An 83008-nucleotide genomic window follows, 5' to 3' on the forward strand; every position below is an offset into this window, starting at 1 on the left:
ATAAGAGACAGTATCTATACTGTATGTCAACTTCTGGTACAACACTCGATATAACTATACTCGATATGTCGGTTTTATCAACCTCAAAGTAGTTAAGCACTGTATGTAAACTTAAAGATACCTCATCTATAGTAGTGAAATGATTTGTAGTTATTCTAAAGTGTTTGAAATTGAAGTCTTCTTTATTACAAGAAGATATACCTAAGACTACATTTGTATTTCCAATGTCTATACATAGAATCTTTTTCATAGTACATCGATAGCAAATCCCATAGCTGTTTGATTGTATCCAAATTTTTCTGTTAGTTTATCGTATCTACCACCTGTTGCTACACTGTCAGGAAGATTTAAAGAATAAACCTTGAAAAAAATCCCACTATAATAATTCATGTCCGGTACTAGTGTTGGATCAAAAATCACATTTTCGTTTCCAAACACATCGTATAGATCGTTTGTCTCCTCAATTAGTTTTTCATCAATTTCTACAAGATGGGTAATATTGCGGATGTTATCACTACTGCCCTCGAGTGTCATAAAGACTAGCCCTTGTATAATATCATAAGTTTTGTTATCAACGATGTGTCTTACAGATGGCAAATCCTTGTTTGAGAGTAAGTACTTTAATATCTCTTTATCATCTTCGTCAACCTTAGCTAGAAGTTTTTCTAGAATTGTTGATAAGTTAAAAACTACTTTGTAATTTCCAATTCCTAATCTGAAATTTATTTTATCTAGGATATCTTTGAGTACTATAAGTATCTCTTTAAAATCTTTTTGATTACCACCTATCACTTCAACACCAAATTGCTTAACCTGCCTTGGATACCATTCAAAAACTGGTTCTCTGAATACATCAGAATAGTAGAAAAGCTTAACAGGTAACTCAAGTTTCTTTATCCTTGGAGCCAAAAATCTTACAATCTGTATAGTAGTATCATATCTAGGCACAATAAAGTCTCCATTGTCTTTGAAAACAAACAGTTCACGAGTATCACTTCCTAAAACTTTCTCATATACTTCAAAGAAGTCAAATGTTGGTGTACTAACCTCTTTGAAACCTTTCTTTATAACAACTCGATATATTTCATCTAGCAACTCTTTCCTATTTTCGTATTCAAAAGCAAATCCTCTTGGGGCACCTACTAGGTCTTTCTTAGATAAAAAAACATTCTTTAGGAATTGTTTCATTAAACACCCCTTACCACAAAACCTAATTTCTCTTGAATATCTCTAATTATTGACATAAAAACACTTTTTATTTCCGCTTCACTTCCGACTTTATTTATCCATTGCAGTTTTATTAGTATATTAACACTCTTCATACCTTCAGGTATATTTCCACCTTCGTATACATCAACTATTCTAACATCAACAACACCTAAATTTTTGTCATTAGTATCATAATTTCTTACAAACTCAACTAAGTCTCTGGTATAGTAGTTTTTGGGAACAATAACAGATATATTTTTTGTTGAGAATGGTAATCTGTTTATCTCAGAGTAATTAATATTCTTTCCTAAGTATTTTTCAACCCTAGTGAGAGAAAACTCACATACAAAAGCATCATCGACTTCTAGTTTTTGTGTTATCTCTGGGTGAACTTTGCCTATGTATCCAATTTCTTCTCCTTCAACAACTAATTTACCTGAAACATAATTATGTAAAAACGTATAACTACTATTTACTATATCAAACCTAACTCCAAGAAAAGCGAAAAGTCTATCTACAATATCCTTGAGATCGTAGTATGAGAATTTAACATTTCCAGCCCAATTGTCGTACTTATTTCCATGTAGAGCGATACATATATTTTTTTCTTCTACAAACTTGTCACTTTCACTTTTGAAAACTTTACCTATTTCAAACAATGATAGATTCTTGTAACCATTGTTTATATTTCTTTTAATTGTCTTTAATAAGTTAATAAGTAGAAATGGCTTAATTATATTATCTTCTTCAATCATAGGATTTGAGATAGTTATAACATTACTGAAAGGTATTTTATAAGTTGCAAGATCTTTCTCGGAAATGAAAGAGAAGTTCATAACTTCAGTCAAACCTTGTGATACAAGATTATTTCTAATGATTTCTTCGTATTTTAGTTCATTGCTAGGTAACCCAGGGTTTTTTTCAATCCTAGGAAGAGTTGAAGGTATGTTATCATATCCATATATTCTTGCTACTTCTTCAATTATGTCCTCTTCTATCGATATGTCTTTTCTAAAAGCCGGTATTCTAATGGTTAATTCATCACCTTTTGACTGAACTTCAAATCCTAAAAATGATAGAATAGTTTTTATTCTATCTTCTGGTATGTTGTAACCTATCCTTGAGTTGATCGTTGAGAATGTCGTTCTTATAACAGTCTCTTTTAATGAGTTCGATTTTGATAACTTTACATCTGTGAGTTGAGAAACTTTATTCGCATTTATTATATGCGTAGCCATATTTATTGCTAGTTCTGTTGTGTAGAAACCTATATCTCTTGAAAACCTATTTGACGATTCTGTTGATATTTTGACTTCTCTAACTGTTTTCCTTATTGTATTATAATCGAAATATGCACTTTCTAAGAGTACATTTGTAGTTGTATCACTCACAGCAGTTTCTTCACCACCTATGACCCCTGCTATTGCTACAGGATTCTCCTCGTCAGCTATTATAAGGGTATTCCTAGGCAACGAAACTTCGGCACCATTCAAAGTTAATATTTTTTCTCCTTCTTTTGAACCTCTTACCACTATTTTGCCACCTTTAAGTTTATCGTAGTCAAAAGCATGCATAGGTTGTCCTATTGCTATCATTATGTAATTAGTTGCATCAACAACATTGTTTATTGACCTTTGTCCGCTTAGTAGAAGTCTAACTTTAATCAGATCATCGCTTGGTTTTATTTTAACATCTCTTAGTATTCTAGAAACATACCTAAAGCATCTATCGTCCCCTATCTGTATATCAGGTTTGAATTGATCTTCATTAAATCTGAATGTTGGCAATGGACGTAAAGGAATTTCATATATCGCAGAAAGCTCTCTTGCTATACCTAGTACTGATAGAACATCAGCTCTGTTTGAAGGAACTTTAATTGAAAGAACATATTCCTCTTTCATAAACGGTGGTAAGATATTTGAAATTAAATCAGATCCTACTTGCCAATTACTTTCTATTTTCCATACGGTATCACTTTTATCTTCTAGCCCCAATTCTTCGAGCGATAAAAGCATCCCATACGAGTTTATACCTTCAAATTCAACAACATCTACCAGTTGTTTATCTCTTTCCAGAATAGTACCAGGATAACAATAAACAATTTTATCACCCTTTTTGACTGATGTATCAGAAGTTACAACAATTTTGTTATCATTATTTGATATATTTATATTGCAGACTATTATATTGGGTTTAGTAGGGTGCGGAGATATCTCTTCTATCAAGCCTATAACAACATTCCCATCATATAATTTCTTGGTATCGATGTTTTCAACTTCTATTCCTATTTTAGTTAGTTTTTCTGATACTACTTCTACACTATCTTCCTGAAGTATTCTTTCAATATCAATAAAATCGTTAAGCCAGCTGAAGGGGAATTTCATACATCCTCCTCAATTTACATTTCTACTCCTTATAAACCAGACTAATATTCCTGGAACAACAACAAGGAGAGGTACAACTATAAGACTCAAAACTAATACCAAATTAGCATCAGCTGATGAAGGTATAACAACAGGTTCTTGTTTAATAGATTTGGGTTTAATACCAAGCATCCCACCTTCTCTAGAGGACCATTCGATAATATTTAGAGCAAGTTCTAGGTTTCCTGACATACTTTCTATGAAATAGTCTGATAGAAAATCAATGTCACCTATTATAACCATTTTAGAAGTTTTTGATTTATCGTTTTCAACAACCTTCTCGATAGCATAACCTAGTATAATAGGAGGCTTTATGTCTTTCTCATCAGAAGAAGCAGTAAAGTTTTTACCACTTTCAGGTATAGATACCTCACCCCAACTATCCTCAGAAGAAGACATGATATCGTAATACCTATATCCTAGTTGACCTTCTATATTTTCTAATCTTCCTATTGCCATAGCTGTAACTAGCTGAATTGGTAATCCCTTGCGCCTTATATCTGATGTTATTGGGCTATAGTGTATGTAAGGAATTATGTAAAATAATCTTCCAACGTAGGGATTAAATCTTTCTTGATCGAAGACTACATTGTTTTTCACATAAAAACCTAATTTTGTTAGTAAGTAGTTTATTGAAAAAGTTTTATCGTACACCTCGCTACCTATAATTGGTTCAAGTAGTATAACAATACTACCTCCATTAGTGAAGTATGCATACAATTTATCTTGTACCTCGATAGGTATTATTCTTCTTGGACCTAGTATAACGATACTACCTGCATCACTTGGAATATCTTTGGTTGTAGAAAGATTTAGTTCCTTTAATGTAAAGTTTGCTTTTTCTAAGTATGAACGCCACGTCTTGAAGGTATATTCAGAATCTCCACCAGGTGCATCATTCAAGATTCTATGTTCTCCATTACCAACCAAAAAGTATATTGTTCTCGAGGATCCAATTACATCAAGTATTGCTGAAGTAACTTCTTCTTCAACTTTTATACCTACTGCCCTGGGACCATAACTAGTTTGTTGGTATTCAATTAGAGACGTTCCCCTTATATACTTTTTGTTAGCACCAGACTCAACCACTATTATTATACTCTCACCTTGAGGTAATTCATATCTTTTCGCAGTTATTGGATCTTTGATAGGATCAACCGAAATGAAACTTATCTTTTCAGAGTTTTTAGAATATTCTTCCAGAATTTTCTCAAGTTCCGTTGCTTCTCCTCGTCTCGCGAAAAGCGTTATCTTGACATTGGAATTGAGAGATTTTATAACTTCCATCGAATATGGTGATAATGAATACAACTGCTCAGAAGTAAGATCAAATTTCAAAGACCTGTTAGACGATATGATATACAAAACAATGAGTATACCTAACACCAACCCAATGATTGCTATATCTTCAATACCTCTAAATATCTTGCCACTTTTGATATCTTCAAATATCCTAGTACCAGCCCAAACTATCCAAACCAGATTGATCAAAAGTATGACCAGAAGTAGTATAACTCCCAAAGAGAAACCAAAAAAACTTAAAAGGCTAATGAAAACTATAAAAAGCACCAAGAAAACTACAACACCTAATCTGTAGTTTTCTCTAAGAAAATCAATAATTCTCTTAATCATAATACTCATCTAAAATTATAACATAATCATTACATCTATTCCAAACTAAGACAAATGATATAAATATAAAATATCAAATAAAGATAAAACCAAAAGTGATAATGTTCAAGCTTACCTAGCAATATTAAAATTAAGTCCTTTTTTTATCTTATCTTTACTCACATACTCTCCCAAATAAAATATCTCGTCTTTTTCATGGTTTAAGATATTTTCACCCTTGGATCTAATTCTAGCTCTTATTCCAGATAAGTGTATTGTTGTTAAAGAAATATCAATCTGAGACATAGGAGTCAGAATTGCTAGTTTTTTATCACCTATTATAAACAAAGGTACAATTTCTATAACTTTACCATTAACATAGGAAACTGATCTCTTGTAGTACTGACTATCTCGAACTGAAGAATGGTGATCTCCAAATATTACAATAAGAGTATTAGGAATAGTTTTTATAACAAAAGTTACGAAGTTAGATAAAACTTTATCAACGTAGTTAATAGAATTAAAGTATGCTCTTGTTATCGATTCGTTAATGTCGTTGAATATCTGATTTGTATAGTATTTGTCAACTAAGTTAAAAGGCCCATGACTTGACATCGTAATAACATAAACAAAGAAGTTAGTGTTTTTTAGTTTTAGCAGAGTATTTTTTAAGTACTCAAAAACATCTTCATCACTAGCACCCCATCCTTTTTCTAAGAGTTTCATCTCACTAATATCAAAAAATTTGTCGAAACCCATCATTTTATAAGCATCTTCTCTGCCGAAAAACGTACTTCTGTTATTGTGAAAAGCATAAGTTATATACCCATTTGCCTTGAATGCTTTCGCTATTGAATTATCGAATATTTTCCAATATCTCATTGATGGAATGTCTTTAAGAGGATGTAATGAATTTATGACTGCAAACTCAGCGTCTGAGGTATATCCAGCAAAGTGATAGGACACTACGATTGGAGCAAAAATTGAGTTTGTACTCAGCCATCTTAAATATGGAGTAACTGGTTTTCCCTTGTAATTTGTGAATATAACGGAGCTATCTAAACTCTCAATCTGAATGATTATTACATTCTTTTTAGTCCTATCCCCAGCAAATTCAAAAATCTTTCCATACTTAATTGTTTTATTCGCTATTCCTGGATTTACAATGTAAAAAACGTCTAGAAAATTTACAAAAATTGTACCGTATCTGGATATCAACTTTTGTTCTTCTCTCAAGGAAAGGCCTTCAGATACAAGCTTCGAGATTATGTTGATAATACCTTCTTTTCTTATTACAAATATCACCTCCGAAATAAAGAGTAACAATATAAGACTTATGAAAACTTTTTTCATAAAAGGTTTGAGCAAAAGTTCTCTAATTGATGGATAGTTTAACAATAACAGTAAAAAAAACGGTAAATCTATTAAAACAATAAGAATTCTTGAAATCCAACCAACAGAGTTAAGCGCAGATAAGAATGATATACCTTCATTAACGTTTGTAAAATTAGTATCGAGATGAAATAGAAAGTTTAGTATGTGAAAATAATTGTCAAAATATAAAAAGTATATTACATTGAGAAGAAGCCAAAAGTTCTCTATCAAGAAAACCAAAATGAATATAATCCTTCTCCTTAGAAAAAGAAAATAAAGGACATAACCTGTGATAATCAAAGATATAGGTTTCAAGAAGTGTATAGAAATAGAAATATTTGATAGAAAAACTACAAATTTTACACTTCTTGCTATCAAGAAAGCCAAAAGCAAGAATATTGGTATAAATTTCTTGTTAGGCTTTAAGTCTAATTTCATTCAGAGTTTGATTATGAAGGTTTTTTTATTCAGTTTCTAGAATAAAACTTCTGAGATTTTTTCAAGAGTTTAGTATTTTTTGTAGAAGATCATTCTGAACACCTCATTTCCATAACTCATCCAAGCAATCTTCAAATCTTCATCTCCGAGTATACCTAACCTATCTAGAAGGTAGAAGAACATAAAAGATCCCGAACATTTCACACTTCAACTGTTCTCTCAAACTACCTCCTACTATCAGCCCCATATTCAATTCTACAACCAAAAATAAAATTAACTTCACTACATTCCCAAAAATCTCTGACCATCACACTTTTTATCACCAAACCTTTCTTCATACTCCTGGAACTCTGCTCTACCTTCATCTACCCTTGTAAATCTCAACCATACTTTTACAAGGCTATAAATTAGTAACCAGAACTATTAGTTGTAGACGAGCTTTATCACTAGACTAACCCTATAAATACCTTTCCATATCCTCACTCCTCTATACTCAAAATCTAATATCTCCTTGTGTAAATCTCCCCCTGTCTCATCTTCTACACTAACATTCCCCACCTTAACCCTCATCAGGCACCTTATCCAATTCACAGAATATCTCAACAAAACTTAATTCTCTCTCATCAACAGAAAGTTTGTCCCCTATAACTTCTCTCACCTTACCAAAAATCTCAGAATACCATGCTCACATATTCTCATAACTTCGCAAGAGTACCTTCGCCAATGTAAAAAATTCGATATACAAGTATACTCATACTACTCTCTAACAATCTTCATATCAATTTCGGCTAAATCCCCCATCACATACCCATTATCACTATCAAAACACCTCACCATAACCTTCTCTACAATCTCAACATCCAACTCTTCTAACACTCTCTTTACAAACTCATCTTCTCTTCCTTCATGCTGCTGAAAAGATTTTCTAGATATCCCAAACTACCAAAAAATGATTAGAAAAGTATCTATTCTTAGCAAACTCTACCAAAGACTTCCGTAAACTGAAGTTTGTTATCGATATTACTATATGTTTAGAATTTTACTGTATGCTAGAAAAAATAAAAATAGTATCTCTAACAGTTTTTGTATTGATTTGCGTTAGTATAACAAACTCAAATGCAGAAATTATTTTTAACTTCACAAATGGCATAATAGACATATTTTCTTTCACTGAAACCTTAAACGGTAAACTTAAGTATGATCCATACAAAGCAAAGATAACGATATCTTTCAGTACAAATACTCTTGAGTTCTTTGAAGACAGAGAGTTTTATATACTAAATTCAAACACAATCCTACCAATCATAGGAGGACTTGTAAGGACTAATTTTAACTACTATTTACCAATAGGTGTAGTTGATAGCATAATATCTCTACTTAAGATAGAATGTAAATTCGTTAACATTGATATTTCACTAAAAAACCCAAACAACTCAAATAATTTTGGCTCATCTGAAGAAAAACCAAAAGATGCTGAAACTCAACTTAAACTAAATCCGAAAGTAACCTATGAAAATGCACAATCAGACTTTACACCTATAAGATTTGTAGTCATAGACGCAGGACATGGCGGAAAAGATCCAGGAGCAGTACACAATGGATTTAGAGAAAAAGATATCAACCTAATATATGCAAGAGAAATAGCATCAAAACTCGCTAGAATATTATCATCTAAAGGAATTAACGTTGTACTAACAAGAAATGAAGACGCATATTTAACACTAGAACAAAGAGCAAAAATTACAAGTGACCTTATGAAACAAACTCAAGGCTATGGAATATTTATAAGCATACACCAAAATGCTTCACCTATAAAGACAAAAAAGGGGCCTGAAATATATTATGTAAGCGATAAGGCAGTTGATGATGATACTAGAGCAGTATTGGCCTTCGAGAACTCTTTCATACCAAAAGATGAAATCAAAAAAGTAGGAGAACTTGAAAAGATAATAAGCAAAATAAGAAGTGTAGCTCTCATGGAAGAAAGCAGAATATTGAGTGAAACTATCTCATCATCAATGATAAATCTCAAACCTATCGTAAAAGGTGCACCATTTTATGTAATAAAATATATACCAGTGCCATCGATATTAGTTGAAGTAGGCTATATATCTAATCCTGAAGAAGTAAAAACTATAACTTCAAAAGATTATATATCTTCATTTACTGATATGATTTCAAACGGTATTAATAAATTTATACAAGAATATAATTCCACAAAGGGCTTTACAACACCAAGATAATATTAAAATTACTGAAAACAAAATTAATTAAAACTTACAAACTCAGACCATAATTCTCTATTCACAAGCTTACATTATCAAAGCTTGATTTATAACTCTTCTAAAATTCAGTATAAAATTGAAATAATAAAGCAATACAATACATAGAAATATAGATTGAAGATGGAGAACATGATTGATAAAAGACTCAAAAAACTAAACAGCTACCCTATATCTCCTGAAGGGAAATATGTATTATATTGCATGGAAGCAAGTCAAAGGATAAGTTATAACTACGCATTACTTTTTACAATAGAAAAGTCAAATGAGCTTAGAAAACCACTCGTTGTTATTTTCAACATAACAGACCAATATAAGCACTCTAACGCAAGATACTACAAGTTTATGTTAGAAGGCATAATAGAACTAAAAAGGGACTTTGAAACACTTGGTATTAAGTTTCAAGTAAGGAAAGGCGATTATGTATCAGGTTGTATTGAATTTGGCAAAGATTCATGCCTAGTAGTACTTGACAGAAACTACCTAGCAACACAGAGAAAATGGAGATACGAAGTAGCAAATAAGTTAGATACACTAGTTGTCGAAGTTGACAACGATGTAGTAGTCCCTGTCGAATTAGTTTCTAACAAAGAGGAACCTTACGCTTACCTAATAAGAAACAAGATCTACCCTATCATGGAAAACTTTATACACGAATTCAAATTACCAGATCAAAAAGTAAAATCAAGTCAATTTGACTTAGGAGAAGAATTTTTCTTTAGTGATGTTAATATCTTTTTGAACAATCTAAATATTGATAAAACAGTTAGTACAGTTAACACATTCAGAGGTGGATACAACGAAGCAGTCAAATTGTTGGATGAATTTATATTTAATAAACTATCAATGTACAAAGAATATAGAAGTGATCCTACAAAGAACTATCAATCTAACTTAAGTCCTTACCTTCACTTTGGTAACATATCGCCAGTAGAGATAATACATAAAATTCTCAAAAACTACCCCTTCGAGGACGAAAACGTACAATCATTCATCAATGAACTTGTGGTATGGAGAGAACTTGCCAGAAATTTTGTTTACTACAATATTAATTACAACAAATACGAAGGTATACCTGAATGGGCTAAGAAAACTCTAGAAGAACACAAAGGAGACAAAAGAGAATTTCTATATACACTACAGGACTTTGAAAACGCAAAAACACACGACATATATTGGAATTCCGCTCAAAAAGAACTCCTAAAAACAGGTAAAATGCACAACTATATGAGAATGTACTGGGCTAAAAAGATCTTGGAATGGACAAAAGATCCAAAAGAAGCATTCGATATATCATGCTACCTAAACGATAAATATGAACTGGATGGTAGAGATCCAAATGGATATACTGGTATATCATGGTGTTTTGGTAGTTTTGATAGACCCTTTGGAGAAAGAAAGGTAATAGGTAAAATAAGGTATATGAGCACAAAAGGATTAGAAAATAAGTTTGACATAAAAAAGTATGTAGAAAAATATAAAAATCTATGATATACCAACATCAATCATAACGTACTTTATTTTTGAGAAAATTTCTTTTTTAACATTAATACCTTGTTCATTTTCAGTCCACCTTCTACCTGCAACAAACAAATACTTTATATCACCAAAACTATCAATAACAGGAAATACAATTATCTCAAAAAGTTCATCTTTTAGCCTACTACCAAGTTCATACAACTCTTTTATATCTCCTTTTATCGAAACAGCTTTACCCTTAGACAAAAATTTTTCCCATATTTTGTCTGAAAAGTATATAACAAAATCTTCTGTTTCAAACCCTTCCGAAGCAACCTGAACAAAACCATCTTCAGTTTTACGCATAAACATAACCTTGGTTATTTTCAAACTATCCTTTATGTATGTAAATATTTCACTTACAGTAGCAATTGCTTTTTCCGTTATATAGCCATGAAAAGGAACTATGTCAGATTCTATAGGCTCATACTTATATCTACTATCCTCAAGTGCAAAATCCTGTTTATCACTAATAGCATACTCACTACTCGAATAATTACTTAAATTACTCATGCTTTCAAAACTTTTATCTACCTCAGACAAAACAGATTCTCTAACATCTTCATATATTTTTATGTTTCTATCACTAACTAAACTAATCAAAACCCAAACCGTTACAAATAAAGCAAATATTATTGATAAGACTATAATTGCAACGTTAAGTATGTCAAATCCCATGCTGTATCTGAAAAAGAGTAACTTGAGATTATAATTCTTTAAATTTTCAGATATTATGGAATTCTTGACAAGTAAGGATGAATTTTCTTTTACTGACTCCTCTGAGAGTTTTTCAGGAGCATTAACAACAATAAGATCCTGAATAAACTTGAGATTTTTGATTTCAAAATAAGGTTGCTCAAAAAAATCCTTATACCAACCTATTGCCAAATATCCTATCGATACCCCTCTTTGATCATAGATCTTAGTTATTGAATATACTACATCAAAACTCCCAAAAAATACAAAATCATTCTTCAAAAGGTACTTCTGCGCAAGTCTAAATTCATTAAAGTCTTTATCAAAATAGTCAGAAGAAACTAAAAAATTCCCATTGTTATCAATTAGAACTACTTTGTAGGCATTTTTTATACTGCTTCTCAACCTTGAAAGATAATTAATAAAATCTCTTCTATTTCCTTCTATCTGCATCTGGAAGAATATAAGTCTTACACTAGGATCTCTTGCTACTGACTCAGTTATTGATTTACAACTTGAGAGCCTATTACTAAAATTTCTAACTATATCTGAAGAAACAGACTTCAACTTTGATTCAACCCTATACTTAAATATACCTGTATTTGTCAGAGCCATATAAACAATAATCCCAACTATAATATATGAAACAATAAGAAAAACTATCTTGTATGCATTTTCTTTTACCATGATTCTTCAAACTAATTATACAATTCCGCAAGATAGTCTTTCTACAATCAAAAGCATATTCAATACAACTAAACAACAAAAATTTAATATTTAACTTACTCAAACCTACTAAAAATAAAACATAATTAGTAGAAAAATTTTGAATTTATTTACCTAACAAAAACCTCTATTCGTAGAGAGTTAGGATAACTCTTATCAACCTTCCTTAAGTACTCAAGGAAGGAATTTACTATAACTTCATCTCCTTTTTTGGAATCAAACTCAATCCTACCCCTTCCCGAAGAAAGAGAAAAAGTACCTTCCCTCTTCAGGTTATTAAACAAGTGAACTATCAAAAATTGAAAAACTCCTGATATACCAGCACAAACAATATCTTCTCCTTTTTTACCATACCCTGAATGACCTTCCATTTCTATCAAAATTCTACTATCAGATATAACTACTACCACATTTATCATAAAAACTATTATAAATCAGGAACAAAATCTCTTAAAAAATCTAAAAACCCTTCCCTCAAAACTAAAGTACTTATAAAAATCAACCTTGAAACTTCCTATCAAAACAACATAGGTTTAAGATCCTACTCCTCATTTAAATCTTTCATATATTTTCAATATTAAATTAGTAATTCTCAAAGATGGACTTAAATCCATAGGATCAAGAGTTATTATCTTAGATTTTAATCCCAAACTAACAATTTCATTGCTAATTGACTCATTATTCTCACCAACAGCAATCAAAATCACATCCGGAGATAACTTAAGCACAGTTTCAACATTTATTGTTAACGTCTGATATTGATAAGAAAACTTATCTGTCAAGTTTATACCACCAATCTTCCTTATAACATCAGCAACTAAACTATTCGAACTAGCAGTATATATAAGAGGATAAGAATACAAAACCAAAAAACTCTTTCCCTTGACAACATTACTAACCTTAAACATAAGATTAGTAACATAATTTCTAACCTCATATATACTTCTCACCTTTCTACTTCCAACTAAATTAGCAAGCTTATCCATATTCTCAAGCAAACTATCAAACCTAGGGTAATCCATAACAAATACTCTAATCCCTCTTTTCAGCAAATTTTGATAATTTTCAATAGTTCCCATTTTAAGCATAAAAACTATATCAGGCTTAAGCTTTATTATACCTTCAAAATCAGGATCATATATCCCACCAACCTTCATCCTATTTAAATTACAATACCTTGTTACACCCACTATCTTATCTTCAACTCCTAAAAACACTAAAGTTTCAGTAATACTAGGAGCAAGAGAAATTATCCTAGCGTAATTCCTCCTCTCAAAAACATTCCCCATATCATCCACTACGTTACCATAACAAACTAAGTTAAAAAAAACCAAAACCACTACAAACACAAACATAACCACAATTATAAATAATTAAACCAAACTAATTGAACTAAAAAACTAACCTATCTGAAATGACAACTTGACTTTGATGAATAATTTTATTATACTATATACGAGTATAAGGTATATTAGATGGAGGGTAACTATGTATGTAAAAGTATATTCCACACCAAGTTGTCCATATTGTAATATGCTCAAAAATTACCTAAGGTCTAAAGGTATAAGTTTTACAGATTACGATGTATCTAGAGATGAAAACAAGGCTATGGAGATGGTTAGAATATCTGGGCAAATGGGAGTACCCGTAGTAGTTATAAATGGTAAAGTAATAGTAGGTTTTAACAAACCTCTGATTGATAAATTGCTAAATTTATCATAAAAACTTGGGGGTAGAAAATATTCTACCCTCTTATAAACCTATTCCAATTCTCTAAAATTACTGTCTGGAGTTTATCAATAGGTATTCCTAACAAATTTGATGCAAATTCATAAGTGTATTTTATTAGATAGGGATAATTTTTTTGCCCTCTGAATGGTGTTGGTGCCAGAAATGGAGAATCCGTCTCGAAAAACACCATATCAAGTGGAACATACTTGGCCGAAGACTGTATATCAAGTGCATTTTTGAAAGTCAAGTTACCGGCAAATGATATGTAATATCCTATATCTAGAAACTTCTTTGCTATCTCTGGTGTTCCAGTAAAACAGTGTATTATACCCCTAACAGAAGGAAACTTCTTGAGTACACTGTATGTATCGTTGTAGGCATCTCTGGAATGTATTATAACAGGTTTTTTGTATTTCTCAGCTAAAATCATCTGAAGTTCAAAAAGCTTCAATTGATCATCTTTTGGTTTATACATTCTATAATATTCTAGACCAATCTCGCCTATAGCAAATATATTGCGAGACTTCAAGACGTTCTCCAAATCCTCTATCATTTTGTCCGTAGGCGTATACTCAGGATACCACCCGCAGGCAACTTTTAAATTTTTTCTCGACAAGTACTCAAAAATCTCCAAATTTTCCAAAAACTCATCTACAGATGTATAAATGTTTATACCACCAATTACTCCCTTTGATATAGATTCATCTATTGCATCTCTTTGCTTCTGTAATGTATTTTCTAGCATATTTAGATGAAAGTGGGTATCTACATACATTACGCCCTCCTTATAACAGTTTTACAAGTTATTCCAAATTGAATGGTACTTTAGCTTGTTTAACCATACTTATCAATATTTTTTTCCAATCTTTTTCTTCTCCACTTTCTATTTTATCAAGAAGTGATTCCATATATGCCGTAAGTTTTAGATCAACAACTGTTGGAAAGTTTGATTTTAGAAATTCAAAAACAGCAAACCCTAATTCTGTAGGTACTAAAGACTTATTCTGTTTTATAACGTACTTTCTCTGTAGTAGAGTGGATACAATCATAGCATAAGTTGAGGGTCTTCCTATACCTTCCTCTTCTAGTTTTTTTATTAAAGTTGCTTCAGTATATCTAGGTGGAGGTTGTGTTTTTTTTCTCAAACCTTTTAACTGAATAACATTTAATACCTCCCCTTCCTCAAGTTGCGGAAAAAAAACATCTTCTGGTACACTGTGCGGATAGAAGTTCATAAAATTCTTTTTAACAATACTTTTTGAAACACCAAAGAAGTTGTATCTACCTTCACTCGATAATATCTCAAAAACAGAAACAACAGCATCCATAAGTTGACTTGCTAAAAATCTTCTCCAGATAAGATCATAGAGTTTATAATGGTCCTCTGGTATCTTACCCTTTACTGATGCAGGAACCCTATAAACATCTGTTGGTCTTATACACTCATGAGCTGATTGCCAATTTACAGACTCATAAATTCTTGGTCTAGGCGGTAAATATTCTTCACCTATTCTTTCTCTTACAAATTTTCTAGTTTGTTCTAAAGCATATTCAGATATTTTAACTGAATCAGTTCTCATATATGTTATAAGTCCTACATATTCTCCATCTACATTCATTCCTTCATACAAATCCTGTGCTATCTTCATCGTTTTAGAAGGTGTAAAACCTAATTTTGCTGAAGCATCCTGTTGTAGAGTACTAGTCTTAAAAGGCGGTAAAGGTTTTATAATGTCATTGTATCTCTTCATTGACATAATCACAAGTCTATCTTTCTTAAAACTACTTTTTATCTCTTCAAACTTTTCATCATCTATTCGATTTGACGTCGAAAATCTTATTTCTTTACCATCATTTAATTCACTGATGAGCTTAAGTTGGAATATTTTGTTTTCTTTTTGGCACTCAACAATTACTTCATAGTAATTGATAGGCACGAAATTTCTTATTTCAATTTCCCTTTCACAAACAATTCTAAGAGCAGGTGATTGAACCCTACCTGCAGAAAAGGATGAACCGCTGAAATTCTTCCTAAGATGCTTATAAAGTATAGGAGATATAACGTAACCAACTATTCTATCTAGCAATCTTCTTGCTTTTTGAGCATTTACTAGGTTCATATCGATATCTCTAGGCATCTTGATTGAATTAAGTATTGAATCTTTCGTAACTTCCGTAAACTCTACTCTCTTTATGTTTCCATTATATTTAGATAGTACTTCTTTCATATGAAATGATATCATCTCTCCTTCTCTGTCTTTATCAGACGCCAATAAAACCAAATCACAGTTTCTTGCAATTTTTATTATGTTACCTACTATCTTTTTCTTACCTGGTAGGAAAACATATTTTGGCTCCAGCTTTGCAGGATCAATTCCCATTTCTTCTTTAGGAAGGTCCTTTATATGTCCCATCGTTGCAACTACTGTATAATCCCTACCAAGGTATGACTTTATAGTCTTTGCTTTTGAAGGAGATTCAACTATGAAAAGTCTCATCAAAAACTATTTTAAAGAGTTATTCTCTTAACTTCAATTATATCAGGATGCGATGATATTTTTTCAATTACTTCTTTCGGTGGATCAGAATCGAGAGTTATTATAGTAAGAGCCTTATCACCTCGCTTTGCTCTAGTAACTTTCATTTCACCTATATTAACTCCCGCATCCCCAAGTACCATTCCAAGGAAACCTATAACACCGGGTTTGTCATAGTTTTTGAGTATAATCATATTTTCAGTGGGGTTCAACTCTAGATAGTAGTTGTCAATTCTAACAATTTTAGCATCATTATTTGGATAGACAGTATACCATATCTCTATTTTTTTGGTCTTACCTACAAGATTAACTTTTATAAGGTTAGAAAAAACTGAAAATGACTCATCTTCTTTTGTTTCAAGTAATTTTATACCATTCGATTCGAGATACAGTAAAGAATTTACAAAATTAACAGTATCATCACCTACAATTTTCTCCATAAATCCTTTTGCAACAGCTCTAGTTACTATCTGAACAGGATCTTCAACAATATGCCCTGAATAAGAAACTACTAATTGTAGTACTCCACCATCAGATAACTGAGATATTATTTTACCTACAGTTTCACCCATATCAATGAATGCTTTAAGTTCCTTGTACTTCTGTAGACTTATAGATGGCATATTAACAGCATTTATTATAACTTCATCTTTGAAAAACTTAACAATAGATTCTGCTATTTCGATGGATACATTTTCTTGAGCTTCCTCAGTTGAAGCACCTAAATGTGGAACAACTATACAATTCTTTGCCCCGATTAAAGGATTGTTTACTGGCGGCTCAACGGAATAAACATCAATTGCAGCACCGGCAATTCTACCAGAATTTAAAGCATCTGCTAAATCTTGTTCATTTATTATACCACCTCTAGCACAGTTTATTATTCTAACTGATGGTTTCATCATCTCTATCTCTTTCTTAGTAACCATATTTCTAGTTTGGTCTGATAAAGGCACATGGAATGTTATAAAATCTGACTCCCTATATATCTCTTCAAGGGAAGTAAGTTTAATACCAAGTTGTAAAGCTCTTTCCTCAGTCACAAAAGGATCATAAGCCAAAACCTCCATCCCTAAAGCTAAACATCGTTTAGCAACTTCTGTTCCAATTTTACCCAATCCTATTATACCTATTTTTTTTCTATAAAGTTCAACTCCCCTAAAAGACTTCCTATCCCAACCACCGTTAACTGTCGATATATGAGCAAAGGGTATTTTTCTAGCAATTGAAAACAGCATAGCAATAGTATGTTCTGCAGTTGATATAACATTACCAGTAGGAGAATTCATAACTATGATACCCTTTTGAGTAGCATAGTTAACATCAATAGTATCGAGACCAACACCTGCCCTAGCAATTATTTTTAATTTCTTACCAGCATCTATAACTTCTCTATCAACTTTAGTAGAACTCCTCACTATAAGGACATCATATTCAGGTATTTTAGAAATCAGCTCTTCTTTTGAAGTTTTTTCGTTTACTGTAACTACTATATTTTCATAGTATGACAAAATGTCAAGCCCTGCCTTTGAAAAACCATCTGCACACAAAACCTTTACTTTACCTGCCATAACCTCTCTCCTACAATTTTCATTGTTTAGGTTAAATGTAAAATGAAGTTTTTTTCAACTAACCTAACTTCACAAAATAAAACTTGCCTACCAAAATAGAAACATAATTACCAAAACAACCAAAAAACAATAAACTATCTGAAAAAAGCCAAGTCTTTAGGATTAACTAACATTTTAAAGCATCAAGATCATTACGGAAACATAGAGACTACCATTCAAAAAATTATCAGAAAATAACATAAAATAAAAGTTACCATAAAAAGCCCCAGCAACTGTTAATGCTGGGGTAGAAATCAATGCAAAAATTAATTCAAGACATATTCTGTTTCAGAATCAAAGAGTATAAGTTTCTCAAGATCAACTACAACTTCTCTTCTTTCTCCTAACTTTACATGTATAAATGGATCAAATCTTGCTATGAATGGATGTTTCTCAGTAGCAAAATACACGTATTGTTCAGCTCCAAGTATTTCAGTTATTTCAACATTTGCTGATATAACATTTTCGTTAACACTTCCTGTATAACTACCTCTGTCGTAAATAAACTCAGGCCTTATACCCATAATTACCTTTCTACCAACATAATCTCCTATACTCTTATACTTACCTTTTGGTAGCAATATTCTAAACGATCCTTCATCTATATAGTAATTATCACCTGACTGCTCAACTGTAACCTCCATAAAGTTCATTGGAGGACTACCTATGAAACCCGCAACAAACTTGTTGTTTGGTGAGGAATAAACTTCTAGAGGAGTACCTACTTGCTGTATTTTACCGTCCTTCATAACCACTATTCTAGTACCCAAAGTCATTGCTTCAACTTGATCGTGAGTAACATAAACTGTTGTTACTCCAAGCCTTGCGTGAAGTTTACTTATCTCAGCCCTCATCTGAACCCTAAGTTTAGCATCAAGGTTCGAAAGAGGTTCATCAAATAAGAACACCTTAGGTTTTCTAACTATAGCTCTACCCAATGCTACTCTTTGTCTTTGTCCACCAGAAAGTTGTTTTGGTTTTCTGTCAAGTAATGCTTGAAGTCCTAGTATCTCTGCTGCTTCTTTAACTCTTTTGTCAATTTCTTCCTGAGGGACCTTTCTTAACTTAAGACCAAATGCCATGTTTTTGTAAACTGTCATGTGTGGATACAAAGCATAATTTTGAAACACCATAGCAATATCTCTATCTTTAGGTGGAATATTATTCACAAGGACATTATCAATCCACAACTCTCCTTCTGATATATCTTCAAGACCTGCTATCATTCTCAGGGTAGTAGTTTTACCGCAACCGGAAGGTCCTACAATTACTACAAATTCTCCATCCCCTATTTCAAGATTAAAATCATCAACTGCTCTATAGCCATTATCATATACTTTTGAAACATGCTTAAGGATAACCTTAGCCATACTATACCCTCCTATTATTTATCCTCTATTGTAAAAGATAGAAATCAATTTGTAAAGAATATTTTTAAGATCTCTTCTATGAGACACTATATCAACAAATCCATGCTCTTTCACGAATTCTGCTCTTTGAAACCCTTCAGGCAGTTTTTCCTTTATGGTTTGTTCTATAACTCTAGGCCCAGCAAATCCAATAAGTGCTTTAGGTTCAGAAATTATAATATCCCCTAACATAGCAAAACTTGCTGTTACTCCACCTGTTGTAGGATCTGTAAGAACAGAAATATAAAAACCTCCTTTTTCTTTATACTCCCTAATCGCTGATGATGTTTTGGCCATCTGCATAAGAGAAAGTATTCCTTCATGCATCCTAGCACCACCGGATGCAGATACTATTACCAAGGGTAATTTTTGCTTCGTAGCATACTCTACAGCCCTAGTTATTTTTTCACCTACTACACTACCCATACTACCACCTAAAAATTCAAAATCCATCACAGCAATTTCAGTTTTGATACCATATATCTCGCAGTAACCTGTTATAACTGCTTCATTCAAATTCTTTTCTTCCATAGTCTTCCTTAACTTATCTCTATACTTTTCCTTACCATCAAAGAAATCAAGAGGATCAGAAGAAATAATATCCTCAAACTGTTCCTTAAAACTATCCTTATCACACAGTATTTCTATTCTCCTTCTAGCACCTATTCTAAAATGATAATCACAGCTTATACAAACATTCAGATTTTCCTCAAAATCCGATTTATACATCATTGCCCCACACTCGGGACACTTTATCCACAAATTCTTCTCTTCCATACGTTATGATTATCAATTACCAAAAAACTTATTTTCAAATACTAATCCCCAAAATTCTAATTCTCATTGTGTTTCATCAATACTAACTAACCCACTAAAATCATATAATCCCTCGTAAAAATTATCAACTCATTTAGTCTTTTAATTTGAAAAACAAAGTACCAATACAAATAAAATTTGATACAACTAGAAAGTTAAACAACTCAGAGAGGAAAGGAAAATGAAAATATCAATAATAGAAGGTAAAATATCGGTACCAGATGATGTTGATATACCTTATATAGAAGGAGATGGCGTTGGATCTGATATATTTAGAGCATCAATACCTGTATGGAATGAAGCAGTAAAAAAAGTATATAATGGTAAAAGAAAGGTAAACTGGATAGAAGTAGTAGCTGGTGAAAAAGCATACCAAAAGTATGGTGAATATCTACCAAAAGAGACTCTCAATACTCTTAAAGAATACGTAATTTCAATAAAAGGACCTTTAACAACACCTATAGGTGGTGGACATAGATCACTAAACGTAACAATCAGACAAGAGTTAGATCTATTCGCAGTAGTTAGACCCATTAGATATTTTGAAGGGCTCGAAACACCTGTTAAACATCCAGAAAGAGTTAATATGGTAATATTTAGAGAAGCAACAGAAGATCTCTATGCAGGAATAGAGTGGAACAAAGATTCAGAAGAAGCCAAAAAGATTAAAGAGTTTCTCAAGAAGGAGTTCGGAATTACAATCAGAGATGATGCTGGAATAGGAATAAAACCCATATCTGAATTCGGAACCAAAAGACTTATGAGATCCGCAATCGAATACGCTCTAAAGAATAAAATGGACAAAATAACAATAATGCACAAGGGAAATATAATGAAATATACAGAAGGCGCTTTTAGAGAATGGTGTTATGAAGTAGCCAAAAATGAATATAGCAACTATACTATAACTGAAGATGATATAATAAAGGGAGTAGAAAAAGAAAACAAAATAGTCATAAACGACATAATTGCTGACAATATGTTCCAACAGGTTTTAACAAAACCTGAACACTACAAGTTAATTGTAGCACCTAATATAAATGGAGATTATATTTCAGATGCACTCGCAGCACAAGTAGGTGGACTAGGTATGGCACCTGGCGGCAATATCGGAAACCCTTATGCTGTTTTTGAACCAACACATGGATCTGCTCCCAAATACGCAGGACAAGATAAAGTTAACCCTTCATCACTAATACTCTCTGGATGTCTTATGTTTGAATACATGGGATGGAAAGAAGTATCAGATACCATAATAAACGCCATAAAAAAGGTCATACAAAATAAAACGGTTACCTATGACTTAGCCAGAGAAATAAAAGATGCTAAAGAAGTCAAATGCTCAGAGTTTGGGGAACTAATAATAAAAAATCTCTAATCCTTTAAGCTAAAAATTGCCTAATCTCTCTCAAAATAAATCCATCTTAAACTCTTAAGTTCTGCACTATAGCAATATAAAAAGCAAATCAATCTATAACTTTTCTATCACGACAACAAAGTACAAGACAAAATTATATACCTAAGAAAAACTTCAAAAATAAGACATTGAAAAACTAGTCTTGCATAAAACATAATAGAGACATACAGAAGGAGGTATATATGGATGCACTAACACTATCAAGATGGCAATTCGCAGTAACAGGTTCTATGCACTTCATATTTCCATCATTTACTATAGGATTATCTCTACTGATATTCATATTCTTTTTGATTTACATGATAAAAAAAGATGATCTTTACAGAAGAATTGGGAATTTTCTTGTAAAAATATTTGCTGTAGGTTTTGCTGTCGGAGTTGCTACTGGAATTGTAATGGAATTACAGTTTGGTGCTAATTGGTCTGTATTTGCAGAAAAATCAGGTAGTATATTTGGAGGACCATTAGCTATGGAAGCAATATTTGCTTTTTTCTTAGAATCTACATTTCTCTCCATATTAGTATTCGGCGAGAAGAAAATATCACCTTCTGTTAGGACATTATCATCATTTCTAGTATTTATAGGTACCCTAATATCAGCTTTCTGGATAATGACAGCAAACAACTGGATGCAGATTCCTACAGGCTATAAAATAGAAAATGGTAAAATAATACTAACGGATTTCTGGGCTATATCATTCAACACTCCAAACTTCATAAGATTCGCACATACAGTATTGTCAACATTTATAACAGGTTCACTTCTAGTTATGGCAATTAGTGCTTACAAGATTCTTAAAGGTATTCAAAAGGAAGCTTTCTCAAAATCATTTAAAGTCTCGATGATTGTATTCACAATTTCAGCTATTACACAAATATTATTTGGCACCTTAAGTGGAGAATACGTTGCAAAACACCAACCTCTTAAACTAGCAATTATGGAAGCACAATGGGAAACACAAAGATTTGCCACTGAACCTATCATTGCTGCAATCGATCAAGAAAACATGACAAATGTGTTTGTTTTAGGAATACCGGGGCTACTATCATTTTTAGCATATAGAGACGTAAACGCAGAGGTAAAAGGAATAAAAGACTTAATAGTTGAATATAAACTACACAAATCAGAACTACCTAACATACCTTTAGTGTTTTGGAGTTTTAGAATAATGGTTGGATTAGGATTCTTATTTGCTATTGTAGGAATATTATCAGTACTACTATATTACTCAAATAGACTAGAAAACGTTAGATGGTTTTTAAGACTTCTACCGTTTATGATACCTTTACCAATAATCTCAAGTTGGACTGGATGGATAGTAGCAGAAGTTGGTAGACAACCTTGGACAATATACGGAATACTTAAAACTAGAGAAGCAGTTTCACCAATAACAACTCCAGAAGTAGCTTTTACACTATTCACATTTGTTGGTATTTACCTAGTTTTACTAGCGTTGTGGATATTTATTACAGTAAAAATAGTAAAGAAAGGTATAGAGGAGGTACACTATGGGGCTCATTGAGATTTGGTTTTTTGTCCTTGGTATATTTTTAATAGTATATGTAATACTTGATGGATTTGATCTAGGTGGAGCAATAGCTTCTTTATTTTTGTCAAAAAATGATAATGAAAGAAGAATAATACTTAATGCAATAGGTAGAGTATGGGATGGAAATGAAGTGTGGCTATTATCATTCGGTGTATTTCTATTTGGCATGTTTCCTATGGCTTACGCAAGATTTTTTAGTGCCGCATACATACCTGTCATGTTACTAGCTTTTTCCCTCATACTTAGAGCAGTTGCATTCGAGTTCAGAAGTCAAGTTGAATCGAATATATGGAGAAAAACTTGGGATTGGATACTAGGCATATCCAGCACCCTAATAGCAGTAATATTATCAGTAGCAGGAGCAAACATACTAAAGGGTGTTAGTATGACAGAGGAGCCATTCAGACTACATTTATTCGACGCACTAAATCCATTTGCTTTGCTAAGTGCCATAACAACACTATCTTTTCTAATACTTCATTCTCTAGCATATCTATCAAATAAAACAGAAGGAGAACTATACAATAAGGTTATAAAACTATCCAAAGTATTCTGGATTTCCTCTTTAGTACTACTACTGGTATGGATAGTGTTTAGCTCAATTTTTGAAAAACAAGTTTTTTACAACTTTATTAAATATCCTCTATTCACAATAGCACCAATTATAGTAGTACTAAGCTTCTTACTAGTAATGTTTTTCATAAACAAAGGGAGTACAAAGAAAATATTCATATTCTCATCCGCCACACTAGCTAGTATTATACTTTCCTTTGGCTTCGCAATGTATCCAAACTTAATCAAATCCTCAATTGACGAAAAATACAATATAACTATATATAAAGCAGCTTCAGGTGAACTAACCCTTACAATAGGTTTAGTTATAGCACTAATAGGCATTGCACTTGTCGCACTTTATCAATCTTATGTTTACAAAGTTTTTGCTGGGAAAATAAAAATCGAAGATATACACTATTAAGGTTACAAAAGGGGATAGAAATAAATCCCCCCGTACCTCATAAAACATAAACATCCAAGTTTACTAACAAAAATCACTTAAAAACCATTAATAAAACTCAGTATGTATCAGTAATGTATCAGTATCACAACTAAGAAACAACTATCCCAACTAAAAGAACACACTTCATCAAGAACATTTCATCCAACAATTAGTACTCTGTTTCTACCGAAGCTGAGAAAACCTAATCAGCAAATACAAAAACACTTGAAGTTAAATAGAAGCAAAATTACATTTGAAATGAATCCAAAAAAGGAACAAAAAACTAGGGGTTGAGTATGCCAACCCCTTACTACAGTATTATTGAGCTCTCTGCTGACCTTGCTGACCCGACTCTTGAGATGCTGCTTTTCGCTTTTTTTCAAGCTCAACAAGCTCAACTTGATCTATAATTCTTCTAAGAGATCTCTTCGTGTATTCTATTTTTTCTTTTGACAAGATTTGCCAATATTTCTCATCATCAATATCAAGCTCTTCTTGTACTACTGCTCTATCGAATGATAGAGACACATCTTTAAAGTATACTACAAAATCACCACCTGGCTCCTCTTGTGGTTTGTAAATCTTAAAGTACGCAAACTCCTTGAACGGCAAAGATCTAGGATACAAAGGTAATCTTTGTAATATCCTCTGGTTAACTTGTTCTATATAGTTGGGATTTTCCCAAGCAAGTCTTCTCCAACCTTGGAAGAATAATGGCCCCATAAAGTACTCTTCTTCAACTCCATCTTCATTCCTAAGTACAACGGATACCAAATGCTTATAATTCCTACCAGAAACCCAAAGAGAAACTCTTTTAACTTGTAGAACATTCATAATGATGCCATTTTTAACTCTTTCCTCATCAGTGTACTGTTGCTTAGAAAAATCCGCTTCGGAATCAACTGGAGAACCATCCAAATAGTAAGGGGTAAATCTAAACGGTGGAAGTACTTTTGCGTTAGATAGGAAAGGATTAACTGGGAATTTTATCCTCACACCCATTACATCACCCCACCTTTTACTCTGAACCTTAAGTAAGTACGAGCTTACTATATTTGGTATAAACCTAGCAGATGATACTAGTTCTACTTTCCAGTTTTCTATCTTCCAAGACGCAGGATCAAACCATATATCAAGCAATTTTTGAGCATTCTCTTGAGAATAAAACCATTCTCGATACAGGTCAAGCCCTTCTTGCTTATACTTATCTACAAGATTCTGCAAATTTTGTTTTTCTTTTGACAGATACTGGCCTATTTTTTCCTCATAATTACCAAAATCAATAAGTGTCCTTTCTATCTCCCCGTAAACCATCCCGACAACTATTAATAAAAGCACTCCAGCAACAACTACCTTCTTCATAAGAAGCCTCCTTTGTCTAGTTAGGATTATCGGAAGGCCTCTTTTGTTAGTTTAAAGCCCCCAATACATCCTACTCTTCTGAATAGTATCATAAATCCAAAACACCTGTTTTTCAATAAAAAAAGAGAATAATTACACAAAAATAATAATCCAATACAAAAACAACAACATTATTAAGCATCTAGAAACTTAAAACTTCACTTGAAAACTAAAAAGTGTTATTTTACAATCCCAAGTATGAAAGTAAGATCATTGTTAACTACAGCACTATTTTTCATATCTCAATATGCCTTAGCAAACACGAATGTATTATTTTATAAAGATGGAGTACTAGTTAGAATAAACCTAAAAACAAACATCATATACCTACCTAATGGAGATTACAACATGAAAATCGAAGATAATACCATATTAGAATCCTTTATAACTAATATTACCGATAACAAATTACTAGCTGAGTTAAGTAACATACTAAAAGAAATAAAATATGCTGAAAGTAAAATGCAGGATACCCAATACGAGATAAACAGACTAAACGATAATCTTGACATTCTAAAAATCATAATTGGATCATCTGGTCAAAAAGATCAAAAAAGTATTAACAGCCTTGTTGAAGAGTACAATAACATCTACAAAAAAATTATCAACCTAAAAAAAGAACTACAATTACTAGAAACTCAAAAAGAAGATAAAGAAAAGATTGTCAAAGAGCTAGAAGAGAAAATAGCATCTTCAACTCAAACGTATAAAGTCTTCATACTTTCAAAACCATTTGGAACACTAAATCTCCTATTATCAGGAGGCTGGGAAAGTAGTTACAAATTAAATGCTGATAATAACACTATAACAACAAAAATTATAGTATCACTACCTAAAGGTTTCAAATTTAAATCCTATAAGACAACTTTCTATACTTTTAGAATGGAGAAAGAATACGTTAGGATAAACCTCGATAAACTTATAGGCAACATCTACGAAACAAGATACTTCAAAACTGCTATTAAACCAAGTATTATGAAAAAAACCATGAATGTAGATAATTATGAAGAAGAAGAGGAAGAAAGTGAAAGAATAAGTGAAAAAGGTTTAGATGTTGGAATAGCTTTTGAATTAGATAAAGAGATTACTGTAGAAAATGGATCAGAGATAACAATATCTACTAATCCTATAAGTATTCAAAAGAGATATATTGCTATACCCTCAAAATACCCAAAAGGTATCATGACACTAATAATATCAAACAACCTACCCAATTCTATCCTGCCAGGAGAACTTGAAATATCATTTGGTCAAGCTACAATAAGTGGTTTAGTCATAGATAGCGTAATACCAAGAAACAGTGTATTCGAAACATACGGATTATTAATAAATGAAATAGACGTAAAAAGAGAAATAGTTGAGGAGAAAACCGAAAATCCTAAATTCCTTGGAACCAACAAGAGAATTGTTAGAGTATTCAAAAATTCAATCAAAAATAACCTATCAAGTGATATAGAAATAACTATAATCGACAGAATACCAATACCTTCAGACGATAGGATAAAAATAGGCATAGAAAGAATAATACCATCTCCCACTTCAAATTACGAACAGATAATGAAAGAAAGTATATTTAATATAAAAATTCCTGTCGCTAAAGGCAAAGAAGTAAGCACTACTGTTTCCTATTGGGTTGAATACCCAGCAGATCTACGTTACTATGAATACGAAAGATGATTACTTACTGATATTAAAAAATTTTTTTAACATATTTGCTCTTTCTCTACCTATAAAAGATTCTGTTGGTGGTATATTCGAATGAAGCATTATACTAGCATCTCTCAAAAAAACCAATAAAAAGTTAATTAGCTCACTTAAATCAACTATTTCCTTATCTCTTAGAGAACTCAAGAATGAAACTATGCTTAGCTTTGATATAATATTCACAAATGCTTTGTAGTGTATAAAGTTAGCACTTTTCACAGTAGTCTTGAAATCATTATAGTCTTTGACTATGTTAAAAGTACTAAACTTATCACCTAGTTTCATTCTTTCTTTTATTTCAATCTCTCTGACTCTCTCAATAAGTGATTTAAACATTATTTTATTTGCTATCATAGACTTGTCTGGTTGAAACGCAAAACTAAACTCCATAAAGTTTGTCCTATCGTAAAGAGGATTATGGTTATAGTAAACACCATTTGAAGAAAGAGTATCAATAATATTCTCCAAATTGTTAGAATTTCTAAGCCCCCATATATTCAAAAGGAATTTCATCTTGACACCATGTCCTATTGTTGAAATATCACTGGTTATGTATCCATAGGATTTATTGAAAGAAGGTACAAAATACTCATCAAATAGTATACTCATCCTTTCAACAGTATCAAAAACTTCATCAATGCCATTACCAAGATATGTAGTTCTCAAATAGAAATGATCATAAACATTAGTAGTTATCGAATACTTTGCCCTATTCTCCAAGTAAATTCTGACATTTCTACTTTTACCACCTAAAAACTTTATAATCTCATAATCAAGGATCTCTCTATCTATAAGACCTAAAAGTTCATTATCTTTTGATGTTATTGATGTAATATCAGTTATGTTCTCATAATCTGGGAGAGTATTCAAGAATTCTTTTACTCTAGAATTTATTTCTTTTTTCTGCTTATCTTCAAGTCTCATGGGTAAATCATAGCCTGCCATGTTCCTAGAAAGAGTAAGAACAGTATAAACTACAAAACTCTCATCCTTCCTAACCTGATTCGGCATTAACCTATTAAAAGAAACACTCTGTATCATCGCTTAAAAATATAAGTATTATCTACATAAATATCAAACTCAAAATTCTACTACAAGTTTTACAAAATCAAATACTCCAATAAAGTACAATAATGAAATTCCTAAACCTACTCAATATGCGATTTTTAAACATACTTAGCCTAAAAATGATATAAATTATATCCTTTATTTAAAATACTTCTCTATGAAAAGATCACTAATAATATTTTGTTTAGCACTAGCAATCTCAACTCTCTCATGTACCCCAAATATCAACAAACTAAAAATAACAGAACCTGTTTTAAAAACAGATATAGTAGTTTCAATAGCAGAAATAAAATCTATAAAGACTAATTATATCATAGATCTTTCCCACAAAGTAGATCTAATAACCAAATTAGGAGAAAAGTTAGAATCACCAAAACACGAAGATGAAACTAAAGATATTACTATAACAAACATTACAAGTAATGAAAAAGCTATCCAAACATCACAAGATCAAACAAACTTAATACCAACAAAAACCAAGAAATTTATAGATTTAGATAACATCATAAAAAACACTATATCTATAAACTTAAAAAACTTCATAAGATACCTATCAAAATACAACTACAGTGTTGAGGAAATAAAAATACTCAACAGAGACAAAATAGAAGAAGAGATACTAAAAACATACAACGATAAAGAGATAAAAGAGTACACTTACACTAAATACACAACAAATTTTATTAAACAAACTAACTATTATGTCTTCATTACAAATACTAACATACTCGTAGCAGAAATTGTTGACAAAAATTTAGTTATAGAGGAAATTAAGTTGAAGGACAACATTTTCTTGAGTAATGTTTTGATCAATTATGACTGGGTACTAAAATTAACTAATGGAGTTAACTTTACCGAGGGTAGTAAAGGGGATTTTTCAATATTAGTTTTCTACGATATTTACGAATCCCCCATTAATAGATATTTAACAAACATAATCATATCAATGGTTGTAATTGTTTCAAACCAAACTACCTCAAACTTTATCTTAATGAAAACAAACCTAGAACTTATCGATTTCTTGTCTACTGATAGAAAAGTTTTCAACCAACTCAAACCATTTTTTTACAACTACAGAACAGGAATTCTAAAAGTAGAAACAAAACCTGAAGATGTTGACATACTTGTAAATGACTTATATATGGGTAGAGGGAAAACTACTCCGGAATTTTTCTCTGAAGGAATCCATAAGATAACACTCTCAAAAGGTCCATTAATAATAGATGAGTATGTATATTTGAAAAGTGGTGCACTAAACATATACTCAAAAGACTTATCAGAAAACTACAAAAATACAAAGAAACTATACATAAACTCAATACCATTAGGAGCAGATACTTTCATAGAAAGTCAATACATTGGAAAAACACCAACAAATATAGTATTACCAACTGGTAAATACAGAATATGGCTCAAAAAAAATAATCTAGAGAAATTTCTTGATATTGAACTTAATTCAGACACTAACCTGTCAGCAACTTTACAAGACCTAAATCAAAATACTGAATACAATGTAATGACTGGTATAACCATATTATTGGGTATAGCAACTGTTTCAAGTATATCTATGTTTTTCTGGGCTGATTCCCAAGAAAGATACTATGACTTCCTATATAATCAATACGGAAAACCTGAATACCAAAAAATGAGAGAATACTATTATTACTTCAAAGATAACATGAGAACAACCTCAATAACAGGAACAATAGCAACTCTTATCTTATGGGGAATTACATTAGGAATTGAATCAGATAAGTTTTACATAAAACTAAATCATCAATTCTAATACAACATCCATAATCGTGAATATAAGTAAAGTAAAGTAAAAAAAACATCACAACTTCTTAAGGTTTCAAAAAAATTCTTTCAATTAGCTATAAGATTCTCAAATCTAGCATCTATATACCTTACTGGCAACTTTTTTTGAATTATATATTTCGTTGATAAAAAAGCCTTCTTTAGTTTCTCAGAATTCATCCTACTACCAAAATATATATTTATCTTATACAGAGAATTAAACCCATATATACCATCTTTATCAACTATAAAAACATCAGGGAAATATTTACTCATCTTTATACTTGCATCAGTAGCACTCACTGTACTTATTATGTTTTCAAGTACACCACTATCAGCAGAAACTTTCGGTACTATAGTTATTAGTTCATCGAAAATTTCTTTATCATACTTATCTACGGTATTCATATCCTCGTCATAAAGTACATAACCATTTCCGTTAAAAACCTTAACCACAGGTTTCCTGTGTATAACATCAATATATACAGTATCAGGTGGATACATTATAACTCTAACTCCTTTTAAATCTTCTGACATACGACTAACATTTTTTTCAATTATAACCTTATCAAGAAAAATAATATTCTTATCTTTTACCATATTTACAATTACTTGATCTATGTACTCATTGTAGTTCTTGACATTATGGTTTATAGTTACGTTCTTGATTTTTAGCCTATCAGAATCGTAATACACTGCAAGCAATACTAAGACTATCAAAATCGAAAGTATTATAACAAAAGTTAGTTTTATGAAGTTCATGATTTAAAATGCTGGCTTAGTAATTTTTTTATTCTTTGTATTGAATTGTCAACATATTTCTTTGTCTTACCGATCTTTTTCGCTATATCCTTATACTTGTATCCCATCAACCAGAGATCTAATATCTCCTTATCCTCTTCTGAAAAGAGTTTATCATTCGTCTCGATAAAAGTTTTTACTTGCTTTTCTAATATCCTAAGTTCGTAATCAGAGGATCTACTATCCACCATTTCTAGATTTTCATCAAGCTCTTGTGTCTTATATTTTGAAAAAGATTTTAGATAGTTTATTATCTCATTCTTTACACACTTTCTTACGAAAGTTCTAATACTAGCTCCTCTTGATCTGTCAAATTTTGGTATAGATTCTATTGCTTTGACAGTACCCTCTTGTATTAAGTCTTGGATCAACTCTCTATACTCTGGCTTCCTTTTGATAATATCTCTTACAACTTTCGAAACAATTCTTCGTATTTCATCATGAGTTATATCTGTTTGATTAAACATAAAAAAATTATCTAATCTAGAATTTAGATACTTTAAGGGCACTTTTCAACACATATCTAGTTATTCGAAATCGATGCCCTAACAGTAGTAGTACTTTTTATAACAAAGTTGTCGTAGATAAACTTATTTTCCTTGACAATTTTTGTATATTCTCTTGTCTCATGAAACCTTATACCTTCAACAAACATTATTTTATCTTGAGTCTTTAAAGAATCATACCATCTTCTAACTGCCGTTATACCGCCATTATAAGATGCTATAACTAAAACTTCTCTCATACTTTCTGGATACCTCGAGAAGAAATCAACAAGTTCTTTTAGATGAGATATCCCTAAATGTAAGTTATTCTCAATCACAAAAACATCCAAACTCTTCAAAGGTTCTTTTGTCTTTAGAAATCTCTTAGCAGTAGCATCAGCAGTTGATAGTATTAACTGCATAAGTCCTATAGCATTAGCAACCGAAACTACAAAGGGAGAAAATCTACTTTCCTGCCTCATTATAGAATAAACAAGAGATTTATCAATACCATAAACAAAACAAAACTTATCTACTCTATCTTCAAAAGGAGTAGGATATAACTCATCCAAAAAAGCAATTGTATAGAATGCTCTCAAAAAGTATATATTGTTGTTCTGAAAACCAAATCTCTCATAAGATCTAACTACATAATCAACCATTCCCAGATTTTTAAAATCCTCTACCAACATTATATTAGGCCTCGGTATTATATACCTGACTTCAAGATGAGCATCCAAAATAATCCCTTTACTATACATTGAATAAATATAATTAGGCAAACTTGTTACCATATTTGTTTCTATCTCATTGGTCTGAAAATTGGCATTTGATACAGAAACTCTTTGAAAGAGAAGCTTCTTCTTAAATTTTTCAACTTCCTCATATACGTTGACATCACTATCCCAATTAAGACCAAATTTATCTACTATATACCTAAAACCTATCAAGGCATTAAGATCATCCAGATTAGAATTTGTCTTATATCTACCTAGAATAGACATATAATTATTAGAAAGTATTAGCATAACCCTTTCTTTCAATTCAGTATTTGTATCGAGAAGCTCTAACATTGCTATGTATTCATAAGTAAAAGGGAACCTCGTAATTATATCACTTGCTATTGAAGGTTTGTTATCCGAGAATAAGAAAGATAACAATAGAAATTCTTTCTCCCAATATGTATTTTTTGTCCTCTTTAGCATAAATGATACAAATTCATTTATCTCACTCATATTTCCCTCGTGTAGATTATAGGAGATAAAGGCAGACAAGAATCCCTTTGTCGACGTTGTAAGTCCAACTCTTGAGTAATAGTTGGTTATAAAATTTAAGTAAACTTTAGGACTTAATAATCTGTAATTTCTCAAAACATAGGACAGAAATTCAACTCCTCCTGTTTTAACATACTTACTCGCAATATTATTAAATTCCTTACCATTGTTTCCTAAAACCCTCAAATTAAGTATTAACAACTTATCAAATGATATGTTATACGAATCAAAAATCTTTTTATTTGTCTCATAGTCCTTCAAAGTTCTTTCCAATATCGGTTTAGCCTTATCATATTCCTTTGTCTCAGTATAGAGTAATGCTGAATAATAATCACGTATTTGACTAGGCAAAGAGGTAGTAAGAAAAAGTTTCACACCATCTATTACAAAACCAGAAGAAATAAGATTTCCTGACACAGACACTAATGAAGAGGAATTTTTATAACTCCTACCAACAAGAGCTCTGACTATATCGTCTGACTTTTTGTTTTTCTTCATCAACTGAAGAAAAGTAGAAACAAAAACAGCAAAATTATCATCGGAAATCTTTAATAACTCTACAACTTTGTCAACATCATTATCCTTTAAAAAGCTTACCTTAAAGTCTATTATTCGAGCTTTACCTACAAATATAGAGTTTCTGAATGAATAGTATCGTATATGATCAGTATAGTATTTTAAGTATTCATTAGTAGATACATAAGATATAATCTTTTGAGAATCCTCAAACATGCCAAGTTCTGAAAGAGAAAACCCCACAAGTAGAATCACATTATTTGATAGAAATTTGTCACTTATAAAATAGTTAGTAAAGTCAAGTAGATCATGATAATTTGAAACTCTATACAATGAACTAGCAACTATATAAATTAGCTCAGGTGACAAGTTTTTTATCAAATTATTTGTTCTAAATCTCTGATAATTAGTAGAAACATACTCAAAATCCATATCATTGTATGCTCTAACCATACAACTTATAACATCCTGTGGGCTACCCTCGTATATCCTTACTCCCATTCCAACTGTAACTATGAATACCAAAACAGCTACAATTACAACCCCAACGATAAGAATCCAATTTCTAAATATTACCATAATCTTATTATGGATCTAAGTAATAATTAAAATCAAAATAGGTAAGGTATAAACATTTTAGTCTTACTCTTGTATTCAACATATTCTGATCCAAATTTTTCCTCAAGAATCCTCTCTTCTATTGGTAACCTCAAAACTACCAAAGAAAGCATGATAAGTTCACCTAATAACGAAAAAAACCACCATCCAGTTATTAAAAATCCAGATATAAATAACACTATATAGCAGCATATATAGGATGTCTTATATAAGCATAAGGACCTTCCTTGACAAGTCTCTTTGCCTTATCAACAGATGGACTAAAGTTTTCACCAAGCTTAGCATGATCCCAAAATATCAAAAATAAACAAAACACCGAAAGTACAGTGCCTACATACATAAATTCTATAGGTAACTGTGTATCTTCATAAGAGTTGGATACAAATCAAATAGATAAAAGTATGTCGCTACTATTAAAACTACACCAAGTACATTTCTATAAACAACCAAAAATGGAGGTTCAAGTCCTTTGTAACTATCAAAGAATGAATGAGAAAAAAAACTTAAAATAAGTTCTACCAACAAGCAGCACCAGAAAAATAATACCAAATACTACTTTTTCCATACAATTACCTCTATTTTTCGGTAATTTATGTATAACACTTCCTGCAATTGTCAAATTGACTTCCAGAAGTTTCTTGATAGGAAGTATTTTAATCCTTTACTATTATTTTACTTTCAGCAAACAGAGAAGATTTGTTATCTTTAACAAATCAATATATATTACCTTTTTGAGGGGTTTTGTATGCAAGATAATCCTGAGTTAAATCAAGAAGAGTTTTTTCAAGGTAAACTTAGTTACCCATCAAATCAAGACACTGATAATAGTGGTCTAAGTGAAGAATTTAAAACAACCTTAGATTCTTTGAAAGAAGAGATTGACACAGAACAACCCAAAGAAGAAGTAGTCCAAAAGAAAGAAACAAAAAAGGAATTACCGCCGAACATGACTGAAATCTACCTAGATGAACTAAAAGATAAATCAATAGATGAACTTATTGAAATGTTAGAAACGATATATGATTACAAATCTCCTTCTTACAGAAACAAACTTGATCTATTGTTTAAGATCGTAGATAACCATACTAAACTAGGTGGCACAGTATATGGCAGAGGAGTATTACAGATTTTGAATGACCAAAACCAAGGCTATGGTTTTTTAAGATCTGAGGAACACAACTATCTTTCAGGAGCAGGAGACATATATGTCTCTCAAACACAAATAAGATCTCTAGGGTTGAGAACAGGAGATGAGATATTCGGCACCATTAGAGCACCATTGAGAGATAATGAAAAATACTTCGGCCTTCTTAAAGTACTCAAAGTAAACGGTAAAGAATTCACTGGAAACTTACAAAAACGTCCTTCATTTGACAAGCTCACGCCAATGTTCCCAACAGAAAAATTCAAACTTGAATATTCAAAAAATGATATAGATACAAGAATAATCGACATCTTCATACCAATAGGTAAAGGACAAAGAGGTATAATAGTATCACAACCTAAAGCAGGTAAAACAACCATCCTAAAAAAAATTGCAACAGCAATAAGAAAGAATCATCCTGATGTGATAATATTTGTGCTACTCATAGACGAGAGACCAGAAGAAGTAACAGATTGGAAACGATCACTCAAAGGGGTACAAGTAATAAGTTCTACGTTTGACGAAGAGCCATATAGACATGGAATAGTAGCAGAAATGGTACTAGAAAGAGCAAAGAGATTAGTTGAAGAAGGTAATGACGTAGTGATACTACTAGATAGTTTAACTAGACTAACAAGAGCATACAACTTAATAACTCCACCATCAGGTAGAGTAATGTCAGGAGGTATCGAAGTAGGAGCTTTTTATAAACCAAAACACTTTTTCGGTTCTGCCAGGAAAATTGAAGAAGGTGGTAGCCTAACTATAATAGCAAGCGCATTAATCGATACAGGAAGCAAAATGGATGAAGTCATTTACGAAGAGTTTAAAGGCACAGGTAATATGGAAATCCATCTAGATAGAACACTAGCAAACAAGAGAATATTCCCAGCTATTGATCTAAAATTATCAGGAACTAGGAGAGAGGAATTGCTACTTCCCGAAGATACTCTACACAAAATGTGGCTACTCAGAAGAGCATTAAATGACTACTCTAACGAAGAAATAATACAAAAATTATGTGAAGTCCTAAGTAAAACTAAAAACAATGAAGAATTTCTAAACAACCTCCAACAGTTCTAAGGTGGTTTATGGATATTACCAAATACAAGGTGATGGTACCTGGTAGTAGTGCTAACATTGGAAGCGGTTTTGATGTATTTGGTATTTCTGTAAGTATATATGGTTACTTTTCATTCCAAGACAAGCATGAGATAACTTACATAGGTAAAGATAGTATTGACACAGATCTAGCAAAAAATACAGTTTTTACTTCATTTTCAAAAGTTTTAAAAGAGTTTAACCAAAGTACTCCAAATTTAGGTATATGGATTAAAAATCATATTCCTATAAAGAGAGGATTAGGTAGTAGCTCAGTAGCAATAATCGGTGGTCTCTCTCTTGGTTATGTATATCTTAAACATCAAAACTTATTACCAGATGATTTACACGACTTCAACACATTCAGAGAAAAAATAATATTACCCCTCGGTGTTGAAATTGAAGGGCACCCGGACAATATAACTCCTTCAACAGTTGGTGGATTTACAATATCAGGTCTAGATGGTAAACTTAAATATCAAAAACTCAACGTTCCAAAGAACTTACATTTTGTATTTGTAATACCAGAATTTGATGTTTCAACACAATCTGCAAGAAATGTACTACCATTAAACTACAAAAGAGAAGATGTTATATTCAACATAAGGTCCTCAGTTAGCTTGGTTTTGGGAATAGTCAACAACGACAGAGAACTGATATCTCTAGGATTAAGAGATAAAATACATCAACCCTACAGAGCAAATCTCTACCAAGGTTTTGAAAACCTTTTAAACTTAAAACCAACAGATGTATCCGAAAACTTCATAGGTAGTTTTGTATCAGGCAGCGGTCCTACAATATGCTGTGTATTTCACACTCAGCCTAGTTTCAACGATATACAAAAGATAAGAAATATCTTAAATCAAAATACTAATCATTCATACGATATACAAATACTTTCTGTTGACAACATAGGTACAAGAATTATTATTTAAGAATACCAAAAGTTTTATAAATCTAAATATCTTATGTATAATTCATAATCATGATAAAGGTTAATATAATCAACAACTACGGAAGCCTTAGGAGTTTTCTCAAACTCAAGCATGTAAAAGAGATATCCACTTTTGTCCTCAGAGAACTCAGTAAAAACAAAGTTGAAATTACAATTTTACTATGCAAGAATGAAGAGATAAAAGAATATAACTCCAAATATAGACAAAAAGACTATCCAACAGATGTTTTATCTTTTCCATACGGTGAAAAAATAGGTAGATATACATATTTAGGTGACATCATAATTTCTATAGACAAAGTGCATGAACAAAGTAAGGAATTCGAAGTTTCAGAATTTGAGGAGTTTTTGAGACTTTTGGTCCATGGTATACTACATCTTCTAGGATACGATCACGAAACTTCAGAAGAAGACGAAAAAATCATGATGGAACTACAAGATAACCTCATAGCGAAAATCATGGACAAGTATAATTCTTGAAATCATACTGCATTCACAAACATCTCATAGAATTATGTGAAAGTATTCAAATCATCATGTCAAAAATATCAGAATACTGTTAGTATGCTCCTCTAGTTTTGAATACTGCAGGAATAGTTTTTAGGATTATCACTATATCAAGCCAAAAAGACCAATTCTCAATGTACCAAATATCAGTTCTAACTCTAAAGTTATAATCCGTTTCGTTTCTACCAGAAACTTGCCACAAACCTGTTATTCCTGGCCTAACCGCATAGTAATAAAACTTAGCTTCATCCTTGTAGTACTTTTCAATCTCTTCTTTTGTTATAGCTCTAGGACCTACTACACTCATATCACCTAAGAGAACATTTATAAATTGCGGTATCTCATCAATGCTTAGTTTTCTTATTATCTTACCTATTCTTGTAATTCTAGGATCATCTTTCAGTTTGCGGTATTTTTCCCATTCTTCTCTCTTTAGTAGGTCATTTTGAAGTATTTCTTTTAGCCTAAGATCTGCATCCTTGTACATACTTCTAAGTTTGTAACAATAAAACTCCTTACCCCCCATTTTAACTCTTCTTGACTTGTATATAGGAGCACCAGGCGATTCAAGTACTATTAAAACAGAAAATATAGCAATAATAGGTAAAGAAGCAACTAAAGCAAGAATACTGAAAACAATATCAAAAGTCCTCTTCAAAAATCTATTAGCAGGTGTTAGAAGATTATTTCTAAGAGATATGAAGGGTACGTTTTGATCTATAACAAACAACATCTCACTATTAAGCAATGGCATACTCGAAATATTTGGAACAACCATAGTCCTTCTAACTGATGAATGTATATGAGATATAAGTTTTGAAAAGAAGTCTTCAGGAGCATTCTCCAAGTATATTAGTGCTAAGTCTATATTGGATTTAGATATTTTCTGTTTTATCCTATTAAGTGTATCTAACGAATAATCTTTTATGATTATTATCTGTCTTATATTCATAAGCAATGACTTATTTTTTCTAGCAACATCATATAAAGTCGTTTTGTATTTTACTGAATCCGTTATAAGTGATGTCCTAAAAGTTAAATAAGACGTTTTGTAGATTATGTACTTCAATATACCCCTCAAAGTAATCACAATAGGTATGTAAAAAATTGATGTTATCAGAACCAAAAATCTAGCATCAAGATCATACCACTTTGAGATATAAGAAATAGACATTACCATTACCAAACTTATTATCGCAACACTAGTTATCCTTTTTGTTTCCTCCCAAAAGGATACAGATAAAGTGTATAACCTTTGAACTACAGAAACTGATAAAAATACTATCCATATCCAAGAAGGATAGAATGGCCCTAGAATAGGTGGCAAGTTATCAGGAACAGTATACGGAGTATATGCTAGAAGTAATAACCTAATCCACAAACCTATATAATTAGCCAAATATATCGCTAGCAAATCAGTTAGAAGTAGAATAACAAATCTTAGAATGCTCTTTATTTGAAACATAGATTTTAATTTTAAAAATAAAAGCACATACCTTACAAAACATTGAGTATTCGTTAACAGATCCTAAATCAAACAAATAACTACATAGAATAAATATTTCTTCTATTAATATGAAGTTTAATGGATACAAAACAAGTTTAACTTGCCAGATTTCGATGAATTATTGTATAATTGTTATGGTAGCGCCTGTAGCTCAACAGGATAGAGCGGTGGACTTCGAATCCAAAGGTTGCGGGTTCAAGTCCCGCCAGGCGCGAGGGAGTAGATGGGTCGTTAGCTCAGTTGGTAGAGCAGCTGACTCTTAATCAGCGGGCCGCAGGTTCAAGTCCTGCACGACCCAAGAAGGGCAGATGGCGGAATTGGCAGACGCGCTAGACTTAGGATCTAGTGGGGTAACCCGTGGGGGTTCAAGTCCCCCTCTGCCCAATGCTTGCTACTATCTACACTTCGAATTCCTCCTGTAATTTGCTAGCTCGTAAGTATTCTCAATAAGCATAGCTCTGGTCATAGGTCCAACTCCTCCAGGGACAGGTGTTATATATCCACAAACTTCCTTCACATCTTCAAAATCAACATCACCAACTAGCTTTGAATTCCCATCAACTTCAATTCTATTTATACCAACATCAATAATTACACTACCTTCCTTTATCATATTTTTCTTAATAAACCATGGTCTACCAACTGCAACAACTAAAATATCTGCTTGTCTTGTAATATCTTCTATATTACTAGTTTTTGAATGACAAATTGTTACAGTCGAATTTCTATGCATCAACATAATGGAAGTAGGTTTACCAACTATATTACTCCTACCTATGACAACAGACCTCTTACCTTCAATACCAATGTTGTAGTACTCAAGAAGTCTTATTATACCTTTAGGAGTACAAGGCTCTACAAAGGGTTTACCAATCAAAAGTTTGCCAACATTCTCAGGATGAAACCCATCCACATCTTTGAGAGGAGATACCGTAGACAAAACTCTATATTCGTCTATATGTTTAGGCAAAGGTAGTTGAACTAAAATACCATCAACCTCATCATCCTTATTCAGCTCCTCTATAAGACTTATGAGCTTATTCTCAGAAGTATCTGAAGGCAATAAAAAATCCTTTGTTGCTATTCCCACTTCGTTACATTCTTTAGTTTTCATTGAGACATAAACTTTTGAACTAGGATTATCACCAACAAGTATTACAGCTAATGTTACTTTAAGCCCCTTAGAAGATATAAGAGCTTTAACTCTTTCTTTGTAAATACTAGATACTAATTTACCATCAATTATTTTCATAAGTGAAAAAAAATTTAACTTATACCTTATACTTAGCCATTTCTTGCTGTTTTCTCTTTTTTCTCTCTTCTCTTTTTGTATAATCTATGTAATTTATTCCTTTGTACTTACCTGTAGTTATGCTAGCTCTGTGTGGAAGTTTCCAATCACCATCCTCAGATTTTACCAATACTTCTTCAGGAAATCCTAAAGTATGATAAAAAACTCTAGTCCTTCTATTCCTTATTCTTCTGTGGGACTTCTTATGCTTCGGAACACCCATAAAAAACTCCTATGCGCCCCCAAGGGGAATCGAACCCCTGCTACGGGATTGAAAGCCCCGTGTCCTAACCACTAGACGATGGGGGCATCAAAGTAATGATAATTTTATACCAAAATACAAACTTATTTCAAATTCAATTAACTAAATCAAAAAAACTTCTCTACTTTCCAAAATCTTTCACTATCATAATCTCATCTACTAATTACTAATTAACATTACTGAGATTTTTACTTCACCCTTCTACTATTGCTCAAATTTTAACCATCTTTTCTTTACATACCCTAACATTTAATCACCTAACATCGTTTTCCATCACATCATACTTTATTAATATCCTTAATTGTTATGCTAACTACTAAATAAGACACTAGAAACTAATCCAGCCATCTCCGTAATAAACCTGAATAAAATTTCAATAGACTATTCAATAAAGAACTTTTATTTTTTTTGTTTTCACTTTATCTTGAGTATAACCTGTAACCTAAAGGAGTAATTAAGTCCTTTTTCCAAACAAAATGGAATTATAAACTTTGATCTTTCAACTAATTCTTCTGCTGTTGTACCCTGAGGCATAAGAAAAACTCTATGTTTTGGAAGGCCGTAATTATCTATTATGTTTTCTACAAAACTAAGATCATATTCATCTGACACAACAAACTTGAATATTGAATTCATCTTAACGAAATACCTAAGATTTTCGAAAATACTTTTGTAAATCTTATCACCTCTTGATAACTTTGAACTTGGAAGTTTAGGAGAAACATTAAACTTATACTTCTCCAAGCTACTTTTTGGAATATATATACCAGAAGTTTCAAATTCAATTTCCTTGAAGTAAGACAATTTGAGTATTTCATCTATCTCATCCTGATAGTAGAGTGGTTCACCACCTGTAAATACAATAATACCTCCTTTACTTTTTGAGAAATTTGTTATAACCCTTGAAATTTCGTCCACCGATTTTTCTATTCCTCCTTCAAAAGGCACAGAATATTTTGTATCACACCAAACGCAGTCAAGAGGACATCCTTGAAGTCTAATAAATAGTGCCAGTCTTCCAGATGTATCTCCTTCACCCTGTATAGACTCAAATATCTCAGATACTCTCATTCTAGATACTGTATTTTTACTAATACTCCCTTTACACTTTCAACAACTTCAAATACAATATATGAAGGACCTTCTCCATCAAGTTTGATATCTCTATCTGAAAATCTGACATTCAAATTTTTCACATCGGATGTCTTCAACACCAACTTATTTCTAACAGCAAGCTTTCTAGAATTATCCTTACCAAGGTAAAATTGATTTTCTTCAGAGTTATCAATTATTAAAGAAACCCAAACAACCTCATCTGATGATATTTCAAAATCAACAGGCACTCTTCCACCTTCTAAGAATACATTCTCCTCTTTTGATGTTTTTTCCTGTGACTTGTAAAACGATATTCTAAGTCTAGGTTTTTTATCGATAAACGCTTCGTATCGCATCTCAAGATCAACTATACCATCCATGTTGAAATCCATCATTGATCTATTCTTTAGAACAAAAGAATATATAGAGTCATTTATACTCAACACTATATCGTTACCATTATTCCTAACCTCAAGAAGCTTAATCTTTACACTTGTATTACCAACTTTATCTCTAAACTCTTCTCCTTCACTAAATGATTTTAATATAGTTTTTACATTGCTATTATCAACCAAAACTTCATAACCTTTGGATATAATCAAGTTGACAATCAAGACAATTAAAACTAAAACTATAAATACTCCAATGGATATCCAACCCAACTTTCTAAAGTCTATCCTATCAAATATACTAGCTTTACCTATTAGTTGCTCTAAAGGTATTTCTTTTTCTTCTATTTGTTTTCTCTCATAAAGCCTAAGAGCATACTCAGGATCACCACCTAGAAAAGAAGCGTAAGACTTTATGTAACCCTTTATATAAACTTCTCCAGGGAAATCTGAAAAGTTATCTTTCTCAATACCCTCTATATACTTTCTAGGTATATTAGTATTTCTTACTACTTCTTCTATTGATATGCTCCTAGTAAGCCTTAAATCTTTTAAATATTTACCTACACTCTCCATAAAAAATACGCTAAATTCCAAACAAAATTATAGATGTATATAAGAAATCCTTTCAACTGAAATTTCAACACATCAAATATAATACTTTTCAAGAACTAAACTTTTCATGAAGAATAAGTTTTCTTTAAATGTATACTCTTTAATAACCAAATCAACAAATGTTTTAATCAATGCATAAACCAAATAAAAAGGCTTAAACAGTAAATAGTAAAATAAAAAATTCTTTCTCAAGTACCTCAGAAATGATACTACTTTCATAGATCTCTTGAGATTTGACACCTTAAAACTTTTACTCTCCAAGTGTATAATCTTTGTAAATTTTATTATTCCAATCTTTAGTCCAAGTCTTTTAACTCTGATCTGTAGATCTGCTTCTTCAAAGTACATAAAAAACTGTTCATCAAAGCCACCAATATTTTCGAATAGACTCCTACCAATAAACAAATCAGCCCCAATTACATAATCAACCTCCTTAACATCTTCACTGCCAAAAAACGACGATACAAAATCATCATACTTTTTGTTACTTGAAAAATTATTCTTTAAACTCTTAGGTAAAAATGGTTTTAAGATATAATCCTTTATACCTAATTTGAACGGCAAAAAATCTCCCCAAGACTGAACAACATGATTCTCTTTATCAATAAGTAATACACCTATAACTCCATAATCATCATTACTCTCCATAAAATCGAACATAACTTTTATAGAATTCTCCAATAGTATTGTATCAGTATTTAGAAAAAGCAAATACTTACCTTTTGCATACTTTACTCCTAAATTACACCCTCCTGCAAACCCCAAGTTTTTTTGACTCTTTACAACTTTTACATTATCAAACCTTTTCTCAATTTCATCAGCACTACCGTCAATAGAATTGTTATCAACAACTATTATTTCATAACTAATACCACTTGTATGCTCAATCACTGATGAAATACATTCAATTGTAATATCTCTAGTATTGTAATTAACTAATATTATACTTACATCAAACCTATTATCCATACTTCTACCTCCAAAGCAACCTTTAAGAAACCTGCTTTATATAAACAATCTTTATAATAAGTATCAAGATAACCCCACATCAACAAAATAGAGACTGATCTTTAAAAAAGCCTAAAATCAAGCTAAACATTTAGAAAATTATGGATATAATTTTGTCAACCTAATCAACATAATACCAATCTTATTTAAATTCTCAAAGGAATATAACCAACTAAAAACTTAAGTTTGAAAAAATACAAACAAGACATATATTCTTTGAGTATGGAAAACAGAATAATAATATCAGGTTTTGGTGGACAAGGAGTTTTATCCGCTGGAATGATACTGTCATATGGAGCAATATCAGCAGGCAAATATCCTACATTTTTTCCATCTTACGGTGCTGAGCAAAGAGGTGGAACATCAAACTGCACAGTAATAATAGACGATCACGAAGTAGCATCACCTGTAACACATTCGCCTAACATTGTAGTTTGTTTCAATCAACCATCCGTCTTAAAGTTTGAGTCTTGGGTTGAAAAAAGCGGAATACTACTTTACAACTCATCGTTAGTCAACATACCTCCCAAAAGAACAGATATAAAAATATACCACATAGATGCAAACACAATAGCATTTGATCTTGGAGATACCAGATTTGTCAACATGGTAATGCTTGGAGCCTTAATAGCTATAACACAATTATACGATCTCAATCATTTACTACTAGGCATAGAAAGATTCTTCTCCGAAAAAGGAAAATCAAAAATAGTCAAACCTAATCAAGACGCCGCAGAATTTGGATACAATTACTTTATATCAATACTCAAATAATAATACAATATTGTAACCTCTATATAACTACAACATAACTAACAGAAATAAAGCTTAAATAAGATCGTAATCTTTTAACGATAAAAAAGAATTGGTAATCTAAAAGAGTTTTTTACATTTCAAATTAATCGAAACAAGTCCCTTAATCTAAGTGTGTTAATATAAAACCTATATATTTTGTTTTTCTAAGATAGTCTTCAAAAATTTCCCTCTTTACTCTACCACCTCTGTTTTTTGTTCCGCTTGCATGGATTATATAGATTTGATTAGAACTTTTTTCAATTATCCCCAAGTGCCCTACAATTTCCCCTTTCACACTTGTCTCTGGATGCTTAACTAAAAATACAATACTACCGTTTCTGATAAAGCGCCTTATAGAGGAATAGTTTGATTTAGGTATAAAATATATATAATCTTCAAGCCTTCCTGAATAAACTTTTTCAAGCATACTAGAATGCACTTTAATAACTTTTCCCCACTTACCACTTAATATCATATCCTCTCCATATTCAAATCTATCCTCATAATTCAAAACATATCCGTTTTGTAATACACCTCTCGTCTTAAATCTCTTATCAAGAGCAATTTGTATCGCATTGCTTTCATCCCCATCAGCCAAAGCAAGTTCAACTACTCTAAATGTTAAATACATACAATCAACCTTATCATCAACAACAATCTTCTTTTCCTTAACATAGGTACCAAGAGGATCTATATCATAAGGTGTCCCTAAAAATCTTTTCGCATAGTACACAATCTTATCACCTAATTCCAATGAATGGCTTATCGTTGAAAGAAATAAAAAATATGATAGAGTAAATATCACAAACCAATCAACCTTTCTAACCATCCTCTAACATCTCCAAATCTAAAACTATCTCCATGCCCAGGAAAACAAATATCATCATCTCTAAGAATAGACAATAATCTACCAAGAGATAATAGAATATCTCTTTCATTACCTCCTACCAAATCTGTCCTACCATACGAAAATCTAAAAAGCGTATCACCAGTAAAAACTACATTCCAATGAGGAGAATATATACATATACCCCCTGGAGTATGACCGGGTGTATGTATGATTGTGAATTCAATTTCACCTATTGATATTCTATCTCCATCATGTAAGACAGTAGCAGGTTTCAAAGAGTAGAAAGGCTTAGCAAAATATGCTGATAGATTCTGAAAAGGGTTTGATATCATTTCTTCATCATATTTCCCCACCAAAAGTTTTGCAGATGTAGAAGAAACCAACAAATTATTACCCATTATATGATCAAAATGCCCATGAGTATTTATAACGTATCTCAGATCAATAGATTTCTTTTTTACAAACTCGATTATCAAATCAGGATGATCAGCTGGATCGATAACAAGTCCTTCCCCACTATCCCATACGACATAACAGTTAGTTTGATTAATACCTAGACTAAATATCTCTATATTCATAAACTTATCTCAAACTTTAGAAGCAATAAAAAAATTGCATACCCTAACTAAAAATAACAAAAATAAATTTCTCTAGTAGCTAAAATTAAAGGAGGGCATAGCCCCCCAATTTACTTAATTACTTATCGTCAAGAACAACTATACCAGGAAGAGGTTTACCTTCAACAAACTCGAGAGAAGCACCACCACCAGTTGATATATGTGTCATTTTACTTTCAACTCCTGCTTTAGCAACAGCAGCAGCAGAATCTCCACCGCCTATGACCTTTATCGCATCCTTGAGACTTGCTAAGAGTTTAGCAACTTCAACAGTTCCCTTTGCAAATTCATCTTTTTCAAAAACACCCAGAGGACCATTCCAAAATATAGTCTTAGCATTCTTTAGTTCATCACTAAATATCTTTATAGTTTGAGGACCTATATCAACACCTATCATATCAATAGGTATTTCATTTTTGCTCACCGTTTTTACTTTGGTTGGATTATCAATACTATCTGTAACAACTACATCTTCTGGTAATACGATGGTAACATTCTTCTCTTTCGCTTTTTGTAATATATCAAAAGCTACCGAAACATAATCCTGTTCTAGAAGTGATTTACCTATTTCAATTCCCATGGCCTTGTAAAATGTAAACATCATTCCACCACCTATTAGCAGTTTATCAACCTTATTCAGCAATGAATTTATAACATCAATTTTGGTAGATACTTTAGAACCACCGAGAATTGCCACAAAAGGTCTTTTTGGATCATCTAATGACTTGCCAAGGTACTCAAGTTCTTTTTCAACAAGGAAACCAGCAACCGCAGGCTTACCCATTTGTTTCATAATCCTGGGTAGTGCTTCAACAGAAGCATGCGCTCTATGAACACTACCAAATGCATCACATACAAAGGCATCAACTACTTCAGCCCACTTTCTAGCAAAGTTTTCGTCGTTTGCTTCTTCTTCTTTATAGAACCTTACATTCTCTAATAGTAAAACTTCTCCTGGCTTGAGATTCTTGATTTCATTTATTGCCTCATCATTCACACAATCAGGAACAAACTTTACATTTACACCCAATCTCTCCGAAAGTACCTTCTGAACTGGTAACAGACTACTTTTAGGATCTCTTCCCTTTGGTCTACCAAGATGAGATACCAAAACTATCGCGGCTTTTTTCTCAAGAAGATATTTTATTGTTGGAATAGCAGCATCCACTCTAGTATAATCAGTTATATTACCGTTAGAATCAAGGGGTACGTTAAAGTCTTCTCTAATGAACACTTTTTTACCAGCTAAATCAACATCTCTTACTGTCTTTTTATTCATAACTCCTCCCTAAAGAATTAATACTATTTTTTATCTTTTGAAATCATATACTTGAGTAGATCAACAACTCTATTTGAATAACCCCACTCGTTATCATACCAAGATATTATTTTGAAGAACCTCTTTTCTCCTTTTAGGTTGTTATCAAGTGTTGCAAGAGAATCATATATTGACGATCTGCTATCGTGAATAAAATCTGATGAAACAACTTCCTCATCTGTATATCCAAGAATACCCTTTAAATAGGTTTCCGACGCTTTCTTCAATAGAGCATCAATTTCTTCGATAGAAGTATCCTTTTCACTTCTAAAGGTTAGATCAACAACAGATACATCAGCAACCGGTACTCTAAATGCCATACCTGTCAATTTACCTTTAACTGCAGGTATAACTTCTCCTACTGCTTTAGCAGCACCAGTAGTTGAAGGTATAACATTTATAGCAGCAGCCCTACCACCTCTCCAGTCTTTCTTTGAAGGGCCATCAACTGTCTTCTGTGTAGCAGTATACGCGTGTATTGTACTCATAAGACCAGTTTCAATACCAATACCTTCCTTTATCAAAACATGAACTACTGGTGCCAAACAGTTAGTAGTACAAGATGCATTTGAAACGATATGATGTTTTGATGGATCATATTCTTCATGGTTTACACCCATAACAAAAGTTTTTATGTTACCCTTTGCAGGAGCTGTTATAATAACTTTCTTTGCACCTGCATCAAGGTGTCCCTTTGCCTTTTCCTCTTCTGTGAAAAGTCCAGTAGCTTCTATAACATACTCAACACCCATTTCACCCCAAGGTAACTTAGATAAACCTTCCTTAGGAGCTAAAATACATTTTATCTTATGACCATTAACTACAAGAACATCATTGTATTCAGCTGATGGAGAACTCTTTTCTGCTTTTAAATCATAATTCCACTTGCCATGAACGGAATCGTATCTAAGCTGATAAATGAAGTAATCTGCCTCATTTACAACATCAACAACTGCAACAACATCTATATCCCTACCGAGGAGCCCTTGCTCCACCAAGGCCTTGAAAGCTAATCTACCTATTCTTCCAAAACCATTTATAGCGACTTTAACAGCCATCGCAAACCTCCTTTAAAATTTTACTCTATTTTTATAGAAAACTTAACAAAAAGTCAAGAAACTATCCCAACTTTGCTACAAATCCTAAATAACAATTCTCACAAAATTTACAGTCAAACAAATCACCCAAACTTCTAGTAAAGTAAAAATACAATGTTGAAACTAAAACTTAAGCTTATCCTCGACAAATTTTTTATACTTTATGTAATCCTCAGTAGCAATAATCAAAGGCACTATTATAGAACTAGCAATTACATAAGCCCATTGTTGTGTATTCAAACTCCTACTCATATCTTTGTAATTGTAAAAAGAAACTTGCTCCATTAAATATTTAACAACCATATAAGTAGTTGGTATAGAAACCAAAAGTATTATCTCATACCTTCTTTCATAGCTCATAAAAAAGGGTTTTTCTTTCAGATCTCTTCTATCATCAAATTCAAAAGAAACTCTCAAAGATTTCTGTTCCTCAAAATTGACAGGTTTTAAAAAATTCGTTGAATGTACAGTGAAATTAGTATAAAATTGCTTAATTTCAAGTAATTTGACTAAGTCTTCAATTGAAAGATAATTAGTAGAAGATTGTACTAGAGAATTACTGACATCTGTGTTAACTAGCTGAGAAAAAACTTTATACTCAGTTGGAATGACAAAAAAACCTAATAATATGAAAAACTTAAACACTACTCTATAGCTCTTGTGCATACACTTCATCAACCACAAGATAATTATAAAATCAAACATGTACTTGGTATCAAAAACATTAAAACCAACAAAAAGTACTTTTTATCCCAAAAAACAACACTATCAAATACAATAAGACCTAGATACTCTTTGAGAAAGTCAAGTTTAGACAAAACTTTGAATAAAAACATTTTATCAGATTATAATTCATTGAGAGGTTATAGATATGTTTATAAAGAATATTGTACTTGGGGTTTTAGGTATCATTATTTTTCCGATATTATACCTATTTTTTAGTAATCCTACCGTCTTGATATTCGGAATGATAGTAAGTATTCTGCTTGTACTATTCTACTTTGTAAACGTATATGTAATGGGTAAAAGGAGAACTTTTTTTACATCTTTATCATCTTGGATAGTAATACTATCCTTTGGAATACCATTATCATACTTTTTCACAAAAGACATATATAACATAATTATCTACACTGGAACAATAAGTCTATCACTGAGCTGGCTACTTGTTTTATATGAACTAATAGCAAGTGAAACATTCAAAGGTTACTAGATTACTTTTAAGGCATCAATTATTATTCTTGGTTCAATTGTTATAGCATACGTATCTACCATCCTACCAATGGATTTGGGAAGAGACATATTGATTTGTGATTTCAGTGATTTTTTATCCCCTTTCATAAATTCTATCATATTAGATATAGCTCTACTATCGTTTTTTACACCTAAATCTCTTAACGTAGTAGGTATTTTATACAACTTCATGATATCTACTATTCGATCATAATCACTTTTCTTCATTACGTTTATTTTGGTTGATATAAAGCTTTCTACAACTATACCTACCCCAACTGCAAGTCCGTGTAATATCCTGTAATTAGAAAATAACTCTATTGCATGACCAACAGTATGACCAAAATTAAGTATCTGTCTCAAACCTGTTACTTCTCGCTCATCAGCTTCAACAACTTCCTTTTTTATCCTACAACTAATCTCAATCATCTTCGCAACAATCTCATCATCCTTATTAACTATACTATCATGGTTGTCTTCAAGGAACTTAAAAAAGTCCTCATCCCTTATAATTGCATGTTTTATAACTTCGACAAGTCCATTTTTGTACTGAATTTCAGGTAATGTATCTAAAAACATTGTATCAATTATGACAGACTTGGGTTGATGGAAAGCCCCCACAGTATTCTTACCATAAGGGGTATCAACACCAACTTTCCCACCAATAGAACTATCAACCATACTTAAAAGCGTAGTAGGAACCTGAATAAAGTTTATACCTCTCAAATAAGTTGAAGAAACAAACCCTGCGATATCTCCAACAACCCCGCCACCAAATGCTACTACTATACCTTTTCTATCTACTTTAAATCTAAGCATCTCATTTTCAATATATTCTTTAGTCTTTCTATTCTTGTACTTCTCACCAGTAGGTATAATTATAACATGTATAGGCAAATTCAAAACTTTTAGATAGCTTATCATCAAAGATAAATATAACCTTGAAACTATGCTATCAGTTATTACAACTACAGATGACGATGAACACTTGATCACTTCATCCTTTATCTTTCCCAATACACCACTACCTATATATATAGGATATGAAAGATCCTCATTTCGTTGTATATTAACTGTTAATTTTACCATATTCTATTTTTTCTCTTTTTTCTCAAGATACAATCCTCTTTCTAACGCAACTTTACCAGTTCTCGCCATCTCTAATATACCATAAGGTTTCATTAATTCAATAAAACCTTCAACTTTTTCTGAGGATCCTGTTATCTCCACTACGAGGGAGTTGTGAGAGACATCAACAACCTTTGCCTTGAAAACCTCAACAATTTCTATGACTTCACTCCTTCTCTCCTTTGGTATAGATATTCTGAGCAAAGCAAGTTCCCTTTCAACCCTTGGTGATTCAGTAATATCCTTTACTTTTATTGTCTCAACTAGTTTTGATAGTTGCTTTCTAACTTGTTCAGCAGTTCTTTCATCTTCATCAACAACTATTGTCATAACTGATACTTCAGGATCTTCTGTCTCACCAACAGATAAACTCTTTATATTAAACCCCCTAGCACTAAACAACCCAGAAACCCTTGCTAAAACACCAACGCTATTCTCAACCCAAACCACTATGGTTCTATCCATATCAATCCCTCTCGAGAATTAAGTATTATATTAAACATTATCTAGTTTCAATTATTCACTTGATTAGCAGAAACATATTTAAGTAAAATTAAAACATGAGTGAGAATTTCAAGAACTACTACGAGATACTCGATGTTGATTTTGGCGCATCAATTGAGGAAATAAAAGCAAGTTTCAGAAAACTTGCAAAAAAATATCATCCTGACTTAAACAACGGAAAAGATACAAAAGACTTCAAAATAATACTAGAAGCTTATAAAATCTTATCAGACGATAAACTAAGATCAAACTATGATAAAGAGTACTTAAAAAGAATAACACCCCTTAAAAAATTCAAAAACACTACAAACATCATAGATCCATCCAGGATAGAATATAAGTTATCTCTACTCAACATATCAAAAGCAGGTTTTGATTTATCAAAAAAATTCAAGAGAAAAGAATTTCTAGAAGAGCTAGGAGAAGACCTTGTAATATACCTCACAGACAAAGAAATAAAAGAAGGAGCACTTCTAGCAATAAAACTACCTGCCAGATCTGTATGCGACGTATGCTATGGGACAAACAGAAATTGTTACAGGTGCGATGGAACAGGATATGTAACAACTATACAAGAAGTAAAAATACACATACCTCCTAACATTAAACACTCTGAAACAATCTATGTTGAGTTAGGCAAAATCGAAAAACGCAAAGGTGTAACAAAGTTTCTACCCAATGATTTAAAAATCAAGATAAAATGGTTATCAGCATCAGATATAGACTAGAGTTCTCTCGCAAATTTTGATATATCCTTTATTTTAACATCACCACTTTTTTCTATTGATTTAGTCCAATCGGCAAATATAGATTCTTGATAGAGGAATTGATACGCTGAATATATCTTATCAGCAACTTCAGAAATCTTTGAAGGTATAACTTCTTTTGTTAGTACCTTATAGATAACCTTCGTACTCTGACCTACATCTGCAACCCCAATATCACTTTGAGACTTCTTAAATAAAGAAGAAATTAATTCCAGATCATAAAATTCTCTAGGTAACGAAAGGGCTTCTCCCTTTGTATCCGGAATATACTCAGTTAAAGCTTTAACTATACTAAATTTCCCAGTAGTATATAATTTTACACCTTTTACTGTACTTACCTTTGTTATTTCGTTCCTTATCAAAAAATCTTTAATCTTATTAACCTCATTCCTAATCCTATCTGAATACTTACCCTGTAAGTAAGGATAATTAGATAGTGTATACTTTAAAGAAACATAATCTTTGAGTTTTTGTGTCAAAGTATCAAATGAAGCAATTCTTGCAACCTTGTAAACAACATATTTTCTATTCTCAAAGAAAGGCTTTGAAAGGGAATTTATATCATCCGGCAAACCAGTTATTATATTTTTATTCTTCTCAGGATCTAGTTTTACCAATACTTTTTCTTCATAACTACTACCTATGTTAGAAACAAAGGAAAAAGCGGAAGCTCTATCACTGAAAATAAATTTTTCAACATCGATTGATATCTTAGCATCTACCACTATGTCTTTGTAGTTTGAAAGATAATATTTCTCAATTTCCTTTATGTTTAACTCGATTTCATTACGCCTTATATACTCAACTTCATCAAATTCAACTAACTGAAGAGATATCTTTCTATCATCGAGAGACTTAAAAATATAGAAGCTAACCTGAGATCGCTTTGGAATCCTACTTACGAAGGTATTTATTTTTGTAGGTAGGTAAGAAGACTTAAGTATAGACTCAACATTCAACCTCGCAAGTTTAATATCATGTGATGATACATCACTTTTTCTTGTTATAGCATATATATTTTCTGCTGTCACTTTATCTATAAACTCATCAGTTATATCAAAACCGTTATTTTTAGCAAATTCTTCTGTAAGCATTCCTACTATAACATTCTGTACTGCTTTTGTCAAAACTTCTTCCTTAGTTCTGGTTTTGTATATTTCTCTCAATCTCTCGTACTCTCTTACAACAGGAGAATTACCATAAAATTCAACAGGTTTGCCATTAACCTCTGCTATAGACTCAAATTCTTGAGTAGGAGTACTTCTATCACTGTAAGATAAAAAAATTGATAGAGAAAATATAAAAACTATAAAAAGTATTACAGCAGTAGCAAAAATTCTCTTTAAGTTTGGTTGTTTCTTCTTTGATCCTTTATCCATATCTACCTCCAACTGCATACTAAAACAACAAAATTAGCACTATATACAACAAAATCATTCCGAAAACCTATAATCTGGATTGTACTTCAGGACTTCATTATAGACATAGTATCCAAAATATTCTAACATCATAGGTGTTGGAAACGTTTCTATGACTTCATACTCCTTTATCCTCATTATAGAATTACTGAAATTAATATCTGCTTTTATTCTTTCATCAATCAATCTAGAAGCCTCTTCATACTTCTTTTCAAAAAACAACTTCCTCTCCTCCTCATTCAAAAGCCTAACAAAACTTTCATACCTATGTTTATATCTATACGAAGGTTCAAGCGAAGTAGCAGGTATAACCTGTAGTATTCCTAATACTACAACTAACAACAAAAAGACACTCAAAAATACAAAATAAGCTTTAAGAGAATTACTCATAAAACCACCTCCTACTTTTTAAGCATATTTATTCTCTGTAAAGCATAACTATACTCTTGGGTACTGGGACCCGACCAATTATCAACAAACAGAGAATAATATTTTAATGCTTCCTCTCTCTTACCTAAATTATCAGCAGAAAACCCAACAGCAAAGTAAAGGTATTTATTATCCTTAACTCTAGCAACACCTTCAAGTCCATACTTGTAAGCACTGCTGAAATCTCTAATTGAGATGTAGAAATTTATAACATTCATGTAAAACACACTATCCTTATTCTTACTCAATTTTATATAGTTCTCAATAGCATTTTTAGCCTTATTAAGCATTTGTAAATCCACACCTGAAAATCTTGCCAAATATAAATTAGCCAGTTGTAAATATATTTGTGCCTTTTGACCATCATCAGCTAAAGTAGATACCATACTCTCATACATCCTTATATTTGAAATAGGAGTTGATTTGAATCTATCTGCTATATTCTTAAGAGTATTCAAATCATTATACTCTGGTGATCTTTTCGGATCTCCATCAAACTGCTTTTTATAAGACAAATTCTTTATAAGCATATCGCAATACACCTTAACTTCATCCAAGTACCTAGATTCTTCCTCTGGAGTAGCATAGGTATTAACATACTCAAAAGCTAAAACTCCAAATCTAATAAACGCGTAAGAAGCAAACATGTCAACAGAAATAGCTTCTCTTATGAGAGATATCGATCTAAGGAAATATTCTTTTGCTTTTTCAAGATTGTTCTCATCAGCGTAATACTTAGACAACTGATAGTACAACATAGCACTATTAAACAACATTGGAGCCATATCTGCACCATATTTAACTGCTTCTTCGATATAGTTAGGTATATCTGATTTGTACTGCTCTATCAAGCCAATTAACTCACTCTTAATTCCAGGTTCAACAATACTAAGTACACTTCGGTATTCTGAAACCTTATCAAAATAATACTTAGCAAGAGAATAGTTAAAAGAAGATGCTATTTCCTTAGTAAGATAATCCCACCAAACAGATACTGGTGTCTGAGTCCATCTTTGTTTGTAGTAATTGTAGTAATCTGTTGTATCCAAACCATTAGGATGCTCATAATCCTTGACAAAATAAACCCTACCACCCCTAACGGATATATACCCCTCTTTTGAGAGATCGGCTAAAACCTGATTAAACACTATATCAAAAACTCTGTTTGCTCTCTGGTTAACTTCTTGCACTATTTGGTTTAAACTATTCAAATCAATAATTAGCCCCTCTAAAGATTTCTCATATATAACTCTCTTAACAATTTCATTGTATAATAATTTACCATCCTTACCACCTCTGTAAACAAACTCCTTCTTAGGTACAATTCTATTAGTATCAAACTTTACATACCCTTCATATTCCAAAACTCTAGCCAATTCAAAAACCTTTTGAGCATTGATATTCGGAATTAAAATAGATTTGTATATGCTCTTAACATAATCAATAGGAAGCGATTTGTATTCCTTTAATTTATCAACGATAAAGTATTTTGAATCACTAACTTTATACATCATTCCGTATTGTTTATAGTAGTAGTCTCCGTACTTCCAAAGCTCTTTACCGGTCCAAGTCATATAAACATTTTTTTTACCTATTTCGTTCTTAAATTTGTATGCTTCAAACTCAGGTTCACCTTTGGTTTTCAACTCACTCCTATAGAAAGGCTCATATCCGTTAACTATGTTATAATCAACTATATCCATTCTAAGCTGAAGGTTCTGAAATGGAAGATACCTTAAATCACCATATATTCTCTTAAAAACATTACCTTTCTGATCGTAACAAACAACATCAGGCCTTTTAAATTCTACCATCTGAAAATATGCAAGACCAAAAACTTGATTATCTCCACCCTCTGTCATCAAAACAGTGTTAGTAGTAACAGATCTAAGAAGCCCAAGAGAATAATCATTGTTAAGCCAATCCATTGAGTTATCGTTGTACTTATAATTTTGCAAATATGTAAAAGCAACTAAAATAAAGAATACCACTCCCAACAATATATCAACAATCAACTTTCTCATACCCACCACCAGACTTTAATACTAATCAAAACAATTCTGTCTTTTCAATTTAATAACGATTAAAATACTCCATAAAATATCTTGTCAAACAACTAAAAATCTAAAATAAATCTCCCAAACATCTATTTGATACAACTCAAATTAGTTATTAAAAATTCAGACATGGTAGATTTAAAAGATATCTTCAAATTCAAAAAAGTAATGATAGTAGCAGAAATCGGAATAAACCACAATGGAATCATTGATAGACTATTTAAACTAGTTGAAAAAGCAAAATTATCTAACGCTGACGCTGTAAAATTTCAAATATTTTCCGAAGAACTTTTCTACATACCCGAAAAGTACCTACCTAAAGATATATATCAAAAACTACCCATCGAAATATTTAAAAAAGCGTATATACCTTTCCATAAGTACAAAGAAGTTTTTGACTACTCAAAAAGTTTAGGCATTTTACCTTTTGCTACCCCTTTAGATCTACAGAGCTTTGAATTCCTAACTAGCATAGAAGTTGAAGTATTTAAAGTAGCAAGCTCTGATATAACATATGTACCACTCCTCAAAAGAATCTCGAAAACTAAAAAACCTTGTATTATATCAACAGGTTTTAGTAACATTGATGAAGTTGACAAATATGTAAAGTTACTCAAAAACAATCCTCTAGTTGTTATGTTTTGTGTATCAAGGTATCCGTCAACACCTGAAGACATATCAATTAAAGAATTCATAGAGTTCAAAAATAAATTTGAAGATAAGAAAAGACCATCCCTAGTTGGATTTTCAGACCACACCAAAACTACATCACTACCTATTGCAATGGTAACTCTTGGTGCTAGAGTAGTAGAAAAACATTTAACCCTAGATGAGAATGATAACGCCTACGATAACGCTGTTTCTATATCTCCAGAAAAGTTCAAAGTAATGGTTGAAATGATAAGAGAGGTAGAAATTTCACTATCAATCCCAAAAAGGAACTTACCCTCGGAGTTTGTCAGAAAAATGTCTGTTAGAAGTCTAGTCTCATCGACCTCTATCAGCAAAGATACATTAATAACAGAAGATAAATTAGAAGCTCTAAGGCCAGGAATATTCACAGAATCATCTATAAAAAACTGGAACAAGATTATAAACAAAAAAGCACACAAAAACTATTCTCCAAATGAACCAATATAAATAATCCTGACAACACATCAACTACTAACAACATTATGTAATTGGAGAGTTAATGAGCTTAAGGATACTAATACTTTTTCCGAAAATTCCAATTGAGGTTATTGTTGAAAGGATGTAAAGCTATGTGATATACTGTCTAGGGGATAGCTATGAAGATAGTGAGAATAGGAGATATACAAAACATAAGCCATTCAAAGGAAAATAACGAAAAAAACCCAAGGAGTTTAGACTACAAATACGCTGATGAAATACTTATAAAACTAAAAGATCAAGGCATCCCAAGTTCTCTCAAGGAAGAAATGAGGACTATCCAAAGAGACATATCAATAGCCCAAGCAAAAGTAGAGGCCTTATCTAACGTTTCCAGAATCCTAAAAAACTACTCCTCTTATACTGAAGAACTCAAAAATGAGCTTGAAAATATTTATAAAAACAGTAAATTCGAAGACATATTTTTACTCGAAGACATAAAAAAAGAGATATTCTCAGGAGATATAGAAACAATTTATAAAGCACTTGATAGAGAACTTAATAATCTATCTGATACGATCGAAAAAAGCAGAAAAAATGTGAACGCAGTTATGGTAAAATTTCAGAATATATCAACATTTATTGACAATATTTCAAGTGAACAAATTGAAAATACCGCGAAATTAATAATTTCGAGCTTCAAAAACACACAAGGAATCCTAAATATATCTCCAAACTCAATAATGAAATTTCTATCAAACTAACTTATCACTTTCCTAATCCATACCTTGAGAAAAATTTGTACTCAACGAAGAAGAATGTCTTTCACTGTACTTCAAACAAATCTTCAATAGTCGTAATTAACTTTAGTTTCCCTGCTAGTATTTCTACTTTACCATCGCTATACATCCTTGATATAACCCCAACCTGTTTGAACCTGTTAGAAAAAACTTTATCTCCCAATTTCGGATTTTTAACTCTATTACCACCATTAAACTCAAAAATTTCATCAAACATCTTATAGGATATTTCAGAAATTTCCTTGTTAATCTCTTCAAGTTCCTTTTGAGTAACTTTTTCACCTATAAGTCTTTCGCGAATTTTTGAAACTTTCATTTTAAGTTCGTGTATATCAGCAATAAGTACATCTATCTCTTTTCTTCGTATTTTACCTAGTTTATCCTCCAACTCCGAAAGCTTCATTCTATAATCTTTTTTAATTCTTTCAATCTCTTGTATTTTCTCATTAAGCTCATCCTTTAGCTTCTGGACTTCTCTTCTTTCTTTTTGTACTTCGATTACAAATTTGTCATATATGTCAACTCCTTCAACCATAACCTTAAGAGCATCCTGGATTATATCATTATCAAGACCTAACTTATGCGCTATAAGTATAGCATTACTACTTCCTGGCATTCCCATAACCAACCTATACAATGGTCTAAGAGATTGTTCATCGAACTCCATATAGCTATTTTTGAAATACTCAAGTGAAAGTGGTAACTTTTTAACAAGTGAGTAGTGAGTAGCAACAACAATTTTAGCTTTTTTAAAAGCTAATCGTTTTAATATAGCCACTGCCAAAGCTTCACCCTCTCTAGGATCTGTACCCGTACCTATCTCGTCAATGATAACTAACGAGTTAAAATCCGAAACTTTTATTATCTCGTTAAGCCTTATTATATGAGCAGAAAAAGTCGAAAGGTTTCTTTCAATACTCTGGGGATCACCTATATCAACAAGTATCTTACTAAAGTAACCTATAACGGATGTAGATTCAGCGGGTATAAGAAGACCAGAAAGAGCCATAGCAGTCAAAAGTCCAACAGTTTTTATCGAAACTGTTTTACCAGAAGTGTTAGGCCCAGATATTATAAGTCCTCCAAACTCACTATCTCCATCACCTATTTCAACATCTATAGGAACAGCATTTTTAAGAAGAGGATGTCTTGCCTTTATAAGTTTTATCTTTGGTTTTGAAGAAATAGTAGGTTTCTCACAGTTCATCAAAACAGAATATTCCCCAAGAGCTCTAAGAGCATCAAATTCTGAAATGAGATCTATTATATCATCTACCATCCATGCCAAGCTACCAATCTTAGATGTTAAATCTCTAAGTATCCTTTCAACTTCTTTCTTCTCTTCATCAACTAACTCAAGATACCTTATTGAATAAGATTGAACAAATTTAGGCTCCACAAATGCTGTATGACCTGTTGAAGATATATCTTGAACAAAACCATCGATCGCATTAACATATTCCATCTTAAGAGGTATCACAAATCTATTGTTTCTTATAGTCACGAATTTGTCTTGTAAAAACTCTTCATTTTCAGGCTGATTTATAAAATCATTTAGTATCTTCATAACAGTCAGCTCTATTCTTTCTTTTTCTGTTATTATTCTATCAAGTTTTTCAGAAGCAGTCCTTAATATACCACCATCTTTGTCTATACACCGAAAAACACTGTTTCTTATATCCTCAAACTTATCATAAAAATAATCTGTATCAATTTTAACTACTTCTTTCAAAACCAAAAATTCATCATCCAAACTTGTAATAAAAATCAATAGATCCCTGAAAGATAGCATAAACTCATAAACACTGTATATATCTTTAGGGTTAAGAACACTACCACCTTTAGAGTATGTTTTCCAAATATTAACAATGCTATAGTCAATATAAGGTATTGTGATCCTATTGTATACCTTCTTCATCTTAGATATTAAAGAGTGACGGTATGATATAATACTAACTGCTTCTGAATAATTTTTAGTATAAGTAACTGGCCTGATCGATAAAACTTTTTCTCTTCCCTCTTTAGTTAAACAATTTGAAGAAATAATATCAAGAATTTTATCAAACTCAAGATCAGAAAGATACTTTAATTCCATAAATTAAAGCTTTTGTTTATTCTGCGAAAGTCTTTTAAGATCATTTATGTTGTGTATCTTTATTCCTTCCTTATCAACAGATATTTTACCCATTTTTACATATCTCCCTAGTATTTCCTCTGCTTCTTTAACAGATATACCTGTCCAGTGTGCAATATCTTCAATAGTACTACTTATCACAAACGATTTACTATCATCCTTTGCTACTCCTTCAGATAGCATTATCAACGTCTCAAGTACTCTTGTATCAGGTTCTTTTATACTGAGTATTCTGAGTTTTCTCTTAGCATCATAAATTCTTCTAGAGAAGTTTTTAAGCAACTTTAAAGCCCAAGGAGGATTATTTTTAGCTAAAATCTCAAAGTTATCTCTATCCACTTTTACTAATACAACATCAGTTTCAGCTATGACAGTAGCAGTTCTTTTATCGTTATCAATCAACGCCATTTCACCAAAAATTTCACCCGGACCTATTACATCTATTGTTTTTTCTTTATTATTCTGTATCTTTGTAATCCTAACTTTACCTTCTTTTATAACATACATCTCCTCACCAGGTTCAAACTCGCAAAATATTATATCTCCTTCATTAAACCTAACTTCAAAAGAATCAGCTTTATCCATATCACCTTACCTCGTAAAGTACTACTTTCTCTCCGTCCTTAAATATTATAACATAGTTTTCACCTATATCAACAACTTTTTCGTTCATTATAATATCACCAACTTTAGCATAAAAAGTACCAACTATCCCCAAATCAGATCTCCCCTCAAGAATAGCAACTCTCTGGTCGTTAACAAAAAATGTTCCTCTAAGATTGAAAAAGGAAAAAACTGACTTTTTATTAGTATACCCAAAATCTTGGACCTTAGAAACTAACTTTGTAGAAGATACTCTTTCACTATCAAAAGGCCTTGAGAAAGGATTTCTAATAAAGTAAGTACCAACATCCACAACATCTTCTGACTTTGAATAATCACCTGAGATAACATATTCACTAGTAGAAATATCAACACTATAAGAAATACCAAGGTAATCCATTATAACAGGTATAGAGACCCTAACAGCATTTGCCCAAATCAGTATAACCATAACTAAAAGTAGCCACTTAATAAACTTACTATCCATTTTACCACCTTTTGAAACTACTAAACCACTTTCTTATGTATCCAAAATCTTCCTTGTTCATATTAACAAACTTTATAGCAGAGACAAAATCATTATTTTCATAACCTATTCTAATAATCTCACCTATGATTTCAAAAAACCTTGCTCCTATCCTGAAATAGACCTTTACAGTATCATTCACATTAACAAAGTAAGCAATATGTTTATCAATTTTTATTTTCATTCCACCAAAACTTATGTCAATTATTGGTATAGGATAATCTCTATGCTCATTGAGAACAAAAAATCTATTATAGCAGAAAAATTGCTCAACAAGATCAACCATTCCCAAAATTCTCATAAGTTTAGATAGATGATTGTAATTACTAACATTAATTATTTCATTACTACATATCATGAGATAACCTAACAAATTATCAACTAAAAACATAGGTAGATAAATATAAGAATTAAAGCCTTTGGTGACATGGTAATTTACAAATGTCTTAACCTCAGCATCAAACAAATTTCTTTTAGAAGGTTCTATAAAGTATCCATAACTAGCAAAACCATACATTCTGAAAGGTTCTAAAAATGATCTTGAATTTATATTACTTACAAGCAATCCTACCTTATTGTATCTAGGATACTTTAGCCATTCAAGTTGTGAAAACTCATCAATATACATAACTTCCCCGAAATCTTTACTCAAAATATCAATAGCTTTTTCCAAAACCTCTTCATAGGTTGTGTTTTGTAACCCTTTGTCAAATAAATTTCTCATGGACAACGGGAATCTGTTGATAAACTCTTTATCATCCATTTCTTTAACTATATTCAAACTAGCAAATAATATTCCTTCAACATTGTACCTTTCATACTCTCTATGATGTTTTTTTATTACACTAGATGGTATAACACAAAAAAATTCGCTGTTTTCAATACGAACTATCTCAGAGTTAAAGAAAAAAACATCTTTACCATAAGGTACTATACAACTCATACCGTAAGGTAACTTTGGAATTTCAAGTGGAATCGAAGACTTTATATATAAGTAAAAATCATCAATCCTAGTTATTTGGGCTCTTACCTTCAAATCATCTATTATAAGAATTACTTCACTACCAGAAGACATGAAGAATTTCAGTATATTTACAGAAGTATCTGAACTAATCATACCAAAAATGATAAAACTCATTTCTACTCTTTTCAACATTTTACTACATCAAATTATTAGAACACCAAATTACTACAAGTATTATCAAATACTCTAAGAAGTTACAGTTCTGTTAAGTGTATAACCTAACTTTTAGCTCTTTGGAAATACCTATATCATAATAATTTAAATAAAGTCTATTGTTAGGATATTTAACTTCCGATAAATATGCTAGTATGATTGTATTTCTTAAACCTGGAATGATAATAACCCCAGAAGAAATATTAGAAGATAAAGGTATATACATAGATATAACAAATGGAAGGATTATAGAAATAAGTGATTATACATTAAGAGCAGACATAAACATAATACTAACCAAAGATACAATAGCAATACCTGGTATAATAAACGCTCATGATCATCTTCTAGGATCATACTGGCCTAGAGTTGGTGAAGGGCCACATATATCTTGGAAACCATGGGATGACATACTAAAGTCATCCGACGTGTATAAAGAAAGAAGCAAAATACCTAACTTTTACCTCTATCTTATAGGTGCTTACAAAAATCTACTGTCAGGCGTAACAACAGTAATGGATCATATACCACACAAAGTTAATGATAATTTCATAGATAAACTCCCGGTAAAAGTTATAAAGGAATACTGTCTTGCTCATGAAGTTTCATCATACGATCTCAAGTGGGGTGATGGAATAGAAATAGAACACAAAAGAGCAGTAGAACGAAATTGGCCATTCGTTACACATATAGAAGAAGGATTTGACGAAGAATCTACGAAAGGAATTGATTACTTAGTTGAGTATAGAGCACTTACAGAACATACAGTTATGGTTCATGGATTAGCTTTATCAGATTATGACCTTGATAGAATTGCAGAAGCAGGTGCACACCTTGTAACCTGTCCAATATCAAATTATTTTATGTTTAAACTTATAGCAAGATTGAAAGAGTGGTTAAATAGAGAGATAAATACATCTTTAGGTACCGACTCACCAATGTCCGGCGGAATAAACATCCTTGAAGAAATGAAATTCCTAAAATATGCTTACAAAAACAAATATAATGAAGACCTAGATGATAAAACAATCTTGTATATGATAACTAAAAATCCAGCAAAAGCGTTTAGAATAGATCAAAATGTTGGATATATCAAGAAAGGATATCTAGCAGATATGACAATCTTTAGAAGGAAAACAAGCAATTTATTTGCAGACATAATAAATGCATGGTTTAATGATATTGAAATAGTATTCATAAATGGAATACCAAGATATGGATATGATTATTACGAAGATGTATTCAAGAAATTTTCTAACAAAATACCTTACTCAAAAGTAATAATTGATGGAAAAAGTAGAATTATCGTTGGTTCACTTGAGGAATTGATTAGAAACATCTGGGAATTTGTTGGATTCAAAAAACAATTACCTTTTATACCAATAACTATTGAGGATGACTATGGCAAGAGTAATAGTAGCGGTAATTATATTTCTGATCATACTCCTTCTAATATTAGCCTTCGTTTTCTATATTGACTATAGAAATAAAAAAAGACAATACGAAATGCGTAATAAATCACAGAAATAGAATTATCACCTAATTCCCTTGTATAAGACAATAATGATGATTAGCTATACAACTTGATATCATCTCTCAATTAAAAACCTTTCAACTCGAGTTAAAAACTGTTTATCAAAAAGTTAAAAAAATAATACTTCACCCAACATAGTTTACTTAAAAAACAGTATTAACTAAAACGCTTAATAACACAACTGTAAAAATTAGGTAGCTACTTACCTATCTGGAGCGATTTTTCAAACATCTGTCTTGTCGAATTTATAACTGTTACATTTGCTTCGTAAGATCTCGAAGCAGATATCAAATCAACCATCTCTTGTACTATATTTACGTTTGGGTAAAGGACATATCCTTTGTACTTACCGTGCTTAATTGCATCAGGATGCGATGGATCATAAACCATTCTTGGCGGTGAATCATCTTTTTCGACTTTAACAACTTTAACTCCTGCCCCCTGCCCAGGCTGTAACGCTTCTGGAAGTAGATGACTTTTAAATTTAAGACTATCATCTCTCGGCATAAGAACAACCCTTTGTCTCTGGTATGGACCACCTTCGGTAGTCCTTGTAGTTTCAACATTTGCTATATTGTTTGCAATAACATCAATCCTAAATCTTTGAGTAGTAAGCCCACTACCTGCTATATTAAGAGATGTAAACATTCCCATATATAAATTTATCGTAATTTATTTACAAAACATAAAATAATTCACCAAAAAATCAACCTAGAAATTATATTTACAACTTTACAAAAACTACTTTATACTTAATAAATGAGAATAAAAAGCATAAGGTTAGAAAACTTCGGGTCACATATTAATACTTTCATAGATTTCTCAAGATTTAATGATTCGCCAATAGTAATAATAACAGGAGATACTGGCTCCGGTAAAAGCACCATACTAGATGCTATAACATTTAGTTTATACCAAAAAGTACCAAGATATGATACATCCGATCTTAAGTCTGTAGTCTCTGAATACTCTCAAAATCAAGATAGTAATACCAAAACCTATTCAGAACTAGTACTCGAGGAAGAAGATCATAAATCCGATTCAAACCCCAGAATAATAAAAGAGTATAAAATAGTTAGAAGTATAGCCATCCAAAATTCATCAGTTGAGTATGATGTGGAGTTAAACATCACCAAAAAAGAATTATCCTTAGAAGGAGAAAAAATCCTTAATGAGGGAATAGTTAAAGATAGCAAGAAAAAAAAGGATGATTACATAATCAAGAATATAATAAAGTGTGACTACGATGTTTTCACCAGGTCGGTAATTCTACCTCAAGGCAACTTCGCAATGTTTCTAAAAAGCGACAGCTATGAAGACAGAAGAAAAATTCTCGAAAACATATTTCAAGAAGTTAAAATATACAGGGAAATTTCAAATGTTACAAAAAATATTCTAGAAAATAAAACAAAAGAACTCGATAAACTAGAGAGTAATATGATCAATGCAGTGAAAAACGTGGAATCTAATATAAAAACACTACTCCAAGAAATACCTGATGCTTGGAATCAAATAAAAATAAAAATACAATCCATTAGCTTAGAGAATACAAGTGAGCTAGATATTATCAACTTAAAGACAGAAGTTTTGAAAAAATACGAAGACAAAATAAACTCAAAACAAAAAGAAAATGAAAAACTTTCAGAGCAAAGGAAAATTAAAGAGGATAAGAAAGACAAAATAAAACAAGAAATAGAAAAACTACAAAGTCTAATTCAAATTTACAAAAACATAACTGAAAAAATCAACAACGCAAAAGAAATAATCTTAAAAACTAAACTAGGAGGAGATATAGAAAAAATCTTCCTACAAACCGATGACCCTTTATTTGTTCTCAATCATGAAAAGCTAGATAGAATACTAAAAGATCTTGAAAATAGTCAAAGAAATATGACAGAAGAAGAGGATATATTAACGAGACTTCAGATATCTATTACCAATATTAACTCGAAATACAAAACTCTAGCTGATTCATTTAAAATGTTAAAGAACATCTACCCAAACATCCAATTACCAGGTTCAGACTACCTTACAAAGGAAACTCTCGAAACTCTCGAAAAGGATATAAAGTATCAGATTGATAAACTTAAAGAAGAAATATCAAGTAATCAGAATGAAATAGATAGACTTGAAAGTTTGAAAATAGATGAACAAATAAACCATTTATTCAATCTACAAAAACATTTCAACGATCTAGAAAGCCTAAACAACGAAATACTGAGGTTAACAGAGAATATTCAACAAAAACAAGATACAAACAAAGAAATACATAATAAAATCTTAGAGCTCCAAGCACATAGAGAAAAACTAAAAGAGAACGAAAAAAAGTACATTGTTGAAAAAATCAAGTCTTCGCTAAAAGAGAACGATACCTGCCCCGTATGCGGAGGTATATATCATACATCTATACACACAGAAACTGAATTATCATCACAAAATCAATATAAGTTATTACTAGAAAATCTTGAAAAAATTAACAATGAACTCAATAAATTAGAAGTAGAAAAGAAAACTAACGAAAACATAATAAAAACTTTAAGCGAAAATATTTCAAACAAAACAGACTATATAAACAAAATTAGGGAAGAAATAGAGCAAATTAAAAACAAACTTCAAAACAAAGACATTTCAAAAGATGAAGATATAACTAAAATAAAAGGAGAGTTGGAACAGAAAAAAAATGAAAAGCAGTTTCTAATAAAAAAGAAATCAGAAAATGAAAAAAATCTACAAAAACTAGAAACCACCTATAGTAGGATATATGATGAGTTCATACCAAAGATCAATGAACTAGAAGAAGAATTAAGTACCTCAATTGCTTCTGTTGATAACGCCATAAAAACAAAGATTATAGGTAAGTTATCCTCTACAATAACACTACAAAATCTCGATAAAACTCTTCTAAAAGAAACAGAGGATTATAAAAAACTAATACTCTCACAGAAACAACTTATAGAAGACCTCAAACGTTTAATATATTCCATACAAAATGAATACACTGAACTAAAAACCATTAGTAAAGACATGAAAGATATAACATTCGACATGTCTAAACTTCTCAATGAAACTCATACTAAAAAGAAGGAATTAGAAGACCTAGAAAAAGAAATTAAACAAATAGACTATGAAATCAAATTAAATATGGATAATATCGTAAATATAAGTTCTGAAAAAGGAAAAGTTGAAGAAAAATTCAAAAACATTCTAAATCAAAAAAATACATATGACAAAATAATAAGAGATATCAGACCACTAAAGGAAGAAATAGAAATTCTAAATGAATTGGAAGCTATCTTAAGAAATAATAATTTGATCGATTTTATCATGAAAATAAAGTTAGAATACATAGCAGAAAACGCTAATAAATATCTAAGTTATTTAGGTATAACCGATAAACAATTGAAAATTAATTACGACGATAAAGGACTAAGCTTCAACCTTGAATACATTAATCTAGAAAATACGAGATATAACAAAAGAAATGTTGATAGCTTAAGTGGTGGTGAAAGCTTTTTGTTCTCAATAGCTTTATCGTTTGGATTAGTTGAAGACGTAATACAAAACCTAAAAACAAACTTTATATTTATAGACGAAGGATTTGACACACTCGACGAAGGATTTAACACAAGATTGCTCAGTTTTCTTGAAAACTTTGCAAAGGCAAAAAACCTAACTATATACATAATTACACACAAACAAGAAATAGCGGAAAACACAAATTACCCAATCATAGAAGTCTATAAAGAGAACGGTATATCAAAAGTAAGAACAAAAGTAAATACTTTCGAACTATTACATCAATAGTCAAGCAATAAGACAAGATTTTCTAATTCGGTACCAAAACAAATCTAAATTCACAAATTGTCATCAACAATAATATACAGGATGTGTTATAACAGTACTGTATAAACATTTCTATGCAATTATTCTATAAACTTCATATGGCTGTTCTTTCCCCTTGAGATTTATAGGTGGTATTTTCTGATATTCAAAATTTTTAGTTGATGCTTCAACTATATCTTTTGAGGCTATTATTTCCATGGGATTAGCAACAGAACACAACCTTGAGCAAGTATTTACCACATCACCAACACAAGCAAAGTCCATCCTAAACTCCGACCCAACATTACCTACAACTACATCTCCAATATGTACTCCTATACCAACCTCAAATATAGGCAACTCCTTTTGTTTTCTCTCACTATTTAGTTCTCTTATAGACTTTATTATCTCAATAGCTACTTTTATGGCAGTATCTGCCCTTTTATCTCCACCAAAATGTGCCATAACTTGATCTCCTACAAAATCATCAATATCACCCTTGTACTTTTTAACGATTTTTGCTTGGATATCTAAATATGTATTTAGAACTTCAACTACATACTCTGGGCTATTCTTTTCAGAAAATGAAGTAAAACCTCTAATATCACTAAAAAGAAAAGCCAAATTTTTTCTACCAACCTTACCTAGAGAAATCGCTTTGTCTTTTTTATCCTTTATCATACTGACAGTACTTTTAGATACAAACTTCTCAAGATGGTATTTAGATATAATCTCATCTAGCATATAGTTAAAAACATCAGCAAGCCTACCTATTTCATCATTAGACTTTATCTCAACTTTAGCAGATAAGTTACCATTACTAACCTCAACACCCCATTTCTCTAATTTCTTAATATTATCAACATATACTCTAGATACAAAAAATATTACAATAATACTGACCAGATAAACTACCAAAAAAATAACAACTAAAAACTTCAGATTGTTCGATATCTCTGCCGAAGCAGAGGTAATATTAAACGCCACAACATTAAATCCAATAAATCTACTTTTCTCCCCATAATACCTTAACTTAGACAAGTTTTCAAATATACTGTCATAAGATTTCTTAACTAGTGTCAAATTACCTTCTTTTATTCCCTTTTCTATATTCTTTTTCTCATTAATCAACCACTTATCAGATAAAAGATACTGATCGTTCTTTGGAACAACTAAATTACCCTTACCATATAGGTACCTATATAGAATTAAAAAAAGGTAATCAATATCTCTAGAGAGAGATAATTTTTTCTCATCTAAAACATCTTTGTATTTGTTTAAAAGCAATTCATACAGTCTATCCCTTTCACCCTCGCTTGATCCTTGAGAATACAATTTTTTAAGAATCCTATCAAAATCTTCATTCAAACTTATCAACAAACCAGAACTTTGTTGAATCGGAAGGATTATTATTCTAGACTCGTAAATATTGGTAGCACCACGTGTAAAATTAGTTATTTTCACACTAGTTATGAAATCCTCTTCAGATTTTGGCAACATTGACAAAACCTTCTTGGGAACCACCTTTTGTCCACTTGAGAAAATTTTTCTACCTCTTCTGTCTGTAAGTATTACTTCCAAAACATCATCATTCAAGCTCATGAAATTCTCAATGCTCGATTCAACAAAGCGCCTTTGATTTTCTATTTCAAGTCTAGAATCATCAAGACTCCTTTCAAGAAGAATCTCAAAAACATTACCTACCACTCTACTTAAGTTATTAACGCTTCTAACCTTCTCAGCAAGAAGTAGGTTATACTGATAATAGTAAGTTATCGTAAGCAAAACAAATGTTGATATAAAAAAAATCAAACTAAAACCCATTATCAACCTTAACCTTATACCAAATATAACATTTCTTACAATATCTTGTTTTTTCTTTGATATATTAAGTTTACCTAAAATCCTCTCTAAAAAATACATTCCTACTGAATTATCTTTGTCCAAAAAAGTTTTTTCAACAAAATACAATTAAAAAACCCCTACATTTGAGAAAGAAGTAAAAATAAGCAAAACACGATAACAAAAATTACAAACAATTCTATTAAAAATTCACTATCTGATTCTTGAACCTATCTAAGAAAACAACATTAGAATACCCAAAAGTAGATGAAAACACTACAAATCTTCACATTATCAAAAAACTTCTCCGGAAAAATTACCTTATTGATTGGCTCAATCAAAATGTTACAAAAAATTCGGATTTTGGAAAAAGTATATGGGTTTTATTTAGGATATGTATAAACATATTGAATAACCATTTATAATACAGCTATGGAAGTTATAAAAGACATAAGAAAAATACCTAAAATGGGAAATGTAGCTTTATCAATAGGAGTTTTTGATGGAGTACATATAGGCCATAGGAAGATACTAAACAGTATGAGGGAAAAATCAATATGTAAAAGTAACTCAAAAGAATGTAATATCTGCGTACTAACATTTCAGAACCATCCAGATTGGGTAAGAAATAAATCAATATCACCCAGACTTATATCACCAACTCATTACAAACTTGAAGTCTTCGAAAAAGAATACAATATTGATAAAACTATATTTATAAAATTTTCCCCCACATTACAAAAAATGGAACCAGAAGAATTTCTTGAGATAATACTATCAAAGGTCAATCATCTTGACATATTTGTAGGATACAACTTTAGATTCGGTTACCAAGCCAGAGGTGATACTGACTTTCTAATAAGGAACGCTTCAAAGTTTGGATACAGGCCTTTCATAGCAGATGAAATAACATATAACGGTCTTAAAGTCAGTAGCACAAACATAAGGAGATTGATAATAACAGGTGATATCGAAACCGCAAATCAACTACTTCAAAGAAGATTTTTCCTTGAAAGCAAAGTAATAAAAGGAAAAGGTTTAGGAAAAGAAATAGGATTTCCAACAGCAAATATAAGAAGCAAAGTTCAGGTCTATCCTCCATCAGGAGTATATGCCACTATAACAGAAATTGACGGGAAAAGATATAAAAGCCTAACACACGTAGGAGAATCTTTTGTATTTGGTGGAAATCCTGCCGATGTCGAAACATACATAATTGACTTTGACGAAAATATATATAATAAGAAAATTAGAGTATATTTCGATAGGTTTCTAGGAGAAACCAAATTCGTAAACTCTCTTGATGATCTTAGGAAACTAATAAAAGGATATGTTGACTATTGGAAAAATGAAGAGGTCGATTTGTATGATAGTAGATTCAGAGAGGTTGTTTATTGAAGATTCCAAGATAATCGATATATCAAAGCTTGGAGGATACTTTGAGGTAAAACTTGAGTCAAAGTATATATCAAAACACATACAACCAGGACAGTTTGTTAATATAAAATTAAGAACACCTTTACTAAGAAGGCCATTTACGCTCTTTGACAAAGAACACAATTCTTTTTCAATACTAGTGAAAGTTGTAGGAAAAGGGACAGAAGAGCTAACTAAAATGAAAGCATCCCAAACTGTGAATATTATAGGTCCTTTAGGAAACTCCGTTTTTGATTTTGGAATTCATAACGAAGAAAAAGTTAATCTTGTAGCAGGAGGAGTAGGAATAGCAAACATGGTATCACTTGCCAAACTCTTAAAAACCTCAAAGAGAAAAGTTAGACTCTTCTGGGGAATAAGAAGCAAAGAAGAATACTTTGAGAAATACTTTGAGTATGTAGATGAAATATTCATATCAACTGAAGACGGATCAATAGGATGCAAGGGTTTTATTACAGAATTACTCGAAAGAAAGTACGACGGTAATATGATATATGCCTGTGGTCCAACACCCATGCTTAAATCATTATCAAAAATACATGTAAACCCTGAAAAAGTTATAGTATCTCTTGAAACATTTATGGGCTGTGGAATCGGGATATGCTACGGATGTAGTATACCATCATCTGAGAATGGATATATACTAGTCTGTAAAGATGGACCTAACGTACCTTTGAATAAAATAGTAATACCCTAAATCTATTCTATGAAGATTTCAATAATGAATACAATAACACTTTTTATCATATTAACGTCAATAATAGGATGTAGCAAATTCCAAGAAACTGAAGTATTCAGCGTTAAAATACCTAGTTTCAATAGCCTATTAAAAGATATTTCAAAAGTAGAATATGTAAATGGACATCTAAATTTCGTAATAGCCTATAATTCAAACGACATCCAAATATTGAATGTAAACAAAAAAACAATCTCTTTTCATAATGCATCCGTAAAAAACGTTATATTTTCAAACAAAACAAATAAATTTATAGTTACGTTCATATCTAATAGGCAAAACTACTTAACTTTCGAAAAGAAAATTACCAGGGTCAAAGATTTTAATAACTTATTCTTCAAAAAAATCAACAACAAACTAGAACCGTTTGAAATAATTGAAAATAATTACAATAGCGAAAGCTATTCAATTCCTGATATAAAAATATCAACAAGAGAAGGTAAAAAGTATATAATCTTAGAAAATGGTAGAGAAATAGGCCCCTTTGAAGACATTGAGATTCCTTCATTTGACGCGGTTAGCCGTAACTGGTGGACAGTTGCTAGATCGTCAAAAGATAACTATACGCTGATAATCAACGGAGTCATAGCAGTAGATCAAGCAAATAATATTGGTATTCCATCATTTTTTGGAACAAATTTTATTGTTGATGTAAGGAAAAATAACACAAACATAATATTACTAAACTACAAAGAAATACCAATACAACCTGGTGAACTTATACCACCACTACTTCAATACAATAGATGGTTCGCTATACTAGTTTCAAACGAAAACTACATGATGATCGGCGGAGAAATTGACAACCAGAAGTATTATGTACTTCTACATTCTACAAACCCTATGTCCTACCCCTATCTAGATAATTACGGCAACTCCTGGATAATACAGGAAGGTAAAAGCAAATTTCTTGTAAAAAATTATAAAAAAGTTCTGGGACCCTACGAAGATATATACTCTTTACAACTAAATGACAAAAGACTTGTATTTATATACAAATCGCAAGGTAGTTGGTTTTTGAAAGACCTTGGAAAAGAATATGGACCTTTTGAATCAATAGGGGAAGTATTCCTAGTAGGAAATAAAATACTCTTCAACTACGAATCCAGAGGAAAAAACTATGTAGTTTATGGAAACAAAGTTTTAGGCCCTTACACGAGGGTAATAAAACTAAAAACAGAAAATCACAACGATATAATCGTCTTTTATGAAGACAACGGCAAAATATTTATATCATTAAACGGTAAAACTAATCTAGGACCTTATGATGAAGTTTTTTGGGATACTTTTTCATACAAGTTTGGCAACTTTATATTTACCTTCAGGATGGATAATGAAATCTATATAAACTACTCTTCAAAAATTTTCGGACCTTTTAAAAAAGTTTTTATGCCTATACTTTCAGATAATGGCAAATCGTGGGGTGCAGGCGTAATGATGGAAGATAACAGTTTTTTCTTAATCTTTAACGGTAAATTAATAGGTAACTACGTAAGTGTAGATTATGATACAATTCGAATTAACACCAAATACGCTAAGTGGGGGGGTATATCTCAAAAAAATAATGGTTATTATGTATCAACATCATACTTCGAAATGGGTCCCTTTGAAAGAATAACACAAATAAAGTTCTCTGATGATTTAACTAGTGCAAATTTTATATCAAAGGTTAGTAATAAGTACTATGTTTTTTACGTTAGAAACGGTAACATCCTCAAGAAGCTAGGACCTTATGAAATGGCAGTATTCGTAGAAAACGACTTCAATAGTAATACCATAGTTGTTAAAAAAAACAAATCCTATTTTGTACTAAATGGTAAAGAATTATTTGGACCTTATGATTACATAAAATCAATAATAAACGGTAGTTTATACATAGCAAAAAAGCATAAAAAAGACATATTATTGTTCAATAATAAATCGCTAGAAATGGATAATATAGTAGATATCAAGACTATCTCCAAAAACAGATTCCTTATAATAGGATTTCGAAATGGAGAAGGAATATTAGTTGACTTAAATAAGAACAAAACTAATACCCACACTATACTGGTAAAAACAGAAAACCTGATAAACGACAGTAAATTCTCTTGGGTTATAAAAAAGAATGAATGGCAATATCTTTTATTTGATGGAGAAGAAATAGGTCCATTTAACCAAATAGACATAAAATCATTAAAGTTTGAAACCAAAACCTCAAGTTATGGGGTAATAGCAACAAAAAATGGCAAAAAGTATATTATCAGCAACTTAGGGGCAATAGGTCCATTCGAAGATATCAAAAAATACATTATAGTAGAAGGCAATATATTCTATCTTTCAAAAGTTGGTAACGAAAATATACTATCAATAAACACTAAACCAAACTATAAAATAAAAAACGTTATTGACTTTGACATAGACTACAAAAGATATATGCTGTCTTTTATACTATTAGACAACAATAACGTAGTTGTTAAAACATTGAAATTAAAAGATTTACTGAATCTTCGAAACTAAACTTTTCGTACATACCCTGTTTTATGTAGTCAATCATTTTGTCGATATATCTTACCGCTGCATCTATTTTAGGATTTGTACCTTGGACATATGCACCTATGTTTATAAGGTCTTGATTTTCCCTATAAGTAGCCATAAGTTCTTTAAATTTTAGGGCTTTTTCAAAGTGTTGTTTTGAAACTATCTCTGGCATTAATCTACTTATACTTACTAAAATATCCACAGAAGGGTATATCCCCGCAGATGCTATACTTCTTGAAAGCACAATATGTCCATCAAGAGTAGCTCTCACATGGTCCGATATAGGTTCATTTATATCATCTCCTTCGACTAAAACTGTATAAAACGCAGTGATGCTACCGTTCTTGCTAGGACCTGCCCTTTCAAGTAATCTAGGCAGTTTGGTAAATACAGTCGGAGTATATCCTCTTGAAGTTGGCGGTTCTCCCAGAGATATAGATATTTCTCTTTGTGCAAAAGCAAATCTAGTTAGAGAATCCATAAGTAACATTACTCTATATCCTTTGTCTCTAAAAAACTCTGAAATAGTTGTAGCAGTGTAAGCACTTCTTAACCTAGCCATAGGAGGTTCATCAGAAGTCGATACAACTACTACACTTCTTTTTAGCCCTTCTTCGCCTAAATCTCTTTCTAAAAACTCCCTAACTTCCCTACCCCTTTCACCAACAAGTGCCAAAACAACAACATCTGCAGATGTATTTCTAGCAATCATACTAAGTAGAGTACTCTTACCAACTCCACTACCAGAAAAAATACCAACTCTTTGCCCTTCACCAACTGTTAAAAGACCATCTATAACCTTTATACCTGTTTGAATAGGCTTTAGTATTCTACTCCTTTCAAGTGATGCAGGAGGATCATTGTCAATATAATAGAAGTTTTCAACTTTAAAAGGCTCTCCTAGTATTACTTCACCATAGGCATTCAAAACTCTTCCTTTCATATCCTCTCCAACAGGTATTTCCATTTTCTTACCCGTATTTAAAACTTTAGCAGATGGAGATAAACCTATTACATTTTCGAAGGGTACCAAAAAAACACTATCATTCTCAAATCCAACAACCTCTGCTTTTATAAACCCATTCCCCGTCTCTATTTCACACACATCGCCTATCGATGAATAAGGACCTACAGACTCAATTAAAACACCTTTGACACCTTTTACTTTACCTATTGATTTTATATATTCATTTCTACTTATGCTATTTATATACTTTTCAAAAACCCCCATAACACTATAATTATCATCACTTGTGAGAATACTTTCAAAGTTAGTATACTTAAAATACTTATGTGAAAGATTAGAAAGGAAAAACTAAAAATTCAAATAACCTAATCGATAAATAATATACCATCTTAATACCTATAGTTATACAAATAAAGCCAACTAATATATATAAAGGCATAAGCTTTGTCTCTCTATTTATTCTCCACCGCCATCCAAATGTTATAGCAAAAATCATGATAACAAAAGTTAACAAAGGCATAAATATCTTTTCATACATCACAAAATTAAGAAATGACGTTTTTATGTCATACATAAAAAAAGCATCTTTCACGTCATTAAACTCCCATATACTAAAGAAGTAGTTTTTGTCAACAAAAAACATAAGAATCTTCTCAAGGTCTTTATCCATTTCCAATTCTTTTACTCCCATAACAAGAGCATTTTTTATAGGGTTATAACTTATTTGACTATAACTTCTTATTACAGAAAACTGTTTGCTAACCAAATCAACACCTTTCAAAAGGTATATTCCCCCATTTTTATCAAATTCAACCTTATCAATAACTAAATACTTATCCTTATCAATAGAAAAGACTACATCCTTCACTCCTTCATTTATCAACTTTTGTTTAGTTAGATTAGGTAAAACAATGTCTTGTAGGAATACAATAATCACAACTACAGATAACGCAAAGAATATTGCTGGAGTAAAAGCAGATACTAAATTCACTCTTTGAAACTTATCAAGGCTTTTTTGCGTAACAGTAAAAGAATAAGTTATAAACACACTTGAGGTAGCAGCAACTGGTAACTCAAATAAGAAGATCTTTAAGAAATTAACTAATCTGTTATCATCAACATCTCCAGACAATATGTAAGATAAAACTATCAATAAAGCCAGTGCTATAACAAAAAAAACTAGTATTCTAATACTTATATAGCCATACATACTAGCCCCCAAACCTTCCTTTCAGTATTTGATCAACCTTATGAGCACCCACTACTATTAAAACCGCAAAGGCTAATGCTAGAATACCAGATATTATATCCTTGATAAATTCCAAATACGAAGAAAATTTCATAAACTCAAAAACTCCAGAAATAAAACCTATAAAAGTTACACCAACAATAGAAACAACTGTAGACAGTAAGATAACTTTGGTAGTTGAATAATCTCTGAATAGCCACACCACATACATAACCCCTATAGATATGGATTGAACATAAAGCATAAGATTTAAAAAACTACCAAAACTAAATTCTTGAACGTATCTAGTGAGAGGAAACTGTGTAGCAATCTTTAAGAAGCCCCTATATATTCTCTCATAAAGTTTTCCAAAACTTGAAGGTATTATCTTCTCATATGGTATCGTTGTTATTTCTTGCTTCAAAGATTTTAATTTTATACCATTATCGTAAGGAACAATCTTAATATTGTTATACATTACGAACTTACCATTTCTAACTACTACTGCTTTAAAAGAACCTTCTTGAATCAATATTGGAATTATTCTATTCTCGCCAACATAGTGTATTTTAGATCTAGTAAAAAGATACTTAGGAGATGAAGGAGAAGATGCAAAATTTTTATAAGCATTTAATACAAACTTATCTATCTGAGGAGAAACCAAAATAACTACGAAAAACACTATATAGATTAAGATACCTACTATTACAGCAAGCGAAATAACACTCGATGTAGTACTGTAATTCAGCTTATAAGCAAAGTAAGCCAAAGAAAAGATAACAACAAAAGGCAGTATATCAACTATGTTACCCAAAAAGTATATAGCAACAATATCATCGATTTGAGGTTTAGTAAGAATATATGTTATCTTTATTAGATTCTCTATTCCATAAAGAACTGAAAAAATTAAGAAAACCCCTAAAGATAGGATCAGTATATATAGAAACCTAACAGAAGCAACTAAATTAGCCTTTATTTGAGCAGGATTTATGTCAATATTAAATTTCATCCTGGTACTCCATCACTATGTTCAAAAAATTATCTTTGTTAACACATTGACTTTAAATATTATCGTAATTCACACACTACATAGTAAAGTTATAAAAGATAATCGTTAGTAATACAAACTTCAGAATCAAAAACACTGTCAACAATGGGATCAAAATCTCAAGTTGAAATTTCTACATTTTGTTATGTAGAATAATCATGAGAGTATGAAAGATTTCATAGAGAAGCTAATAAATTATGACGGTAATCATTATGAATTATCCGTCGCAGCATCTAAGAGAGCTGCATATCTTGTAAATAAGAACATAATATCAAATACATTCGATAAACCTGCTGTTAAGGCGCTTTATGATATTCTATCAAAAGATGTTGAAGTGATAGATACTTCGAAAATCGTAGAATCAGAAGAAGAATAAGATTATATTTCGTTTTTTTGCCGAGATGGTGGAATTGGCAGACACGCTACCTTGAGGGGGTAGTGCCCGCAAGGGCGTGCGGGTTCAACTCCCGCTCTCGGCACAGTGCCGATGTAGCTCAGTTGGCTAGAGCAACTGACTTGTAATCAGTAGGTCGTGGGTTCGAGTCCCACCATCGGCTCATAGCTATTTTGGTATACTAGAAAAACCTTTCTCAAGCTCATCCTCGGTTGGCTCGTGATCTGGCAAATTTCCATTCATGTAATCATCATAGGCTTTTAAGTCAAAATGACCATGTCCTGATAGATTGAATAGTATAACTCTTCTTATACCTTCCTTTTTAGCTTGTATTGCTTCATCAATAGCCGCTTTGATAGCATGAGTAGTCTCGGGTGCAGGCAGAACACCTTCAGTTCTAGCAAATACAACACCTGCCTCAAAAACTTCATTTTGAGTATACGATTTCGCTTCTATTAAACCTAGTTCATACAACTTACTAACAATAGGAGCCATACCATGATATCTTAAACCACCAGCATGTATAGAAGGTGGCATAAATTGATGTCCCAAAGTATGCATTTTTATAAGAGGAGTCATACCGGCAGTATCACCAAAATCATATGCATATTTACCTCTCGTAATTGAGGGACATGATTTAGGTTCAACAGCAACTATTCTAACTCTTTTTCCATCTATCTTATCTTTAACAAAAGGTAACGCAATACCACCAAAGTTCGAGCCACCACCAACACATCCTATAATAACATCAGGATACAAATTCTCTATCTCTAACTGCTTTTTAACCTCTAAACCTATTATTGTTTGATGTAACAAAACATGATTAAGAACACTACCCAAAGAATAATTCGTATTCTTGTCGTTAACTGCTTCTTCTATTGCTTCACTTATGGCAATACCTAAACTACCAGGATTATTAGGATCATTCTCTAATATCTTTTTACCAAAATTTGTCCTATTGGAAGGACTTGCAAAAACTTTTGCTCCCCATGTTTCCATCATAATTCTCCTATAAGGCTTACTATTGTAGCTTACTTTAACCATATAAACTATTATTTCCAGACCAAAAAGAGCACCAGCAAAAGATAATGAACTTCCCCATTGTCCTGCTCCTGTTTCAGTAGTAAGTCTCTTTATACCCGATATCTTGTTATAATAGGCTTGAGGAATAGCAGTATTAGGTTTGTGAGAACCAGAAGGTGACACAGATTCATTTTTATAAAGTATAATAGCAGGTGTATCAAGATACTTTTCAAGATTATATGCTCTGTGAAGTGGAGTAGGTCTCCATATTAAATATTTATTCAATACTTCTTCTGGTATATCAACCCATCTTTTTTGAGAAACTTCCTGCTCTATTAATTGTTTCGGAAATATAACTTCTAGATCGGAAGGAGATAACGGCTGCTTTGTTTGAGGATTTATAGGCGGATCGAGTGGAGATGGCAAATCAGCAAGTATATTATACCACTTCCTAGGAATATCCCTTTCAGATAAAAAAACTTTTTTATCATTCCTACCCCACAACCTCATAAATAACCTCCAAGTTGGATGAGATTATAATCTAGACTCAATCTTTAATTCAAACATTCACTATATATCTCTTTGAAAATTCCTCTCTAAAAAATATAGGTGCTATCATTTGGTGATGTTATTAAAGAATATAGATTCTCAATTCACAATATATCAATAAAATTTGACACTAGATATAGGATTTTAGTAAACTTAAGTAGAGTAAAAGTAGGAGGGAAACATGACAAAAGGTGAGGTAGTAATAAGAATAGCTGGTAGCGCCGGAGATGGTGTTGCTTCAGTAGGAGATACTTTATCCAAGTTGGCATCTCGTAGTGGACTAGGAGTATGTGCTTACAACAGTTATCAATCAGTCATAAGAGGTGGCTTTGTTTGGCTTCAAATAAGAATTTCAAACGATAAAGTTTACACCCACGGTGATAACCCTCACATACTTATACCGTTAAACCAAGCTGAATATGAACGACACAAAAATAATGTTTTACCTGGCGGTTTTATAGTATATAATGAGGATAAAGTTAAGATTAACGACAAAAGAAATGATGTTAACTATGTAGGTTTATCTCTTAGGCAGCTAGCACCCGAACAAGCAAAACAACCCATAATGCAAAACACTCTCCTAGTTGGATCTGTCGTAAAAATCGTTGGATTTGATAGAAATTTACTAGAAGAAATTATAAGAAAATCTTTCGGAAAGAAAGGAGAAGAGATAGCAAATGCAAACATCGAAGTTATAAATGCAGGTTATAATAACACTAATATAACTTACGATTTTGGCATTAGAAAACAGAACAAAAGTTACTATGTAATAACAGGTAATTATGCTGTTGCTATCAGTGCTGCGATGAGTGGATGTAAATTCTACTCAGCATATCCGATGACACCTGCAACTTCGATACTACATTGGTTTGCTTCAAACGGCAAAAAATATGGCATTGTAGTTAAACAACTAGAAGATGAAATTGCTGTTATAAATGCTGCTATTGGGGCAGGATTTGCTGGAGCTAGAGCAATGTGTGGAACATCAGGTGGTGGTTTTTCTCTTATGACCGAGGCTATAGGTTCTGCAGGAATGACAGAAACTCCCGTAGTCATAGTTAATTCAATGAGAGGCGGACCATCAACAGGATTGCCTACAAAAACAGAACAAGGCGATCTTTTCCAAGCATTAGGTGCATCGCAAGGTGAATACCCTAAAGCAATACTTGCCCCTAAAGATACAGTCAGTGCATTTTACTTAACCTCAGAAGCTTTCAACCTAGCAGATAGATATCAAATGCCAGTAATAATACTTATAGATTTCTTATTATCAAACGGATACTATGGAGTACTAACTGAAGAAATAGATCCTTCAAAAATAAGAATAGATAGAGGGGAATTACTAAACAGTATCAACGGAAATGGCGAATATTTGAGATACAAAGATACATCTACAGGTGTTTCGCCCAGAGTTTTACCAGGAACTCCTAATGTATATTATGTCGCGGCAACAGATGAACACGATGAAAACGGAGTACTTATAAGCGATATATACACTGATGAAGCCAAAAGGAAAAAAATGATGGAAAAGAGAATGAGAAAAATGAAATACATTGTTGAAGAATTTAAGTTACCCATAGTAGAAGGTGATGAAAAACCAGATATAACTTTAGTAGGATGGGGATCAACCTATGGTGTTATAAAAGAAACAACAGAACTATTGAGAGAACAAAGTATTAAAGTAAACCACGTACACATAGAATACATATACCCTGTCAAAAAAGAAATTGCTGATATTCTATCAAAATACAAAAACGTAGTAATTGTAGAAAATAATTATTCATCTCAATACTCCAAACTTTTAAGGATGGAGACAGGATACAACATAGAAAAAAGAATATTGAAGTACGATGGAGAACCATTTACTCCTCTTTATCTTCTAAACGAAGTTGAGAGGTATTTATAAAAGGAGGTTTATATGCCTGTAGTTGATATAAAGAAGTTCCAAGTAAATTTAAATCCTACTTGGTGCCCTGGTTGCGGGGATTATGGATTACTAAGAGGTCTTCAATTAGCTTTAGCAAAACTTGACTTAGATCCATCACAAGTCGTCATTGTTTCCGGTATAGGATGCTCTTCAAATTTGCCACATTTCGTAAAAGCGTATGGATACCATAGCCTTCACGGAAGAACTTTACCAACAGCACAAGGAATCAAAATGGTTAATCCCAAACTAACAGTCATAGCAGCAGGTGGTGATGGAGATGGATATGGTATAGGCGTAGGTCATTTAGTTCATGCATGCAGAAGAAATCTTGATATAACATATGTCGTCATGAATAACCAAATCTACGGTCTTACAACAGGACAAACATCTCCAACTAGCGACTTTGGAAGCAAAACAAAGTCATCTCCTGATGGGAATTATGACTTTGGACTAAATCCAATTTTATTAGCAATCTCTTCAGGTGCAACATTTGTTGCAAGAACATTCTCCGGAGAACCAGAGCATATGTCTGAAATAATAGTGAAAGCCATACAACACAAAGGCTTTGCATTAGTTGACGATATTTCACCTTGTGTAACATATAACAAGAAAAACACTTACCAGTGGTACAAAGAAAGAATATATAAACTTGAAGACATTGGTCACAATCCATATGACTTTTCACAAGCAATTCAAAGAGCATCAGAATGGGAAGATAAAATACCAATAGGAATTTTCTACATAAATCAGGACAAACCCTCTCATGATCAAATCGACCCTGTCATTAGAGAAGGAGGTATGCATTCAAAACCATTAGAACTCTCAGACGATCAGAAAAAAGAAATACTACAAGCATTCTTATAGTTATACAAACTACTAAACTCAAAGGGGCAAGATCCCCTTCCTACAAATAGATACTAAAGTCATCTCTTAAAAATTTCTGAAATTTCCTAATCAGGTTTCCTAGTAAAAGTTAGTTAGTTGTGTCTATAGATATATCTCTTCTGATCGGTACTTCTATTTTCTCAAGTATCTCCACTATTTTACCAGTTCTTAAAACAACATCCACGATTATCTTAATACTATCTCCTACTTCTTCTGATGATATTATCTTATGCGTCTCAACAAAATTCGTGATTTTTCTTGAAGCAAATATTTCCCTTAATATTTTTTCAGAGTTATCTTTTAGATCCTTAGGAGATACAGTCTTCCTTAGAAACTCAATTATTGCGTTTTGATAAGCATCTTCCCTAGACTCCTTAAGATCTTTACCTTTACCTATAACTCTGTACGTCTCAAAATATTTTATTACTCTACTCTTATCATCATTAGCCCACACAAAACCAAGTAATGATAATATCAGAATAGTTATGAAATATACTACTAACTTCTTCATGGATAGATTCCTCTCTACACGAATAATAATATAAAAATTGAGCTAATACTTTTCAAACATTCTTGAGGGTGTTTGGAGGATTCTGTATGTTTTTAGAGATTAGGTATGGGGAATGAGTTTGTGAAAGCATATTTAAGATG

General features: G+C 31.7%; 71 protein-coding genes and 6 tRNA genes. 29 read left to right on the forward strand and 48 right to left on the reverse strand.

All coding sequences use genetic code 11. The annotated features are described in order from the left end of the window. From N2712_05235 to N2712_05260, 6 genes are all read right to left on the reverse strand, one after another. Positions 1 to 250, reverse strand: a 250-nt coding sequence (locus tag N2712_05235) for a type III pantothenate kinase (protein ID MCX8029384.1), incomplete at its 3' end; no start/stop codon positions are given. Then, a complete protein-coding gene (locus N2712_05240; GenBank protein ID MCX8029385.1) occupies positions 247 to 1188 on the reverse strand; it encodes an ATP phosphoribosyltransferase regulatory subunit in 942 nt (313 codons plus the stop codon). The genes N2712_05240 and N2712_05235, both read right to left, overlap by 4 nt. After that, the gene (gene pheT, locus N2712_05245; protein ID MCX8029386.1) at positions 1188 to 3593 is read right to left on the reverse strand and encodes a phenylalanine--tRNA ligase subunit beta; all 2406 of its coding nucleotides are present in this window, start codon (positions 3591 to 3593) and stop codon (positions 1188 to 1190) included. The genes N2712_05240 and pheT overlap by 1 nt, the downstream gene beginning before the upstream one ends. A 9-nt stretch (positions 3594 to 3602) precedes the next feature. Continuing rightward, positions 3603 to 5264, reverse strand: a complete 1662-nt coding sequence (locus N2712_05250) for a GldG family protein (GenBank protein MCX8029387.1) — start codon at positions 5262 to 5264, stop codon at positions 3603 to 3605. Positions 5265 to 5375: 111 nt separating this feature from the next. Then, complete coding sequence (locus tag N2712_05255) at positions 5376 to 7055, reverse strand: LTA synthase family protein (protein MCX8029388.1); 1680 nt, start codon at positions 7053 to 7055, stop codon at positions 5376 to 5378. 423 nt (positions 7056 to 7478) lie between these two features. Then, a complete protein-coding gene (locus N2712_05260; GenBank protein MCX8029389.1) occupies positions 7479 to 7625 on the reverse strand; it encodes a hypothetical protein in 147 nt (48 codons plus the stop codon). A gap of 476 nt (positions 7626 to 8101) precedes the next feature. Between N2712_05260 and N2712_05265 the strand changes: the two genes are divergently transcribed. Together N2712_05265 and N2712_05270 are read left to right on the forward strand one after the other, a co-directional pair. Next, entirely contained in the window at positions 8102 to 9298 is a 1197-nt protein-coding gene (locus N2712_05265) for an N-acetylmuramoyl-L-alanine amidase (protein ID MCX8029390.1), read from the forward strand. A 162-nt stretch (positions 9299 to 9460) separates the two neighbouring features. Then, entirely contained in the window at positions 9461 to 10828 is a 1368-nt protein-coding gene (locus N2712_05270; GenBank protein MCX8029391.1) for a deoxyribodipyrimidine photo-lyase, read from the forward strand. Here N2712_05270 and N2712_05275 read toward each other — a convergent pair. From N2712_05275 to N2712_05285, 3 genes are all read right to left on the reverse strand, one after another. After that, positions 10823 to 12238: a hypothetical protein gene (locus tag N2712_05275; GenBank protein ID MCX8029392.1), complete on the reverse strand. Its 1416-nt coding sequence runs from the start codon at positions 12236 to 12238 to the stop codon at positions 10823 to 10825. The genes N2712_05270 and N2712_05275 overlap by 6 nt on opposite strands. A 149-nt stretch (positions 12239 to 12387) precedes the next feature. Continuing rightward, positions 12388 to 12696 (reverse strand): ribosomal-processing cysteine protease Prp, encoded by a 309-nt coding sequence (locus N2712_05280; GenBank protein MCX8029393.1) that lies wholly within the window; start codon positions 12694 to 12696, stop codon positions 12388 to 12390. A 129-nt stretch (positions 12697 to 12825) separates the two neighbouring features. Then, entirely contained in the window at positions 12826 to 13632 is an 807-nt protein-coding gene (locus tag N2712_05285; GenBank protein ID MCX8029394.1) for a helical backbone metal receptor, read from the reverse strand. A gap of 133 nt (positions 13633 to 13765) precedes the next feature. On the opposite strand from N2712_05285, the gene N2712_05290 reads away from it, so the two are divergent. Next, positions 13766 to 13999 (forward strand): glutathione S-transferase N-terminal domain-containing protein, encoded by a 234-nt coding sequence (locus N2712_05290; protein MCX8029395.1) that lies wholly within the window; start codon positions 13766 to 13768, stop codon positions 13997 to 13999. A 22-nt stretch (positions 14000 to 14021) separates the two neighbouring features. Here N2712_05290 and N2712_05295 read toward each other — a convergent pair whose 3' ends face one another. The 5 genes from N2712_05295 to accD form a co-directional block, all read right to left on the reverse strand. After that, positions 14022 to 14783 (reverse strand): TatD family hydrolase, encoded by a 762-nt coding sequence (locus N2712_05295; protein ID MCX8029396.1) that lies wholly within the window; start codon positions 14781 to 14783, stop codon positions 14022 to 14024. Between the two features lie 28 nt (positions 14784 to 14811). Then, positions 14812 to 16506 (reverse strand): type I DNA topoisomerase, encoded by a 1695-nt coding sequence (gene topA, locus N2712_05300; GenBank protein MCX8029397.1) that lies wholly within the window; start codon positions 16504 to 16506, stop codon positions 14812 to 14814. A gap of 11 nt (positions 16507 to 16517) precedes the next feature. Next, entirely contained in the window at positions 16518 to 18116 is a 1599-nt protein-coding gene (gene serA, locus N2712_05305; GenBank protein MCX8029398.1) for a phosphoglycerate dehydrogenase, read from the reverse strand. 305 nt (positions 18117 to 18421) lie between these two features. Next, the gene (gene ugpC / locus N2712_05310; protein MCX8029399.1) at positions 18422 to 19525 is read right to left on the reverse strand and encodes a sn-glycerol-3-phosphate ABC transporter ATP-binding protein UgpC; all 1104 of its coding nucleotides are present in this window, start codon (positions 19523 to 19525) and stop codon (positions 18422 to 18424) included. Between the two features lie 18 nt (positions 19526 to 19543). After that, entirely contained in the window at positions 19544 to 20341 is a 798-nt protein-coding gene (accD, locus tag N2712_05315; GenBank protein ID MCX8029400.1) for an acetyl-CoA carboxylase, carboxyltransferase subunit beta, read from the reverse strand. Positions 20342 to 20561: 220 nt separating this feature from the next. Between accD and icd the strand changes: the two genes are divergently transcribed. The 3 genes from icd (at position 20562) to cydB (ending at position 24323) form a co-directional block, all read left to right on the forward strand. Continuing rightward, a complete protein-coding gene (gene icd, locus N2712_05320) occupies positions 20562 to 21758 on the forward strand; it encodes an isocitrate dehydrogenase (NADP(+)) (protein MCX8029401.1) in 1197 nt (398 codons plus the stop codon). A gap of 221 nt (positions 21759 to 21979) precedes the next feature. Further along, positions 21980 to 23320, forward strand: coding sequence for a cytochrome ubiquinol oxidase subunit I (locus tag N2712_05325; GenBank protein ID MCX8029402.1), 1341 nt, complete (start codon positions 21980 to 21982; stop codon positions 23318 to 23320). Then, complete coding sequence (cydB, locus tag N2712_05330; protein MCX8029403.1) at positions 23307 to 24323, forward strand: cytochrome d ubiquinol oxidase subunit II; 1017 nt, start codon at positions 23307 to 23309, stop codon at positions 24321 to 24323. The genes N2712_05325 and cydB overlap by 14 nt, the downstream gene beginning before the upstream one ends. A gap of 339 nt (positions 24324 to 24662) precedes the next feature. On the opposite strand, the gene N2712_05335 is transcribed toward cydB, so the two are convergent. Then, positions 24663 to 25706: a flagellar filament outer layer protein FlaA gene (locus N2712_05335; GenBank protein ID MCX8029404.1), complete on the reverse strand. Its 1044-nt coding sequence runs from the start codon at positions 25704 to 25706 to the stop codon at positions 24663 to 24665. 237 nt (positions 25707 to 25943) lie between these two features. Between N2712_05335 and N2712_05340 the strand changes: the two genes are divergently transcribed. Beyond that, positions 25944 to 27422 carry a DUF4139 domain-containing protein gene (locus N2712_05340; GenBank protein ID MCX8029405.1) on the forward strand — a complete coding sequence of 493 codons (1479 nt, stop codon included), beginning with the start codon at positions 25944 to 25946 and terminating at the stop codon, positions 27420 to 27422. Here the strand turns inward: N2712_05340 and N2712_05345 are convergent, their stop codons facing one another. Next, complete coding sequence (locus N2712_05345; GenBank protein ID MCX8029406.1) at positions 27423 to 28490, reverse strand: hypothetical protein; 1068 nt, start codon at positions 28488 to 28490, stop codon at positions 27423 to 27425. A gap of 184 nt (positions 28491 to 28674) precedes the next feature. Here N2712_05345 and N2712_05350 point away from each other — a divergent pair, with 184 nt between their 5' ends. Further along, positions 28675 to 30303, forward strand: a complete 1629-nt coding sequence (locus N2712_05350) for a PEGA domain-containing protein (GenBank protein MCX8029407.1) — start codon at positions 28675 to 28677, stop codon at positions 30301 to 30303. An 80-nt stretch (positions 30304 to 30383) separates the two neighbouring features. Here the strand turns inward: N2712_05350 and N2712_05355 are convergent, their stop codons facing one another. From N2712_05355 to N2712_05370, 4 genes are all read right to left on the reverse strand, one after another. Then, positions 30384 to 31076: a hypothetical protein gene (locus N2712_05355; GenBank protein MCX8029408.1), complete on the reverse strand. Its 693-nt coding sequence runs from the start codon at positions 31074 to 31076 to the stop codon at positions 30384 to 30386. Then, a complete protein-coding gene (locus N2712_05360; protein MCX8029409.1) occupies positions 31073 to 31582 on the reverse strand; it encodes a sigma-70 family RNA polymerase sigma factor in 510 nt (169 codons plus the stop codon). Before N2712_05360 ends, N2712_05355 begins: the two co-directional genes overlap by 4 nt. A 56-nt stretch (positions 31583 to 31638) precedes the next feature. After that, positions 31639 to 33969, reverse strand: coding sequence for a lytic transglycosylase domain-containing protein (locus N2712_05365; GenBank protein ID MCX8029410.1), 2331 nt, complete (start codon positions 33967 to 33969; stop codon positions 31639 to 31641). Positions 33970 to 34186: 217 nt separating this feature from the next. Then, positions 34187 to 34348 (reverse strand): hypothetical protein, encoded by a 162-nt coding sequence (locus N2712_05370; protein ID MCX8029411.1) that lies wholly within the window; start codon positions 34346 to 34348, stop codon positions 34187 to 34189. A 615-nt stretch (positions 34349 to 34963) separates the two neighbouring features. On the opposite strand from N2712_05370, the gene rho reads away from it, so the two are divergent. From rho to ybeY, 3 genes are read left to right on the forward strand one after another with little or no spacing between them, the layout of a single operon-like run. Next, positions 34964 to 36235, forward strand: coding sequence for a transcription termination factor Rho (rho, locus tag N2712_05375; protein MCX8029412.1), 1272 nt, complete (start codon positions 34964 to 34966; stop codon positions 36233 to 36235). Positions 36236 to 36243: 8 nt separating this feature from the next. Continuing rightward, a complete protein-coding gene (gene thrB, locus N2712_05380) occupies positions 36244 to 37188 on the forward strand; it encodes a homoserine kinase (GenBank protein MCX8029413.1) in 945 nt (314 codons plus the stop codon). A 50-nt stretch (positions 37189 to 37238) separates the two neighbouring features. Then, positions 37239 to 37688 carry an rRNA maturation RNase YbeY gene (gene ybeY / locus N2712_05385; protein ID MCX8029414.1) on the forward strand — a complete coding sequence of 150 codons (450 nt, stop codon included), beginning with the start codon at positions 37239 to 37241 and terminating at the stop codon, positions 37686 to 37688. Between the two features lie 79 nt (positions 37689 to 37767). Here the strand turns inward: ybeY and N2712_05390 are convergent, their stop codons facing one another. Further along, positions 37768 to 39180, reverse strand: a complete 1413-nt coding sequence (locus N2712_05390; GenBank protein ID MCX8029415.1) for a sugar transferase — start codon at positions 39178 to 39180, stop codon at positions 37768 to 37770. A 182-nt stretch (positions 39181 to 39362) separates the two neighbouring features. On the opposite strand from N2712_05390, the gene N2712_05395 reads away from it, so the two are divergent. From N2712_05395 to N2712_05405, 3 genes are all read left to right on the forward strand, one after another. Continuing rightward, positions 39363 to 39436: transfer RNA gene (locus N2712_05395), tRNA-Arg, on the forward strand. Between the two features lie 11 nt (positions 39437 to 39447). After that, a tRNA-Lys gene (locus tag N2712_05400) sits at positions 39448 to 39520 on the forward strand. A 4-nt stretch (positions 39521 to 39524) separates the two neighbouring features. After that, positions 39525 to 39606: transfer RNA gene (locus tag N2712_05405), tRNA-Leu, on the forward strand. A 10-nt stretch (positions 39607 to 39616) separates the two neighbouring features. Here the strand turns inward: N2712_05405 and folD are convergent. The 6 genes from folD to N2712_05435 all read right to left on the reverse strand — a co-directional run bounded on the left by folD (position 39617) and on the right by N2712_05435 (position 43843). Then, positions 39617 to 40474, reverse strand: coding sequence for a bifunctional methylenetetrahydrofolate dehydrogenase/methenyltetrahydrofolate cyclohydrolase FolD (gene folD, locus N2712_05410; protein MCX8029416.1), 858 nt, complete (start codon positions 40472 to 40474; stop codon positions 39617 to 39619). 19 nt (positions 40475 to 40493) lie between these two features. Then, positions 40494 to 40736, reverse strand: coding sequence for a 50S ribosomal protein L32 (rpmF, locus tag N2712_05415; GenBank protein MCX8029417.1), 243 nt, complete (start codon positions 40734 to 40736; stop codon positions 40494 to 40496). A 14-nt stretch (positions 40737 to 40750) separates the two neighbouring features. Then, a tRNA-Glu gene (locus N2712_05420) sits at positions 40751 to 40822 on the reverse strand. 367 nt (positions 40823 to 41189) lie between these two features. Beyond that, positions 41190 to 41846, reverse strand: a complete 657-nt coding sequence (locus N2712_05425; GenBank protein MCX8029418.1) for a 7-carboxy-7-deazaguanine synthase QueE — start codon at positions 41844 to 41846, stop codon at positions 41190 to 41192. Next, positions 41843 to 42856: a helix-turn-helix domain-containing protein gene (locus N2712_05430; GenBank protein MCX8029419.1), complete on the reverse strand. Its 1014-nt coding sequence runs from the start codon at positions 42854 to 42856 to the stop codon at positions 41843 to 41845. The genes N2712_05425 and N2712_05430 overlap by 4 nt, the downstream gene beginning before the upstream one ends. A 51-nt stretch (positions 42857 to 42907) precedes the next feature. Beyond that, complete coding sequence (locus tag N2712_05435) at positions 42908 to 43843, reverse strand: glycosyltransferase family 2 protein (GenBank protein ID MCX8029420.1); 936 nt, start codon at positions 43841 to 43843, stop codon at positions 42908 to 42910. Between the two features lie 261 nt (positions 43844 to 44104). Here N2712_05435 and N2712_05440 point away from each other — a divergent pair, with 261 nt between their 5' ends. Next, entirely contained in the window at positions 44105 to 44656 is a 552-nt protein-coding gene (locus tag N2712_05440; protein MCX8029421.1) for a 2-oxoacid:acceptor oxidoreductase family protein, read from the forward strand. 142 nt (positions 44657 to 44798) lie between these two features. Here N2712_05440 and N2712_05445 read toward each other — a convergent pair whose 3' ends face one another. From N2712_05445 to N2712_05465, 5 genes are all read right to left on the reverse strand, one after another. Then, positions 44799 to 45506, reverse strand: a complete 708-nt coding sequence (locus tag N2712_05445; protein ID MCX8029422.1) for a DUF1460 domain-containing protein — start codon at positions 45504 to 45506, stop codon at positions 44799 to 44801. Beyond that, the gene (locus N2712_05450; protein ID MCX8029423.1) at positions 45479 to 46105 is read right to left on the reverse strand and encodes an MBL fold metallo-hydrolase; all 627 of its coding nucleotides are present in this window, start codon (positions 46103 to 46105) and stop codon (positions 45479 to 45481) included. The genes N2712_05445 and N2712_05450 overlap by 28 nt, the downstream gene beginning before the upstream one ends. A gap of 118 nt (positions 46106 to 46223) precedes the next feature. Continuing rightward, on the reverse strand, positions 46224 to 47423 hold the full coding sequence (locus N2712_05455) for a phosphoglycerate kinase (GenBank protein MCX8029424.1): 1200 nt from the start codon (positions 47421 to 47423) through the stop codon (positions 46224 to 46226). Between the two features lie 23 nt (positions 47424 to 47446). Next, entirely contained in the window at positions 47447 to 48520 is a 1074-nt protein-coding gene (gap, locus tag N2712_05460) for a type I glyceraldehyde-3-phosphate dehydrogenase (protein MCX8029425.1), read from the reverse strand. A 162-nt stretch (positions 48521 to 48682) separates the two neighbouring features. Then, positions 48683 to 49225 (reverse strand): hypothetical protein, encoded by a 543-nt coding sequence (locus N2712_05465; GenBank protein MCX8029426.1) that lies wholly within the window; start codon positions 49223 to 49225, stop codon positions 48683 to 48685. A gap of 205 nt (positions 49226 to 49430) precedes the next feature. Here N2712_05465 and N2712_05470 point away from each other — a divergent pair, with 205 nt between their 5' ends. Next, positions 49431 to 49772 carry a hypothetical protein gene (locus tag N2712_05470; GenBank protein MCX8029427.1) on the forward strand — a complete coding sequence of 114 codons (342 nt, stop codon included), beginning with the start codon at positions 49431 to 49433 and terminating at the stop codon, positions 49770 to 49772. Here N2712_05470 and aroB read toward each other — a convergent pair. Both aroB and ilvN read right to left on the reverse strand, forming a co-directional pair. Further along, positions 49769 to 50881 (reverse strand): 3-dehydroquinate synthase, encoded by a 1113-nt coding sequence (gene aroB / locus N2712_05475; protein ID MCX8029428.1) that lies wholly within the window; start codon positions 50879 to 50881, stop codon positions 49769 to 49771. The two genes, N2712_05470 and aroB, sit on opposite strands and share 4 nt — an antisense overlap. Positions 50882 to 50884: 3 nt before the next feature. Further along, entirely contained in the window at positions 50885 to 51385 is a 501-nt protein-coding gene (ilvN, locus tag N2712_05480; GenBank protein ID MCX8029429.1) for an acetolactate synthase small subunit, read from the reverse strand. 95 nt (positions 51386 to 51480) lie between these two features. Here ilvN and N2712_05485 point away from each other — a divergent pair, with 95 nt between their 5' ends. Beyond that, positions 51481 to 52152, forward strand: a complete 672-nt coding sequence (locus N2712_05485) for a DnaJ domain-containing protein (protein ID MCX8029430.1) — start codon at positions 51481 to 51483, stop codon at positions 52150 to 52152. On the opposite strand, the gene N2712_05490 is transcribed toward N2712_05485, so the two are convergent. Genes N2712_05490 through N2712_05500 form a run of 3 tightly spaced genes read right to left on the reverse strand, consistent with a single transcriptional unit; the run spans position 52149 to position 56062 of the window. After that, positions 52149 to 53570: a hypothetical protein gene (locus N2712_05490; GenBank protein ID MCX8029431.1), complete on the reverse strand. Its 1422-nt coding sequence runs from the start codon at positions 53568 to 53570 to the stop codon at positions 52149 to 52151. The genes N2712_05485 and N2712_05490 overlap by 4 nt on opposite strands. Before the next feature lie 54 nt (positions 53571 to 53624). Continuing rightward, on the reverse strand, positions 53625 to 53999 hold the full coding sequence (locus N2712_05495) for a hypothetical protein (protein MCX8029432.1): 375 nt from the start codon (positions 53997 to 53999) through the stop codon (positions 53625 to 53627). 11 nt (positions 54000 to 54010) lie between these two features. Next, positions 54011 to 56062: a hypothetical protein gene (locus N2712_05500; protein MCX8029433.1), complete on the reverse strand. Its 2052-nt coding sequence runs from the start codon at positions 56060 to 56062 to the stop codon at positions 54011 to 54013. Positions 56063 to 56224: 162 nt separating this feature from the next. Between N2712_05500 and N2712_05505 the strand changes: the two genes are divergently transcribed. Continuing rightward, positions 56225 to 57235, forward strand: coding sequence for an N-acetylneuraminate synthase family protein (locus N2712_05505; GenBank protein MCX8029434.1), 1011 nt, complete (start codon positions 56225 to 56227; stop codon positions 57233 to 57235). Positions 57236 to 57384: 149 nt separating this feature from the next. Beyond that, on the forward strand, positions 57385 to 57969 hold the full coding sequence (locus N2712_05510; protein MCX8029435.1) for a hypothetical protein: 585 nt from the start codon (positions 57385 to 57387) through the stop codon (positions 57967 to 57969). Positions 57970 to 58030: 61 nt separating this feature from the next. On the opposite strand, the gene N2712_05515 is transcribed toward N2712_05510, so the two are convergent. The 4 genes from N2712_05515 to N2712_05530 are packed head-to-tail and all read right to left on the reverse strand — an operon-like array spanning position 58031 to position 62385. Continuing rightward, positions 58031 to 60100: a hypothetical protein gene (locus N2712_05515; GenBank protein MCX8029436.1), complete on the reverse strand. Its 2070-nt coding sequence runs from the start codon at positions 60098 to 60100 to the stop codon at positions 58031 to 58033. Positions 60101 to 60103: 3 nt separating this feature from the next. Then, positions 60104 to 60724 (reverse strand): Crp/Fnr family transcriptional regulator, encoded by a 621-nt coding sequence (locus N2712_05520; GenBank protein ID MCX8029437.1) that lies wholly within the window; start codon positions 60722 to 60724, stop codon positions 60104 to 60106. A gap of 1 nt (position 60725) precedes the next feature. Continuing rightward, positions 60726 to 61229 carry a hypothetical protein gene (locus N2712_05525; GenBank protein MCX8029438.1) on the reverse strand — a complete coding sequence of 168 codons (504 nt, stop codon included), beginning with the start codon at positions 61227 to 61229 and terminating at the stop codon, positions 60726 to 60728. Position 61230: 1 nt separating this feature from the next. After that, on the reverse strand, positions 61231 to 62385 hold the full coding sequence (locus tag N2712_05530; protein MCX8029439.1) for a PilZ domain-containing protein: 1155 nt from the start codon (positions 62383 to 62385) through the stop codon (positions 61231 to 61233). Between the two features lie 215 nt (positions 62386 to 62600). Between N2712_05530 and N2712_05535 the strand changes: the two genes are divergently transcribed. Next, positions 62601 to 63923: an amidohydrolase family protein gene (locus N2712_05535; protein ID MCX8029440.1), complete on the forward strand. Its 1323-nt coding sequence runs from the start codon at positions 62601 to 62603 to the stop codon at positions 63921 to 63923. A gap of 254 nt (positions 63924 to 64177) precedes the next feature. Here N2712_05535 and flgC read toward each other — a convergent pair whose 3' ends face one another. After that, positions 64178 to 64633, reverse strand: coding sequence for a flagellar basal body rod protein FlgC (gene flgC, locus N2712_05540; GenBank protein ID MCX8029441.1), 456 nt, complete (start codon positions 64631 to 64633; stop codon positions 64178 to 64180). Positions 64634 to 64738: 105 nt separating this feature from the next. On the opposite strand from flgC, the gene N2712_05545 reads away from it, so the two are divergent. Then, on the forward strand, positions 64739 to 67783 hold the full coding sequence (locus N2712_05545; protein ID MCX8029442.1) for an SMC family ATPase: 3045 nt from the start codon (positions 64739 to 64741) through the stop codon (positions 67781 to 67783). 111 nt (positions 67784 to 67894) lie between these two features. Here N2712_05545 and N2712_05550 read toward each other — a convergent pair whose 3' ends face one another. Next, a complete protein-coding gene (locus tag N2712_05550) occupies positions 67895 to 69724 on the reverse strand; it encodes a HAMP domain-containing protein (protein ID MCX8029443.1) in 1830 nt (609 codons plus the stop codon). Positions 69725 to 70075: 351 nt separating this feature from the next. Here N2712_05550 and N2712_05555 point away from each other — a divergent pair, with 351 nt between their 5' ends. From N2712_05555 to N2712_05565, 3 genes are read left to right on the forward strand one after another with little or no spacing between them, the layout of a single operon-like run. Next, on the forward strand, positions 70076 to 71041 hold the full coding sequence (locus N2712_05555) for a bifunctional riboflavin kinase/FAD synthetase (protein ID MCX8029444.1): 966 nt from the start codon (positions 70076 to 70078) through the stop codon (positions 71039 to 71041). Next, a complete protein-coding gene (locus N2712_05560; protein ID MCX8029445.1) occupies positions 71010 to 71777 on the forward strand; it encodes a dihydroorotate dehydrogenase electron transfer subunit in 768 nt (255 codons plus the stop codon). The genes N2712_05555 and N2712_05560 overlap by 32 nt, the downstream gene beginning before the upstream one ends. Positions 71778 to 71786: 9 nt before the next feature. Further along, positions 71787 to 74315, forward strand: a complete 2529-nt coding sequence (locus N2712_05565) for a hypothetical protein (GenBank protein ID MCX8029446.1) — start codon at positions 71787 to 71789, stop codon at positions 74313 to 74315. Here N2712_05565 and N2712_05570 read toward each other — a convergent pair. The 3 genes from N2712_05570 to N2712_05580 form a co-directional block, all read right to left on the reverse strand. Then, positions 74272 to 75567, reverse strand: a complete 1296-nt coding sequence (locus N2712_05570; protein MCX8029447.1) for a FliI/YscN family ATPase — start codon at positions 75565 to 75567, stop codon at positions 74272 to 74274. The two genes, N2712_05565 and N2712_05570, sit on opposite strands and share 44 nt — an antisense overlap. A 70-nt stretch (positions 75568 to 75637) precedes the next feature. Continuing rightward, complete coding sequence (locus N2712_05575; GenBank protein MCX8029448.1) at positions 75638 to 76513, reverse strand: hypothetical protein; 876 nt, start codon at positions 76511 to 76513, stop codon at positions 75638 to 75640. Between the two features lies 1 nt (position 76514). Continuing rightward, on the reverse strand, positions 76515 to 77540 hold the full coding sequence (locus N2712_05580; protein MCX8029449.1) for a hypothetical protein: 1026 nt from the start codon (positions 77538 to 77540) through the stop codon (positions 76515 to 76517). 205 nt (positions 77541 to 77745) lie between these two features. Here N2712_05580 and N2712_05585 point away from each other — a divergent pair, with 205 nt between their 5' ends. From N2712_05585 to N2712_05595, 3 genes are all read left to right on the forward strand, one after another. Next, positions 77746 to 77955 (forward strand): DNA-directed RNA polymerase subunit omega, encoded by a 210-nt coding sequence (locus tag N2712_05585; protein MCX8029450.1) that lies wholly within the window; start codon positions 77746 to 77748, stop codon positions 77953 to 77955. A gap of 19 nt (positions 77956 to 77974) precedes the next feature. Further along, positions 77975 to 78058, forward strand: a tRNA-Leu gene (locus N2712_05590). 4 nt (positions 78059 to 78062) lie between these two features. Further along, positions 78063 to 78136, forward strand: a tRNA-Thr gene (locus N2712_05595). A gap of 5 nt (positions 78137 to 78141) precedes the next feature. Here N2712_05595 and N2712_05600 read toward each other — a convergent pair. Next, entirely contained in the window at positions 78142 to 79506 is a 1365-nt protein-coding gene (locus tag N2712_05600) for a TrpB-like pyridoxal phosphate-dependent enzyme (GenBank protein ID MCX8029451.1), read from the reverse strand. Positions 79507 to 79726: 220 nt separating this feature from the next. Here N2712_05600 and N2712_05605 point away from each other — a divergent pair, with 220 nt between their 5' ends. Together N2712_05605 and N2712_05610 are read left to right on the forward strand one after the other, a co-directional pair. Further along, the gene (locus N2712_05605) at positions 79727 to 81451 is read left to right on the forward strand and encodes a 2-oxoacid:acceptor oxidoreductase subunit alpha (protein ID MCX8029452.1); all 1725 of its coding nucleotides are present in this window, start codon (positions 79727 to 79729) and stop codon (positions 81449 to 81451) included. Positions 81452 to 81463: 12 nt separating this feature from the next. Continuing rightward, on the forward strand, positions 81464 to 82336 hold the full coding sequence (locus tag N2712_05610) for a thiamine pyrophosphate-dependent enzyme (protein MCX8029453.1): 873 nt from the start codon (positions 81464 to 81466) through the stop codon (positions 82334 to 82336). 109 nt (positions 82337 to 82445) lie between these two features. Here the strand turns inward: N2712_05610 and N2712_05615 are convergent, their stop codons facing one another. Beyond that, the gene (locus tag N2712_05615) at positions 82446 to 82868 is read right to left on the reverse strand and encodes a hypothetical protein (protein MCX8029454.1); all 423 of its coding nucleotides are present in this window, start codon (positions 82866 to 82868) and stop codon (positions 82446 to 82448) included. Between the last annotated feature and the right edge of the window lie 140 nt (positions 82869 to 83008).

The organism is Brevinematales bacterium, assembly GCA_026415355.1.
In the GTDB taxonomy this organism is placed as follows: domain Bacteria; phylum Spirochaetota; class Brevinematia; order DTOW01; family DTOW01; genus SKYB106.

Excerpts from the sequence above, each read along its gene's own strand:
- N2712_05425 (MCX8029418.1), bottom strand. The coding sequence starts at position 41,846 with ATGAGAGTATCTGAGATATTTGAGTCTATACAGGGTGAAGGAGATACA.
- aroB (MCX8029428.1), bottom strand. The coding sequence starts at position 50,881 with ATGGTAAAATTAACAGTTAATATACAACGAAATGAGGATCTTTCATAT.
- flgC (MCX8029441.1), bottom strand. The coding sequence starts at position 64,633 with ATGGGAATGTTTACATCTCTTAATATAGCAGGTAGTGGGCTTACTACT.
- N2712_05615 (MCX8029454.1), bottom strand. The coding sequence starts at position 82,868 with ATGAAGAAGTTAGTAGTATATTTCATAACTATTCTGATATTATCATTA.
- N2712_05440 (MCX8029421.1), top strand. The coding sequence starts at position 44,105 with ATGGAAAACAGAATAATAATATCAGGTTTTGGTGGACAAGGAGTTTTA.
- thrB (MCX8029413.1), top strand. The coding sequence starts at position 36,244 with ATGGATATTACCAAATACAAGGTGATGGTACCTGGTAGTAGTGCTAAC.
- N2712_05515 (MCX8029436.1), bottom strand. The coding sequence starts at position 60,100 with ATGGAATTAAAGTATCTTTCTGATCTTGAGTTTGATAAAATTCTTGAT.
- topA (MCX8029397.1), bottom strand. The coding sequence starts at position 16,506 with ATGAGACTTTTCATAGTTGAATCTCCTTCAAAAGCAAAGACTATAAAG.
- N2712_05570 (MCX8029447.1), bottom strand. The coding sequence starts at position 75,567 with ATGGGGGTTTTTGAAAAGTATATAAATAGCATAAGTAGAAATGAATAT.
- N2712_05545 (MCX8029442.1), top strand. The coding sequence starts at position 64,739 with ATGAGAATAAAAAGCATAAGGTTAGAAAACTTCGGGTCACATATTAAT.
- N2712_05450 (MCX8029423.1), bottom strand. The coding sequence starts at position 46,105 with ATGAATATAGAGATATTTAGTCTAGGTATTAATCAAACTAACTGTTAT.
- N2712_05565 (MCX8029446.1), top strand. The coding sequence starts at position 71,787 with ATGAAGATTTCAATAATGAATACAATAACACTTTTTATCATATTAACG.
- N2712_05435 (MCX8029420.1), bottom strand. The coding sequence starts at position 43,843 with ATGGATAATAGGTTTGATGTAAGTATAATATTAGTTAATTACAATACT.
- N2712_05505 (MCX8029434.1), top strand. The coding sequence starts at position 56,225 with ATGGTAGATTTAAAAGATATCTTCAAATTCAAAAAAGTAATGATAGTA.
- N2712_05490 (MCX8029431.1), bottom strand. The coding sequence starts at position 53,570 with ATGGATAAAGGATCAAAGAAGAAACAACCAAACTTAAAGAGAATTTTT.
- icd (MCX8029401.1), top strand. The coding sequence starts at position 20,562 with ATGAAAATATCAATAATAGAAGGTAAAATATCGGTACCAGATGATGTT.
- N2712_05555 (MCX8029444.1), top strand. The coding sequence starts at position 70,076 with ATGGAAGTTATAAAAGACATAAGAAAAATACCTAAAATGGGAAATGTA.
- N2712_05495 (MCX8029432.1), bottom strand. The coding sequence starts at position 53,999 with ATGAGTAATTCTCTTAAAGCTTATTTTGTATTTTTGAGTGTCTTTTTG.
- N2712_05550 (MCX8029443.1), bottom strand. The coding sequence starts at position 69,724 with ATGTATTTTTTAGAGAGGATTTTAGGTAAACTTAATATATCAAAGAAA.
- N2712_05445 (MCX8029422.1), bottom strand. The coding sequence starts at position 45,506 with ATGGTTAGAAAGGTTGATTGGTTTGTGATATTTACTCTATCATATTTT.
- N2712_05470 (MCX8029427.1), top strand. The coding sequence starts at position 49,431 with ATGTTTATAAAGAATATTGTACTTGGGGTTTTAGGTATCATTATTTTT.
- N2712_05600 (MCX8029451.1), bottom strand. The coding sequence starts at position 79,506 with ATGAGGTTGTGGGGTAGGAATGATAAAAAAGTTTTTTTATCTGAAAGG.
- pheT (MCX8029386.1), bottom strand. The coding sequence starts at position 3,593 with ATGAAATTCCCCTTCAGCTGGCTTAACGATTTTATTGATATTGAAAGA.
- serA (MCX8029398.1), bottom strand. The coding sequence starts at position 18,116 with ATGGCAGGTAAAGTAAAGGTTTTGTGTGCAGATGGTTTTTCAAAGGCA.
- N2712_05295 (MCX8029396.1), bottom strand. The coding sequence starts at position 14,783 with ATGTATGTAGATACCCACTTTCATCTAAATATGCTAGAAAATACATTA.
- N2712_05520 (MCX8029437.1), bottom strand. The coding sequence starts at position 60,724 with ATGGATAAAGCTGATTCTTTTGAAGTTAGGTTTAATGAAGGAGATATA.
- N2712_05240 (MCX8029385.1), bottom strand. The coding sequence starts at position 1,188 with ATGAAACAATTCCTAAAGAATGTTTTTTTATCTAAGAAAGACCTAGTA.
- N2712_05500 (MCX8029433.1), bottom strand. The coding sequence starts at position 56,062 with ATGAGAAAGTTGATTGTTGATATATTGTTGGGAGTGGTATTCTTTATT.
- N2712_05560 (MCX8029445.1), top strand. The coding sequence starts at position 71,010 with ATGATAGTAGATTCAGAGAGGTTGTTTATTGAAGATTCCAAGATAATC.
- N2712_05605 (MCX8029452.1), top strand. The coding sequence starts at position 79,727 with ATGACAAAAGGTGAGGTAGTAATAAGAATAGCTGGTAGCGCCGGAGAT.
- N2712_05340 (MCX8029405.1), top strand. The coding sequence starts at position 25,944 with ATGAAAGTAAGATCATTGTTAACTACAGCACTATTTTTCATATCTCAA.
- N2712_05355 (MCX8029408.1), bottom strand. The coding sequence starts at position 31,076 with ATGAACTTCATAAAACTAACTTTTGTTATAATACTTTCGATTTTGATA.
- rpmF (MCX8029417.1), bottom strand. The coding sequence starts at position 40,736 with ATGGGTGTTCCGAAGCATAAGAAGTCCCACAGAAGAATAAGGAATAGA.
- N2712_05580 (MCX8029449.1), bottom strand. The coding sequence starts at position 77,540 with ATGAAATTTAATATTGACATAAATCCTGCTCAAATAAAGGCTAATTTA.
- N2712_05365 (MCX8029410.1), bottom strand. The coding sequence starts at position 33,969 with ATGGTAATATTTAGAAATTGGATTCTTATCGTTGGGGTTGTAATTGTA.
- N2712_05535 (MCX8029440.1), top strand. The coding sequence starts at position 62,601 with ATGATTGTATTTCTTAAACCTGGAATGATAATAACCCCAGAAGAAATA.
- N2712_05325 (MCX8029402.1), top strand. The coding sequence starts at position 21,980 with ATGGATGCACTAACACTATCAAGATGGCAATTCGCAGTAACAGGTTCT.
- ybeY (MCX8029414.1), top strand. The coding sequence starts at position 37,239 with ATGATAAAGGTTAATATAATCAACAACTACGGAAGCCTTAGGAGTTTT.
- N2712_05610 (MCX8029453.1), top strand. The coding sequence starts at position 81,464 with ATGCCTGTAGTTGATATAAAGAAGTTCCAAGTAAATTTAAATCCTACT.
- N2712_05455 (MCX8029424.1), bottom strand. The coding sequence starts at position 47,423 with ATGAATAAAAAGACAGTAAGAGATGTTGATTTAGCTGGTAAAAAAGTG.
- N2712_05525 (MCX8029438.1), bottom strand. The coding sequence starts at position 61,229 with ATGGATAGTAAGTTTATTAAGTGGCTACTTTTAGTTATGGTTATACTG.
- N2712_05275 (MCX8029392.1), bottom strand. The coding sequence starts at position 12,238 with ATGGTAAAAGAAAATGCATACAAGATAGTTTTTCTTATTGTTTCATAT.
- N2712_05290 (MCX8029395.1), top strand. The coding sequence starts at position 13,766 with ATGTATGTAAAAGTATATTCCACACCAAGTTGTCCATATTGTAATATG.
- cydB (MCX8029403.1), top strand. The coding sequence starts at position 23,307 with ATGGGGCTCATTGAGATTTGGTTTTTTGTCCTTGGTATATTTTTAATA.
- N2712_05250 (MCX8029387.1), bottom strand. The coding sequence starts at position 5,264 with ATGATTAAGAGAATTATTGATTTTCTTAGAGAAAACTACAGATTAGGT.
- N2712_05255 (MCX8029388.1), bottom strand. The coding sequence starts at position 7,055 with ATGAAATTAGACTTAAAGCCTAACAAGAAATTTATACCAATATTCTTG.
- N2712_05465 (MCX8029426.1), bottom strand. The coding sequence starts at position 49,225 with ATGCACAAGAGCTATAGAGTAGTGTTTAAGTTTTTCATATTATTAGGT.
- N2712_05350 (MCX8029407.1), top strand. The coding sequence starts at position 28,675 with ATGAAAAGATCACTAATAATATTTTGTTTAGCACTAGCAATCTCAACT.
- N2712_05360 (MCX8029409.1), bottom strand. The coding sequence starts at position 31,582 with ATGTTTAATCAAACAGATATAACTCATGATGAAATACGAAGAATTGTT.
- folD (MCX8029416.1), bottom strand. The coding sequence starts at position 40,474 with ATGAAAATAATTGATGGTAAATTAGTATCTAGTATTTACAAAGAAAGA.
- N2712_05260 (MCX8029389.1), bottom strand. The coding sequence starts at position 7,625 with ATGAGGGTTAAGGTGGGGAATGTTAGTGTAGAAGATGAGACAGGGGGA.
- N2712_05585 (MCX8029450.1), top strand. The coding sequence starts at position 77,746 with ATGAAAGATTTCATAGAGAAGCTAATAAATTATGACGGTAATCATTAT.
- N2712_05270 (MCX8029391.1), top strand. The coding sequence starts at position 9,461 with ATGGAGAACATGATTGATAAAAGACTCAAAAAACTAAACAGCTACCCT.
- ugpC (MCX8029399.1), bottom strand. The coding sequence starts at position 19,525 with ATGGCTAAGGTTATCCTTAAGCATGTTTCAAAAGTATATGATAATGGC.
- N2712_05530 (MCX8029439.1), bottom strand. The coding sequence starts at position 62,385 with ATGATTAGTTCAGATACTTCTGTAAATATACTGAAATTCTTCATGTCT.
- N2712_05285 (MCX8029394.1), bottom strand. The coding sequence starts at position 13,632 with ATGTTTGTGTTTGTAGTGGTTTTGGTTTTTTTTAACTTAGTTTGTTAT.
- N2712_05345 (MCX8029406.1), bottom strand. The coding sequence starts at position 28,490 with ATGATACAGAGTGTTTCTTTTAATAGGTTAATGCCGAATCAGGTTAGG.
- N2712_05575 (MCX8029448.1), bottom strand. The coding sequence starts at position 76,513 with ATGTATGGCTATATAAGTATTAGAATACTAGTTTTTTTTGTTATAGCA.
- N2712_05335 (MCX8029404.1), bottom strand. The coding sequence starts at position 25,706 with ATGAAGAAGGTAGTTGTTGCTGGAGTGCTTTTATTAATAGTTGTCGGG.
- N2712_05390 (MCX8029415.1), bottom strand. The coding sequence starts at position 39,180 with ATGTTTCAAATAAAGAGCATTCTAAGATTTGTTATTCTACTTCTAACT.
- gap (MCX8029425.1), bottom strand. The coding sequence starts at position 48,520 with ATGGCTGTTAAAGTCGCTATAAATGGTTTTGGAAGAATAGGTAGATTA.
- N2712_05265 (MCX8029390.1), top strand. The coding sequence starts at position 8,102 with ATGCTAGAAAAAATAAAAATAGTATCTCTAACAGTTTTTGTATTGATT.
- N2712_05485 (MCX8029430.1), top strand. The coding sequence starts at position 51,481 with ATGAGTGAGAATTTCAAGAACTACTACGAGATACTCGATGTTGATTTT.
- N2712_05510 (MCX8029435.1), top strand. The coding sequence starts at position 57,385 with ATGAAGATAGTGAGAATAGGAGATATACAAAACATAAGCCATTCAAAG.
- N2712_05370 (MCX8029411.1), bottom strand. The coding sequence starts at position 34,348 with ATGTATGTAGGCACTGTACTTTCGGTGTTTTGTTTATTTTTGATATTT.
- N2712_05280 (MCX8029393.1), bottom strand. The coding sequence starts at position 12,696 with ATGATAAATGTGGTAGTAGTTATATCTGATAGTAGAATTTTGATAGAA.
- accD (MCX8029400.1), bottom strand. The coding sequence starts at position 20,341 with ATGGAAGAGAAGAATTTGTGGATAAAGTGTCCCGAGTGTGGGGCAATG.
- ilvN (MCX8029429.1), bottom strand. The coding sequence starts at position 51,385 with ATGGATAGAACCATAGTGGTTTGGGTTGAGAATAGCGTTGGTGTTTTA.